The organism is Streptomyces sodiiphilus, assembly GCF_039529215.1.
GTDB classification, from domain to species: Bacteria; Actinomycetota; Actinomycetes; order Streptomycetales; family Streptomycetaceae; genus Streptomyces; species Streptomyces sodiiphilus.
Genome location: NZ_BAAAMJ010000026.1, coordinates 1 through 112,603, shown reverse-complemented (window position 1 = coordinate 112,603; position 112,603 = coordinate 1). Strand labels below are relative to the sequence as shown.

The following is a 112,603-nucleotide window of genomic DNA, read 5'->3' as shown; positions in this document are numbered from 1 at the left end:
AGGACATCATCGGCGCAGGGCACAACCCGGGTGATACCGCCATCGGAGGGACCTCCGGCCGGCCCGGGGCTCGCTCGGACGGTGTACGCGAACGAGTGAACCCATAGGCTGTGCCGGGACAGCGAGTAGGACAGCAGGGGGCGCAACGCCATGACGACAGGTCGGCTCGGGCAGGCCCCGCCACCGAACAAGGCATACGCCGGGCAGGTCGTGCAGTTCCCGGACCCGGTGCGGGCGGCCCGTCATCCACAGGGCGTCCGGGTCGACGAGGGCGGCTATCCCGACTTCACCCCGTACGCGCGTGCGGCGGCGGAGATCGCCGAGCCTCCCGAGGGCTTCGGCGTGGACGAGCTGAGACTGACGGACTACGTCTCGGCGAACGCGGCGCTGCACTCCGCGGGCCACGAGCTGTGGGCGGACCTCCCGCCGGTGGCGACGCCGCACGGCTGGACCTGGCACCACGTGGCCCACAGCCGCCGGCTGCAGCTGATCCCGGTCGAGGTCAAGGCCCTGCTGCGGCATCACGGCGGACTGGCCACCACCGAGGTGGACCAGGACAAACGCGGCACCCGCCCGCTGGCCGAGACCAGGCCGGTGCACTTCGGCCTGCCGTACTCGGTGGCCGTCGACGAGGACCGTGTGGTCGGCGCCGAGGAGAAGCTCGGCTACCGGCTGCCGGAGGCCTACCGGTCGTTCCTGAAGGCGGCCGGCGGGTGCGCGCCGCGCGGGGTGGCGCTCGACCCCGAGCTGGGGCTGCTGATCGACCAGCCGTTCTTCACCCTCCGCGAGGAGGCGGCGGTCAACGATCTCGTGTACATCAACAAGTGCCTGCGCGATCACCTGACCAAGGACTACCTGGGGGTGGCGTTCGTGCACGGCGGCATCATCGCCGTCAAGGTGAAGGGGAACGCCACCGGTTCGGTGTGGCTGTGCGCCTACGACGACGCCCGGGACCGGGACGGCATCGGCGTGCAGCAGCGGGTGGACGAGCTGCTGCTGCCGTGCGGCGAGGACTTCGACGACTTCCTGCTGCGGCTGGCGGGCAGCCCGCCCGAGCTGGAGACCGTGGCCAATCTGATGGTGGACGGCGGATTCGCGCACGCCGTCCCGGTGGAGGGGTGAGCGCGATGGTGACGTTCGCGCAGGTACAGGAGCGGGCCGAGCGCTGGGTCAACGGCTCGGTTCCCGCCGAGCTGCGGCGCGAGGTGCGCATCCAGGAGTTCGACCTGGGCTTCGTGGCCTGGGCCGAGGACCGCGGCGGTGTGCTGACCGGCGGCGGCCGGATGGTCATCGCCCGGGACAGCGGGGACAGTACGCTGTGGCCCGCGCTGCCCGTCGCCGAGATCATCCGGTGCTACGAGGAGGAGTACGGTTCCCTCGCCGCGGCCCCGCAGGCCGCCGAGCCACCGGCCCGGGTGGACCTGGAGGCCACGTCCTTCCTGCTGACGCCGCCGGAATGGCTGCAGGAGGCCGCCGACCGGGCCGGCATCCCCGACCGGCGCACCGACCCCACGCCGGCCCCCGAGAACGCCTCCCCCGGTGGGGAGCCTGGCGGGGAGTCCGGCGGGGAGGACGCTCCGCACGGCGCGGATGCCGCCTCGCCCGAACACCCGTCGCCCGCCGGACCGGCCGAGGACCCGGGGCCGTCCGGGCCGCAGGGCTTCCCCGGCGCGCCCGCTCCGGCCGCCGCCGGCTCGCCGTGGGACGCCAACGACACCTCCGGCAGTGGCTCCGACGCCGTCTCGGTGGAGCCGCCGCAGACCGTCTTCTCGCCACCGGTGGACGAGCCCTCCGCCGGCGCGCGGGCCGGAGCCGACTCCGAGGCCCGCACCGAGCTCATGCCGCAGGGCGCCCCCCCGCTGCCGCGCACCACGGTGCACCCCTCGGTGCCGGAGCCGCCCGCGGCACCGAACGCCCCCACCGGCCAGGACGCCCCCGAGGGGGCGCACCAGGGCACGGTCAAGGCCGCGGCGCCGCTCCGGCCGCCGGCCGCCCCCGGCACTCCCCCGCCGCCGCCCGCCGCGCCGCCTCCCCCGTCTCCGGCACCTGCGGCCCCCGGGAGCACGGGAGGCGGCGACAGCTCCTACATCCCCACCCAGATGGTGTCCGCGCGGGAGCTGAAGACCCAGCTGGACAACGCCGCCCGGAGCGGCACGGCCCCGCCCGAGCCACCGCCGGCCCCGGAACCACCGCCCGCCGGCGGTGTGCACCACGCCGCGACCATGCTGGCGCAGCCGGGCGCGGTGCCCGCCACCCCCTCACCGGCCGTGCCGCACGCCCCGCAGCCACCGCCCGGCGTGGGAGCTCCGCCTCCCGGTGCCGGGGCCCCGCCGCCCCCCGGGCCGGCCGTGCCCCCGCCGGCTCCGCCGGGCGGAGCCGGATACGGCTACCCGCAGCAGCCCGGGCTTCCCACCGTGGGCTCGGGCTACATGGCGGTGCTGCGCTACCGCGCGCAGGACGGCTCCGAGCAGCAGCTCATCCGCCGCTCGGCGCCGGGCTGCCCGCACCCGGAGTGGCAGATCTACCACGAGCTGCAGGCGATGAACGTGGCTCCGCAGCAGGTACTGGAGCTGCACACCGAGCTCCAGTCGTGCGAGCTTCCCGGCGGGTACTGCGCCCGGATGATCCGGGAGACCTGGCCACAGGCCCGCGTCTCGCACACCGCCGCCTACGGCCTCGACCACGCCTCCCGGCAGGCGGGGGTACGCCACCTGGTGGAGCATCAGGGCGAACTGCAGCAGTACGCCGACGGGCCGCCGCGTGCGGCCCCGGTGCGCGCCCCGCTGCCGCAGCAGCCGCCGGCTCCCGCGGTGGGTCTGGACGTGATCGGCCAGGAGCTTGCGCAGGCGTTCGGGCCGCAGGGTGTGTTCCGCCACGACCAGCAGGCGGTGTCCCGGCAGGGTGTGCCGGAGATCGTCGCGCAGACCCTGGTGTGGTCCGGGCTGCCGGTGGACGTGGGGCCGTTCTTCTGGGCGAACGTCCAGCCGGGCCGCCCGGTGCCGACGCTGGCCGAGCTGGCCGCCGAGCGCGGGGTGCAGCCCGCCCCGGACGCGGGTTCCTACCTGGTGATGGGCAGCGACTTCGGGCGGCAGCTGTGCGTGCAGTACGGCACGGCGTACATCGTGGCGGTGCCGCTGGAGGCCGGTCCCGGCGGGCAGCCGGTGCCGCCGCAGTTCGTCAACGCCTCGCTTCCGCAGTTCGCCCGGTGCACGGCCCTGCTGGGGCGGATGTGGCGGCTGCGGTACGGGCTGAACCCGGAGCAGGCCGGACGCTGGACCACCGACTTCCAGGCGCAGCTGGCGTCGCTGGATCCGCAGGCACTGGCCGACCCGGAGAGCTGGTGGTCGGTACTTCTCGAACAGATGTGGGACGGACTGCTCTGACGTTCGCACGCCCCAGGGCGTGAGCGGCCCTCAACCCGCCCTCACCACCCCGAAGAGCCTCACAAGCCGCCCGGTTTGCACGAACCGGGCGGCTTTGTGCTGCATGCTGGTGGGCGAAGTGTCGCACTCGGGCGATTCGCCCGCATCCAGCCATGTGTCACCGACCTGCCGCCTCGGGCGCAGCGCCCGGAAAGGTCGGAGCAAAGGAGCTCACCTCATGACTGCGTCCAGCTCGCCGCACGGTTTCGAGAAGGTCCGGGGCCGCGGGTACCGGCCCGCGCAGGTGGATCACCGGGTCTCCGTCCTGAGCGAGGAGCGCGACCGCACCTGGGAGCGGCTGGCCCGGCTGACCGTACTGGCCAAGGAGATGAGCAAGGAAGCCGAGCGGCTCGGCGACACCATCGCGGCGCTGCCGCCACAGACCTTCGAGTCCCTGGGCAGGCGGGCGCAGCTGCTGCTCGCCGAGGCCGAGGCGGAGGCCTCCGACCTGCGCCGGGCGGCCGAGCAGCAGGCGATGGAACTGCAGGAGACCGCCGAGGCTGCGGCCCGTGACCTGCGGCAGTCGGCGTGGAACGCCGCCCAGGAGCGGCGGGCGGAGGCGGACGCGGCGGCCGAGAGCGCCCTGGACGCGGCCCGGGCCCGGGCGGAGGAGACGCTGGGCCGGGCCCGGGAGGAGGCCCGCGCGCTGCGGGAGGAGGCGCAGGCCGCGCTGGTGGAGGTGGCCAGGCGCTGCGAGTCGCTGCTGACCGGCCGGCAGGACGAGCAGACGGCGGCGGCCAAGGCTCTGGAGGAGGAACTGACGGAGCGCCACGCGGAGGCCGAGGCCCGGATCGCGGAGCTGACCGAGCGGGGCGAGAAGCTGATGGCCGAGGCGGACCGGCAGCTGGCCGACGCCGAGGCCGCGGCGCGTGACCTCATCGAGAACGCCAGGGCGCGGCAGGACGAGCTTCTCGTCCAGGCGCGGGTGCATCAGCAGCGGGTGGAGCGCGACACCGAGCGGGCGGTGCGCGATCACACCGAGCGCGCCGAGGAGCTGCGGGCCCACATGACGCACGTGCGCAGCAGCCTGGCGACCCTCACCGGGCGCGCCGCGGCGGCGGGAACCGTGCCGGGGCAGGGCGCGGGGCCGGAGGCCGAGGAGGAGTGAGTGCCGCGCCGGCCGGGGCGCCGGCGTGTCCCCTGACGGCTCGGCGGCCTGACGGGTTCGGGGCCTGACGGCTACGGGGTCCGCTGGGGCTATGGTGCGAGTATCCGATCGTTCCGATCCCTGTTCGGGGTCGTCCCTCAGGACCGAAGGGCACATCACGTGAGTTCCCATCGCCCGGCAGCCGTCGTCGTCCTCGCAGCGGGTGAGGGGACCCGCATGAAGTCCGCGACGCCGAAGGTGCTGCACGACATCTGCGGCCGCTCGCTGGTCGGCCACGTGGTGACCGCCGCCCGCGAACTGGACCCCGGTCACCTGGTGGTGGTGGTCGGTCACGGCCGCGAGCAGGTCACCGGGCATCTGGCGGCTCTCGACGCGGGGGTACGCACCGCGGTGCAGCACGAGCGGCGGGGCACCGGGGACGCGGTGCGCACCGGGCTCGCGGAGCTGACCGCCGACGGCACGGAGCTGTCCGGCACGGTCCTGGTGACCTGCGGCGACACCCCCCTGCTGACGGCGGCGACGCTGCGGACGCTGGCGGACGCGCACGCCGCCGACGGCAACGCCGTGACGGTGCTGACCGCGGAGGTCCCGGACGCCACGGGCTACGGCCGCATCGTGCGGGCGGAGGACGGCTCGGTCTCGCGGATCGTCGAGCACAAGGACGCCACCGCCGCGCAGCGGGCCGTCCGGGAGATCAACTCCGGGGTCTTCGCCTTCGACGCCCGGCTGCTGGCGGACGCGCTGGGCCGGCTGCGCACCGACAACAGCCAGGGCGAGGAGTACCTGACGGACGTGCTGGGCATTCTGCGCGCCGACGGGCACCGGGTGGGGGCCGCGCGGGCCGCGGACCACCGGGAGATCGCCGGTATCAACAACCGCGTGCAGCTGGCCGAGGCCCGCCGGATGCTCAACGACCGGCTGCTGGAGGAGGCCATGCTGGGCGGGGCCACGGTGATCGACCCGGCCTCGACCTGGGTGGACGCCACGGTCACCTTCGAACCGGACGCCGTGGTGCACCCCGGCACGCAGCTGCTGGGCCGCACGCACATCGCCGCGCACGCCGAGGTGGGTCCGAGCTGCCGGCTGCGGGACACCACGGTGGCCGAGGGCGCGGTGGTGGTCAGCTCGGTCGCCGACGGCGCCAGGATCGGGCCGCGGGCGAGCGTGGGCCCGTTCGCCTATCTGCGCCCGGGGACAGTACTGGGCGCCGCGTCGAAGGCCGGCACCTTCGTGGAGATGAAGCAGGCCGAGATCGGCGAGGGAACCAAGGTGCCGCACCTGTCGTACGTGGGCGACGCCACCATCGGCGAGTACACGAACATCGGCGCCGCCAGCGTCTTCGTGAACTACGACGGCGAGACCAAGCACCACACGACCATCGGTTCGTACTGCAAGACGGGCTCCGACAATATGTTTGTGGCGCCTGTCACGGTCGGGGACGGCTCCTACACCGCGGCCGGCTCGGTGATCACCAAGGACGTGCCGCCCGGTTCGCTGGCCGTCGCCCGTGGCCAGCAAAGGAATATCGAGGGCTGGGTGGCCCGCAAGCGGCCCGGGAGTGCCGCCGCGCGGGCGGCGGAGTCGGCCCGGCCGCGGGGCGCCGGGGAGGACCGCGACGGCTGAGGCGGTGCACGGGCCGGATGGGCGGGGCGTACCGTAGAGGTGCCCTAGCGGGTCCCGATGACTCCCGCGCGGAATCCAAGGAGACATGCTGTGACCGGGATCAAGACGACCGGTGAGAAGAAGATGATGCTCTTCTCCGGCCGCGCACACCCCGAGCTGGCGAAGGAGGTCGCGCACGAGCTGGGTGTGGGCCTGGTCCCGACCAAGGCGCACGACTTCGCCAACGGCGAGATCTACGTCCGCTATCAGGAGTCGGTGCGCGGCGCGGACTGCTTCCTGATCCAGAGCCACACGGCCCCGATCAACAAGTGGATCATGGAACAGCTGATCATGATCGATGCGCTCAAGCGCGCTTCCGCGCGCAGCATCTCCGTGATCATCCCGTTCTACGGCTACGCCCGCCAGGACAAGAAGCACCGCGGGCGGGAGCCGATCTCGGCCCGCCTGATGGCGGACCTGCTGAAGACCGCGGGCGCCGACCGCATCCTCAGCGTGGACCTGCACGCCGACCAGGTGCAGGGCTACTTCGACGGCCCGGTCGACCACCTGTTCGCGCTGCCGGTGCTCACCGACTACATCGCGGGCCGGGTGGACCGGGACAGGCTGACCGTCGTCTCGCCCGACGCCGGCCGGGTGCGGGTCGCCGACCGCTGGGCGGACCGGCTGGGTGCCCCGCTGGCAATCGTGCACAAGCGGCGCGACCCGGACGTGGCGAACCAGGTCACGGTCCACGAGGTCGTCGGTGACGTGAGCGGCCGGGTCTGCGTCCTGGTGGACGACATGATCGACACCGGCGGCACCATCTGCGCCGCGGCGGACGCCCTGTTCTCCAACGGCGCCGCCGATGTCATCGTGGCCTCCACGCACGGCGTGCTGTCCGGCCCGGCCGCCGACCGGCTGAAGAACTCCAAGGTCAGCGAGTTCATCTTCACCGACTCGCTGCCCACCCCGGGCGAGCTGGAGCTGGACAAGATCACCGTTCTGTCGCTGGCCCCGACGATCGCCCGGGCGGTCCGGGAGGTCTTCGAGGACGGCTCGGTGACCAGCCTCTTCGAGGGCAACGCGTAACGTCGTCGCCCTGTCCGCGCTGATCGATTTCGGTCATGGCCTCCCCGCCGAGTAGACTGCTGAAGTTGCTCGGCGAGGGAGGCCGTCCGCATGTGGCGGCTGTCCGTAATCGACGCGCTCTTCGCAGCAGGTCTGATGGGGGCCGAGTAGCCCGTCATGTCCCTACCACGAGGAGCGCAGCATGGCTGACGTGAAGATCAAGGCCGAGGTCCGTACCGAGTTCGGCAAGGGCCCCTCCCGCCGTCTCCGCCAGGAGGACAAGGTCCCCGGCGTCATCTACGGCCACGGCGCCGACCCGGTGCACGTCGCCCTTCCGGGCTACGACCTGATGATGGCCCTGAAGACCTCCAACGTCCTGATCACCCTGGACGTCGACGGCCGCCAGGAGCTGGTCATCCCCAAGGCGGTCCAGCGCGAGGCCATCCGCGGCTTCCTGGTCCACATCGACCTCCTCACCGTGAAGAAGGGCGAGAAGGTCAACGTCGAGATCCCGATCCACACCGAGGGCGAGCTGGGCGCCGGCCAGAACCTGCTGGAGTTCGTGATGAACTCGCTGCCGGTCGAGGCCGAGGCCACCCACATCCCGGAATCGGTCACCGTCTCCGTGGCCGGCCTGACCTCCGGCGACCAGATCCTGGCCAAGGACATCCCGCTGCCGAAGGGCACCACCCTGGCCATCGACGGCGACGACACCGTCATCCAGGTCCTGGCCGCTCAGGCCGAGGAGTCGTCGGCCTCCGCGGGAGAGGGCGAGGAGACCGCCTGACGTTGTGCGTGCCGGTGGCGGGTGCGGCCTCCCGCACCCGCCACCGGCACGCCGGGGCGCACCCGCGCCGCGCACGCCCGCCCCGCCGCATCCGGCGGAGAGCCGGGCGGCTCCAGCCGGGCCCGTCCGGGCGCCCGGACAGCACACCGCCCCCCGGAGGAAAAGCCCGCATGAGCACCGTCCCGAACAGCGCGAGCGGGACCACGGACACCGGCCCCTGGCTGGTCGCCGGACTCGGCAACCCCGGGCCGCAGTACGCCGGCAACCGCCACAACGTGGGTTTCATGGTGGCCGACCTGCTCGCCGGCCGGATGGGCGGGACCTTCAAGGCCCACAAGTCACGTGCCCAGGTCCTCGAGGGCCGAGTCGGCGCGCCGGGGCCCGGGAGCCACCGGGTGGTCCTCGCCAAGCCGATGACCTTCATGAACCTGTCCGGCGGACCGGTCACCGCGCTGAGCACGTTCTACAAGGTGCCGGCGGACCGCATCGTCGTCGTCCACGACGAACTCGACATCGGCTTCGGCGCTCTGCGCCTGAAGAAGGGCGGCGGCGACAACGGCCACAACGGCCTGAAGTCCCTCACCTCCTCGCTCGGCAAGGACTACTGCCGCGTCCGGTTCGGCGTGGGCCGCCCGCCCGGCCGAATGGACGTCGCCGCCTACGTCCTGCGGGACTTCTCCGCCGCCGAACGCAAGGAACTCGACTACCTGGTGGACCGCGCCGCCGACGCCGTCGAGGCTCTCATCACCTCCGGCCTGGAACGCGCGCAGAGCACCTACAACAGCTGACCGGACGCGTCCGGGGTTGACCCCGCGCGCGGACGTGGCCAAGGATCGGGCCCATGTCCCCCCGCACCACGGCCAAGCGCGGCCGCTTCCGCCGGGCCGGGGAGAGCGCTGTCGGAATGCTGCTGCTCGCCCGGCTGGCCGCCATGGCACTGCTGGCCCTGCTCCTGGTGGCCGCCGGTGCCTGGGCCTCCTGGGACACCGCGCGGCACGCCCTGCGCGGCGACGGACTGGAACAGGGCACGCTGACCCTGCGCAGTTGCGACGCGGACGCGTGCACCGGCACGTTCCGGCCATCCGAGGACGCCGGCCGCGGCGACGCCCCGGTACGGCAGAACGTCACCCTGGAGCAGAGCATCGGCCGCGGCGAGGGCGACACCCTGCATGTGGCCCTGCGGCCGGGCACGGACGAGGCGGTGCGCACCGGCGTGGCGGGCGCGCTTCAGGCCTCACTCCCCCTGGCCGGCGCGCTGCTGCTCGCGGCCGTCGTCGTCGCCGGTGGCCTGCGGATGTTCCGCACCGCCTGGTCCCTCGCCGGGCTCGGCCTGGCCATGATCGGTACGACTTTTTTGCTCTGGTGAGTACAACCAAACCCGTTGTCGCCATTCTGTGACAGAGGACTTTCTCCCCACAGGGACCACACGCCCCCCAACCGGGGCATCACGGACTTGCCCAACCTGGCCGAAACATAAAGGCTGTGGCAGCCAACCCTGGCCCTTGAAGTCCCCCCGGATTTGGACGGCAATATGCGCAATCTGAAACTGTCGGGTGTGCTCGCGGCTTCCGCGGCGGCCCTGCTGGTGGGCGCCACCGCGGCTCCGGCCTTCGCGACCCCCGGTGAGGGCTGGTACTACGCGGGCTTCCACCACGAGGGCGACCTGCCACTGCTCGCCTCCGACTTCGAGAACCAGGAGGAGGTCTGCGCCGACATTCCCTCCGACATGGACGGGTGGCACTTCGTCACCCGCGGTGACGCCGGGTTCGTGAAGCTCACCGTGACCTTCGCCTCGGGTGACACGCAGACCCTCACCGAGTTCGGCCCGCCGAAGGACAAGCACGCCTATGTGGCCTCCGAGGCCGGCGACGAGCTGGTCGAGGTCAAGGGCAAGCTGAAGGGCGGCAAGAAGGAGCAGCCCTTCAACCTGTCCCACACCTGCCCGGCCGACGTGCCCGGCGAGGAGGAGCCCGGGGAGCCCAGTGAGGAGCCGGAGGAGCCGGGCGAGGAGCCCGAGGTTCCCGGTGAGGAGCCGGAGACCCCCGGCGAGGAGCCCACGGACGTGCCGACCGAGGAGGCCACCCCCGACGGTGACACCGACGAGGAGGTCGCCGGTGACGGCACCGAGCTGGCCGAGACCGGCTCCAGCGCACCGGTGATCGCCCTGTCGGCCGGCGCCGCCGCGCTGCTCGGCGCCGGTGGCTACCTGGTTCTGCGCCGCCGGAACGCCGCCCAGCACTGACGGCAGGCACCGCACAGCGCCACCGCCGGCCCCGCCCCCGGAATCCACCCGGGTGCGGGGCCGCCGCACGTCCGGCGCTACAGCTCGCCCACCCCGGTCAGGTCGATGTCGAGGTCGAACGGCACCCGCAGCTTCAGCCGCTCCCGGTGGATGCCGGTGGGCGTGTACCGGCGGGTGACCGGGTCCAGCTCGTGGACGTGCACCACGGGATGCCCCTCCCGCCCTCCCATCTCCACCAGCCAGAAGTGCGGGATGCCCGCCACCGCGTACTTCAGCGGCTTGGTGTCGCGGTCACGCGCCTCGGAGTCCGGCGAGACCACCTCCACCGCCAGGACCACGTCCCGCGCCTGGAACCGGGTCTGCCGGCGGTCGACGACCGCCGTCCTCCGCACGACCGAGACGTCCGGTTCGGGAGCGTTCCGCCGGTCGAGCTCGACGGTCATCTCCCGGCGCACCCGCAGATCGGCGGGGACGGCGCCGCGAAGCTCCGCGGTCAGCAGATCGATCACCACACTGTGGAAATCGCGCTGTGGCGCTCGGACAACCAGACTCCCGTCGATCAGCTCGGTGTGCGGCGGGAGGCCGGGCAGAGTCAGCAGACCGTCCACGGTACAGCCGTCAGTCGGCGGCACCGGCCGGCGGTGCTGCGGCTCGGCGGTCATGATGCCTCCCATGGCGCGATCATGCCTTCTGCCGTCACCGTAACCGTCCGACTGATGCGAGAACCCCCAAACGCGCGAAGCCCGGACACCTCGTTGACCGTGCGATGCGGCCCGGCGCCCGTGTACCCCGGCCGGCCTGCCGCGGCAACGGGCAGCAGAAGAGGCAACCCGCGCGTGTCCGGTGGTATTCCTCTGTGCGGGCTCCCTCCCCGCCCGGCTTCCGGGCTCCGGGCACAGGCGTGTGCCCTCTTGCTCCGGCAGTCGCCGGAGCAAGAGGGCACACGGGCTGCCGGGCCGCGAACCGGCAGGGGCCGCCCCGGGTGGTCAGGCCGGGACGGACGCGGTGGGGGCCTGCCTGCGGCGGGCCACCAGGTAGCCGGTCAGAAGCAGAGCCAGGGCGTAGGCGAGGTGGAGTGGATCGAAGGTCAGGGCCAGCAGGCCGAGCACCACGGCGGTCCCGGCCCCGAAGGCCCGGCGGGCACCGGTCCTGAGCCTGCCGTAGGCGGCGGCGGAGAAGAGGTACAGCAGGAAGAAGTTCTGCCCCGCCACCGTCAGCAGAACGGACAGGGACAGCGTGTCCGAGAGGGTGGCGAGCACCATGGCGCCGAACACCACCACGCAGGCGGCGACCGCGTGCCGCGGCGGGGTGCCCTGGGCCGTGCTCAGCCTGGCCAGGGGCCGCGGCAGCAGTCCCTCCCGGGCGCTGGACATCACCAGGCGGGAGGCCGCCCAGACCGCCCCGACAAGATTGGCCGCGATGATCAGCACCCCCAGCACGGACACGACCCAGGCCAGCCCGGGTGCGACGGCGGAGACCACCGCGTGGATGGGCGCGGAGGCCGCCTTCGGGTCGTCCTCGGACAGCTGGGTCTGGACGGCCCAGGCCAGCAGGACGTACAGGGTGGTGACGGTCAGGAAGCTGATGACCACGACCCGCGGGAAGTCCCGGCGCGGATTGGCGTACTCCTCGGTGGTGAAGGACAGCATCTCCCAGCCGGTGAACGCGAAGAACACCGCGCCGAGCGCCATGACACCGACCGTCAGCTCGCTCAGCTCGGCCGGCGGCAGGTGGCCGGCGGGGTCACCGCCGGAGAGTCCGAGCACCGCCGCGGCGGTCAGCCCGGCCGTCATGACCAGCGCCAGGGCGATCTGGATGCGCGAGGAGACCGATCCGCCGATGGCCACGGAGGTGCCGGCCAGCGCCAGCAGCGCCAGGGCCGCCGCCCAGGCCGGCACGGCGTGCAGGCCTGGGATCTGCTGGACGTAGAAGCCGCCAGTCAGAGCGATGGCGGGAATGCCGAGACCGAAGGTACCCAGCAGCAGCACCTCGACGCCGGCCGCCCAGGTGCGGCCGAAGCCGGCCTGGACGAAGCCGGCGACGCCCCCGGCACCGGGGAGGTCCGCGCCCAGCCGGGCGAACACGATGAGCAGCGGGACGGTGACGGCCGCCGCGACGAGCCAGGCGTAGAGTGCGGACGGACCCGCCTGGTGGTAGGCGATGCCGGGTGAGACCAGGGCGCCGCTGCCCACCACGATGGTGATGGCCAGCGCGAGGGCCCCGGGGAGGCGGAGGTGGCCCGCCATCCGGGCGGGCGGCCGGCCGGTGTCACCCGGCCGGCTCGCCGCGGGCCCCGGGGCCGGTGCGTCGTGCGAACTGGTCACGCTGCGGATTCCTGGGGGGTCGGGGTCGGGTGGGGGTGGTCCTGCTCGGCCAGGAAGGTGGTCTCCGCGGTGCGCCCGTCGCGGGGGCGGATCATGTAGACCGTGCCCTCCGGTCCGGCCAGTGAGCCGTGCACGGTGCCGGCCGGAAGAGTGATCCAGGTACCGGCCGCGCAGTCGCGCTCCTGGTAGGTGCCGTCGGCATCCCAGAACAGCCGGGCGCTGCCGCGCAGGACGAACAGTTCCTCGTCGAGGCTGTGGTGGTGCCAGTTGTGGATCTTGCCCGGCTGGTCGTTCTGCAGCTCGAAGCTGCCCTGGTGAGGCAGCAGTGCGGTGAGATCCGCGGGCAGCTCGGGTGTGCTCCGGTCGTCGAACCGAGGGCTCATCTGATGTTCTCCTGGCTGTTCGTGGCGTGGGACTCGTCGTGACGGACACGCAGGGGGCAGTGGGCGTCCCGGCCGAGGGGGGCGTTGTCGTCGTCCAGGAAGTACTGGGCCCACTCGCGGTTGCCGGGCTTGCCGAAGCTGCCGAGGAGCGGGCTGGCGGGGACGTCGTCGTACTCCGCGAGCCGGCCGCGGATGATGGTGCGGGCGTTGCGGCCCTGCTTGCTGTCCTCGGAGATGTCGTCGAAGACGAAGCGCGGCTGGAAGGTGATCGCGAGGCTGTCGAACCAGCGGCTGGCCCGCCGGCGGTGGGCGGGGGTGTTGGCCACGACGAACATCGGCATGCCGGCGAAGCTGAATTCCCACTCGGGGTGTTCGGTGTCCAGCGGGATGTCCGCGGGCCAGGGCTTCTTGTCGAGATCGTGCACGCCCTGCAGGAGGTCCCAGACCTGGGTGTGGAAGCTCTCCACGTCGCGGGTGGCGTCGTCCTCGGCCGGGGCGAAGAAGACCACCAGCGAGGTTCTTCGCCCGAGAGCCGGGGCGAGGGCGACGAAGTCACTGAGGGCCGCCGCCAGTTGCACGGAGACGTCGGGCTGCTGCTCCAGGAAGGCGAACCGGAGCGTCGCCTTGCGCAGGGCGTCCACCCCGAAGACGCAGGGGAAAGGGGTGTTCTCGTCGAACATGCGCTGCCGGAAGCGTTCAGCGGCCTCGGTCTGCCAGGCGACTGTTCCGGGTCGGCGCGGGTCGCGCACCAGCGGTGTGGTCAGTGGGTCAGGAGTGGTGCGGTCGGCAGAGCTCAACTGGTTCTCAGTCATGACTACCCCCGTCAGGTCGGCACCGTCGCAGCGTTCTGCTGCCGTTGGTCGCGGCGCCTACGGCTCGGAGATCTTGTCAGTGACACAGCGGTGACGAGGACCCACAGTCCGGCCAACTACCGTGCGGTTCCAGTCATTTGACAGCGGGTACAGCGGCCTGGAAGCCCGGACGCCGGAGTGCCGGGTCCGGTTTCCGGACGCGCCTCCCGCCGTGTTCGGGGGCGGGAGGCGCGTCCGGCCGGGGGTCAGCCGGTGTTGCGCAGACCGGCGGCGACGCCGTTGACGGTCAGCAGCAGGGCCCGGGACAGCAGCTGGTCGGGCTCCTCACCGCGTTCACGGGCCTTGCGCTGGCGGTCGAGCAGCGCGACCTGGAGGTAGGAGATCGGGTCCAGGTAGGCGTCCCTGATCCGCAGGGTCTGCCGCAGCGCGGGGCTGGCGTCCAGCAGCTTCTCCTCACCGGTGATCCGCAGCACTTCGGAGACCGTCAGCTCATGCTCGGCGCGGATGGTGTCGAAGATGTGGCGCAGGTCGGCCGGGACGAGGGTGTCCACGTAGTGCCGGGCGATCCGCAGGTCGGTCTTGGCCAGCGTCATCTCGACGTTGGACAGGAAGTTGCGGAAGAAGTGCCACTGCTCGAAGGCCTCGGCCAGCACGGTGTCCAGGCCGGACTCCCGGGCGGCCTTCAGCCCGGTGCCGACGCCGAACCAGCCCGGAACGATCTGCCGGGACTGGGTCCAGCCGAAGACCCAGGGGATCGCCCGCAGGCCGTCGAGACCCGCACCGCTGTCCGGACGGCGGGACGGGCGGGACCCCAGGTGCAGTTCGGCGAGCTGGTCCACCGGTGTGGAGGCGAAGAAGTACGCCGGCAGGTCGGGGTCGTCCACCAGCCTGCGGTAGGCGCCGTGCGCGGCCTCGGAGACGACGTCCATCGCGGCGTCCCAACGGGCCAGCGCGTCACCCGACTGGCGGGGCGCGGTGTGCAGGGCGGACGCCTGGAGGGTCGCGGCGACCGTCAGCTCCAGGTTCTCCCGGGCGAGTGAGGGCACGAGGTACTTGTCGGAGATGACCTCTCCCTGCTCGGTCACCTTGATCTCGCCGTCCAGGGTTCCCCAGGGCTGGGCGAGGATGGCGTCGTGGGTGGGACCGCCGCCCCGGCCGATGGTGCCGCCGCGGCCGTGGAAGAGCCGCAGCCGCACGCCGTGCCGGTGGGCGACGTCGCGCAGCCGGCGCTGGGCGCGGTGGATCTCCCACTGCGACGTGGTGATGCCGCCGAACTTGGAGGAGTCGCTGTAGCCGAGCATGACCTCCTGGAGGTCTCCGCGCAGCGACACCAGCCGCCGGTAGGAGGGGTCGGAGAGCATCTCGTCCAGCAGCTTGTCCGCGATCCGCAGCTCGTCGGTGGTCTCCAGCAGCGGGACGATGCCGATGCGGGCCCAGCCGGCGTGCAGGTCGATCAGCCCGGCCTCACGGGCGAGCACGGCCGCGGCGAACACGTCGTCGGCGCCCTGGCACATGGAGATGATGTAGGACTCGATCACCTCGGGGCCGAAGTTGTCCAGTGCCCGGCGGACAGTCTCGAACACTCCCAGGGTGCGGGCCCCGGCGTCGTCCAGCGGAGCGGGGGCGGGGGCCAGCGGGCGGCGCGAGCGCAGTTCCTTGGCCAGCAGCCGGCCGCGGTACTCGCGCGGCATATCGGCGTACCGCCAGGACTCCTCGCCGAGCCGGTCGAAGAGCTGGCCGAGCGCGTGGTGGTGGGCGTCGGCGTGTTCGCGCACGTCCATGGTGGCCAGCTGGAGGCCGAAGGCGGCGACGGTGCGCAGCAGCCGCTCGACGTGTCCGTCGGCGACCAGGCCGCCGCGGTGTTCGCGCAGCGAGTCCTGGATCAGCGTGAGGTCGGCCAGCAGCCCGGCGGTGCCGAGGTAGTCGCGACCGGGGACGTGCGGGGTGTCGGCGGCGAGGCGGGCGCGGGTGTTGAGCAGCTTCTGCCGGATGCAGGTGACCTTGAGCCGGTAGGGCTCCTCGGCGTTCAGGCGCTTGTAGCGCGGGGTGATCTCCGGCAGCGTGTCCAGGTCCGTCCGCAGGGACTCCAGCAGCTCCTCGGTGGCGCCGCAGTTGCGGATGGAGTTGGACAGCGCGTTGCGCAGCTCGTCGATGTGCTCCAGTGCGCGCTCGATGCCGTGCTCGTGCTGGAGCAGCAGCACCTCCCAGGTCACCTGGGGGGTGACGTTGGGGTTGCCGTCCCGGTCGCCACCGATCCAGGTGCCGAAGGTCAGCGGGCGGGTGCCGGGGGGCAGGGGAGCGCCGGCCCGCTGCAGCTCGGCGGCCAGGTCCTCCAGGACGTCCCCGACGGCGCCGCGGTGCAGCTCGTCGAGGTAGTAGACGGCGTTGCGGGCCTCGTCGGCGGGCTCGGGCCGCACCACGCGCAGTTCGTCGGTCTGCCAGATCAGGTCGATGTTCTCGGCGAGCCGCAGGTCGGTGCGGCGGCGCTCACCGCCGGGCTCGCTCTCGGGGCGGTCCAGCAGCTCGGCGATCTTGCGGAGCTTGGTGAGGACGGAGCGGCGGGCGGCCTCGGTGGGGTGGGCGGTGAAGACGGGCCTCACCCCCAGGTGGGCGACGGTCTGCCGCAGGTGGGCCGGGTCGGCGTCCTTGAGCATGTCGGCGGTGCGGGAGAGCCGGCTGCCCTCCTCGCCCCGCGTCGCGCGCATCTCCCGGCCGCGGTGCACCTGCTCGGTGACGTTCGCCAGGTGGAAGTAGGTGGAGAAGGCGCGCACCAGCTTGGCGGCCGTCTGCAGGTCGGTGCCGCCCAGCAGTTCGGCGGCGGCCTCGCCGTCGGTGCGGGTGAGCAGCCGGACCCGTTCGACGAGGTCCAGCAGCTCGGGGCCGTCCTGGCGGACGAGTGTCTCCCCGAGGAGGTCTCCCAGCCGGCGGATGTCGGCGCGCAGGGCGCTGCCGGCCTCGGGGTCGGCGGCGGCGCCGGGAAGGTCGCCCGCGCTTCTGTCCGGCTTGGTGTCGGCACTGCTCACAGTTGCGGCTCCTCGCAGCTGAATCGTCTGGCAGATCACGGACCGCGCTGTCCGACCGGGCCCATGGTAGACAGCCCGGGTCCCGGGCGGGGGTACCGTCCGGCGAGGACGGGTCTTCTTGCCCTATGTGCGCGCGCCTCCGCCTGCCATACTTACGATGCCGTAGGTTACGGTCCCGTAGGTGGCTGTGACCGCATTTCGTTCCCCGAGGAACCACGTTTATGACAACAAGCCTGCCCGCTCCGCGGGCCGAAGCCACCCCGACCACCGGCTCCCCGGCCGGTGCTCCGGAGCCCTCCGGGCCCGCCCGGGACCTGCCGTCCGCCACGCTGGGCGGCGACCGGCAGCGGTCCGTGGAGCAGATCGCCCTCCTGCTGTTCATCATCGTTCCCTTCGTCGCCCTGCTGGCCGCGGTGCCGCTGGCCTGGGGCTGGGGGGTGAGCTGGCTGGACCTCGGTCTGCTGGTGGTCTTCTACTTCCTTGGCTGCCACGGCATCACCGTCGGCTTCCACCGCTACTTCACGCACGGTTCCTTCAAGGCGAAGCGTCCCCTGCGGATCGCCCTGGCGATCGCCGGCTCGATGGCGGTCGAGGGGCCGGTGGTCCGCTGGGTCGCCGACCACCGCAAGCACCACAAGTTCTCCGACGCCGAGGGTGATCCGCACTCCCCGTGGCGCTACGGCGAGACCCTGCCCGCGCTGATGAAGGGGCTGTGGTGGGCGCACATGGGGTGGATGTTCGACAAGGAGCAGACCCCTCAGCACGTCTACGCCCCGGACCTGATCAAGGACCCGGCCATCCGGCGCATCTCCCGGCAGTTCATCCTGTGGACCGCCGTGTCGCTGCTGCTGCCGCCGCTGATCGGCGGCCTGGTGACCTGGTCGTGGCAAGGCGCGCTGACGGCACTGTTCTGGGGTTCGCTGGTGCGGGTGGGCCTGCTGCACCATGTGACCTGGTCGATCAACTCCATCTGCCACGCGGTGGGCAAGCGTCCCTTCAAGTCGAGGGACCGGTCCGGGAACGTGTGGTGGCTGGCCGTGCTGTCCTGCGGGGAGTCCTGGCACAACCTGCACCACGCCGACCCGACTTCCGCCCGGCACGGGGTGGACCGCGGGCAGGTGGACTCCAGCGCGCGGCTGATCCGCTGGTTCGAGCTGGCCGGCTGGGCCTCGGATGTGCGCTGGCCCAAGCGGTCGCGGCTGGACGCCAGGCGCCGGGTGGAGAACCCGGAGGAAAGTGCACCCGCACAGACGGCATGATGGGGCTTGTGGCCACCGAGGAGAGCAGCAAGGACAAGCCCGCCCGCTCCGGCCGGCGTGCCCGCCGGCGCATGACCGGGACGGAGCGTCGCGAGCAGTTGCTCGACATCGGTCGCACGCTTTTCGCCGAGCGCGGCTTCGAGGGCACGTCGGTCGAGGAGATCGCGGCGAAGGCCGGGGTCTCCAAACCGGTGGTCTACGAGCACTTCGGCGGCAAGGAGGGGCTCTACGCCGTCGTGGTGGACCGGGAGATGAGCCGGCTGCTGCAGATGGTGACGCAGTCCCTGACGGCCGGTCATCCCCGGGAGCTGCTGGAGCAGGCGGCGTTCGCACTGCTGGATTACATCGAGCAGCACACCGACGGTTTCCACATCCTGGTCCGGGACTCCCCGGTGACCCAGTCCACCGGCACCTTCGCCTCGCTCATCGGCGACATCGCCACCCGGGTGGAGGACATCCTGGGCCGGGAGTTCAAGAGCCGCGGCTACGACCCGAAGCTGGCCCCGATCTACGCCCAGGCGCTGGTCGGCATGGTCGCGCTGACCGGGCAGTGGTGGCTGAACGTGCGCAAGCCGAAGAAGCCCGAGGTGGCCGCGCACCTCGTCAACCTGGCCTGGCACGGTCTCCAGGGCCTGGAGCACCACCCCCGGCTGATCGGCCACCGCCGGGCGTAGGGCGCCGCTGCGCCGCCTCCCCGCCGTCCCTCAGCCGGCGGGGAGGCGTTCCAGGAACTCCGGGGAGGGGTCGGTCATCGAGCGGCTCCCTGATCTGCGAGGGATGAGGCGTGCGGTGGGACGGACGGCTTCCGGGCCACGGCGAAGACGCGGCGGAAGGGGAGGACCGTGCCGTGCGGGCCGGGCGGATAGGCGGTGCGCAGGGCGTCACGGTACTCGGCCAGGAAGGCGTCGCGAGCCCGCGGGTCGTCCGCGAGGGCGGTGAGGACCGGCCGCAGCGCGGTGCCCTTCGTCCAGTCCAGGACGGGGTCGGGCCCGGTGAGGACGTGCAGGTAGGTGGTCTCCCAGATGTCGGTGGCGCAGCCGAGGCCGGCCAGCACTGCCAGGTAGCCGGCCGGTGACAGGACCGGGTCGCCCCGCCGCAGCGTGCCGGAGAGCCGGGCGCGCCAGCGCGGGCTGTCGCACAGTTCCCGCAGCAGGAGGTGGCTGGGTGCGCCGAAGTTGCCGGGGACCTGGAAGGCGAGGACGCCGCCGGGTGCCAGCGCGGCCACCCAGTCGGGGAACCGCCCGGCGTGGCCGGGGACCCACTGCAGGGCGGCGTTGGAGATGATCAGGTCGTGCGGGGCACCGGGCCGCCAGGTGGCAAGGTCGGCGAAGGCGAAGTCCAGGGTGCCGCCGCCCGGCGTGGGCCCGGCGTGGGAGCGAGCCTCCGCCAGCATCTCGGGAGAGTTGTCGTAGCCGGTGATGCGGGCCCGCGGCCGGCGCTCGGCCAGCAGGGCGCTGGGGGTGCCGGGGCCGCAGCCCAGGTCGGCGACCCGGGCCCGGGCGGGCAGCGGGGGCACCCTGCTCAGCAGGTCGTGGAGCGGGCGGCTGCGGTGATCGCGGTGGCGCTGGTACTGGTGGGGGTCCCAGTTGGGCGCTTCACTCATGGTCACGATCGTGACACCGGCTTCATCTTGACGTCAAGAGACTTCACATCGACAGAACTACTACACTGGTCCGCATGGAGGACGAGGTCGACCGACTGGTCGCGGCGTGGCGGCGCGAGCGCCCCGATCTCGACGTGGAGCCCCTGGAGGTGCTCAGCCGGGTCAGCAGGCTGGCCCGGCATCTGGACCGGGCACGGCGCATGGCCTTCGCCGAGCTCGGGCTGGAGCCGTGGGAGTTCGACGTGCTCACCGCGCTGCGCCGGGCGGGCAGCCCCTACCAGCTGTCCCCCGGCCAGCTTCTGACCCAGACCCTGGTCACCTCCGGCACCATGACCAACCGGGTGGACAGGCTGGCCAAGAAAGAGCTGGTCGAGAGGCTGCCGGACCCCGGAGACCGGCGCGGCGTGCTGGTCCGGCTCACCGAGGCCGGCAAGGACCACGCCGACCGGGCGCTGGCCAACCTGCTGGCGCAGGAGCGGGCGATCCTGTCCGGGCTGTCCCCCGCTCAGCGCCACCGGCTGGCCGGCCTGCTGCGCGAGCTCACGGCCCCCTTCGACAACCTTCCGTCCTGAGCCCCCGGACGCGCTCGCGCGCCGGGCGGACGCGCCCCTCTCACTCCATCGGCGGTACACCGGCCCGGCGGGCCATGGCCACCGCGGCCAGCGTCGAGTGCACTCCCAGCTTGCTCAGCACGTTCTGCATGTGGGTGCGGACCGTGTGCGGGGACAGGTAGAGCCGCTCGGCCACCGCCTTGCGGCCCAGTCCGGCCAGCATGCAGCGCAGCACCTCCAGCTCGCGCGGCGTCAGTGACTCCATCAGCCGCTGGTGCTCGGTGCGGTGCCTCCTGGCCCGGCTCAGCTCCCGGAGCACCCCCGTCAGCAGCAGGGGCGGCACATGCGTCTCGCCCCGCAGTACTCCTCGCACCACCTGGAGCAGCCGCGACAGCGAACTGTCCTTGGCCACCCAGCCGTGGGCCCCGGCATCGAACGCCCGGGCGGCCAGGCGCGGGTCGTCCCGGGTGGCCAGCATCACCGCCCGCACCTCGGGGAAGCGGTCGTTCACCGCTGCCAGCAGCGGCTGCCGGCGGTCCGGCGGTCCGGCGCTCTCCGCGCCGTCACCGCCCCCCTCGTCCAGGCCGGGGTCCATGAGCAGGACGTCGAAGAGCACGCCGCCGGTGCCGCCGCGCTCCAGTTCGCGGACGGCGGCGGCCGCACTGACCACCGCCACCGCCTCCACGCCCTGCTCGGCGGTCAGCGCGGTGGCCAGCGACTCCGCGAAGACGCGGTGGCCGTCGGCCACCAGTACCCGGATGCGGTCCACAGCAAGACCCCCTGACCGGCGCCGGCCCCCACCGGCGCCCCCCTCAGCGTAGAGCGGGGGCGGTGTTGAGGGGGCCGTTTCCCTCAATACGCCCGGCATCGGCGAGGGCCGGGACGATCCGCCGCCCCACGGCGGGGCGGATGGTCAGTGCGGCAGGCGGCGGGCGCCGGACGAGGGGACCGCCTCGAAGACGCGCGGCGGGCGGTACCCGGCCGCCGCGAACGCGCCGGCCACGGCGGCGACGGCGGCCGGCGCGCCCTCTGCCTCCGCCAGCACGATCGCCGAACCGCCGAACCCGCCGCCCGTCATCCGGGCTCCCAGCGCCCCGGCCGCCAGCGACGCCTCCACCACCAGGTCGAGTTCGGGGCAGGACACCTCGAAGTCGTCACGCAGCGAGTGGTGTCCGGCGGTCAGCAGCGGGCCGGTCTCCCGCGCGCGACGGGCTCGCAGCAGCGCCGCCACCCGGGACACCCGCTCGTTCTCGGTGACGACGTGCCGCACGCGGCGGCGTGCCGTCTCCTTCCCCAGCCGGGCCAGCGCCGGCTCCAGGCCCTCGGCCGGGATGTCGCGCAGGGCCGCCACCCCCAGCCGGGCGGCGGCCGCCTCGCAGACCGCGCGCCGCCGGGCGTAGGCGCCGTCGCCCAGGCGGTGGCTCACCCGGGTGTCGACGACCAGCAGCCGCAGCCCCTCGGCCGCCATGTCGAAGGGGATCTGCTCAATGGCCAGGTCGCGGGTGTCCAGATGGAGCACATGCCCGCCGGCGCAGCGGGCGGAGGCCATCTGGTCCATGATCCCGCAGGGCACGCCGACGAAGCCGTTCTCCGCCCGCCGGCACAGCAGGGCGATCTCCTGGGCGCCCAGGCCCAGGCCGAAGGTGTCGTTCAGTGCCAGTGCGCAGGCCACCTCCAGGGCGGCGGAGGACGACAGGCCGGCGCCGGTGGGCACGTCGGAGGTGACGTACAGATCGGCGCCGCCCAGGTCGTGGCCCGCGGTCAGCAGCGCCCAGGCCACCCCGGCGGGGTAGGCTGCCCAGCCCGGTACGCGGCCCGGGGCCAGCTCGTCGAGCGCGAGCTCGGCGGTGCCGGTGGGCAGCGCCTCCGAGTGCAGCCGCAGGAGGCGGCCCGGGCGCCGGGAGAGGCTCACCACGGTGGTGTGCGGCAGCGCCAGCGGCATGACGAAGCCGTCGTTGTAGTCGGTGTGCTCCCCGATCAGGTTGACGCGGCCGGGCGCGGCCCAGCGGCCTTCCGGCTCCGCGCCGAACACCGTCGCGTGGGCGGTTCGCGCGGTCACGCCCCGGCCTCCGCCCCGCGGGCACCGGCGGTGTCCGCTTCCGGTCCGTCCCGGTCCGCTCCGGCGCGCAGGGCGAACTCCCAGGCGTCCGCGATGATGTCCGCCAGCCCGGGCCGCTGCGGCGTCCAGCCCAGGCGCTGCCGGGCCCGCTCCGCGGAGGCGACGAGGACCNCCGGCCGCCCGGCCGCCGCCTGGGGTACGGGGCGGCCGGTCACCTCGCGGGCGGTCTCGATCACCTCACGGACCGAGAAGCCGTTGCCGTTGCCCAGGTTGCACACCAGGTGCTCCCCCGGCGCGGCCGCCTCCAGCGCCAGCAGATGGGCGCGGGCCAGGTCCTGGACATGGATGTAGTCCCGCACGCAGGTGCCGTCCGGCGTCGGATAGTCGCTGCCGAAGACCGCTACCGGCTCCGGGCGGCCCAGCGCCGCCCGGAGCACCAGCGGGATGAGATGGCTCTCCGGGTCGTGCCGCTCCCCGTAGTCCCCGCAGGCACCGGCCACATTGAAGTACCGCAGGGACACGGCGGCCAGCCCGTGAGCCGCGCACTCACCGGCGATCATGTGGTCGACGGCGAGCTTGCCGGCACCGTACGGGTTGGTGGGCGCCGTGGGCGCGTCCTCGGTGACGGGTGTGGAGGCGGGCTCACCGTAGACGGCCGCGGTCGAGGAGAAGACCAGCCGCCGCACCCCGGCGTCGCGCATCGCGCGCAGCAGCTCGATGCTGCCGCCGACGTTGTTGCGCCAGTACTTCTCCGGGTCGGCCACCGACTCTCCGACCTGCGAGCAGGCGGCGAAGTGCAGCACCGCGTCGTAGGAGCCGTCCAGCCACCGCGCCGCGTCCTGCACTCTGCCGAGGACGAACTCGGCCTTCGGGGGAACGCTCCGCCGGAAGCCGGTGGACAGGTCGTCGAGCACCGTCACCCGGTGGCCGGCGGCCAGCAGCCGGTGCGCCACCACGCTGCCGATGTAGCCCGCTCCGCCGGTCACCAGATATCTGCGCACGCTCACGCGCTCGCCACCTCCCGCAGTCGCCGCGCCGCCGCCTCCGGCAGCACGTCATTGACGAACACGTTCGCACCGGACTCGGAGCCGGCCAGGTACTTCAGCTTGCCGGGCCCGCGGCGGATGGTGAACAGCTCCAGGTGCAGCGCCCAGTCCGCGCGCTCCTCGATGCCGAAGGGCGCCTGGTGCCAGCCGGATATGTACGGCGTGGGCCCCGCGTCCGGGCCGAAGAGCCGGTCGAATCGGCGCAGCAGCTCCAGGTAGACGCCGGGGAACTCCGCGCGGGCCGGGTCGTCCAGTTCCGTCAGGTCCGCCACGCGGCGGGCGGGGTACAGGTGCACCTCGTAGGGCCAGCGGGCGGCGAAGGGGACGAACGCGATCCAGTGCGCGGTCTCCAGCACGACCCGGCTGCCGTTCTCGCGCTCCTGGGCCACCAGCTCGTCGAAGAGGCTGGTTCCGGTGTGCTCCCGGTGTGCGGCGGCCGACCGCAGAGCCCGTCCGGTGCGCGGGGTCACGAAGGGGTAGCCGTAGATCTGGCCGTGCGGGTGGGCCAGCGTGACGCCGATCTCCCGGCCCCGGTTCTCGAAGCAGTACACCTCCCGGACCGCCGGGTGCCGCGCCAGCCCGGCGGTGCGGTCCGTCCAGGCGTGCAGGACGAGGGCGGCCTGCTCCTCGGTGAGGTCGGCGAAGGACGCCTCGTGCCGCTCGGTGAAGCAGACCACCTCGCACCGGCCGGTGTCGTGGCTGAAGGACGGGAAGCGGTTCTCGAAGACGGCGACCTGGTAGGACTGCGCGGGGATCTCGCTGAGCCGCTCCCCGCGGGAGGGGCACAGCGGGCACTGGTCCGCCGGAGGCAGGTGGGTGCGCTGCTGGCGGTGCGCCGCGTAGCCGACGCGCTCCCCCTGGAGCCGGTCCAGCCGCACCTCGGAGGAGGACACGGCCCGCGGCAGCCGCCGCCGGTCGGGCGCGTCGCGCGAGCCGCCGGGACGGGAGTCGAAATAGATGAGCTCCCGGCCGTCGGCCAGCTCGGTCACGGTCTTCTTCATCCGGCCCTCGTCCATTCAGCCCAGCGCCTGGCCGCGGCACATCCCGACAGCACGGCAAACTTTCCCACAGAATCGAACACAAGGAAGCATACCGAAACAGCGCGCGTCAACGGGAGAAGTGTGCGGAAGCAGAGAACGGCACGCCGCAAGCGGGCGGAGAGGGACCGGGGAAGACTCAGCGAGGGCCAGGCGGGAAGCCGGGAGCGGGGCGCCCCTGCCGGGCCGGCCGGCCGGAGAGGTGATCGAGGAGCCCGGTGCGGACGGCGAGCGCCGCCGCCTCCAGCCGGGAGCCGGCGCCCAGCTTGCTGAGCAGCCGCTGGACGTGGGTCCGCGCGGTGCTGGGGGCCACCCCGAGACCCGCGGCGATCAGCCGGGTGTTCTCCCCCTCCACGATCCGCAGCAGCACATCGGCCTCGCGCTCGGTGAGCAGCGTGGCCAGCCGTGCGCCCTCCGCGTCCGGGAGCCCGCGCGGGCTGAGCAGCTCCGTGAACGCCTCGGTCAGAAGCTGCGGGGCCACCGCCGGTTCCCCCGCCCTGGCCCTGACCATGGCCCGCTCGACGCCCTCGATGCGCTCGCTGTCGCGCACATAGCCGCGGGCGCCGGCGGCGAACGCGGCGGCCACCCCCTGCGGGCGGGGAACCGGCCCCAGGACCACCACCGCCACTTCGGGGCTGCCGCGGCGGATCTGCAGCACCGGATCCATCGCGCCGCAGGACTCCGGTTCAGGAGTCCCGTACAGGCACACCTCGGGCTGCTTGCCGTTGACCAGGTCGGCGGCCCGGCGGGCGGGCGCGCCGGCGCCCAGCACCCGGTGCCCGCGCACCCGCAGTGCCGAGGCCAGCGCCTCCGCCACCAGCCGCCGGTCGTCCACGACCACGACACGTACCGTCATCACGTCTCCCCCGTCGCGGACGCCGTCGGATCACCGGGTCACCGGGTCACCGGTAGACCAGCAGTGCCGGATCGTCCTCCCCGTCATGCGGATAGAACGCCTCGTCGATCATGAAGAACGTGTTGTTGTGCCACAGCAGCCGCGCGTCGAACGTATAGGTGTTGTTCAGGATCGTGCGTTCGGTCTCCCGGGCGGTGTGCTCCAGTGCCATCACCGGCTCGGCCTGCTCCGTCTCCGGGTCGATGGCGACAACCATGCCCGCGACCTCGTAACCGGCGAGCTGGTAGGCGAGAACCTTGCCGTCCAGCGTGCCGAACGGCACGATCTGCCCGCCGTTGATCGGGTCGGCCTCCCAGACCGCCTGACCGGTCGTCAGGTCGAAGGCGACGACGGCGTTGTCACCGGACATCCGGCTGGCCAGGTAGAGCATGTCGTCCAGCACGACCGCGCCCGGGCAGTCCGACATGGACACCGCCTCGCACGGCAGCACGTGCCGGTCGTCGTCGAACGGCAGCTGGTGGACGATCCGGTTCTGCTCCGCGTCGGCGACGAACAGGTGCTCCTCGGACTCGCCGTAGCCCTCACCGAGCCGCAGCTGAACCACGAACGGGTCGAGGGAGAGCACCGAGCGGAACTCCACCACCTCGCCGTCCCACTCCTGGGGGACCTCCCACTCCCACAGCTCGGTGCCGTCCTCCTCGGTGGCCCGGATGCTGACGCCCTTCTCGCCGGCGTACCCGCAGAACAGCTCGGACAGCAGCACCTCGTCGAAGACGGCGAAGCCGACCTCCTTGCAGGTCTCCCCCTGCTGCGGTGCCCATATCTGCTTCTCCTCACTGATGGAGAAGCCGTGGATGCCCGCCGCCCAGCCGATCACCACGGTGTCGCCGAGGATGACGGGGTCGTCGTAGCGGCCCGGCGTGGTGGTGCCGGAGGACACCGGCAGGGTCCACACCTCCTCACCGGTGGTGATGTCCAGGACGGTCAGGTGCTCGCAGTCCCGGCCCTGGAGGAGTGCTATGCGCCCCTCCGACGCCGTGCGGGTGGCATTGCATCTGCCCTCCTGCGTCTCCACCGGCGTCGACCACAGCTCCTCGCCGTCCGCCAGGCCGTAGGCGACGACCTCGTCCTTCATCATCCTGACCATGGCGTCGTCGGTCAGCCAGAAGCCCTTGGCGTACACGAGGATGTCCTCCTCGGTGGCCTCCGGCGAGGCGACCTGCCAGGCCACCTCCGCCTCGATCGCCTGGTCGGGCAGACCGGCGACGTCCTCGCCGCCCTCGCCTCCCTCGTCCGTGTCGTCCCCGCCGCCCCCGTCGTCGGTGGGGCTGCCGGCCGTGGGGCCGGAGTCCTTGCCGGTGAGGAACCAGACCGCGCCCCCGCCGGCCAGCAGCAGGGCGAGCACGGCCGCGATGACGAGCACGATGACCGGGCCGCGCGAACCGGCGGACGGTTTGCCGGCGGCGTCCGCTCCCGGGGGCGGGGTCCATCCGTACTGCGGATGGGGAGCCGTGGGCGCGCCGTAGGGGCCCGGCGCTCCGAAGCCCTGGCCGGGCGGCTGCTGCGGATAGCCGTAACCGGGCTGAGCCGGCGGCTGCTGCGGGAAGCCGTACCCGGGCTGCGGCGGCTGTCCCGGCTGAGGCGGACCGTACGCCGGCTGGGCCGGCGGCGCCTGCGGCAGGGGCGGCGGCGTGACCGGGGGACCGAAACCGCCTCCGCCCCCTGGCGCGGGCGGCTGCGGCGGCGCGCCATCGTCCGCGCCGGACGGCTGCTGTCCCGGCTCACCCTTGGTGAGCCGGGGCCCCTCCTGCGGCGGCGCGACGTCGTCCGGTGCCCCGGCCCGCTGCTCGTCCGGCTGCGGCGCGGCGGGCTCCTCGGGCTTCCCCGGCTCCTGCGGCTCCGGGCTGGACGGTGGCGGTGGCTGAGACATCGGATCCCCCTGGGCCGGGCACATCGGGCGGGACGGCCCGGTGGTCAGTGACGTGAAGCAGAGCCTTTGTACCACCGCGGCCGGACACCACAAGGGCCCGGTTCCGCCCTCGTACGCAGCCGTGACCGCCCTGCAACGATCGGCATCGCGGGACGACCGGACGGCAACGGTCCCACTTCGTGCGGAAACGGACGGACCGGGGGGAAAGAGCCAGGGGCTGCCCCGGAGCGGTGCGCGCCGGTTCAGGCGCCGTCGGCCAGTTCCAGCCAGCGGTTCTCCAGTTCGTCCCGCTGCCCGGCCAGTTCCCGCAGCTGCGCGTCCAGCGTGGCGATCCGCTCGAAGTCGGTGGCGTGCTCTGCCATCTCGGAGTGCAGCGCGGACTCCTTCTCCCCGATCCGGTCCAGCTGCCGTTCGATCTTCGCGATCTCCTTCTGCGCGGCCCGGGAGATCTGGGAGGGCTTGGCGCTCCGCTCCGCCGGGGCCGGCACCGCGGCGGCGGCGGACGCCGCCTGCCGCTCACGCTGGGCGGCCCGGCGCTCCAGGTACTCGTCGATGCCGCGCGGCAGCATCCGCAGCCGCGCGTCGCCCAGCAGGGCGAACACCCGGTCGGTGGTGCGCTCCACGAAGTACCGGTCGTGGCTGATGACGACCAGCGAGCCCGGCCAGCCGTCCAGCAGGTCCTCGAGCTGGGTGAGGGTCTCGATGTCGAGGTCGTTGGTCGGCTCGTCCAGGAACAGCACGTTGGGCTCGTCCATCAGCAGGCGCAGGATCTGCAGCCGGCGCCGCTCACCGCCGGAGAGGTCGCCCACCGGCGTCCACTGCTTGTCCTTGCCGAAGCCGAAGGTCTCGCACAGCTGGGACGCCGTCAGCTCGCGCCCCTTGCCGAGATCGACCCGGGAGCGGACCTGTTCCACCGCCTGGAGGACCCGCCAGGCCGGGTCGAGTTCGGCGACCTCCTGGGAGAGGTAGGCCAGCCGGACGGTCCGGCCCACCCTGATCCGGCCGCCGGCCACCAGCGGTGAGGGCGTTTCACCGCCGGAGCGGGCGGTCTGGGCCAGGGCGCGCAGCAGCGTGGTCTTGCCCGCTCCGTTGACGCCGACCAGGCCGACCCGGTCCCCGGGGCCCAGCTGCCAGGTCAGGCGCTCGATCAGGTCCCGGCCGGCGTCACCGTCGCCGCCGACCCGCAGCGTGACGTCCTCCAGGTCGAAGACCGTCTTGCCCAGGCGGGCGTTGGCGAACCGCATCAGCTCGGCGCTGTCCCGCGGCGGCGGCACGTCGGAGATCAGCTCGTTGGCCGCCTCCACCCGGAACCTGGGCTTGCTGGTGCGCGCCGGGGCGCCGCGGCGCAGCCAGGCCAGCTCCTTGCGCACCAGGTTCTGCCGCTTGCTCTCCTCCGCCGCCGCGATCCGCTCCCGCTCGGCGCGGGCGAAGACGTAGTCGCTGTAGCCGCCCTCGTAGGAGTGCACCGCGCCGCCCTGCACGTCCCACATCCGGGTGCACACCTGGTCCAGGAACCACCGGTCGTGGGTGACGACCACCAGCGCGGAGCGGCGGGCCCGCAGGTGACCGGCCAGCCAGGCGATTCCCTCGACGTCGAGGTGGTTGGTCGGCTCGTCCAGGACGATCAGGTCCTGCTCGGCGATGAGCAGTTTCGCCAGCGCGATGCGCCGCCGCTCGCCGCCGGAGAGCGGGCCGATGACCGTGTCCAGGCCGGCCGGGAAACCGGGCAGGTCCAGGCCTCCGAAGAGCCCGGTGAGCACGTCGCGGACGGCGGCGTTGCCCGCCCACTCGTGGTCGGCGAGGTCTCCGATGACCTCGTGCCGCACGGTGGCGGCCGGGTCGAGCGAGTCGTGCTGGGTCAGCACGCCGAGCCGCAGCCCGCCCGAGTGCGTGACGCGGCCGTCGTCCGCGGGCTCCAGCTGGGCCAGGACGCGGATCAGGGTGGTCTTGCCGTCGCCGTTGCGCCCGACGACCCCGATCCGGTCCCCCTCGGAGACTCCGAGCGAGATGCCGTCGAGCAGGGTACGGGTGCCGTACACCTTGCGGACGGACTCCAGATTGGCGAGGTTCTTCGCGGGCGCAGCCATGTGTCTCCTGTAGCGGGGGCTCCTGATGCCGGGAGCGGGCAGCCTCCCAGGGTAGTGGGCTCAGCCGACGGTGCCGTCCACCGCTGCCGCGCCCGGGACGGGGCCCGTCGCCGTGCGGGCGGCGCGGCAGGTGCCGGACTTCTCCAGCGCCTCGGCCACGGCCAGGGCCGAGGCGGCGTCGGCGGTCAGGAAGGCGCAGCTGGGACCGGAGCCGGAGACCAGTCCGGCAAGGGCACCGGCCGCGCGCCCGGCGTCCAGGGTGGCGGCCAGTGCCGGGCGCAGCGACAGCGCGGCGGGCTGGAGGTCGTTGGCCAGCGCGCCGGCCAGCGCGCCGGCGTCGCCCTCGCGCAGCGCGGCGAGCAGTTCGGGGTCGGGTTCGGGGGCGGGCACCTCGTCGGCGGTGAAGCCGGTGCCGGCGGCCTCCCGGAGCCGGTCGCACTCGCGGTAGACGGCGGGGGTGGACAGGCCGCCGTCGGCGAGGGCGAAGACCCAGTGGAAGGTGCCGGTGACCTCCAGGGCGGTCAGCAGCTCGCCCCGGCCGCGGCCCAGTGCGACGCCGCCGGCCAGGGCGAAGGGCACATCGGAGCCGAGCTCTGCGCACAGCTTCAGGAGTTCGGCACGGGGCGTCGCGGTTCCCCACAGGGTGTCGCAGGCCAGCAGGGCCGCGGCGGCGTCCGCGCTGCCGCCGGCCATGCCGCCGGCGACCGGAATGTCCTTGTCGATGTGCAGCCGGACGCCGGGGGCGCGGCCGTGCCGGGCGGCCAGCAGGCGGGCGGCGCGGACGGCGAGGTTGGTGTCGTCCAGCGGCACCTGCGCGGCGCCGGGGCCGGTGCAGGTGATCTCCAGGGTGTCGCAGGGGGAGGCGGTGACGGTGTCGTGCAGGGAGACGGCCAGGAAGACGTTGGCCAGGTCGTGGAAGCCGTCCGGGCGCAGGCCGCCGACGGCCAGCTGCACATTGACCTTGGCGGGGGCGCGGACGGTGACCGGGATGCCGGCGGGGCGAGGGGCGGTCATGGCGTCGGTGCTCCGGGGGGCGGGCGTCGCGTGGCGGTCGCCTTCGGTCATCGTCTGGCCGTTCCTGATCGTTCTCGGCTGTCTCGGTTGTTCTGTGTCTGTTCCGATGGCTGTTCCCTGACGGGTCAACCAGGTCTGTGCTCGGCGACGGCGGCGAACTCCTCGACGGTGAGGGCCTCGCCGCGGGCCCGGGGGTCCACCCCGGCGGCCGTGCAGGCCGCCTCGGCCGCGGCCGGAGAACCCGCCCAGCCGGCCAGCGCCGAGCGCAGCGTCTTGCGGCGCTGCGCGAAGGCCGCGTCCACCACGGCGAACACCTCCCGGCGGGACGCCGTGGTGCCCGGTGGGTCCCGGCGGACCAGCGACACCAGCCCGGAGTCGACGTTGGGTGCGGGCCAGAAGACGGTGCGGCCGATCGCCCCGGCCCGCTTGGCCTCGGCGTACCAGGCCGCCTTGACCGACGGCACCCCGTACACCCTGGAGCCGGGCGGCGCGGCCAGCCGGTCGGCGACCTCGGACTGCACCATCACCAGCGTGCGCCGGATCGTCGGGAAGTTCTCGAGCATGTGCAGCAGCACCGGCACCGCGACGTTGTACGGCAGGTTCGCCACCAGCGCGGTGGGCGCCGGGCCGGGCAGCTCGGTGACCCGCAGCGCGTCCCGGTGGACCAGCGAGAAGCGCCCGGCCCGGTCCGGGAGCCGGGCGGCCACCGTGGCGGGCAGCGCGGCGGCCAGCACCTCGTCGATCTCGACGGCCGTGACGTGCCCCGCGGTCTGCAGCAGGGCCAGGGTCAGCGAGCCGAGCCCGGGGCCGATCTCGACGACCGTGTCCTGATCGGTCACCGCGGCCACCCGGACGATCCGGCGCACCGTGTTCGGGTCGATGACGAAGTTCTGCCCGCGCTGCTTGGTGGGGCGCACCCCGAGCGCGGCGGCCAGTTCACGGACGTCGGCCGGGCCCAGCAGGGCCGCCGGGGCGGGCTCGTCGGTGGTGTCCTGGCTGCTCACCCGTGCAGTTTACGGGCGCCCGCCGGACGGGCCCGCCGCCGCCCGGCCACCGCCGCCCGGCCGGTGGTCCCGGTCAGTCGCCGAAGGCCCGGTGGGTGTTGCGCCGCAGGTGCCCGGCCAGCTCGTCCTCCCCCATCCCCTTGACCGCGGCCATCGCGCGCACGGTCACCGGGACGAGGTAGGGGGCGTTGGGCCGCCCCCGGTGGGGGACCGGGGTGAGGAACGGCGCGTCGGTCTCCACCAGCAGCAGCTCCGGCGGCGCCACCGCGACGGCGTCCCGCAGCGGCTGGGCGCTCTTGAAGGTGACGTTGCCCGCGAAGGACATGTAGTAGCCGGCCTCGGCGCACTCCTTCGCCATCGCGGCGTCGCCGGAGAAGCAGTGGAACACGGTGCGCCGGGGGGCGCCGTCCTCCCGCAGGATGCGCAGCACGTCCCGGTGCGCCTCGCGGTCGTGGATGACCAGGGTGCGGTCGAGTTCCTTGGCGAGGGAGATGTGCTCGCGGAAGGAACGCTGCTGGGCCGCGATGCCCTCCTCGCCGGTGCGGTAGTAGTCCAGGCCGGTCTCGCCGACCGCCCGGACCTCGGAGCGGGCCGCCAGCCCGGCGATCTCGGCCAGCGCGTCGTCCAGCGCCCGCGGGCCCCGCTCCAGGGCGAGCCGGGGGGCCTCGTTGGGGTGCAGGGCGACGGCCGCCCACACCTGCTCGTGCGCGGCGGCGGTCTCCACCGCCCACCGGGCCCGCTCCACGTCGCAGCCGATCTGCACCACCCCGCTCACGCCCACGGCGGCCGCCTTCTCCAGCGCCTCGCGGACGGTTCCCTCCTGCATGTCCAGGTGGGTGTGCGAGTCGATGACGGGCACCGCCAGCGGGGCGGGCAGCGGGGGCAGCTCGGTCGACGTGGCCATGGGCCGATCCTACGGTTCCCGCCCCGGCCCTCCGGCCGGGCCCGGCCCGGCGCCGGGGCCCTTGTCCGCCTTGGCCGCCACCACCGCGTCGAACACCTCCCGCTTGGGCACCCCGGCCTCCCGGGCCACCTCGGCGATCGCCTCCTTGCGGCGCTGCCCGGCCTCCTCGCGGGCGGCCACCCGGCGCGCCAGCTCCGCCGCGTCCGCCTCCCCGGGGGCGGGCGGGGCCGCGCCTTCCACGACAACCGTGATCTCGCCGCGCACCCCCGGCGCCGCCCACCGCACCAGCTCCCCCAGGGAGCCGCGCCGCACCTCCTCGTAGGTCTTGGTCAGCTCCCGGCAGACCGCGGCACGCCGGGACGGCCCGAACGCCTCCGCCATGGCCTCCAGGGCCGCCGCCAGCCGATGCGGGGCCTCGAAGCAGACGAGGGTGCGCCGTTCCCCGGCCAGCTCCCGCAGCCGCGCGGCCCGCTCGCCGGGCTTGCGCGGCAGGAATCCCTCGAAGCAGAACCGGTCCACCGGCAGGCCGGACAGCGCCAGCGCGGTCAGCACCGCCGAGGGGCCGGGCACCGCCGTCACCCGCACGCCCCGCTCGACGGCGGCGGCCACCAGTCGGTAGCCGGGGTCGGACACCGAGGGCATTCCGGCGTCGGTCACCAGCAGCACCCGGGCGCCGCCGGCCAGCTCCTCGACGAGCTCGGGGGTCCGGGCCGCCTCGTTGCCCTCGAAGTACGACACGACGCGCCCGGCCGGCCGCACGTCCAGTGCCTGGGCCAGCCGGCGCAGCCGCCGGGTGTCCTCGGCGGCCACCACGTCTGCGGAGGCCAGCTCGGCGGCCAGCCGCGGCGGCGCGTCGGCGACATCCCCGATGGGTGTTCCCGCCAGTACCAGCGTCCCTGTCACAATGCCTTCCCGTCCGGCCCGCACCGCCGGCCTTCCTCGCTGCGCGGCGGGCGTGGTTCCGCCCGCGACGGTCATCCTCGCAGGACCTCCGGGGCAGGATGCCAAGATGGCCCGCGTGAGGAGCAGCCAGACCGCCACCGACACCCTGCCGGAACAGTCCCCCGGGGCTGCCGAGGGCTGGGCGGACCGGCTGCGCCGGTTCGGCTACGTGCCCCGGCCGCGCACCGGGCTGCGGGACCGGCTGGTGCCGCCGTACCCGGAGCCGGGGACCGGCCTGTGGCGGTACCTGGGCTTCGACGCCCGGACCGCGGCCCGGCTGGGCAGGATCACCGGCTGGGCGGGGCCGCTGCTGGTGGCGGCGTTCGCCGGGCTGCTGCGGTTCTGGAACCTCGGCTCCCCGCACGCGGTGATATTCGACGAGACGTACTACGCCAAGGACGCCTGGTCGCTGCTGCACCGCGGCTACGAGACGAGCTGGCCCGACGGCGCCAACGAGCAGATCCTGTCCGGCAGCATCCCGCTCTCGGACACCGCCTCTTACGTGGTGCACCCCCCGGTCGGCAAGTGGACGATCGCACTGGGCGAATGGGCCTTCGGGCTCAACCCGTTCGGCTGGCGGTTCGCGGTGGCGCTGCTCGGCACCCTCTCGGTGTTCCTGCTGTGCCGCATCGGCCGCCGGCTGTTCCGCTCCACCGCCCTGGGCTGCCTGGCCGGGGCGCTGCTGGCGGTGGACGGGCTGCACTTCGTGATGAGCCGCACCGCGCTGCTCGACCTGGTGCTGATGTTCTGGATCCTGGCCGCGTTCGGCTGCCTGCTGGTGGACCGGGACCGCGCCCGGGCGAGGCTGGCGGGAGCCCTGCGCCTCTCCCCGGACGGGGTGCTGCGGCCGGACGCGGAGACCGGGCGGCGGCTGGGGCTGGGCCCGCGGCCCTGGCGGCTGGCCGCGGGGATCTGCCTGGGCCTGGCGTGCGCCACCAAGTGGAACGGCCTGTACGTGCTGGCGGCGTTCGGCATCCTGACCGTCCTGTGGGACGCCGCCGCGCGCCGCACCGCGGGGGCCCGGCAGCCGCACCGGGCGATGCTGCGCCGGGACGCGCTGCCCGCGTTCGTCTCGCTGGTGCCGGTCTCCCTGGCCGTCTACCTCGTCTCGTGGACCGGCTGGTTCGCCACCTCCGGCGGGTACTACCGGGACTGGGCGGACACCGCCGGCGCGGACAGCTCCTTCTCCTGGATCCCCGGCCCGCTGCGCAGCCTGTGGCACTACAGCACCGAGGTGTACTCCTTCCACGTCGGACTGACGGAGCAGCACAGCTACCAGTCCAACCCGTGGAGCTGGCTGGTCGCGGCCCGGCCCGTGTCGTTCTACTACCGGTCCTCCGACAGCGGGGAGGACGGCTGCGCGCACGCGAGCGGCTGCGCCCGCGAGGTGCTGGCCCTGGGCACCCCGGCGCTGTGGTGGACGGCCTGCTTCGCGCTGGCCTACGTCGTCTACCGCTGGCTGCTGCGCCGCGACTGGCGGGCCGGTGCGGTGCTGTGCGCGGTGGCCGCCGGCTACCTGCCGTGGTTCCTGTACCAGGAACGCACCATCTTCTACTTCTACGCGGTCGTGCTGGTGCCGTTCCTGTGTCTGGCGGTGGCCATGCTGATCGGCGCACTGGCGGGACCGCCGGGCTGCTCCGAACGGCGACGCGCCCGAGGCCTGGCGGCGGGCGGGGTGCTCCTGCTGCTGGTGGCCTGGAACTTCGTCTACTTCCATCCCCTCTACACCGGCGCCGAGATCCCGATGGACGCCTGGCGCGCCCGGATGTGGTTCCACACCTGGATCTGACCGCCGGTAGGCTGCGGGCGAACGGACGAAGGGGCAGGGTTCGGATGCGGGACGGGCAGAAAATCGCCATCATCGGCGCGGCGTTCGCGGTCGTGGTGTCGGCCATCGGCGTCGGGGCGTACACGGTGCTGGGCGGTGACCGGGACCCGGACCGCAGCGCGCTGACGGCGAGCGGCTCCGAGGCCGAACCGGCGCCGGAGCCGCCCACCGCGGCGGAAGTGCTGGCCGCCACCGAGGAGTTCCTCACGGCCTGGTCCGCCGGTGACATCGAGCTGGCGGCCGGCCTCACCGACGCCCCGGAGGAGGCGGAGGAGGCTCTCGCCGGGTTCGCCGAGGACGCGGCCGTCACGGAGCTGGAGCTGGAGCCCGCCCTGGCCGGGGAGGAGCCGGAGGGCGCCTCGGTGCCGTTCTCGGTCAGCGCCCGCGTCTCCTTCGAGGGCCTGGAGGGCGAGCTCGGCTACGAGTCCGAGCTCACCGTGGTGCGCGACGAGGACAACGGCGACCCGCTCGTCGCCTGGGAACCGGCCGTGCTGCACCCGCAGCTCGACGAGGGCCACCGCGTCGAGACCGGCCCGTCCGGTTCCGCTCCGCCGGTGACCGCGCTGGACCGCACCGGGCAGCCGCTGGACACCGAGGCGTTCCCGTCCCTGGCCGGAATCGTCGCCGTGCTCGGCGAGCGCTACGGCGAGCGGGCCGGCTCCACGCCCGAGATCGAGACCCGGATCGTCGACGAGGAGGGCGAGCGCACCGAACAGCTGCTGCTGCTCGCCGAGGCCACCGCGGGCCAGGTGCCCACCACCATCGACCCGGTGATCCAGCGGGCCGCCGAGGACGCGGTGGCGGGCAAGAAGAAGGCCTCACTGGTCGCGGTGCAGCCCAGCACCGGTGCCGTCCAGGCGGTCGCCAACTCCCCGGCGGACGGCACGGACATCGCCCTCCAGGGCAGCTACGCCCCAGGCTCCACCTGGAAGATCGTCACCGCCGGGATGCTGATCGAGAACGGTCTGGCCGCCAGCGGGCAGCCTCATCCGTGCCCGAAGTTCTTCGACCACGGCGGCTGGGAGTTCCAGAACCTCAACGAGTTCGAGATCGAGAACGGCACCTTCGCGCAGAGCTTCGCGGCCTCCTGCAACACGGCCTTCATCAGCCAGGCCCCCGAGCTGGCCGACGACCAGCTCGGGAAGTACGCGGCGAACGCCTTCGGCGTCGGCCTGGACTGGTCGGCGGGGGTGCCGACGATGGACGGCACGGTGCCCACGCAGGAGAACGCGCAGATGGCGGCGGCCCTCATCGGCCAGGGCGCGGTGCGCGCCAACCCGCTGGTGATGGCCTCGGTCTCGGCCACCGTGAAGGCCGGAGTGTTCCGTCAGCCGTACCTGGTGCCGCTGTCGTTCGACGGCCGCGCCCCGGCGCAGGCGGCCGGGCCCTCCCCCGAGGCCGCCCAGCAGCTGCGGCAGATGATGAACATCACCGCGACCGGCGGCACCGCCGCGGAGGCGATGGCGGGTCTCGGCGGCGACATCGGCGCCAAGACCGGCTCGGCCGAGGTGATGGACCAGGACAAGCCGAACGCCTGGTTCACGGCCTACCGCAACGACCTTGCCGTGGCCGCTCTCGTCCCGGCCTCCGGCCACGGCGGCAAGATCGCCGGCCCGCTGGTCGCCGGCGTCCTGCGCGTCGCCCCCTGACCGCCGCGTTCCCGGCCGGAGCACGTGGCCCGGCCGGGAACGGGTTTCGCCGACCCGGCTGCGGCCGGGTCCCGGCGCCCCTAGGATGCGCGGCGTGAGCGTTGTCGTGATCCAGTCGGCGGGCCGGTGGACGGCATGGCAGGACGGCCGCGCGGTCGGCTCCATGGACCGGCTGGTCCGCCCCGACGGCCGCTGTTTCCTGCTTCCCGGCACCTGCCCTCCGCGGGTCCTGGGCCGGCTGCTGGACGCCGCTACCGCCGCGACCGGCACCGACCTGTACATCGAGGCGGACGGGCCGGAAGACCTCGGGCCGCTGGAGGCCCGGGGGTTCGTCGTGCACCGCCGCGAGCACCACTACGCACTGCCGGTCCGGGCAGATGGTCCGTCCCTGCCGCCCGGCTACGACGTGATCGGCGCGGACGCGGCGGACCCGGAGCCGCTGCGGCTACTGGACGACAGGCTGCGCCAGGACGTTCCCGGCACCGCGGGGTGGCGCAACGACCCCGCCTCGTTCGCCCGGGATCTGAAGGCCGACCCCGGGTTCGACCCCGCCCTCTACCTGGTCGCCCTGGAGGCGCGCACCGGCGAGTACGCCGGTCTCGTCCGGGTGTGGATCCGGGAGGGCCGGCCGCCCCGGCTCGGTCTGATCGGCGTCCTGCCCGACCGTCGTGGCCGGGGCCTGGCCGGGGCGCTGCTGGGCCGGGTGTCCGGCGTTCTCCACGCGCGCGGGGTGCCGGAGATGGTCTGCGAGGTGGACGAGACCAACAGCGCCTCCAACCGGTTGATGGCCGCCGTCGGCGCCCGCCGTACCGGGGGAAGCGTCGAACTGATCCGGCGCCGCCCGCAGCGTCCCGGCGTCGCCGCCTGATGGGCCGTCAGCCGCCGGACAGGGCGCGGCGCAGGCCGAGGTTGGAGGCGAGCAGGCCACCGTCGACGGGCAGGGTGACGCCGGTGATCCAGGCGGCGTCGGCGGAGGCGAGAAAGGCCACGGCGGCCGCGATGTCCTCCGGGCGGCCCACCCGGCCCAGCGGGTAGTGCTCGGCGGCCCGCTCCAGCCGGTCCTCCCGCCCGGCCCAGGCGGGTGTGTGCACGGTGCCCGGTTCCACCATGTTCACCCGCACCCCGCGCGCGGCGTTCTGCCCGGCGAGCGTGCGGGTCAGCGAGGCGAGCCCGGCCTTGGCGGCGCTGTAGGCGTGGTTGCCGAAGTCGGCCTCGGCGTTGACGGAGCCGATGTTGACGACCGCTCCCCGGCCTCCGGCCTCCACCAGGTGCGGCAGTGCGGAGCGGACGCAGCGGAAGGCCCCGCTGAGCGTGATGTCCAGATCGCGGTCCCAGGCGTGGTCGGGCTGTTGCTCGAAGGCCGGCGTGTCCGCGGTGCAGGAGAAGGCGTTGTTGACCAGCACGTCGAGTCCGCCGAAGCGCTCGACCGCCGTGCCCACCGCCGCTTCCACCGCCACCCGGTCGGCGACATCGCAGACCGCGGAGTCGGCGACGCCGCCCTTCTCCCGGATGTCCGCGGCGACGGCCTGGGCCCGGCCCCGCTCGATGTCGGTGACCATCACCCGTGCGCCCTCGGCCGCGAGCCGCCCGGCGACGGCCGCCCCGATGCCCCGCCCGGCGCCCGTCACCAGCGCGCTGTATCCGTCGAACCGCCGCATGCCGCCTCCCGCACGTTGATCGCCCGCCGGGAGCCTAACCGGCCGCGGGCTGATCGACACCGGCAGCGGCGTCCGTGGTCAGTCGCTTCCCGGGGACCGGAGCGCGGCGGCCGCCGGGTCGAAGCCGAAGGGCAGCTCCAGACGGTGGCGGCGCAGCAGGTCCTCGTCGCTCAGCAGCTCGCGGGTGGGGGCGTCGGCGGTGATGGTGCCGTCGCCGAGGATCACCGAGCGCGGGCACAGCTCCAGGGCGTAGGGGAGATCGTGGGTGACCATGAGCAGGGTCAGGTCCAGGGAGCGCAGGATGTCGGCCAGTTCGCGGCGGGCGGCCGGGTCGAGGTTGGCGGAGGGCTCGTCCAGCACCAGGATCTCCGGGTCCATCGCCAGCACGGTGGCGACCGCGACGCGGCGCCGCTGGCCGAAGGACAGGTGGTGCGGGGGGCGGTCGGCGTACCCGGCCATGCCGACGCGCTCCAGCGCGGCGTTGACCCGGGCCTCCAGCTCGGCGCCGCGCAGACCGGCGTTGGCCGGGCCGAAGGCGACGTCCTCCCGGACGGTGGGCATGAACAGCTGGTCGTCCGGGTCCTGGAAGACGATGCCGACCCGGCGGCGGATCTCGGCGAGGTGCTCGCGGTCCACGGGCAGCCCGGCGACGCGGACGCTGCCGGCACCGGCGGTGAGGATGCCGTTGAGGTGCAGCACCAGGGTGGTCTTGCCCGCGCCGTTGGGGCCGAGCAGCGCGACCCGCTCTCCGGGCCGCAGGGTCAGGTCCACGCCGAACAGCGCCTGGTGGCCGTCGGGGTAGGCGTAGGCGAGGCCGCTGACCTCCAGTGAGGGCGGCGGTGATCCGGGCGGGCCGGCCGGGCCGGGGCCGGTCACAGGGCCCATCCCAGCAGGCAGAAGGGCAGGGCGGCGGCGGGCAGCGCGACGGCGCGGGCCCACTGGGTCCGGTTCGCGGTGACACGGTCGAGGACGGGCATGGTTCCCGAGTATCCCCGGCTCAGCATCGCCAGGTGCACGCGCTCCCCCCGCTCGTAGCTGCGGATGAACAGTGCGCCGGCGGTGTGGGCGAGCGCCTTCCAGGCCCGGGGCCCGCGGGCCTGGAAGCCCCGGGACTCGCGAGCGATCCGCATCCGGTGCAGTTCGCCGGCGACCACGTCGACGTAGCGGATCATGAAGGAGGCGATCTGCACCAGCAGCGGGGGGAGCCGCAGCCGCTGCAGGCCGAGCAGGAGGTCGCGGATCTCGGTGGTGGCGGCGAGCAGGACGGAGGCGGCCACGCCGAGGGTGGCCTTGGCGAGGATGTTCCACGCGCCCCACAGGCCGGGCTCGCTCAGCGACATGCCCAGGATCTCGACGCGTTCCCCGGTGGCGAGGAACGGCAGCAGCAGGGCGAAGGTGACGAAGGGGATCTCGATGGCCATGCGGCGCAGCAGGAACCCGGCCGGGACCCGGGCGAGCGCGGCGACGCCGGCCAGCAGCAGGGCGTAGAGACCGAATGCCCAGACCGCCTCGCGCGGGGTGGAGACCACCACGACGACGAAGCCGAACACCGCGACCAGCTTGGTGTGCGCGGGCAGTGCGTGCACCGGGGTGCTGCCGGGGCGGTGCAGGCGGTGGAGGCGGCCGGGGGTCATGGCCTGGCGGCTTCCTGGCGGGCGCGGTCCCCGGTGGAGCCGCCGGCCGTGTCCGTGCCGTTCCGGCGGCGCAGCGCGAGGAAGGCCCCGGTGCCGGCGGCGAGGGTGACCCCGGCCCCGATGAGCCCTGCCAGCCCCACGGACAGGCTCTCGTTGTCGATGTCGCGCACGCCGTAGTCGCCCAGCGGGGAGTCGGCGAACCGGTGCTTCTCCTCGGCCTCGGCGATGCCGTGCTCCTCGGCCACGCTCTCCAGTCCGTCCGGCTTCTCGGAGGCGTACGCGCTGATCAGGCCGGCCGCCAGCACGGTGGCCGCCAGACCGGCCAGCCACAGCGGACGGGTCGGACGCGCCACGGCGGGCTCCGGCCCGGCGGCCGGTTCGGCCGGCACCAGGCTGCCGTCGGCGGTGCGCAGCCGCAGCGGGCGGACCAGCCCGCGGGCGCCGTGCACCAGGTCGGGCCGGACGGCGAGGACCGCGCCGACGGTCAGAGCGGTGATGACGCCCTCGCCGATGCCGATGGCGGTGTGCACGCCGACCATGGCGGCCAGGACGGTGCCGATCGGCACCTCGGTGGTGCCCCCCAGGGCGTAGAGGCCGGTGAAGACGGCCGCGGCGACGGGCACCGAGACGAACGCCGCGGCGAAGGAGGCGGTGGTGACGCTGCGGCGGTTGTCGGGGAGCGTCCACAGCAGGCCGCGGAAGACGGCCCAGGCGACGAGCACCGCGACGACACCCAGCAGGGTGATGTTGATGCCCAGCGCGCTCAGGCCGCCGTCGGCGAACAGCAGGGCCTGTATGCCCAGGACGACGGTCAGCACGAGGACCGCCGTGTACGGGCCGACCAGGATCGCGGCCAGGGCTCCGCCCATCAGATGCCCGCTGGTGCCCGCACCCACCGGGAAGGTGAGCATCTGCACGGCGAAGACGAAGGCGGCGACCAGGCCGGCCAGCGGGGCGGTGCGCTCGTCCAGCTCGCGGCGCGCGCCGCGCAGCGAGACGGCGATGGCACCGGCCGCGACCGCCCCGGCCGCCACGGACACGGGGGCGTTGAAGAACCCGTCGGGGACGTGCATGCCGCACTCGCTCTCTGCGAAGACTCACCCGGATCTCATCACTCACCACTCTAACGCGCAGTTGCAAGCAATTCGCAAGAGCGCCCCTGCGGCGAAACGACCGGAGGGTGAACGAACCGGCTCCGGGCGCCCAGGGGGCGCCACCGGTCCTCCGCACCGCCGGGCACCCACGCTCGACGAGCGTGCTCACGCAGCGCGATCCAACTCCCGGCCGTACCGGGGTTGCCGCCGGCCCCGCCCGGAGGGACACACCTGATCAACTGTCCCGCCCGGCAAGGAGACGTCCGGCGGCAGCCCCGGCGGGTTCGCTTCCACGGGGCCGGGGCCGCGCCGGTTGACGGTGTTCCGGCGCCTACGTGCGCTTGATCAGCTCGACCAGGCTGGAGAAACTGTCGGCCGCGTGGCCCTGTTCCACGCCACGTCGGAAGAGGCCGACAACGGCGGACTGCAGTGCGGCCGGCCCACCGTGATGACCGAGGACCTGATCCGCGCCGCGCGGGACATGCTGCCCAATCCCGAGCACTCCGTGACCGCCATCGCCCGGCTGCTGGGGGTCTCCGTCGGCACCCTCTACAACCACACATCCCGGACCTGAAGGAGCTGCGGGCCAGCCGCCTGCCGCGCCAGCTCGAAGGCAGCGGCCGGTGATCCCCGCCTGGCACCGGATGAAGGGCGGCGCCGCGCTGCTCGGCGCCCGCAGACCCGGAGAGAGCGGACCGTTCGGCCCCTACGGTGCACCGGACGAGGAGTGGGAGCCGGAGGCCGGTCAGGCGGAGGCGAGGAAGCCAGCGGCGCGTTCATCAAGTTCGGCCGCGCAGCGCAGGCCGCGGGTGCGGTAGGGGGCGAGGTCGCGGCGCATGTGCCGGACGGCTTTGCGGGTGCGGGCGGTCATCCTCACCGCCGGCCAGGGAAGGAAGTCCCAGATCCTGGAGGGTGATGCGGCGCCCGAGGCGGCGGCAGAGCGCTTCGGCGAGGCAGCGGGCCGCGGGTTCCTCGGGAACTGCGCCGTGGCTCACCCAGTGGTGCACGCCGGACTTGTTGGTCTGGAGGCCCTCGCCCATCTCAGCGGCGACCGCGCGGACGGTCCGGGCGGTGGACTCGTACGTCAGCCGGGCCTCGTTCAGAAGGCTCTTGAGCTGGTAGTTCGGTGTGCGCTTCGGCATCGGTGCCCGCCTCGTCTACCGGAGATACCGCTCCGCGGGTCTCTCACGGTACCGGCGAACACCCCGGCGCGGTTCACTCGGGTGACTGGTGCGAACTCGAACCGGGGCGCTGCGGCCTCATCTTCAGTGTTCTACACGACAAGATCATCGGCAGGAGTCTCATCGACGCCACCGAGCAGATCATCAACTGCCACCCCGGCCGCCTTCCCGAGTACCGAGGAGCCCGGCCGGTGAACTGGGCACTGCGCAACGGCGAGAGCCTGCACGGCATCACCATCCACACCATCGACGCCGGCATCGACTCGGGCCCCTTGCTCACCGAAGCCGTCTTCTCCATCTGGCCCGAGAGCGACGAAGTGCGGGACGTCTGGCAGCGGTCGATCCGCTACGGAAAGCTCCTCATCTCCGACACCCTGCCCCGACTCGACCGGATCACAGCCCGGACGCAGGACGAATCCCGGGCAGTGACGCACTACCGCCGCGACAACCACGCGCTCGGGCGAGCGCAGCGACTGGACCAGAAGCCTGTCCACCGGCAGCACCCGAAACGGGCGGCGGCCCGCTGCTATCGTCCGCGACATCCGCACACCGCCAGCGCCGGCGTGGGGCCGGCGCTTCGACGAATGGAACGCTCCTCCGCCGTGACCAGCGACTCCCTCGCCACCCGCATCCGCGGCCTTGAGCGGCCCTTCCGCCTCCTCGTCACAGGAGGCGGCACCGGCGGCCACACCTACCCCGCGCTCACCGCCGTCCGCGCTACCCAGGCCCGCCTCGCCCAGCACGGCAAGGCCCTCGATGTGCTGTGGGTCGGCACCGCGAACGGCTTGGAAGCCCGGGTGGCCCCCGCCGAAGGCATCTCTTTCGAGACCGTCGCGACCGGCAAGATCCGCCGCTCCAGCAACCCGCTCAAGCTGGCCTCACCGGCCAATATCAAGGACATGGGACGCGTCCCCCTCGGCGTCGCCCAGGCCCGCTCCATCGTCTCCGACTTCAAACCCGACGTGGTTCTGTCCACCGGCGGCTATGTCGCCGTCCCCGTCGGCCTGGCCGCCAAGTTCTGCCGCCGTCCCCTGGTCCTCCACGAGCAGACCGTCCGCCTCGGACTGGCCAACCGCGCCCTCGCCCGCGCTGCCACCCAGGTCGCCGTCTCCTCCGAATCCACCCTGCCCCTCCTTCCCGAGGCCGCCCGCGCCACCGCGATCGTCACCGGAAACCCCGTCCGCCCCGAGATCCTGACCGGCCACCCCGACAAAGCCATCAGCGCCCTCGGGCTCACCGGCTTCGACCGGACCCTGCCCACCGTGTACGTCACCGGCGGCGCCCGGGGCTCCGCCCAGATCAACACCCTGCTCCAAGGCGTCCTGCCCTGGCTCCTCCAGTCGGCCAACGTCCTCCACCAGTGCGGCTCGGCCTCCCTCGACCAGTGCCGCCAGCACGCAGACACCCTGCCGCCGCAACTGCGCGCCCGGTACTGGGTCAGCGACTTCATCGGTCCCGAACTCCCCGACGTCCTCACCCTCGCCGATATCGTCATCTCCCGCAGCGGCGCCGGCACCATCGCCGAGCTCACCGCCCTCGGCAAGCCCGCCATCCTCATCCCCCTCGCCTCCTCCGCCGGACACGAACAGGCCCATAACGCCCAACACCTGGAACGCTCCGGCGCCGCCATCGCCCTCACCAAAGAGAACGCCACCACCGAACAGCTCCAGCATGCCCTGGAACCCGTCATCACCTCCCCGGAGCGGCGTACCCACATGGCCCACCAGGCCCGCCACCTCGGCCGCCCGGACGCCGCCGCACAGCTGACGACCGCCCTGCTGCAAGCCGGACTCAATGAGTAGGCGGTCTTTCCTCAGCGGGTAGACCGACACTGTCTCGGGCGCTGACCTGCTGCTTTGACCTCTGGGCAGTCGGTAATCAGCGGGGGCTGCCGGGGGAAGGCCCGGACGTTGGACAGCTGGGCGGCGAGCTGCTGGCGGAGCCGGCGGTTCTGCATCTGGGTGTGGTCGAGGGCGTCGGCGAGGAGGTTGCGGGCCTGTGGGGTCATCCAGGCGGCGGTGGCCAGCAGCGGGGTGAAGGTGTGTGACGGTCAGCACCCGGCCGGACGGACCCGGACCCGCGGAAGACGCCCGGCGTGTCCCTCTGCCGGACTCGGGCTCCGGCTACTCCCCGTGAGCGGACTCACGTAGCCGCGCCCGGGTGCCCCCGTACCGGAGCCCGGCACCGGGGGAAGGTGCCGGGCTCCGGCGTCGGTGGGGACCCGCGCTCGCGCGCGGGTCCCGGGCGTGGTCAGCTTCCGACGGTGGCGGGCTCGCGTTCGGCGCGGACGGTCTCCCGGCCGCGGCCCTCGGCCTCCAGGTACCGCTCCAGCTTGGCGCCCTCCACGTCGACGTCCGGCAGGATCCGGTCCAGCCAGCGCGGCAGCCACCAGGCCTTCTCGCCCAGCAGGCCCAGCACGGCCGGAACCAGGGTCATCCGGACGACGAAGGCGTCGATGAGGATGGCCATGGCCAGCCCGAAGCCCATCATCTTGACCATCGCCTCGTGGGCGGTGATGAACCCGGCGAAGACGCTGATCATGATGATCGCGGCGGCGGTGACGACCCGGGCGTTGAGGTTGAAGCCGGAGATCACCGACTGGTGGGAGTCCTCGCCGTGGACGTGGGCCTCCCGCATCCGGGTGACGAGGAAGACCTCGTAGTCCATGGCGAGCCCGAAGATCACTCCGATCATGAAGATCGGCATCATGCTCATGATCGGGCCGGTCTCCGAGACGCCGATGAGGCCGGCCAGCCAGCCCCACTGGAAGACCGCCACCACGGCCCCCAGCGCGGCGAGCACCGAGAACAGGAAGCCGAGCGCGGCCTTCAGCGGCACCAGGACGGACCGGAAGACGAGCATGAGCAGGATGAACGCCAGGCCGACGACGAGCGTCAGGTAGGGCACCAGGGCGTCGGTCATCACGGTGGAGAAGTCCCCCTCGACCGCCGTCTGGCCGGAGACGAACACCTCGGCGCCGGTCTCCTCCTCCAGCGGCGGGATGACACTGCCGCGGAGGTCGGCGACCAGGTCCGCGGTGGCCGGGTCGGCCGGGCCGCTCGCCGGAAAGGCGATGACGGTGGCGACCGTGCCGGCCTCGTTGAACCGGGGCGGTGCCATCGCGAGCACACCGTCGAGCTGTTCGACACCGGCGCTGACGGTCTCCGCCGCGCCCTGCGGGTCCGCCGCCTCCCGGGCGTCCAGGACGAGCATCAGCGGACCGTTGAATCCGGCGCCGAAGCCGTCGGAGAGCATGTCGTAGGCCTTGCGCTGGGTGGTGTCGACCGGCTGCGTGCCGTCGTCGGGCAGGCCCAGTTCCAGGTCGGCTACCGGCAGCGCCAGGGCGCCGAGACCGACCACGCAGGCGGCCAGCACCAGCACCGGCCGGCGCAGCACCATCCTGGCCCAGCGGCTGCCGTGGTTCTCCTTGCCGTTCTTGTTCAGGGTCAGCGGAACACCGGTGGCGGGGTTGGACTGCCGGGCCCGCTTGCCGAAGATCCGCTTGCCGGCGAAGCCCAGGGCGGCCGGGACCAGGGTCAGGGCGATCAGCACCGCGATGGCCACGGTGGCGGCGGCTGCCAGACCCATCTTGGTCAGCAGCGGAACGTTGACGATCGCCAGACCTGCCAGTGCGATGATCACCGTCGCGCCGGCGAAGACCACGGCGGATCCCGCCGTGCCGGCGGCCCGCCCGACGGCCTCCTCGCGGCTGTGCCCCTCGATCAGTTCGGACCGGTAGCGGGAGGCGATGAACAGCGCGTAGTCGATGCCGACCGCCAGGCCGATCATCATCGCCAGCACACCGGTCATCTCCGACAGGCCCGCCACGGCGGCCAGCGCGGTGATACCGGCCATGCCGGTGCCGACCCCGACGAGCGCGGTGACCAGCGGCAGTCCCGCGGCCACCAGCGAACCGAAGGTGATCAGCAGGACCAGGGCCGCGACGCCGATGCCGATGATCTCGCCCTCGCCGAAGTCCGGCTCGCCCATGGCGATCTCGCCGCCGGCCTCGACCTCCAGACCGGCGTCCCGGCCGGCGTCCATCGTGTCGAAGAGATGCTCGCGCATGTCCTCGGTGATGTCGGTCCAGGTGGCCCGGTAGTCCACGGTGGCGTAGGCGATGGTGCCGTCCGCGCTGAGCCCGCCGTGCTCGAAGGGGTCGCTGACCGCGAGGACGCGGTCGCCCTCGGCCATCCGCCCCAGGACGTCCTCGACCACCGCCTGGTGGTCAGGGGCGATGATCTCCTCGCCGTCCGGGGCCCGGAAGACGAGGCGGGCGCTGATCGACTCGGCGTTGGCCTCCGGGAACGCCTCCTCCATCAGGTCGAACGCCTGCTGGGCCTCGGTCCCGGGGAGCGCGAAGTCGTCCTCGGCGTTCCCCTCCGCGGTGGCCGCGGCGAAGGACACCGCGAACAGCAGAGCCACCCATATCAGGGCGACCCAGCGGCGACGCCGGAAACTCAGGCGGCCGAGTCTGTACAGAAACGTAGCCACGGGTCGGTTCTCCTCCGGGTAATACGTCGTCGGATCGGGTAGGTGTGGTGGTTTCACTCATCCGGACGCGCGGCGCGGCCGGGTGGGTGAGCGCAAGCGGCCGGCGTGACGCACGTCACGGTCCGGAGCGGATTGAGCACGAGTTGCCGGGACCCGGGGGCAGTCGAAGCATGGAAGACGTGACCGACGTGACGGACATGGCAGGACCGGACGACGGCGGTACGGGCGACGTACCCGGCCCGGCGGAGGTGCCGGAGTCGCCGGACGAGGAGGCGGCCGGATATCTGAGGTTCCCGGATCTGCACGGGGACCGGCTCTGCTTCGTCACCGAGGACGACCTGTGGCTGGCGCCGCTGCCCGCCCCCGGCGCGCGGCCGGAACCCGCGCGCCGGCTCACCGTGGACCGCACCCGCGTGGGCCCGCCCCGCTTCTCCCCCGACGGCCGGCACATCGCCTGGACCGGGTGGCGCACCCTGGACCCCGAGGTCCACCTGATGTCCGCGGACGGCGGGCCCGCCCGGCAGCTCACCCACTGGGGCGCCCCGGACACCCGGGTGTGCGGCTGGACTCCGGCGGAGCGTACGACCGGCAGCCGGGTGCTGGCCGTCAGCTCGCACGACCAGCCGTTCTCCCACTTCTCCTGGGCCTACGGGCTGCCGCCGGACGGCAGCCCGGGCGAGCGCATGCCGTGGGGCCCGTGCGCCGACATCCAGCTCAGCGGCACCGGCCGGACCCGCCGCACCCTGCTGCTGACCGGCAAGCCGCCGCACGAGCCGGCGTCCTGGAAGCGCTACCGGGGCGGCGCGACGGGCCGGCTGTGGCTGGACGGGCGGCGGCTGCTGGGGGACCTGGACGGGCACCTGGACCGCCCGATGTTCGTCGGCGACCGCATCGCCTTCCTCTCCGACCACGAGGGGGTCGCCAACCTGTACTCCTGCCGCCCGGACGGCACCCGGCTGTGGCGGCACACCGACCACGACACGTTCTACGCCCGCCACGCCGCCACCGACGGCAGCCGCGTGGTCTACCAGTGCGCGGGCGAGCTGTGGCTGCTGGAGGAGCTGACCCCGGACAGCCGCCCGCGGCGCCTGGCGGTGCGCACCGCGGGCCCGCGGGCCGGGCGGCGCGCCTATCAGGTGCCCACCGCCCGGCACGTGGACTCCCTCGCCGTGGACACCACGGGACGGGCCAGCGCGGTCTGTGTGCGCGGCAGCCTGTACTGGCTCACCCACCGCGACGGCCCCTCCCGGGCGATCTGCGACGTCCCCGGGGTGCGGGTGCGGCTTCCGCGGATGCTCGGGGACACCGGCCGCGTCGCGTACGTCACGGACGCCGAGGGCGAGGACGCCGTCGAGATCGCGCATCTGCCCCGGGCGTCCGGCGGCCGTCCCCCGCGCCGGGTGGCCGCCGGGCAGCTGGGCCGGGTGCGGGAGATGACCGCGGCACCGGACGGGCGGACGCTGGCGGTCGCCTCCCACGACGGGCGCCTGCTGCTGGTCCCGGTGGGGCCCGAGCCGGAGACCGACGCCGCGGAACCCGAGGTGACCGAGCTGGTCCGCTCGGACAACGGCCCCGTCCGCGACCTGTCGTTCTCCCCCGACTCCGGCTGGCTGGCCTGGGCCCACCCGAGTGTGGGCCGGTCGCTCAGCCGGATCCGCATCGCCCGGCCGGGCGACCCGGACCAGCCGGTCGTGGACGTCACCGACGGACGCTTCGAGGACGAGGAGCCGGTGTTCACCCGGGACGGCCGCTACCTGGCGTTCCTGTCCTGGCGCGGCTTCGACCCGGTCTACGACGTCCACACCGGCGACCTGTCCTTCCCGCTGGGCTGCCGCCCCTACCTGGTGCCGCTCTCCTCGGCCACGCCGTCCCCGTTCGCGCTGACCCCCGAGGGCCGCCCGGCGGCGGGCGGCCTCGACCCGGACGACACCGACGGCGCGGACGGCTCGGTGACCGTGGAGGCCGAAGGGCTGGCCAGCCGGGTGACGCCGTTCCCGGTGGCCGCATCGAAGTACTCCTCGCTGCACGCGGTCAGCGGCGGCGGGCTGGTGTGGCTGCGCTGGCCGATCTCCGGGGCCCTCGGCGAGACGTTCGTGAATCCCTCGGACACCTCCGGCAAGCCGACCCTGGAGCACTACGACCCGGCCAGGGCCAAGCGGACGGAACTGACCGGTCTGGTCGAGTGGTTCGCGCCCAGTGGGGACGGCACCCGGCTGCTGGTCCACGAGGACGAGGAGCTGCGCGCGGTCCCGGCGACCGACCTGGCGGACAGCGACTCGATGGTCGTCGTGGACATGCGGCGGATCGTGCACCGGGTCGATCCCGGTGCCGAGTGGCGGCAGGCGTTCGAGGAGGCGGGCCGGATCGTGCGCGCCTACTTCTGGGAGCCGTCGATGTGCGGCATCGACTGGGCGGCGGTCCTCGACCAGTACCGGCCGCTGGTGGAACGGGTCGCGACGCCCGACGAGTTCGCCGATCTGCTGCGCGAGACGATGGGCGAGCTGGGCACCTCGCACGCCTACGTCACGCCCGCCCGCCGGAACGAGGGCCCTCCCCACTACCAGCGCCCGCTGGGCCTGCTGGGGGCGGACTTCCGGCGCGACCGGCACGGCGGCTGGCAGATCGCCCGCATCCTGCCGGGCAACTCCTCGGACTCCAAGGCGCGCTCGCCGCTGGCCGGCACCGGTATCCGGGAGGGCGCGGTGCTCACCCACATCGACGGCCGGCCGGTCGACCCGGTCGCCGGGCCGTGGCCACTGCTGGCCGCGACCGGCGGGACCGGTGTCGAGCTGACCGTCACCGAGCCGCCCGCCGCGGGCCGGACGGGACCGGGCGGAGAAGTGGGGGACGGCACCGACGCGGCGGACGCGTCTGCCGCCCGGGCGCCCCGGCTGCGCCGGGTGGCGGTGGTGCCGCTGACCGACGACCGGCCCCTGCGTTACCAGGACTGGGTGACCCGCCGCCGCGAGGTGGTGCGGCAGCTCAGCGACGGCCGCTGCGGCTACCTGCACATCCCGGACATGGGCGGCTCGGGCTGGGCGCAGTTCAACCGGGACCTGCGGATGGAGGTCACCCGGCCCGCGCTGCTGGTGGACGTCCGGGGCAACGCGGGCGGCCACATCAGCGAGCTGGTGGTGGAGAAGCTGACCCGGCGGATCCTGGGCTGGGACCTGACCCGCGACGCGCAGCCGGTGTCGTACTCCTCCGACGCGCCGCGCGGGCCGGTCGTCGCGCTGGCCGACGAGGCGACCTCCTCCGACGGGGACATGATCACCGCGGTGTTCCGGCTGCTCGGCCTCGGCCCCGTGGTGGGCGCCCGGACCTGGGGCGGCGTGGTGGGGATGACCGGCCGGCACCGGCTGGGCGACGGGACGGTGATCACCGTCCCGATGAACGCGGCCTGGTTCGAGGGCTACGGCTGGGGCGTGGAGAACCACGGGGTGGAGCCCGACATCGAGGCGCTGCGGACCCCGGTGGACTGGGCCGAGGGCCGCTACGTGGCGCTGGAGACGGCGGTGCGCACCGCGCTGGAGCTGCTGGAGCGGCACGGCACCCGTACTCCGCCCGGCTACGACCACGCCCCGGACCGCCGTCGTCCGCCGCTCCCTCCACGCGGTCCCGGCGACAGCGGTCCCGGCGGCAAGGGCGGCGGCGCGGGGTCGTGAGGGCCGCCGTCGCGCGGGTACCCGGGCGGGACACGGCGGACCGGCGCACGGATTACGGGGACATGCGGCGTATGTCCACCCGTGCCACGCTGGAATAGGCCGTTCGAGTGCCCCAGCGACAGTGAAGGAGCGAGCCATGGGTGCCGGAGACAAGTTCAGGGACAAGGCCCGGGAGATGCGCGAACGCGCCGAGCAGGCCATCGGCGACCGGAAGAAGGGCGAGCGGGAGAGCCGCGAGTCCGGCGACACCGGACGGGAGCGGTTCGAGCGCACCGGCGAGGAGTACACGCATCGCACGGGCCGGGAGGACATCCACCGCACCGGCCGGGAGGACACCGGAGGGCCCGGCCCCGAGCAGGGGCTGCGCAAGCCCAGGCGCCAGGTGCGGCACACCGACGACTGGGACGAGGACTTCGGCTGAGGATCCCCGCCCCCGGTACGGCGGCGGCGCCCCGCGTCCTCCCCGGCTGTCCGGGAAGGCGCGGGGCGCCGGACGCGGAGCCGCCGGACTCCGTTCCTGCCGCCCCCGCCCGCCGTCCCCGGCCGTCCCCGGGTGGCGGAGGCGGCGGGCTCAGCGGGCGGAGCGCTGCTTCTCGTCCGCCGCGCCGCCGGCCCCCACCAGACCGGTGCGGGCGGCGGCACTCTCCTGCAGGCGCGGGCCCAGGCGCCGCATCTCGCGCTGCCCGACCCGGCCGATGACCGCGGGCAGCAGGCCGCGCACCGGCTGCATGCCGCGCAGCCACCACTGGCCGTAGACGTGCGCCGAGCGCCGCACGATGCCGGCGACCAGGCGGTCCACGGCCGGCTGGGCCGGGTAGGTGCGGTTGGCCGGCCACGGCAGCCGGGACCGCAGGTCGCGCAGCAGGTCGTCCTCGTCGGCGCCGCGCACCATGTCGGTGTCGGTCCAGCTCAGGTAGCCCACGCCGACCTTGACGCCGCGCCAGCCGACCTCGGCGCGCAGGCTGTGCGCGAAGGCCTCCACGCCGGACTTCGAGGCGCAGTAGGCCGTCATCAGGGGCGCGGGGGTGATGGCGGCCAGCGAGGCGACCTGCAGGAAGTAGCCCTTGGCGGCCAGCAGCGCGGGCAGGAAGGCCCGGCAGGTCACCGCGGAGCCGATGAGGTTGACCTCGATGACCCGCCGCCACGCCTCGTCGGCGGACTCGCTGAACGGCCCGCCGAGCGCCACCCCGGCGTTGGCGACCACGATGTCGACCGCGCCGAACCGTTCGACGACCTGCCCGGCGACGGTGCTCATGGCCTCGGCGTCGGTGACGTCGGCGTGCCAGTGGGCCGATTCGCCGGGCAGCGAGGCGCTGACGCGCTCCAGTTCCGCCGGTTCCAGGCCCACCAGGGCCACCCGTGCGCCGCGCTCGGACAGCCCGCGGGCCAGCAGCTCGCCGATGCCGCGGGCTCCGCCCGTGACGACGGCGACCTGTCCGGCCAGGCTCCGGCGGGTACCTGTCTTGTTGCTCATGCTGATGTCCTCATGCCGTCGTGGAGCCCTCGCGGGGCCCGGCCGGTGTGACCTTGCTGTCGCTCTCGCCGCCGTTGATCCCGGCGGCACCGGGCGCGCCTTCCTTCAGGTGAACACGTACCAGCCCGCGCAGGGCGTCGGCGACCGTGCCGGTGTCCTCGATCGGCGTCATGTGGCCCATCCGGGGCAGCTCGACCAGCGTCGTGTCGGGCAGCGCGCCGGCCAGCCGGTGGGCGTGCACGGGCGGGGTGAGCCGGTCCGCGGTGCCGTACAGCACCACGGAGGGCACCGTCAGGTCCGCGGCGCGGTCCAGCAGGTCCAGCCTGCCGAGTACCTTGCCCCACTCGGCGCGCGGGCGGCGGGCGCAGGCGTGCACGATGCGGGCCACCTCGGTGCGCTGCTCGGCGGTGGCCTCCGGGCCCATCGTCACGTACCGCAGCAGCCGCTTGGACAGCGGCGTGACCGGTCCGAAGGGCAGGGCGGAGCCCAGCAGCAGCCGGTGCGCGTGGTGCCGCTTCTTCCCGCCGCGCAGCGCGATCACCCGGGACTCGACGGACAGGCGGCTGACGCCGGTGCTGCACAGCATCGCGGCGACGGCCCGCTCCCGCAGGCAGTCACGGGGAGCGGCGGCGACGATCGTCATGGCGCCCATCGAGTGGCCGCCGACGACGGCCTTCTGCCCGGGCTCCAGCACGGCGTCCAGCACCGCGCACAGGTCGTCTGCGAGCGCCTCGGTGCCACAGCTGCCGGGGGTGGCGGGGGTGCGGCCGTGGCCACGCTGGTCGTAGAGGACGACGCGGTGGTCCTCGGCCAGCAGCCGCGTCACCGGGTACCAGAAGGTGGTGTTGCAGGTCCAGCCGTGGGCCAGCACCACGGTGGGGGCGTCGTCCGGTCCGTGGATCTCCACGTGCAGCCGGGCACCGCCGGTGGAGGTGACGGTCGTCTCGCGGCAGGGGATGCCGGGGCCTGCGGGGTTCTGCGGCCGGGGGCCGGAACGCCTGGTTCGTGCGGTCATGCGGGGGCTCCTTCGCGGGCGCGGACCACGTCGTACTCGCCCAGGTCGAGGGTCCTGGTCTCCTTGCGGAACGCGGCGGTGGTGCCGGGCCACACCGTGGTGTTGCGGCCGCTCGCGTCCAGGTACCAGCTGGTGCAGCCGCCGGTGTTCCACACCGTGCGGCGCATCCGTTCCTGGATGTCCCGGTTCCAGTTCTCGACGGCCTCCGGGCGCGGGGTGAGCGCGGCCCGGCCGCCGAGGGCGTCCAGCTTGGCCAGGTAGTCGGCCAGGTAGTTCAGCTGGGATTCGATCATGAGGATCATCGAGCTGTTGCCCAGACCGGTGTTGGGCCCGATGATCATCATGAAGTTGGGGAAGGCCGCCGCGGTGGATCCGCGCAGCGCCGCCATGCCGTGCTGCCACTCCTCGGCGAGCGTGGTGCCGTTGGCGCCCTTGACGCGGTCGGCGATCGGCATGTCGGTGACGTGGAAGCCGGTGCCGAAGATGACGGCGTCCGCCTCCGCCGTGGTCCCGTCGGAGGCGACCAGGGTGCTGCCCCGGATCTCCCGCAGCCCGCCGGTCACCACGTCCACGTGCGGCTTGGCGAGCGCCGGGTACCAGTCGTTGGACAGCAGGATGCGCTTGCAGCCGATCCGGTAGTCCGGGGTGAGCGCCGCCCGCAGCTGCGGGTCCTTGACCGCCCGCTTCATGTGGCGCTCCGCGATCTTCTCGACCACGCGCAGCTGGCCGGGGTGCCGGACGAAGGCACCGACCTGGAGCTCGCGGATGGTCCACAGCAGCCGGCGCCGCGCCGCGCGGGTGAACGGCAGGGCGCTGTGCAGCCACTGCTCGAACCCGCTGATCCTCCGGTCCGCCCGGGGCAGCACCCACGGGGGCGTGCGCTGGAAGACGGTCAGCCTGTCGACCTCGCGCTCGATCGAGGGGACGATCTGGATCGCGGAGGCCCCGGTGCCGACCATGGCGACCCGCTTGCCGCGCAGGTCGTAGTCGTGGTCCCAGCGGGCGGTGTGGAAGACCTTGCCTGGGAAGCCGGACAGGCCGGGGATGTCCGGCAGCTTGGGGTCGGACAGCGCGCCGGTGGCCGAGACCACCATGTCGGCGGTGAGGGGGCCGCGGGGGGTGTCGATGACCCAGTGCAGCTCCTCGTTGTCCCAGCGGGCGGACTCCACCTCGCTGTTCAGCCGGATGTGCGGGCGCAGCCCGAAGGTGTCGGTGACCCACTCCAGGTAGGCGCGGATGTGCTCCTGGCCGGAGAAGCTGCGCGGCCAGCGCGGGTTGGGGGCGAAGGAGAACGAGTACAGGTGGGAGGGCACGTCGCAGGCGCAGCCCGGGTAGGTGTTGTCGCGCCAGGTGCCGCCGACGGCGTCGGCTCTCTCCAGCACCACGAAGTCCGTGATACCCATGCGGCGCAGCCGCACGGCGGCCCCCAGACCGCCGAACCCGGATCCGATCACCGCCACCCGCACGTGGTCGTCAGCGCGCATACCGCCTCCCGAGGCAGAACATTGCCAGCGATTACTGGCATGGTCGGACTGTAGAGCAGGAACGTACTGATCGGTAGGGGGTGCGCCGAACATAGACTCGACGCGTGGAAACCCAGGACGAGCAGCCGGATGCCGCGCCCCGCCAGTACCGCACGGCGGAACTCGCCGAGGCCGCCGGGATCAGCGTGCGCACGCTGCGCTTCTACCGGGAGCGCCGGCTGCTGCCGCCGCCCCGGCGGGAAGGCCGCGTCGCCTGGTACGACGACCACCACCTGGCCCGGCTGCGCACCATCACCGCCCTGCTGGAGCGCGGCCACACCCTGGGCGGCATCGCCGAGATCATCGCCGCGTTCACCAGCGGACGGGACGCCGGCAGCACGGCGGAACTGCTCGGTCTGGGCGAGAGCCACCTGTGGGCCGAGGAGGAGCGCGTCCGGCTGACTCCCGAGGCGCTGGCCGAGCACTACGACGGCGAGGTGAGCGGCGAGGACCTGGCCACCGCGCTGGACATCGGCTATCTGGCGGTGGACGGCGACGAGCTGGTGCATGTGAGCCGTGCCCTGCTGGACGCCTCCTCCGCGCTGGTCCGGGAGGGCATCCCACTGGGCGCCGTACTGGCCGCCGGGCGGCGCGTGCGGGAGCACGCCGACGCGCTGGCCGCCCTGTTCACCGAGCTGGCCCGGGTGCACGTCCTGCCGGAGGTGCTCGGCCGCACCACCCCCGGGCCACTGTCGGACGACGAGATCAAGCGCCTGGGCGATGTCCTGGACCGCCTCAGGCCGCTGGCCAAGCAGGTCGTCCACACCGAGATCTCGCTGGCCGTGGACCGCCGGCTGCGCACCGAACTGGACGAGAGCGCGGCCGGCGGGCCACCCGCGCCGTAGCCCCGGATCCCTTCACCCCTCCGGGCCTTCTTCCCGCACCGGCTCGTCCGGGCGGGTCATCGACGTGAGCCCGCGCAGGCCGTCCGCCAGCACGGCCGGGTCCGCCCCCGGGAACAGCGCGCGCTGGATCACGAAGCCCTGCATGGTGCCGAGAACCGTACGGGCGACGTGCCCGGCCGGAACATCGCCGGGCATCAGCCCGCGCCGCTGGTAGTCCTCGACGACCTCGGTCCACAGCCCCAGCAGCCGCTCGAAGCCGCCCCGCAGCACCTGGGCGAGACGTTCGTCGCGCAGCGTCTCGGCCCATGCCTGCACGGCCAGTTCGGGCGGCAGCGCGGGGTCCCCACCGGCGAAGACACTGCCGGCCAGATACCCGGCCATCTCGTCCGGCAGCGGGGACGGGCGGAGCCGGGCAGCCTCCGTGAACGCCTCCTCCAGCCGGTCGAAGACGTGCAGCGCGATGGCCGTGATCAGCTCGTCCTTCCCGGTGAAGTACCGGTAGACGGCGCCGGCCGACAGGCCGCTCTCGCGCAGGACGTCCTGCATCGACGTAGCGTGGAAACCGTTGCGCGCGAAGCAGCGGATGGCGCCTTCCAGGATCTGCCGGCGCCGGGCATCGAGGTGTTCCTGCGAGACGCGGGCCATGCCGCGAATGTAAAACGAATGTTCCTTCTTGACAACCCCTCGGCGGAGGCGCACCGTGAGGACCGCAAAACGAACGATCCTTCTCTTTGCCTGGGAGGGCACGCATGCGCAGCAGCGCTCCCCCGGCCGCACGCCGGCCCCAGCCGCGTCCGCCCGCACGCTCGGTGGCCGCCGTCCTGATCCTCGTCCCGGTGTTCGTCGCCCTGGCCCTGTGGGCCTTCGCCTGGCCGAACGCCAACCCCCGCCCGCACGACCTGCCGCTGGGCGTCACCGGGCCGCCCCAGGCCACCGCCCCGCTGACGGAACGCCTCCAGGCGGCGGACGGCGCCTTCGACGTCCGCACCTATCCGGACGAGGCCGCGGCCCGCGACGCCATCAAGAACCGCGAGGTCTACGGGGCGCTCGTGCCCGGCCCGGACCGGGAGACCGTCGGGCTGCTGACCGCGAGCGCCGCCGGGCCGAGCGTGGCACTGCTGCTGGAGCAGGGGGTCTCCGGCCAACTGCCCCAGGACGTCCGGCTGGAGGTCACCGATGTAGTGCCCTCCCCTTCGAGTGATCCGCGCGGAGGCGCGCTCGCCGCGAGCGTTCTGCCGCTGACCCTGGCCGGCGTCCTCACCGGAGCCCTGCTCACCCTGCTCGGACTGCGCGGCCGGCCGGCCGTCGCCGCGCTGGCGGGGGCCTGCGCCCTCGTCGGGCTGGTGGGCGCCGCGATCGGCCACACCTGGCTTGGCATCCACGCGGGCCATTGGTGGGCGGCAGCCGGTTCCCTGGCTCTGGTGTCACTCGCGGTGGCGGCCACCGTCGCCGGGCTCGGCGCCCTGATCGGGCCGCCCGGCATCGGGGTCGGCGCCGTGCTGATGGTGCTGTTCGGCAACTCCTTCTCGGCCGCCGCCTCCGCGCCGCAGCTGCTGCCGGAACCGGTCGGCACCCTGGGCCAGTGGCTGCCGCCCGGAGCCGGCGCCTCGCTCATCCGCTCCGTGTCGTTCTTCGACGGCGCGGGCGCCGGACAGCCGCTGCCGGCCCTGGCACTGTGGACCGCCGCCGGATTCTCCGTGATGCTGCTGCGCGACCTCACGCCGCGCGGGGCCGGACGCGGCCGGGCCGCATGAAGTGCGGCGGGCTCACCTGTTGGCTCCCCCTGAGGCCAAACGGCCTTCGGGCCGAGGACCGTGCCAGTCCAGGCACATGACGGTGGCGTCGTCGGCCAGGCGTCCGGCACAGGCATCGACGACCGCGGCGGCAAGAGCCCGCACAACCTCCCGGGGGTGTTCGCCGCGGGTGTCCCCGATCAGGCCGGGCAGGTCCACGGACTCGGCCTGGCGTTCCTGCATGCCGTCGGTGTACAGCACGAGGCGGTCGCCGGGACGCAGGTCGAGGTCCTGCACCTGGTAGGCGGTGGACGAGAGGACGCCGAAGGGCAGGTTGACCGCCAGGGGCACCTCATCCACCGTGCCGCCGCGCAGACGCAGGGGCCAGGGATGTCCGGCGTTGACGAGCTGCGCGCCGGTCCCGTCCAGGGCGATACGCAGAAGCTGGCCGGTGGCGAGCGTGCGGTGGCCGTGGTCGAGGAGGGCCTGGTGGGTCCGGCGGGCCTGTGCGGCCAGGCCGGCCCCGGCACGGCGGGCGCTGCGGGAGGCACTGACCAGGAGAGTGGCCATGAGGGAGGCTTCGACGTCGTGGCCCATGGCGTCGGTGAGGGACAGGTGCAGGGTGTCGCGGTCGAGGGCGTAGTCGTAGGTGTCCCCGGCGATGGAGTCGGCGGGGACCAGAGCCGCGGCAAGGGTGAACTCGGCGGCTTCGCAGGAAGGGGCGGCGGGCAGGAGCTGGCGCTGGATCTCGGCGGCCAGACTGATCGGGGTGGTGCGCCGGCCCCAGTGGTAGAGGTCGGTGAAGCGCCGGTCGGTGACGACGATGTACGCGAGAGCGTGCGCGGCCTCCTCGACCCTCGGCAGCACATCGCGCGTGGCCTCCGAAAGGTGCAGCTCCAGTACGCCGATGGTGTCACCCCGGTTGGTGACCGGGGCGAGGACCCATTGCCCGTGTCCGCGGTCCGGCGACCGCACCAGTTGCTGGGAGCGCAGTACCTCTTCGTAGACGCTGCCGGCAAGCCAGATCTGCTCAGCGCCCCGGCTCCGCCGCGAGGCTCCTTGCTCACTGACCCGCACCATCTGCCGGCCGATGAGGTCGACAATCAGGAACGACACGTACCGCGCGCCGAACCGGTCGCGCAGATTGCGCGCGACCACATCAAGAGACGCCTCCGGCGCGGCGCTCTCCGCGGCGGCGAGCAACCCGGCCAGCCCGCTCCGCTCGCCTCCCACCGCCGCCTCCCGGTGTGTCCCCTTCCGGGCCCGATCAACCATAAGTACCACTCCTGCCCGACCCACGCCCGGTTCAACCTTTTCGGGCAGGCGGGCATCCGCGCCCGCGCGCTGCCGCTCAGAGCGGCTTGACGAAGCAGCGGCTCCCCGGCTCGCAGCGGTAGACACCGAACTTGCGCTCCTCGGGAAGCAGCACATAGCCGCTGGAGCGGTACAACTGCATGGCCTCGGGCTGCTTGGTGCCCGTCTCCAGCACCATCCGGACCCTCCCGGCCTCCCGGGCGGTGTCCTCCAGCCGGGCCAGGATCCGGCGGGCCAGCCCGAGCCCTCGGGCCTCCTCCACCACGAACATCCGCTTGATCTCGGCGTCCCCCGGGGAGTAGCCCTCCTCGGCGTCCTCCTGGGACCGCCACCCGCCGGTGGCCACCGGGCGGCCCTGCGGGTCGTAGACCATCAGGAACAGGCCGCGCGGGGGGTCGAACATCTCCGGGGCGAGCGGCGTCACATCGCCCTCGCTGCCGTAGCGCACCGCGTACTCGGCCTGCACCATGTCGTTGAGCTTCCGGGCATCGGGGTGGTCGAAGCGCGCGGTCACCATCTGCATGCCGCCATCGTACGGAAGCCCCCGGCCCTGCCGGCGCCCCTTCGCACGCCGCCGGATGCCCGTCACCGGTCGGGCCGGCCACTGCCCGGACACTCGTCCAGGGTGCCGGTCTCCTGATGCATGGGGGTCGGATCACCGGATTCTCCCGAGACACCGGCGCCGCACACCGGGCAGACCGCGGGCGTCGCCGCCGGATCGGCCCGCATCAGACCGCGTCCGGGAGGTCGTACTCCCGCCCCGGTGCCCGCTCACCGGGACGCAGGGCGTGCACGAACGGCGCGAAAACCCTGGCTCCGCTGTGGAAGTGGACTCCCACGCCGGGGTTCGCGGCCCCCTGCCGTTCCGCCGAGTAGGTATAGGCACGGGCGATCTCCCGGCTGCCCGCGGACACCAGGGCACCGGCCAGCATCTGCTCCACCAGGGCCAGCGCCACAGGCCCGGGTCCGGCCGGGGTCGGCACCGCGGGCATGTCAGGCACCTCTCCCTCCTCCGGCCGCTCCGGCTCCGCCGGGTTGGCCCCGGGCCGGGCCTGCGCGGTGATCGCCTGCCAGATCTGCGCACCGCCCGCCAGGCTCACCTTGATGCCGAACGGCCGCCGGGTGCCGTCGGCCCACAGCTCGGCCGCCGCGATGCCCGGGGCGGCCCGGTAGGCGTCCAGCGCATAGTCACGGAATCGATCCGGTCGCATTGCGTCACACCACCCCTACTGCACGTGAATGTCAGTCTAAGAAGGCGGACTCACCCCGGCGGGCGGCCGGACCCGGACAGGGCCCGGCGGTCGAAGCCCGCTCGGAGCGCGCGCGGCCCGACCTCACGCCCCGGCCGCCCCTGCGGGCCGGACGCGGCGGCAGCGGCCGGTCACCGCAGGTGACGCCGCCCCCGGGGATCAGATCTCGCAGTGGCAGGGCCCGTAGGATGCACCGGTCGATGACCACCCAACGGCAGACAGGGGCCTTGCGTTGCTCACCGTGACCACCGTGAACGTGAACGGCCTGCGGGCCGCGGCGAAGAAGGGCTTCGTGCCGTGGCTCGCCGCGACCGACGCCGACGTGGTGTGCCTCCAGGAGGTCCGCGCCGAGCAGAGCCAGCTGCCCGACGAGGTGCGCGAGCCGGCCGGCTGGCACGCCCTGTGGGCGCCCGCCGCGGCCAAGGGCCGGGCAGGTGTGGCGCTGCTCACCCGCAAGGCCCCTGAACGGGTGCGGACCGGCTTCGGAGCGGCGGAGTTCGAGGACTCCGGCCGCTACCTGGAGGCCGACCTGCCGGGCGTGACCGTGGCGAGCCTCTACCTGCCCTCCGGCGAGGTCGGCACCGAGCGGCAGGAGGAGAAGGAGCGTTTCATGGCCGCTTTCCTGCCCTACCTGTGCGAGCTGCGCGAGCGGGCCGCCGCGAGCGGGCGCGAGGTGCTGGTGTGCGGCGACTGGAACATCGCCCACCACGAGGCCGACCTGAAGAACTGGAAGGCGAACCGGAAGAACGCCGGCTTCCTGCCGGAGGAACGCGCCTGGCTGTCACGGGTCTTCGGCGAGGAGGGCGGCTACACCGATGTGGTCCGCGCCCAGCACCCCGGGCAGGACGGCCCGTACTCCTGGTGGTCCTACCGCGGCCGGGCCTTCGACAACGACGCCGGATGGCGCATCGACTATCTCGCCGCCACTCCGGGCCTCGCCGCCCGGACCGTGAAGGCCCTGGTGGAACGCGCCCCCACGCACGCCGACCGCTGGAGCGACCACGCCCCCGTCACCGCCGTCTTCGACCTGTAGGCCGCCCTCGACACTCCCCGGCCACCCTCAACCCTTGGAGGTAAATCCTCTCCGTATTCTTGCCCTCGACGTGGACAAGAAAGCGCTCATTCTGATCTCTCGTGTTCTTCCGGCCACGCCGAAGCGATTGCCGAGAACGGGACGACGTCACCGAACGCGCTCCTCGCCGGACGTGAAGCTTTCGATGAGCTCTTCATCAAAATAGGGCAGCGCTCCGTACCGGCCGGCCAAGTATCGCTTCTCAAGATTTTCCACCCGGTCCCGCGGCCGGTACTCGAGCAGGGCGATCAGCTCCGATGCGCCCGCCGCTCTCTTGGGGCCGTCCGCGTGCCCCTTCTCCACCAGCCACACCTGATCCCGCCTCAACCGGGCGTCCGAGCCGGGTGACAGCAGAGAAGTATCGTGGGTGTTGAAGATCAGTTGGGCGCCCAGCGGATTCGTCTTCTCTTCCTGGAAGAGAGCAACGAGTCTCGCGGCCAGCAACGGGTGCAGCCTGGCGTCGAGTTCATCAATGACCAGCACGGAACCGGTGTTCAATGCGCTCACGACGGGACCGAGCAGCCCTGTCCATGTCCGGGTTCCGCTCGACTCCAGACCGGGATCGATGGCGACCGTTCCCTCGCTCCCCCGGTGCGCGAGCCGCACGGTTCGGCGGGACTTCATCCACGCCGAGAGGTCTTCTTCGTCCACGGAGTCGGGATGCAGAATCCTCAGAGCCTGGACAAGCCTGGCCACCTCTTCGTCACTGGACGCGTCCTCCGAGACATCGAAGGATTCCACTCCGAAATCCGCGTAGCGCAGGAGGTCCTCGACCTGTTCGCGACCGCGCGTTTCCCACAGCTGTACGGTCTCCGCGAAGCGCTCGGCATAGTTCGCCTCTGTCGCGATTCTCAGTTCCTTGCGGAACCAACTGTGGAGACGCAGCAGCAGGGGATGATTGTTGCTCGCTCCGGCCGAGAGGTAGAGGCTGTTCGACCGGACGATGTCCTCTATGACCTTTCGCCGGCCCGAGAAGGCGTCACCGTAACCGAAAACACCGCCCCGATCCCGCACGAACAGCTTTCGCCGCTTCCTGTGCGGATAGCTGAACAGCCACTCCTCGAGCACCTGACTGTCGTCCACTGTGAAGCCGTACTCGTACCGGACCTCATCGAGGACGAGGTCCACCGCGAACGTCGACGGCCTTTCCGCTCCTGCCCCGCTGAGCATGAAGGGAAGACGCTCGACACCACCGTCCGGCTGCCAGCGCCGGTGCGAGTCCAGCACTACCCGTCGCATGTACCCCAGAGCCCGGACCACGTTGGACTTCCCGGAGGCGTTGGCACCGAAGATCGCGGCGACGGGCAGCGCGCTGAGGCTGCTGCCGGGCACCCGCATCGTCCGGCGCCCCTCGTGCGCCTCCTCGGCGATGAGGCTGAGTTCCTGTTCCTCCAGTAGCGACGCGTAGTTCTCCACCCGGAAGCGCAGAAGCACACTGATCTCCCTCATCGGCCGCTCGTGTGTCGCATCCCACTCTGTCCCTGTTTTGACGGCCAGGATCTGCAAAAACTGCCGAGATGCCCCGCCAAACCCGATGGGAACTGGGTTCCTGCCCGGCTCACGGCCTGATGTTGTGGTTGAGGCGGAAGAGGTTGGCCGGGTCGTAGCGGCGCTTGAGCTCCGTCAGGCGGCCGAGGTTGCCGCCGAAGTTGTCGCGCAGCACGGTCTCGCGGTTCTCGTAGAAGCCGGGGAAGTTGGCGTACTCGCCGCCCGCGGCGTAGGGCTCCAGCTCGCGGTAGGTGTCACGCGCCCAGGCCAGGCACGCGTCGTCGTCCCCGGGCCGTTCCCAGTTGGCCTCGATGCCCGCCAGGTAGGGCGCGGACCGGTCGCCGAAGGCCGACTCGGCCGCCGGGACGCGAGCGGCGGCGCCGCCCAGCTGCCAGACGTCGATGTTGCTGTGCGGGGAAGGGCTGGACTCGTTGAGCTTGACCAGGGTCTCGACGGCCTCGTCCGGGAGGTCCCTCAGGAAGCGGGACTTCCAGTAGTACCGCATCTCACGGGCCGGGTAGTCGGCGTCGAAGTAGCGCTGGATGTCCAGGTAGGGCCGCGGGCCGCTGTCGTCGACGATCGGGCTCCCGAACGCCCGCAGCGGGGCGAGGGCGCGCTCGCCCTCCTCCGGGTCCCCCGAGTGCACCGCGACGAGGCCCAGGACGGGCCTGCCCCGGTGCTCGGCGGGTATCGGATCGGCGTCGGGGCCGTGCCACAGAACGGCGAAGGCACTCACCTCCTCCGGCGCGGCGGCGGCCCATTCGCGGAAGTGGCGCAGCCCGTCGGCGGCCCGCGAGCCGGGGTGCAGCGTGAAGAGCAGGTAGGTCTCCGGGCCGACCGGGTGGGCACGGAACTCGAAGCCGGTCACCACGCCGAAGTTCCCGCCGCCGCCGCGCAGCGCCCACAGCAGGTCCGGTTCGTCGTCCGGACCGGCCCGCAGCACCCCGCCGTCGGCCGTGACGACCTCGGCGCCCAGCAGGTTGTCGCAGCTCATGCCGTATCTGCGGCGCAGCCAGCCGAGGCCGCCGCCGAGCGTGAGCCCGGCGATGCCGGTCTCGGAGACCACACCCATGGGCACCGCGAGCCCGTGCCGCTGGGTCTCCCGGTCCAGATCCCCGATGGTGGCGCCGCCGCCGGCGTGGACGGTGAGGCGGGCCGGGTCGGCGCGCACTTCGTTCATGGGCGACAGATCGACGACCACGCCCCCGTCGCAGACGGCGCTGCCGGCCACGTTGTGGCCTCCGCCGCGCACCGCGAGCAGCGCCTCGTGCTCCCGGGCGAAGCCGACCGCGGCGTGCACGTCGGCCGTCGCGGCGCACCGGACGATGAGCGCGGGCCGTCTGTCGATCAGGCCGTTCCAGACCGCCCGCGCGTCGTCGTAGTCCGGGTGGTCCTCGGTGAGGGTGGTACCGCCCTCCAGCCGGGCGGCGAGCGCCTCGACCTCGGCTGACGGAACGGTGGCGGTCCCGCCGGACAGCGTGCGCAGCTCAAGCATGGTCTGGCCTCCTCAGCCTCGCCGGATGCTGTTGCCCCTCCTTCACCGTACTGCGGCATCACGGACAAATCAGACCCGCGCCCGGTCGGGCGCCGGCTCCGGTCAGGCCCGCGCCGGCAGGCCGAAGGTGTCCGCGATCAGCTCGTAGCTGCGCAGCCGCGCCTCGGGGCCGTGCACATTGGTGGTGATCATGAGCTCGTCGGTGCCGGTACGCCGCACCAGCTCCTCCAGCCCTTCCCCCACCGTCGCGGCGGTCCCGTGCACCACGTTGGACAGCCAGGCGTCGGCCATCTCGCGCTCCCCCCGGCCGAAGCGGTACGCCGCCGCCTCCTCAGGCGAGGGCATCAGGCCGGGCCGTCCGGCGCGCAGGTGCACCATGGCCAGCGCCCCGGTGAGCACCTGCCGCTGCGCCTCGCGCTCGTCGTCGGCCGCGAGAACCGAGACACCGATCATGGCGTAGGGCTCCCGCAGGACCGCGGAGGGCCGGAACGAGTCCCGGTAGAGCCGCAGCGCGGGCACGGTGTTGCGGGCGGAGAAGTGGTGGGCGAAGGCGAACGGGAGCCCCAGCCGCCCGGCGAGTTCGGCGCTGAACCCGGAGGAGCCCAGCAGCCACACCGGCGGCCGGCCCGGCGCGCCGTTCACCGGCCCGGGCACGGCATGGATGCGCCGGTAGGGGTGGCCGTCCGGGAAGCCGTCGTCGAGGAACCGGACCAGCTCCGTCAGCTGCTCGGGGAAGTCGTCGGCTCCGGGCGCCGCCCGGTCGGTGCGGCGCAGCGCCGCGGCGGTGGCCCCGTCGGTTCCGGGGGCCCGCCCCAGCCCCAGATCGATGCGCCCGGGCGCCATCGCCTCCAGCGTGCCGAACTGTTCGGCGATGACGAGGGGGGCGTGGTTGGGCAGCATGACGCCGCCGGAGCCGAGACGGATCCGCTCGGTCCGGGCGGCGAGGTGGGCTATCAGCACCGCGGGCGAGGAACTGGCGACGCCGGGCAGCCCGTGGTGCTCGGCGACCCAGAAACGGTGGTAGCCGCGCCGCTCGGCGAGCCGGGCGACGGCGGTGGTCGTGCGCAGCGCCTCGGCGGGTGTCTGGCCGCTGCCGACCGTCGCCAGGTCCAGGACGGACAGCGGCGCGGGGGCCGTTCCCCCGCGCCGCGCTCCGATGGCGTCCACTTCTTCCCCGGCCACGGCCGCACCTCCTGGTCACTCGGGCTGGTCCCGTGCGAGGTCCGGACGGCCCGGCACCCCGCACCGGGGGTCAACCCCGGTGAGCCGTTGATCATTCCTTCGCCGGTCGTTCTCTTCCGGCGAGAGAGGCACGTGCGAGCGGCCGGCCGGTGAGCCCGGCCGCCCGCTGGGGGTGCCGGAGCGGCGGGCCGTCCCCCGGCTGCCGCTCCAGGCCCCTCGCCTCACATCTCGAAGACGATGCGGGCGCTGACCTCTCCGCGCATGACCTCCTCGATGGACTCGTTCACCTCGTCCAGCCGCCGCGTGCGGTAGATCACCCGGGTCCGGCCGGCCGCGTGCAGCCGGTACACCTCGTCGAGGTCCTGCCGGGTGCCGACGATGGAACCGATGACGGACACGCCCTTCAGCACGGTCTCGAAGATCGGGACCTTGATGCTGCCGTCGGCGGGCAGGCCGACCATGACGAGCTTCCCGCCGCGCCGCAGCCCGCCGTAGACGGCGGCGAAGGCCCGGTCGTCGGCGGCCGTGGCAAGGGCGACATGTGCCCCGCCGTGCCGCTGCAGCACCTCGGCGGGGTCCTCCTTGCGGGCATCGATGAGGATGTCGGCGCCGAGCTCGGCGGCCATCTCCAGCTTCGCGTCGGTGACGTCGACGGCCGCCACGGTGGCGCCGGCGATCTTGGCGTACTGCACGGCCAGGTGACCCAGGCCGCCCACCCCCGAGACCACCACGAGCTGGGCCGGGCGCACCCCGGCGACCTTGAGCGCCTTGAAGGTGGTGACACCGGCGCAGGTCAGCGGGGCGGCGTCGCGCGGGTCGATGCCGTCGGGCACCGGCTGGGCGAAGTCGGCCCAGACCAGCATCTGCTCGGCGTACCCGCCGTCGCGTCCGTAGCCGGTGTTCTCCTGGCTCTCGCACAGGGTCTCCCAGCCGGACAGGCAGTGTTCGCAGCGGCCGCAGGCCCGTCCCAGCCAGGGTGCGGCGACCCGCTGTCCAATCTTCAGGTGGGTGACGCCCTCGCCGAGCTCCTCGACGATGCCGACACCCTCGTGCCCGGGCACGAACGGCGGGGAGGGCTTGACGGGCCAGTCGCCGTGCGCGGCGTGGATGTCGGTGTGGCACAGCCCGGAGGCCTCCAGCCGGATCCGGACCTGGCCGGGGCCGGGTTCGGGGGCGGGCCGCTCCTCGATCACCAGGGGCTTGCCGAACTCGTGGACGACCGCTGCTCGCATGACAGCTTCTCCTTCAGGTTTTCCGGGTGCGGATCGGTACGGGCCGGGGTGCCGGCCCCCGGAGGGGCCGGCGGTTCTCACTGGTGCGGGACGACGGCCACCGGTGCGGCCGAGTGGTGCAGCACCGCGTGGGTCACCGAGCCGATGTGGCGGCCCAGCGGCGAGCGCCGCAGGCGGCGGCCGACGACCATCAGGCCGGCCCGTGCGGACTCGTCCACCAGGTGCCGCGCGGGGCGCCCGACGACGGCCTGCTCGACGACGTCCACCTCCGGAAACTTGGCGCGCCACGGGCTGAGCACGTCCTTCAGCGCGCCGGCGATCTGGGCTGCCAGCTCGCCGTTGACCGGGGGGATCGCCGAGGCCGACTCGTATCCGACGAGCGGCACGCTCCAGCCGTGGATGACGCGCAGCGTCGCGTTCCGCCGGTCGGCGGCCTCGAAGGCGAACTGCAGCAGTTCGTCGCAGGGGCGGCTGATGTCCACGCCGAGCACGACGTCGCGGTAGGGGGCGGTCTCCGACTCCGGGTCGGCCTCTTCGGGCCGGTGTTCGTCGGCGGCCTGCTCCCCGGCGCGCACCAGGACGACGGGAATCCCGGAGCGGGCGACGATGGGCAGGGCGACCGAGCCGATGAGGAAGCCCGCCAGGTTGCCCAGGCCCCGGGTGCCCAGGACCAGCAGCTCGTCCTCGGCGGTGGCCTCGGGCACGGCGGTCGAGGCACGTCCGGTGACCCGCTCGGTGGTGATCTCCAGTTCCGGGTGCCGCTCGCGGAGTTCGGCGGCGGCGGTCTCCAGGATGTCCTCGGCCTTGCGGAGCAGGTTCTCCGGGACCAGCAGCGGTGCGCGGTTCGGCGGCGGCTCCTCCTGGGCGTGCAGCAGGCGGAGCGCGATGCCCCTGCGCTGCGCTTCGCGGGCGGCCCATTCGGCGGCGGCGAGGCTTTCGAGCGAACCGTCAAGGCCGGCGGTGATGATGCGCGACATGGTGTGACCTCCTGGTCGGACAGCGGTGCGGGGAAGGGGGCGGACGTGCGGGTGGTGCGGTGAGTCGGGTGGTGCGCGACGGTGGGGCGGCCTGCCCCGGCGTCCGGCGCCGGGCTCAGGTGCCCGGCGCCGGCCCTTCGGGGCTCAGAGGAGCCACCGGTTGCGGCGGACGAAGGGGATCTCGGCCCACCTGCGGCCCAGGCCCCAGGTGTTGCCGGCGTAGGAGACGGCCAGGGCGATCAGCACCAGGGCGTAGATGACGTGGTACTCCATCACCGGGTTGGTGGACATGCTCGGCGAGCCGTCCGACAGGTAGCGGGCCAGCGGCCACTCCGCGGCCCACATCATCGCCATCATCAGACCTCCGGCCGCCGCTGTGATCCTGAGCGCCACGCCGGCGAGGAGGGCCACTCCTATGCCGAGCAGACCGAGCATGAACAGCCAGTCCGCCCAGACCGCTCCGGCCATGGACTGGAAGGTGGACTCCAGTGGGCCGACCGAGACGCGGCTGAGGAAGCCGTTGGTGGGAGAGCCGCCGTTGACCCAGGCGTTGGCCGACTGGGTGGCGTAGCCGAGGCCGAACATCTTGTCCAGGAAGGCCCAGAGAAAGACGACGCCGGTCGAGATGCGCAGGACGGCGAAGAACTTGGCCGCCAGGGTGGTCATGACCGCACCGTGCTCCGGAGCGGTGTCCGCGGCGCGCTGCGTCGGGACCTGCATCTCGGTGACGGGGATGACGTGGCGGGTGCGGGGGGTCTCCTGAACGGCCATGACGGCCTCCTGATCGCTTCGTGTGCCGGTCGGTTGCTGACGTGTTCCACTCTGGCCGCAGCCCCGGGGCCGCCGCGTGGGGCGGATGGGCCGCACCGGAGGGCCGAACGGCACTGCTGCGGCGGGACCCTCGGAACCGGCGGTGTCCAGGTCGCCTGCCAGGGGGCCGGGAGGGTCCCCCGGCAGCAGCGAACAGGGGCCGAACGGCCCTGTCCCGGACCCCTGCCAGCCCCTGCTTTCCGGCCCCGCACAGCCGACGCTGGTAGCGGAGCCACTGACCGGCGGTCCGCCGGGCAACGGCCCGGGCACCACAGCGGCCCCGCGGCAGGCGGGGACCCGCACCACCCGCACCGCGCATCCGCGGCCATGCCCGCCGCACACACGAGGAGGAGACGTCATGAAGCACCGCAAGATCGGCCACGTGATGACCGGCGATGTCGTCGCGGCCACCCCCGACATGCCCTACAAGGACATCGTCACGCTGCTGACCGGGCACCGGATCAGCGGCCTGCCGGTGGTGGACGGCGACGAGAAGGTGCTGGGTGTCATCTCCGAGACCGACGTGGTGATGCGGCAGGCCGAGCCGACGGCTCCCGGGCTGCTGGAAAGGCTGCGCCTGACCCCCTCCGCCCGCCGGGCAGCGGCCAAGGCGCGGGCCAGGACCGCCGGCGAGCTGATGACCTCGCCGGCGATCACGATCCGCGCCTACGACTCGGTGACCCACGGCGCCCGCGTCCTCGCCGAGCACCGCATCGGCCGGCTGCCGGTGGTGGACGAGGAGGACCGCCTGGTCGGCATCGTGACCCGCCGGGATCTGCTGGGTGTCTTCCTGCGCCCGGACTCCGACATCCGAGCCGAGGTCATCGACGAGGTGCTGCTGCGCACCCTGTGGGTGACCCCGAACACCATCGGGGTGACCGTCACCGACGGCGTGGTGACGCTGGCCGGCCGGCTGGAGCGCAGCAGCGAGGTGCCCATAGCGGTGCGGATGACCCGACAGGTCGACGGCGTGGTCGCGGTGGTCGACCACCTCACCTACCGCTACGACGACGCGCACGCCAAGCCCGCCGTCACCGCTCCCGCGGTGCCCGGCGCGGCCGACGACTGGAGGGGCGGCCACTGACACGCTGCCGGGAACGCGACCACGGCCCCGCGCCCCGGCCCACCGGACAGCCCTTGTCCCCCCCTCGGACACCCGGCGCGCCCACGGACCCCGCCCACGGCCCGGCGCCGGGCGCTTCCGGGTGCCCGGTAAACCGGGACCATTGGGCCCTGGCGTCGCTCACCCCGTACCGTCAGTATCGAAAGGCAGGGACAGGACTGTTCGAAGGACCGATATGACCGAAGCACGCACATTCTCACCGCAGAAGCCCATCCGGGTTTTTCTGCTGGACGACCACGAGGTGGTCCGGCGAGGGGTGCACGACCTCCTCGACGCCGAACTGGACATCGACGTCGTCGGTGAGGCCTCGACGGTCGAGCAGGCCCTGGCCCGCGGCCCGGCGCTCCGGCCGGACGTGGCCGTCCTCGACGTCCGGCTTCCGGACGGCGACGGCATCACGGTCTGCCGGGAGCTGCGTTCCCGGATGCCGGAGCTCGCCTGCCTGATGCTCACCTCCTTCGACGACGACGACGCCCTGCTGGACGCGATCATGGCGGGCGCCGCCGGCTACGTGCTGAAGCAGATCAAGGGCTCCGACCTGGTGGCCGCCGTCCGCACCGTGGCCACCGGCCAGTCGATGCTGGACCCCTCCACCACCGCCCGGCTGATGAACAGCCTGCGCGGCGAGGAGGCACCGCCCGAGCCGCAGGACGAGGCACTGGCCGGACTGACCCCGCGCGAGCACGAGATCCTGGCGCTCATCGGCGAGGGCATGACCAACCGGCAGATCGGCAAGCAGCTGTTCCTGTCGGAGAAGACCGTCAAGAACAACATCTCCCGCCTGCTGGCGAAGCTCGGCGTGGAGCGGCGTATCCAGGCGGCAGTGCTGGCCTCCCAGGCGACCCCGCCGTCCGCGTCGGAGACCCGCACCCGCTGAGACAAGGGGGCCGGTTGGTCCCTCCCCCCGGGACCATCGGCCCCTCCTCTCCTCCCCGTCCGGACGCCAGCCTGGTACGAGGCACCGGTCCGGGAGGAGACGACATGCGACTCACCACCATCGACGCGGTGACCGTGGAACGGCTCATCTCCGCGGCCGTGGCGGCACCCTCCATCCACAACACCCAGCCGTGGCGCTACCGGCTCGACCCGGACACCGCCACCCTCGAGGTGCGCGCCGCGCCCGAGCGCGGCCTGCGGCACACCGACCCGTGCGGCCGGGCGCTGCTCGTGTCGGTGGGAGCCGCCGTGTTCAACCTGCGGGTGGCGGTGACCCACCTCGGCTGGGAGCCGGTGGTGCGCCTGCTGCCCGTCCCTTCCGAGCCGACCCTGCTGGCCTCCGTCGCCCTGCGCGGGTCATCGGCGAGCCACGGGGCCCGGCACAGCGCCGACCTCTACGACGTGCTGTGGCGGCGGCGTTCGAGCCGTTTCCCGTTCTCCGACCGCCACCGCCCCTCCCCCGAGCTGCTGGCCGAGCTGTCGCAGGCCGCCCAGACGGAGGGCGCCACGCTGTCCTTCCCGCCCCCGGCGCAGACCGAACGCCTGCTGCGGCTCACCGCGGAGGCCGAGCGGCGCAACGCGCAGGACCCCGACCGGCGGGCGGAGAACCGCGCCTGGGTCAGGGACGGGGCCACCGACGGCATGCCCGGCGCCTCGCTGGGCCAGCAGGACCCCACGGGCCGGATGCCGCTGCGGAACTTCACCGGCCTGCGCCCGATGCACAACGGGCTGCCGGGTGCCGCCTTCGAGAGCCGGCCGGTCATCGGGGTGCTGTCCACCGCTCACGACCGGCGCGCGGACTGGCTGCGGGCCGGGCAGTCGTTGCAGCACGTGCTGCTGACCGCGACGGCGCGCGGCGTGCAGTCCTCCCTGCTGCACCAGGCCATCGAGTGGCCCGACCTGCGGTGGGCGCTGGCCGCCGCACCGGAGGCCCCGGGCCATGTACAGATGCTGGTACGGCTGGGCTACGGCCCCCACGGACCGGCCACCCCGCGCCGCCCGGCCCGGGACGTCCTCGACGGGGACGGGGAGTGAAGGGCGCCGGTGCGTCCGTTCCCGGACGGAGGCCGGCCACCGGCTCAGCTGTGGTTCAGCGGGACCTTCCACTCCAGACGGGTGCCGCCCGGCTCGGGAGCCTCGATGGCCAGCGCACCGCCGAGCTTCTCGGCGCGCTCCTGCAGATTGCGCAACCCGCTGCGGCGCCCTCCCTCGGGCACGCCCACGCCGTCGTCCGTGACCCGCAGCGTCAGGGTGCCCGAGGCGACGATCAGCGCCACCTCGGCCGCACCGGCGCGGGCGTGCCGGGAGACGTTGGACAGCGCCTCGGCGAGCACCGCGACGGCGTGGTCGGCCACGGCCGCAGGCACATCGGTGTCGAGCAGGCCCTCCATCCGCAGCGCCGGGGTGAAGCCCAGGGCCCGCACCGCCTGCTCCACGGTCCGCGCCGCCCGCACCCGCAGGCCCTGCGCGGCGGGCCCGGTCTCCAGGTTCCGCAGCCCGAAGATCGTCGAACGGATGATCTTGATGGTCTCGTCGAGGTCGTCCACGGCCCGCATCAGCCGCTCGCTGGCATCGGGGTGCTGGACGAACCGCACCGCGCTCTGCAGCGTCATGCCGGTGGCGAACAGCCGCTGGATGGCCAGGTCGTGCAGGTCCCGGGCGATCCGGTCCCGGTCCTCCAGCAGGGCCATCGCCTCGACGGCACGCCGCTGCTCGGCGAGCTCCATGGCGAGGGCCGCCTGCCCGGCGAACGCGAGCAGCGCCGTGGTCTCGCTCTCGGTGAAGGCGGGCGCCTTGTCCTTCTCGGCCCGGGCGAGCATGAGCACGCCGCGCAGCCCCTCGTTGGTCCCCACCGGTACGGCAACCGCCGGACCGAGGCCCTCCCAGCGGGGCGGACCGACGGTGACCCGCGGGTCCTTGCCTATCTCCATGGTGGTGACCGGCTCCCCCGCCAGGGCGGCCGCACCGGTGAAGGAACCCTCGCGCGGCAGCACCAGCCCCCGGTGCAGCTCCGCACCCGCCCCGAAGGCCAGCTCCACCCGCAGGTCGTCGGTGCCCTCCACCGGCAGTGCCAGGACCCCCAGGTCCGCGCCGAGAATGCTCCGCGGGCGCTCCACGATGAGCTCCAGCACCTGCGACTGGTCGCCACCGGACAGCAGGTGGGAGACGATCTCCGAGTTGGCCTCCAGCCACCGCTCGCGGTAGCGGGCCTCCTCGTAGAGGCGGGCGTTCTCGATCGCGACACCGGCCGCGACGGCGAGGGTCGACAGGACGCTCTCGTCCTCGCCGTCGAACGTCCGGCCGCCGTGCTTCTCGGTGAGGTAGATGTTCCCGAAGACCTCCTCGCGCACCCGGATGGGAACGCCGAGGAAGGAGTGCATCGGGGGATGGTTGGGCGGGAACCCGTGAGATGCCGGGTGCTCGCTCAGCTCGGCCAGGCGCAGCGGCTCGGGGTGGCGTATCAGTTCGCCCAGGATGCCGTGACCGGCGGGCAGCTCACCGATGGTCGCGCTCTCCTCCTCGGAGATGCCGACGGTCAGGAACTGGGAGAGCTTGCCGTCCTCCCCGATGACCCCGAGCGCGCCGTACTCGGCGTCGACCAGGGCCACGGCCGCTTCGACGATGCGCCGCAGCACGTGCGGCAGGTCGAGCTCCCGCCCCACCGACAGGACGGCTTCCAGAAGGTTGTGCACCCGGTTCTGGGTGCCGCGCGCCGCGTCGATGCGGACCTGGAGCTCCTCCAGCAGATCGTCCAGTTGGAGCCGCGGGAGGTGATCTCCGCCGTTGCCACCCGCCATGTAATCCGCTCCCTGTAATACTGCTCTGTTCACCCGCTGCCGCACCCGCGCGAGCAGCGCGTGTACCGGTCGGTACACTCCGTGCTGCCTGTGTACCGCTCAGCCTTCCGCTGCCGTCCCGATGGTAGCCGTGCACGCCCGCGTACGGCAGGCCCCCTGGGCATCCGTCCTGCACGCCGGAGCAGGCGCGACGGCCCGTGGCTGAGGAATCCCGACGGAACACGGCCCGGCACGAAGCGCCCGCACGCACCGGGCGCCCTGCCCGGCCCCCGGCCGTACCCGAGCACGAACCCCCGTCCGGCCGGTCCCCCGGCCGGACGCCGCGCCACGCGGCCCGCGGCAGCCCTCTCCGCCCGTTCCACCCGCGCCACGCTCCCGGCAGCGACCTGTCAGAATCGCCCATGGGCCACATCCCTCCCCGCGCCGGCACACCCCCGCCCCCGCGCGGGCCGTACCCACCCATGCCCCCACCCACCCGTGGCGGCGCCGGCCCTCAGCGAAGGACACCAGGACATGCGCACCTACCGGGACCTGCTCGCCGTTCCCGGAGCCCCCGCCTTCGTGACAGCCGGCTTCGTGGCCCGGCTCCCCGTCGCCATGCGCGGCCTCGGCTGCCTGCTCCTGGTCTCCGCCACCACCGGTTCCTACGCGCTGGCCGGGGCCGTGGCCGCCGCCCTCATGCTCTCCCAGGCGGCAGCCGCCCCCTTCCTCGGCCGGGCCGCCGACCGGCACGGCCAGCGCAGGATGCTGCTCGCCACTCTGCTCGTGCACCAGGCCGGCATGGTCACCCTCCTGGTCGCCTCACGCCTGGGCCTGCCGGCCTGGACCCTGATCGCGGCAGCCGTACTGGCCGGCTGCGCCACCATCCCCATCGGTCCCCTCGTCCGGTCCCGGTGGGCGGCTCTGGTCGGCGACAGCGGACGGCTGCCGGGCGCGTACGCCCTGGAATCCGTCATCGACGAGATCATCTACGTCCTCGGGCCGATCCTGGTCACCGTGCTCGCCGTCCACCTCTTCCCCGAGGCCGGACTGCTGGGCGCCCTCGTCCTGGTCACCACCGGAACCGTGGCCCTGGCCGCGGCCCGCGGCACCGAGCCGCCGCGCATCCCCCGCACCGACCGCCCGGGACGCGGGCCTCTGCGGACCCGCGGCATGCTGCTGCTGTCCCTCGTCTTCCTGCTCTTCGGCACCTTCCTCGGCGCCATCGACGTCGGCGTCATCGCCTTCGCCGAGGAGCAGGGCGCCCCCGGGTGGGCCGGGGTCCTGCTGGCCCTGCTCGCCCTCGGCAGCATGGTCGCCGGCCTGGCCTGGGGCGGCGTGGGCGTCTGGCGGCTGAGCGAGCCCGCCCGCTTCGTCCTGTGCGGCGCGGCCGTCGGCGCGACCTCGCTGCCTCTCCTCTTCATCGACTCCCTCACCGCGCTGGCGCTGTGCATGGTGCTCGCCGGAAGCGCGGTGGCGCCGCTCCTCATCACCGGCAGCACGCTGGTCCAGACACTGCTCCCCCGCCAGGTGCTCACCGAGGGCTTCGCGTGGATGTACAGCGCCGTCACCGTCGGCATGGCCTCCGGCTCGGCGCTGGGCGGCGCCCTGACCGACTCCCGCGGCAGCGAAGGTGCCCTGCTTCTCGCCGTGACCACCGGCCTGGCCACCGCCCTCGCCACCGCCGCCGGCCGCCCCCGCCTCACACCCCCGGCCCGGCCGTCCGCCCCCGTCCACCCCGCCCCGGCCCGGCGTGCCACCCCCGCACCCGACACACCCCACTGAGCCCCGCCGGACCGCGCCCTACCCGCCCGGCGGCCCACCCAGGCGCCCCTCAGCTCATCCCGTCTCCTCAGGCACTCCCGCCGCCCTGCCTTCGCCGCATCCACCAGGCAGCCAGCCCGCCGGCGACGATCACCCCACCCGCCAGCCCGAACAGCACCGCCGGCCCTCCGACGCCGCCACCGCTCCCCGCAGCCTGCTCCCCCGCACCGGACGTGTCGGCCTCGGACTCGTCGGCCGACCCGCTGCCCTCTTCCTGCTCCCCTTCCCTCTCCCCCACGGAAGGCTCCGGCGTCGCCGGCGGATCCAGCTCCGCCTCGTACCGCTCGAACAGCGGATTCACATCCGGATCCCCGGGGTCCCCCTCACCATCGAGAATCACCCGGTCCGGACGCACCACCCCGTACCCCACATAATGATTGCGCGGCGTCTTCGACGGACCGTCAGCGGTCTCCATCATCACCCGCAGCACCTGATTCTTCGTCCACTCAGGATTCGCCGACCAGATCAACGCAGCAGAAGCCGAAGCCAACGCCGACGCACTACTCGTACCACCGTCCCGCACGCACAGATCAGCCGACGGTGAGTCGCACCGCAGAAGAACATCCTTGCCCGGAGCAGCAAGGCCCACGAATTCACCGTGGACAGAATACGATGTCCGCTCTCCGCTCCGATCCACTGCTGCGACTGCTACCGTCCCGTCCTGGACTGCAGCCAGGTCCCCCCTGTTTCCCTCATCCCCACCGTTGCCAACTGCAACAAATATCAACTTATCCTTGCGCAGCGCTTCTTCGATCGCCGCATCCAGCTCGTCCTGATAGGAAGTGAACTCCGCGGCGTCGCCTACCGCAATACTGAGGATCTGAGCGTCACTGTTCGCCGCGAAATCAATAGCCTGCGCCAACCTCTTGTGAAACCCGAAGTCAATTTCGCCGAAGCGAGAGTACACACGGACAGGAAGAATTTTCGCCCCCGGCGCCACCCCTTGAACACCACCGCCAACGCCCGTCCCAGCGATGAGAGACGCCATGCCGGTACCGTGACCATGAGCGTCCAGGTGGCCGTTTCCTGACTCTGTGACGAAGTCCTTGCCTTCGAGGACCTGACCCTGAAGTTCAGGAACAGAAGCATCGACACCCGTATCGATAACCGCCACAGTAACCCCCTCCCCGTCGGAATGCTCCCACACTTCATCGATACGATATCGATCGAAATACCAGCCCCGTGAGGCGCCCTCAGCAGAGGCTGGGCTGACCCCGGAAGCTACACAGAGCAATCCCATAGTGAAACACAGCAGAAAACGGAGGCGAGGCCTCACTCTCACGGCCAGCCACTCCCTTGGCCGACTCCACGCAACCGCTCTTGCAGGTCCATCGCCCCGTACTCGCGCCCCACTCACCGCAGCGAAATCGGAGGAATCGGCCATGCACCTTGTCTCACGCCTGGCCATTCTCGCCCAACTCTCGATTCCTGTTCGAACGCGGGTCACGACCCAGCGGCTCAATCACTCCGTCCTGGTTCCGTGGCAACCTTCTGGAGCCTCCCGCATCTTTCAACCCTCGTCGAGCGTCGGGAGATTCATTCCTTCTCGGCGCAGCGCGGTTCCGTGTGCTTTGATTTTCCTTGCGCGGCGCGCCGATCACTGGTCCAAGCGAGTTCTGCAGACGTGCCGGGGCGGCTGACGCAGCTCGCCCAATGTTCGGCTCTCTGGAGCCGACTACTGGCGCCTTGGGGATTTCGCGTCCGCCCGCCTCACCGACCGGCTTTCGGGTTCCCCCAATAATTCGCCTGTCACTGGAGGAAGGTCCTCTCTGTTGTGATGTGCTCCCCGGTACTGCGGTCGTTGCCGGGCGCCCGGTTATCGAGCTCTGAGGGGCTGCAGAGTCACGCGGCGTTGCCCTGCCGCTCGAACCACTGTGCAGAGGACGCCCCAGAGGACTCTTGGCTTCTGCACCGGTGCCACCCCCGGGACTGCCATTGTGCGGGCGGTTCCTGGAAGGCTCACCCGGACTGGCCGTTCGCTGAGATCCTGGCACGGATACTTGAGACGATCTCCCTGGCCCGGGCCCAGGGCCAGGATGAGGACGAGCCGGCGCCGGACCCACATAACCAGGGCTTGTCGTGGGGCCAGCATTGCCACTGCTTGAAATTCCCCCAGGGGTAGTGGTGGAAGGAGCATGGCTCACACTCGCAGAAGGTGCCCCCGCATCTACCGAGTCGAGCGAAGTCCTGACTTGCCGGTCGACTGCCTGTTGGCTGGGAGGCCCCGAGTCACCATGAATACCTTCCTGAGTTCCTCTCGGTACCATCGACGTGGCAGCACCTGCTCCAGCCGTCGGTGGGGAATCAGCAGGTCCCCGGCCGGGCGCACCAATGCTGCCCGGCCCGCCATCCCCAGGGCCGTTTCCTTCCTCGTTCCATCCGGGAGTGACCTGCAGGCCTCGGTACTCGAATTCCGGCTCCTCCGCTCTCTCCATGCGCTGGGCGGCCACCCGGTAGTTCGAGGAGAGCCGTTCCATGACACGGATCGCCTCCTGGCGATCCTCTTCCGCACGCGCAGCAGCCACCTCGTCAAGGAAGTCCGCCCCCACGAAGCCCGACCCCGCCGCCGAACCCCGGGAGGAGTCGACCACCGGACCGGTCGCTGCGGCAGGCATCGAGGACTGTGCCTCCGACAGCGCCTGCCCCGCCTGCAGAATCGCCTCACCCACATGATGGACGAACTCATCCAGAACCTGGGACTCCCTGCGGAACATCCGCCCCCACTCACGGAACGCGTCAGCGGCCTGCCCCTCCCACGCCACCCGGTCGATCCGGCCCGCAATCACCGAACCCGTCTCGTTCAACGCCTCCGCAAGCCCCAGCAACGCCTCACCACGAGCCATCAACGCCCGCGGATCCGCCCCCGCCACCAACGCCGCCAACTCCTCAAGCGAACGCCCCTCGAACTCACTCACACGCCCCACCCCTCCTGAAGTCCGGCGAAACGGCCACGGCACTCCCGCCTGTCCCATGGCACGCGCCCCAGCTGGCCCCGGAGCCCGCCGACAGCGCAGAGACACCACTCGCACGACAGATCGTAGCCACGCCATCCACACCGCCCCAGCCCGGCAGACAGGAACCAAGCGCCCGCGTACGCTCCCAATAGCTGTATGTCCGCGTGCGTCTGACGCGCTGTCCGGGAGTCGCCGATGCCCAGCACTGGCCCCTCGCAGGCCGAGAGACTCGCCGCCTACGGGGCCGTGTCCACTCGTCTGGCGCTGATCAGCGACCGGAGGCTCGCCGAGATGACCGCGACCGCCACACCGCTCGGGAGCGGCATCGGCGGCCGGTCAGCCGAACTGCGCCTGGGCGGAACCCCGGTCTTCGTCAAACGGGTTCCGGTGACGGAACTCGAACTGCGGCCGGAGCACGCACGGTCGACGGCGAACCTCTTCGGGCTGCCCACGTACTACCAGTACGGAATGGGCTCGGCCGGGTTCGGGGCGTGGCGCGAACTGGCAGCGCACGTCATGACCACCAACTGGGTGCTCGGCGGCGAGTACGACGGCTTTCCCCTGATGTACCACTGGCGGATCCTGCCCGACCGCCCTCCCGAGGGCTTCGTCGACGAGTTCGGAAGCATCGACGCGGCAGTCGCGCACTGGGAAGGCTCTTCGGCCGTGCGCCGGCGGCTCGAAGCCATCGGCCGGTCCGCCTTCAGCCTGGTGCTCTTCCTGGAGCATGTGCCCACCACGCTCGCCGATTGCCTCGGCGGACGGTCTCAGACCGGCGTGTCCAAGGAAGTCGAAGGGTTCCAGCCGCATGCCTGGGTGGAGGAGGCACTGATCCTCGGAACGGACTTCATGAGCTCGCGCGGCTTCGTCCACTTCGACGCCCACTTCGCCAACATCCTGACGGACGGGCATCGCCTGTACTTCGCCGACCTCGGGCTCGCCCTGAGCTCGGACTTCGCACTCTCACCCGAGGAACAAGCGTTCCTCACTCACCACCGTGCGTACGACCACTGCTCCACGATGGGACACCTGCTCCGCCGGCATCTTCTCGACGGCATCTGCGGAGAGAAGCCGTACCGGGCGGTGCTGCACGACTGGATCGCGGGCCACCGGCCCGGCGGGCTCTCCCCCGCAGCCGCCGCGATCGTCGACCGCCACGCCTCCGCCGCACTGGTCCTGGCCGACTGGCACCACCAACTCCTCACCGAGAGCAAGCAGAGCCCTTTCCCCGCCGCACGGCTTCCCTGAGCCGCCGCCGCAGGGACCGGCATCGCCCTCCGGTGCCCGATCACCGGCTGCCGGTCCGCCGACTGCCGGTGGGACGGGCGACTCCATCAGGACTGCTGGGCACGGACCTTCCCGCCCACCCACCAACCCCTCACCCGGACGAGTGACGTGACTGGGAACGTCCTCTCGGCGGGGTTAGGGTCCGTCAGGACAACCGAAAACGTCGGCCCCCGGCCGGGACTGCCATCCCGATCGAGGGCCTGACCGATCAGGAAGCAGAGACCTTCCCGATGGCTGAACCTCAGGCTACCGCCACGCCCTGCGGCCTGCTCCATGTACGGGCCCGCCACACCAAGAACTTCACTATTCTGCCCAACCAGCTCATCCAGCGGACGGGCAGCGCCGTCACCGCGGGCGTCGCCGCGTTCCTGTTCTCGCTCCGCGACGGAACCCCGGTGAGATCGACCGGCTGTGCGCCCACTTCAAGGAGGGCCGCACCCGCATCAGCCAGGCCCTCACCGAACTGGAGCACGTCGGCTACCTGGAGCGCCGCACGGAGCGGGCACCCGACGGCACGATCCGCACCCGCGCGATCCTCTACGACCAGCCGGGAGCGGGCAGTCCGGCGTCCGCTGGAGTCCCCGGCCAGGCCCGCCGCCCCGCCGCGAGGCCCGGCCCCAAGCCGGCCGGGCGCCCGTCGACGGCTTCCCCCCACCGGCAGACCACCGTGCCTCGCCCCCGCACCGCGCCGCCTGCGACGCCCGTTCCTCGGACTACGGTTGTCCCCGTCGAGGCACCGTCGTTCCGGTCCGTGCCCGCCCCCTGCCCGCCCTCTTCACCGGGCGTGCCCTCGCCCACCGACGTGCCCGACCCCTCCCACCCCGGCGCCCTGAGCCCTTCGGGCACCCCGGCAGCGCCGGCACCCGAACCGTCACCCCACACTCCCCGCGCCCTCGCCGTCCTGGCCGGGCTCCGGTCGACGGACCCCCGTCTGTGCCTTTCGGAAGGCGAACTGCATGCCCTCGCCCCGGACGCGGCACGATGGCTCGACCGGCGGGCATCCTCCGACGAGATCTGCCGCACGCTGACCAGCGGTCTCCCCGCGCACTTCACCGGACGACCGTTCCACCTGCTCCGCTACCGGCTGCGTGCCTACCTGCCGCCCCGGCCGAACGGCAGCCCGCCGTCCGCACGCGGCACCGCATCCGCGGCACCGGCCCCTTTGCGCACATGCGCCGGCTGCGACAAGGTGGCCTTCCGCAGCGCGGAGCACACCCACTGCAGCACCTGCCGGGCGGCGCCACCGCTGACCCCCGTCTCGACATAGGTACGGCAGCCCGCCCATTCGTCAGTGATCTCTCAACAGGACTGTCACAGGCGGTGGATATAGCTGTTTCACACTTCCGTGGGTCCCACAGTGGGCGGACACGACGAACAGAGGGGAGCCGCGTGGAGGAGCAGCGCTGCGTCATCTTCGGCATCGGGGGCGTCCTGGAGATCACCCCGGCCACGGAGTGGCAGAGCACGTGGGAAAAGGACCTGGGCCTGCCTGCCGGGGCGGTTCACCATCGACTGTTCGACGTCTGGCGGGCGGGCAGTGTCGGAACCATCAGCGAGGACGAGGTGGCATCAGGGCATCCTTATGGCGCTTCTTCTGAGGAAGCGGAAGAGGCCCGAACGCGGCAGGATGTATGTGGTGAAGCGTGGAAGTACGACACGCTTGCTTATGCATCGGAGGCGATCATGATTGCCTCGGACCTCGGTCAGCAAGTAGCTGTCATTCTGAATCGGCTGCGCGACGTGGCAGCCTCCTCAGCCAGGTCGCACTAAATGCTCTGGTAGGGGTACGAACAAGGCTCAGGCGCTGTCGTACGTCCAGGCGCGGCCTGTCTGCCGGTACTCCTCGACGGGGATCGGGTCGACGCCGGTGCGCATGCGGGCGGTGTACAGCAAGCCGTCGAGGTGGTCGATCTCGTGGTGGATGAGGCGGGCGAGCCCCCGGTCGTACACCGTGGTCATGGTCTCTCCGGTCAGGTTCGTGGTCTCGACGGTGATCTTCAGGGGGCGGGGGACGAGGCCGCGGACACCGAAGAAGCTCAGGCAGCCCTCGTACTGCTCGTCCACCTCGTCGGAGCGGTCGGTGATCTTCGGGTTGAGCAGGGTGATCGCCGGGGCATCGCCGGGCGGTTGGACGACGGCCGCCGCACGGCCGATGCCGATCTGCGGGGCGGCGATGCCCATGCCCTTGGCGAAGGGGTGGACCTGGCCGATCCGCTCCATCGCGGCGAAGAGCTCGTCGGCGATGCGCTCGGCCTCGTCGCGCTCGGCGGGCAGGGTGAAGACGCGGGCCGGTTCGGAGAGAATGCCGGCGCCGTGCTGGACGACTCCGAGGTCCCGCATCCGCTGGCTGGGCCGCACGTCAATCACCTGAAGTCCTTTTGTCCGCGTTGTGTTCGGGCCGTGCCCGGAACCTCCACTCAAGACGGTACCGAGCGTGGAGGGCGGGTGTGGTCGTGATCCATGTGAATTGCCGTAGTTCACCGTCATCGCTGCTGACGGGAGGGGTTCGCAGCGGGGAGGCTTCGGCGGTCATGGAGGTCTCGGTGCCCCACACGACCGGATCCAGGGCGGCGGGGAAGGCCAGCTGGACTTCCAGTTGTTCGGTGGGCAGGCGTACGGCCCGCTGGAACCAGTTCCCCCACTTCTCGTCCCCGACGGTGTAGGCATACTCGATCCACACCGATTCGCCCGGGTAGAGCGGGAAGCGGCCGTGTTCGTTGTCGAACAGCAGCCAGACCTCCTTGAACGCGTCACGGTCGTGCTTGGCCTGCCACCGCATGGTCTCCCCTCGACAGGTGGCCGTGAGGTCGAGTTCATCCCAGGTCAGCGGGTGGGCCCGGTAGTGCGCGTTCGACTGCTCCGGGTCACCGGGGTAGCGGTCGACGGAGATGCGGATCAGGTAGCTGGTGACGGGCTCCTCGCCGGTGTTCCGCAGTAGCCGCCGCATCGTGAGCCGGTAGGAGCGGCCGTCGTACTGGAGTCGGGCGGCGTCGTGTTCTACGACAAGCGCGGAGCCGGTGGCGTACGGCTGCTCGGGCCTGCGCGGGGTGGGCGGGGTCACGGCCGGGCGCCGGGACCTTGCGCGGGCCTGCTCGTAGTCGCACCAGCGCCGCCAGATCGCCTTCCCGGCGTTCAGGGTCTTCTCGGCGAGCCGGGCGAACTCCTCGCTGGGCTTGTGGCGGCCGGATTCCATGTGGCTGACGTACGAGGGGTCAAAGCCCATGGCCTGCGCTAATGCCCGCTTGGACATGCCGCGTACTTCCCGCCACCGTGCGAGCTCGGCCGCGAAGTCCTCGGCTGCCTGCTCGACGGTGATCTCTTCGCTGTGCGCGGCCATCGAAGCCCCGCGTCATCGTTGGTGAGCATGAATGAACCGTGAGTGATCCAAGTTCATCATCCCGTCACGGCCTGCGTCGCCGTTTTCCTTCCCTCAGCGGCCCGGATCGACCCCCGGGCAGATGAGGGAGGCGACGCATCATGCGCGTGCTGTACCTGCTGAACATCTCCAACCCCGACCGGCTGTCCGCGGATTCGGGTTGGATCTTCGCGGACCTGCTCGCCCCGGCCCTGGCCGACGTTGGGGCCGAGGTGACGGTCGCGGCCCCGGCTGCGGCCGGGGATGCCCGGTGCGGCTTCCACCAGACCAAGGTTCCAGGGACGAAGTACCGGGCTCGGTTCTCGGCGGACATCGACGAGCTGGTGGCGCTGATCCGGGCCGAGAAGCCGGATGTGGTGGTGGCCAACCAGGTCGAGGAGGCCCCGGCGATCCGCACGGCCCTGCTGGAGGCCGGATCGAACGCGCTGCTGGTCGGGTACTGCCACTACCTGCCGTTCTCTTTCACCGGCGGCGGCCGGCTCGTGCTCGACCCCTCCCTGAACGACGCGGGCCTCGGGCGGCCGGTGCTGCTGGCGTTCGCCTCCGGCCTCGCCGCCTGTGACCGCGTGCTGGTCCACTCCGCCACGGCCGCTTCCTGGGTATCGGCCGCCGCCGCCCGGATGACCGTAGACCTCGGCGAGAAGCTGCCGGTGGTGCCAGCCCCGCGCGACGAGCGCCTGGTCCGCGACGCAGCGACCACCCGGCTCGCCTCCGGCACGGCGATCGGCATCTACAACCACCGGCTGTACGCGCACTACGGCACCGGGAAGTTCGTGGACCTCGCCCGCGAACTCAGTGCCTCGGGCACGGTACGGCTGCGGGTCATGGACCTGTTCGGCCAGCGCCGGGCGGAACGCAAGGGCCTGGACGACAGCCCCGAGAAGATGCGGGACCAGCTCGCCGCGCTGCCGCACGTCCAGGTCGTCTCCGACCGCGGTGACCGCGTCCGCTACAAGAACCTGCTGGCCGGCGCCCGCTTCGGCATCGCCCCCTTCCGGCCGGGCTGCCCCTGGTCGATGAGCGTGATCGACTGCCAGGGCATGGGCCTGCCGGTCATCGCCCCACGTCTGGGCTGGCTGGCCGAGCACATCGCCCCCGAGCTGTGCTTCACCACCCCGGCCAAGGCCGTCGTCCTGGCCGAGCGTCTTGCCACCGACGACGAGTTCCACGCGCTGCACGCCAAGCGGGCCCACGCCTCCACCGCCGACTTCGCCCCCGGCCTGGTCGCCGCCCGCTACCTGGAGGCCATCTCGTGACCAGCTTCGACGCCGTCCTCCTGTCGTACGACGAGCCGATGGCCAACTCCCTGCACGCCCGGCTTCAGCGGACGCTGGGCGGCACGGTCAAGCGCCTGCACGGTGTGCACGGGATGCGCCGGGCCTACCGGCAGTGTGCCGAGGTCGTCGACCACGAGCAGTTCTTCCTCGCCGACGGCGACTTCGCCATCGACACCGACTTCGACGTGGCCGCCCTCGAACCGCTGGACGAGGGAGTGTCCATGCGGGTGTGGCGGGCGGACAACCCGGTCAATGGCCTGGCTTACGGCTACGGCGGGCTGAAGTTGATCCGCCGCAGTGCCCTGCGCGAGATGGGCAAGGCCGTGGACGTGCTCGCAGCCCTGCCAGGACGCATCGAGTTCGCCCAGCACACCGCCGGGATCACCAGGTTCAACCAGAGCCCGTTTCACGCCTGGAAGGCCGGTTTCCGCGAGTGCGCGATGCTCGCCCGCGGCAGTGAGTACGGCATGGCCGACGATGACGCGCACAAGCGCGTCGAGGCATGGACGCTCAGCCGCAGCGGCGAGTTCGCCGCCTACGCCGCCGCCGGGGCCCGGGAGGGCGCCGCCTTCGCCCGCCAGACCGCGCGCAACCCGCAGCAGTTCCATCATCTCAACAATCCCACCTGGCTGCGGGAGAGGTTCACCGCCGCCCACGGGGATCAGGTGGTCTCGGGATGACCGGTCCGCTCGTGCTCATCGAGCCGTACGCGAACCGCCTGGGCGGGCACCACCAGCGCACGCTGGTGGCCCTCGCCCGGGCCCGGCCCGGCAGCTTGGTCATCGCCCCGCACGGGATCGCCACCGAGTCGGTCCGCGGCCTGCGCGAGGCGGGTGCCCGGCTGGTCACCGGACCGGCCGGGCGGGCGTCGGGCGTCCTGCTCGTGGCCGCCCGGCTGGCGGCCGGGTTCTCCGCAGCCGGCCAGCGTCTGTTCCGATCGCGCCGCTGGCCCCGCCGCCTGCGGCGGCTGCCGCACCAGGTCACCCTGATCGCCCGCTGCCTGACGGAGGCGTCCGCGCTGCGGTCCGCCCGTCGGTTGGAATCCGGCGCCGACGCGCTGGTGATCCTTACCGCGAGTGAGGCCCTGCATGGGGCCACCGCCCTCCTGGGCGGCCAACCGCACCTTCGGTTCGTCCACGAGGCGGTTACCACCGAGGACGCCATCGTGAGGCTGCTCGGCCGGCTCGCGCGCCCAGGCGAACAACAGGTGATCGCGGTGTACCCGACACAGGCTGTCGGCGATCAGCTCGCCGGGGCCTTCCCCGACCTGTCCTCGGTAGTCGGTGGGTTCGCGGTCGACGACGGGCTACGCCTGACCGCAACTGAACGCGACGGTGGCCGGGCCGCGTTCGACATTCCCGCCGACGAGGCCGCAGTGTGCCTCATCGGCGGCTGGTGGCCCTACAAGGACATCGCCGTCGTCGACGCCGCGCTGGCCCTGCTGAAGGAGCCGTTGCACCTGGTGGTGACCGGCTCCCCGCTCGACGAAGCTGTCCTCCGGCGGTGGCGGGATCTGCCCGGCCTGCGGGTGCACACTGCGCCCGGCCCGGTCAGCGAAGCCGTGCTTCGACTGGTGTACGCCGCCGTCGACGCTGCCCTCGTCACCCGCCACGCCGGAACCGCCAAAGAATCCGGGCTCGTGGCGGACGCTGCCCGCCTCGGCGTCCCCTTGATCGTCTCCGACCACGATCCAGCCCTCACTGCGCTCCTGCACGGCCAGCCCTGGGCTCTGACATTCCCCGCCGGCGACTCGGCCGGCCTCGCCGAAGCCCTGCACACCGTCATCCGCCGGCCGCCCCCGCTGCCCGGCCCTGACGTCCCCGGCCTCCTGGGGATGCGGCCGGCCGCCGAGCAGGCCGACTTCCTCACTCGCACCTTCGCCTCCCTGCGATCGAAGGAATCCTGAATGCTGAGTACGCCTCCCGCGCTGGTCGCCGTCGTAGGTCCCATCGAGCCGCCCCTGCTGGCCGCCTGGGTCCGCCACTACCGCTGGCTGGGCGTCGAGCGGTTCCTGCTTGCCTTCCACTTCCCCGAGCACGTCTCCGACGTGCGCCGGCACGAGCTCCAGGCCGCCGCCCGCGAGCGTGGCGTCATCCCCATCGGCACCAGCACCGGCCCGTGGCACGAGCACACCAACACCCAGCTCCGAGATGCCCTGCGGCACCGGGCCGGGCCCGGCTGGCACCTGCTCGCCGACGCTGATGAGTTCCAGCAGTACCCCGCCCCGCTCGCCGAGGTGATCGCCCAGGCCGACAAGTCTGGACACCGCGTCGTGGGCGGGCTGATGCTCGACCGTGTCGCCGCGAGCGGACGCCTGACCGGCTGGCTACCTGAAGGCGGACTCGACCTCGCCTATCCCCTCGGCGGCCACCTCACCCACCGGCTCCTGCACGGCGACCCCAGAAAGATCGTCCTCGCCCGCCATGACGCAGCTGTGGCCTCCGGCAACCACCGGGCTCCAGGCCACCGCCCGGATGCGGACCGCATCGGCGCGGTCCACCACTTCAAGTGGCGCTCGGGCATCCTGGACGACCTCCGTCGTCGGGTCCAGCACTTCTCTTCCGGTACCTGGGAGGAACACACTCCGGCCGTCCGCGACGAGGCCGGCCGCCTGCTGGCCCACGTCGGCCGGTACGGCAGCGTGATCAACACCAGTGACCCGCGGTTCGCCTTCCGCCGGGTGAGCCTTGACCGGATGCCGTTCAGCTGGCCCGCCGAGGCCCGTGACATCTTCACCACCTGGCGTCCCTACGCGCATACCGGCCAGGACTGAGACAATGCCCGATGCTCGCGCACACTCGTCGCGGAAGGGATGACCACGTGCCCCTCTCCGTTCTCCTGGCCGGCCTGACCGGCTCCGGGAAGACCACCGTCGCCCAGGCCCTGGCCGACCACGGCTTCGTCCGGCTGTCCGTCGACGAGGAAGTCCACCGCCTCCACGGCCGCTACGGCGTGGACTACCCCGAGGACACCTACTTCGAGCGTGAACGGCCCGTTGTCGAGGCGATCCGGCAGCGGTTCATCAAGGAGATCGAGGCTGGGAACGACGTCGTCCTGGACCACGGGCTGTGGCGCCNCAGGCCGCCCGCGAAGCGGGCGGCCGCCCCCTAGTTGTCTACCTCCCCGCCGGCCGAGCCGAACTGCTGCGGCACCTTGCCGAGCGCAACCAGCGCGAGGACGCCAATGCGCTGACCGTCACGCCCGAAGCCCTCGACGACTTTTTCGCCCGTTTCGATGTCCCAGCCGAGGACGAGGAAGTGATCGTCCACAGCGGAGACCTCGACACGCTCGTAGCAGCGCTCCGTGAGATCCCCCGGGCCTGAGGCTCGGTTTCGCGGGCTCGTTGCAGCTCTGGGTATCGGATAGCGAAATCTATCGCACGGCGAGTGTGGCGTATGTCACCGCATGAAAGATTTCCATGCCCAGGTCAGAGCCTCGCGTACTGAAATCGTTGGCGCGGTCCGACATTCGACCTCGTCCGCACCCGCCTCGGGGCCCGGCCGGAGGACTGCCTCTTCATCGACGACGTGCACCACTACACCCTGGCCGCGCGTGAAGCGGGCATGGAGGCCCACCACTTCACGGACAACTCCCCCACCATTGCCCGCATCGAACGCCACCTCGACGGCATCCCCCACTGAGCGGTGAGGCGCCCGGTCCGGCCGGAAGGCGGTGGGCGGGGGCCGGGCGGGGACGGCTACTGCATGTGACCTACCTCATGGTGCTCGTGCCGCATGCTCCTCTCCATCGAGTTGCGGTCCATCTCCAGCGCCATCAGGACCATGACCACCGCGCCCACGAAGCACACTGCCCGCTGATACGCAAAGAAGGCGTCCGAAGGCACGTGCTGCTCGGGGTTGCGGTACTTCCATGCCGAGAACCGCCACCAGAGCTTTCGCGGCCCGATCAATCCGATCAGCACGGGAACTGCGGCCATCAGCAGCACCATCACGGCGTACTCGTTCATCCGTCCCCCTCTTCCTTCACCGCCCGCCCTCTCGGCAGCGGCACCGGTGATCCCGACGCCGTGAGCCGCGTCATGGTTCCCTTACCGGGTGTGACGTGCCCTGCATCCACTGGTTACCGCAAGGAAGCGACGACGGCCTCAGGAGGCCGGGCTGCCCTCATCGCGGCCTGCCGCCGGCTGCTTCATGGCGAAGCCGTGAAGGTACAGATCGCGAAGGACACCGAGTTCGGCACCATGGTGAGCGACTTCGTCCAAGGCGTGCAGGGCGAGCACCAGGTAGCTCTCATGACCGTACGGGCCGGCGTGGGCACCCATGGGCTGGAGAAGGCGGTCGTCGCCGAGGGATTCGATGTGACCGCGGAAACGGGACCAGTCGTCGGCCAGCTCCTGGACTCCCTCGGCCGCCGTGCCCGGCCACAGATGCCGGTCGTCCCCCTGCGGGTCGTCACCGAAGAAGCGGCCGTAGCCGCGCAGACAGTCCGCTCCGATGTGCCACATACGCCATCCGATCGTCGTGAACGGTGCCGGACGGACATCGCCCGCGGGGCGCGGATCGGCACGAAACGTCCCGTCCGCGGCCGGCCTGAGAGTCATGCACGAGGGGACGGGCTCCCACAGGTACTCGTCGTCGCTGAGCCCGTCCAGGCGAGCGAAGGTTCTGGAACGCACGTCCTCGAAGGTGACGAGCAGATCGCGGGTGACAGGGCCGTGCGAGGTCATGGGCTGACTCCAGGTTCGCCGACGGACAAGCCCTCCCCCGGTCATCGGCATGTGGAGGACACAAGATCGCGCGGCGGCTCAGCGTAGTCGTGATCTTCGAGGTGCGGTAGGACACCAAGCGGGGGCAACTCCCGGGAATTCGTTGTACCGGCACACGCCCGGCATGTGAGGGTCGGTGCGTGAATCCGACCCGGTCCGAGCTGCTGCGCTGGCAGTTCGACCTGACATGGTCCCTGTTCGAGTACCACCTGGAGCGGCTGGAGCCCCACGACTTCCTCTGGGAGCCGGTTCCCCACTGCTGGACGGTGCGTCCCGATGCCGAGGGCAGGTGGCTGCCGGACTGGGCAGATACCGAGCCGGAGCCCGTTCCGGTCCCCACCATCGGCTGGATCAGCTGGCACCTCGGGTGGTGGTGGAGCGTGGCCACCGATCACGCGCAGAGACGCACGCCCCGCGAGCGGACCGATGTCGCCTGGCCCGGCGAGGGCGGACCGGCAATCGCGTGGCTGCGTGGGCTGCGCGACGAGTGGCTCACCGTCCTCACCGGACTCACCGACTCGGACCTCGACTTCACCGCCCCCTTCCCCTGGCCCCACGACTCCGCCTACACCGTCGCCCACATGGCCGCCTGGGTGAACTCCGAGCTCATGAAGAACGCCACCGAGATCGGCCAACTGAGGCTGCTGCGTGCGGCCTCCCGCGAAAGCAGGGCTTGATCAAGTTCGCTGAGGGTCGAGGTTGTTGATGATGCCCGCGAGTGGGAGGGCTCGTTCGGGCTGGTCGCGGATGCCCGGGTGGTCTGGGCGATGTTGGCGGCTCCGAGGGTTTTGAGCGGGCCGATCGGCGAGGTTGCGGAAGGTGGCCGTGGCTCGGGGTCCGGTGCCGGTGCCGGTGCCGGTGTGGGGGGTGGAGGCGTCCTCGGCGTGGGTCACGTCTGTGACGTGGTGCAGGGCTTCGATGGTCCAGTGGCCGCGCGCGGCGGCGAGTTGGGGCGGGGTGGCCTGGTGGGCGTCGAGGCTGGTGACGGCGTGGACCGGCTCGTGGGTTTCGCGTCGGCCGGTTGGCCGGCGGTGTCGGTGGATGCGGAGGGCGAGGCGGGCGTGAGGGAAGGCGATTCCGCCGAGTTCGTCGGCGATGCCGCAGGTCTTGATGGAGCGGGATTCGTGGCGGCCGTGTCCGGTGGAGGAGGCGGTGTGCTGGACGGCGATGTCAGGCCAGGGCAGGGCGGGAAGCTGCCGGCAGGCGGTCGGCTGGAGTGGCTTGATCATGGCGGTGCAGTGGGCGTTCTGGTCTCGACCGGCCAGGTGACGTTGGCCTGGACCGAGTGCAGGGCGTCGAAGGTGACGAGAGCTCCATCCAGGTCCAGCGGTTCGAGCAGGGGCCGGAAATGCGCGGTCTCGTTCGTCTTCGTTCCGACCTCCGCCTGGCGAGGGGCAGGGCCCCAGCTTCGACACCCCAATGATCACGAAGCCCGCGCCTGCTCTGCTATGCACCCCAACCGGTCACGCCCCAACCACCCACCCCGGAACCCGCCCAAGCCCTGGGTCACAACACCCTTCGGAATGCCGCAGGAGGCCTTGAACCTTCAACTCTTCCTCAGTCTGACGGTGCCGGGGAAGTGCTTGGCTTAGCTACAGACGGTATGACGCGGTCGTGCCGGTGACCCGAGCCCGGACGAGAACGTCCTGCTCCCGTTGATGTTGGCCTCGTCTCGGAGCACGCCCCACACCCATGGTACCGAGCCCTCGCCGAGCAGCCGCAGTTCGAACTCGAACCGCGTTGCCACACCCTCTCGACTCAAACACCCCACACTCATGCCCACTCCCCAACGAGCCCGCTTTGCACACGACCTATCCACGACTCTTCTCGAACCCCGTACACATGGACGGTTTCGGGGCTACGTTCTGTTTGACAGCAAGCACTACACGTCGCAATCGATACCCAACCCCGGAGGTTCGGCTCACACTATGAGACTCACGGAAGACCTCACCCTGCGGTGCGACGGCGGCCAAGTCGCGAAGTCCGGCGTTACTTGCTCCGGCGTCCAGACGACCGGGGTCGCCACGGCATGGGACTTGGCCCTCCCCGGGAAGCCCTCACTCACGGTCCACGACACTCGCTGGGACAACGGAGAACGAGACGTGGCTCTCCACCAGCCCGACGTGGTACCGAAGATGCCCTCCGCCCTGGCCAATCTGCACAACAGAAGACGCGCCGGCATCCAGCCCGCAGAGGGCAGGGCCGGGCATCTGCGCATCATGGCCTGGCTCGTTCTCCCGGTACCGAACGGCCTTCCCCGGATGAGCAAGTCCGTGACCACTCTGCGGCTGGCTGAGGAGTGCGGTCATCAACAGCTGTGCGACCTGGCTGCTCGTCCCGGCGTGTCTTTAGGGCCTGCCTTCGACAAGCCAGGGCGGCCAGCCGTGGAGCCAGCAACTCCGCAGAGCAAGGAAAAGCTCCAGCACGCCGTGTACTTTCCACACGAGGACATCGAGACGCCCGTCGTAGCCTTCGTTCTCTTTCGCCTCATGCCCACACTGCGTTTCGTGGGCTGGTCCGCTCCTCATACGTGAGTCATCCCGCCCACGATTCCTTGTCGCATCGCTCGGGGCAGGACTCGCAGGAGTCCGGTGACGTCCTGATGCCAGGCACGGACCTCGGCGCAGGTGGGCGGGAGATCGTAGGTGTGGTGGTGGCAGGCGGCGCTCAACCCCGACCGGACCGCGTACCACTGCCGGGCCACGGTGGGAGTGATGTACCACTCCAGACACTGCATCCGAGTGCGGCAGTTGCGGGTCATGCGAGGGCTGACGGCCTGCCAGAAGTCGTTCATGGTCCGCTCCAGGGCGAGCCGCAGCAGGACTGCGGCAGCTCGCGCGCGCAGGCCGGGTGCGATAGCCGAGGGAGCTTCTGGCGGAGGGGTGAGCAGCCGGTCGGAGGCGATGAGCAGGTCGCGGCGGTCGTGGCGGTCGTGGTCATCGGTTCGCCACCGCCTTGGCGAGCCGTTCGGTCCGCCGGACCAGGTCCCGCCGGTCCCCGACCGGCGTATGGATGCGGTGGGTGGCTTCGTTGCACAGCCTGATCAGCTCCCGGGCGTCCTCCCCGTGGTGCCGGACGATGGCGGCCAGCGCGTCGCCGGGACTCATGCGGGCCCCGGCAACGGTGACCTCGCCCGGGTCTGCGAGGGCCATGGGGGCGAGGTCGGTGATCTTGCGGGCCTTGCCGATCTCCCGCTCGACAGCGAGGTGGGGCAGACCTGCCTCACGCAGCCGGTGCCGAGCGGGTGGCAGCCACGCGACTTCCAGGGCGATACGGCACATGCCCGGCAGTACCCGCTCGGCGACCTCCTGCGGCAGCGCGGAGTCCAGGGTGATGGCGCCCGCCTCGTCCAGCGCACGGGTGACTGCGTCCCCGGCCCGGGTGACGCGCACGACGGAGTCGGTCTGCCGGGAGACCTCCAGGACGGTGGCGTCGATGCGCAGGTGGTCGAGTGCCTGGAGGCGGGTGTCGTGGGTGAGTCTGCGTAATCACGCCCCGAGACAGGCCATCCGGGCAGCTTCCTCCCCAGGTTCAGCCGGACCGAAGCCACTTGCGGAAGGCGGACAGGCGATGGCCCCGGACCTCAAGCCAGATGCAGCACGGCGCGGGCTACCGTGCCCTCCTTCGGTCCGGTCGGCCTGTTCCCGGTGCGCGCACGTGGGGATGGCTCCTCGGTGAGGGTGAAGGCAGGCTCGCCCAGGAAGCGCTCGCCGGGCTTTCAGCCTCTCGGCACGGTGGCCGTCACCCGGTCGACGCCTTCACGCCCTGGCCTGCCCGGATCGCATCGTGCTTCGGGCGATACGCCGCCGAGATGGTATCGCGGACCTGCCGGTGCGACCGTGGTCGGACTGCACTCCTCGGAATGCGAGGTCCACGATGTCCGTCGTCCCCTTCTTCGCCCCCGGGTTAGTACTGGTCTCAGTGCTCTGGACGATGCTGCCACTTCTTTACCCCCGACAGCGTCGCAGGGGCGTCTTCATCACCGTCTCGCACCTCATCGGGACGCTGGTGATCACACAGCCCTGGACCGAGAACTGGTACTGGAACTACGGGTGGTGGCTGATCTTCGTCTTCGGGCAGGGCGCCCTCGTCGCGTTGGGGCGTTTGGTCTTCGAACTCAGCCCATTCGGCGCCCGTCACCACCGCGCGGCGCCCCGGCTCTCAAGTAGCAACACGGTGTGGGACCAGCCGGATCCTTGAGCCGGAACAGACACTCCACAGGTCTCAACGTTGCGCTCCGCCAACCGATTACCGCTTCTCCGTGGGCTTGAACCGCCAAGGCCGCCGCCCAGCACAACCGGTTCGGAGAAGCCTACCGGGAAGACCGAGTGAGTGGATGTCCGTCTGCGGCAGCTACCAAGTCGTCCGGGAAGCCGGTCCGGCGCGCCCCGGAGGCGCCCCGTGACGGTCCTTCAGGCGGGTGCGCGGACGTCCGCCGACATACCCGGGCCTTGCAGGGCCCGCCCCTCCTACCGCAGCTTCACAGCGCCGTCAGCGGCTGCCTGGAACAGGGCCTGACCTGGCTGTTTGGCGTGTCCGGGCCTACGATCGCCCGATGGGGAAAGGGGGCCGGATGGACCGGAACATCCGCACGGTGGACGATGTACTCAAGCTGCTGGACGGCCTGTTCGCTCCGGAGGCCGACCGCTGGACGGACGACGCTGCCTCGTGGTGGGACCAGTTCTACGCGGACCGGTCCAAGCCGGTGCCGTTCTTCGTGGCGAAGCCCGACGAGAGTCTGCTCTCCTACCTGGACCGCGGTCTGATCGCCGCGGGCCGTGCGCTCGACCTGGGCTGCGGGCCGGGCCGGAACGCCCTCCACCTCGCCGCGGCGGGTTTCGACGTGGACGCCGTTGACCTGCCTCCGACCGCCATCGCCTGGGCGGAGGAACGCGCGCGGGAGGCCGGAGGCACGGTCCAGTTCCACTGCGGTGACGCCTTCGGCCCTGTCGGTGCCGGTCTGTCCGGCCCTTACGAACTGATCTACGACTCCGGGTGCTTCCACCACCTGCCACCGCACCGCCGCATCAGCTACCTCGCCCTGCTCGATCGGTTACTCGCCCCCGGCGGTCACTTCGCCCTCACCTGCTTCGCCGCCGGTGCCATGGGGTCCGAACTCCCCGACGCCGACTTCTACCGGCAGAACCGCCTCCACGGTGGCCTCGGCTACACCCCCGAGGCCCTGCGCCACATCTTCTCCGACCTGGAGGAGATCGAGCTGCGCCGCATGAACGACGAGCCACCGCAGTCCCCGGGCTTCGGCGAACCCTTCCTGTGGACGGCCCTGTTCCGCCGGGCCGCCCGTCGATCTCCGAGTGCATAGTCCTCGAGCCACGCCGCCAGCGTCTCCGGGTCGGGACGGTGGAGCTTCGTGGCTCCGTCGAGGCGCTCCGCGACGACGAGTTCGTTGAGTTCGAACTCGTCCACAAGGGTCACGGACTGCGTTGCGGCCAGGATCTGGCTTCGGTGCGTGGCTGCTCGAAGCATCTCGGCGAGGATCGTGAGGGCGAACGGGTGCAGACCCAGCTCAGGTTCGTCGAGCACCAGCAGTGCGGGCGGAGCCGGCTGGAGCAGCAGCGTGGCGAGGCAGATGAAACGCAGCGTACCGTCAGAAAGAGCTTCGGCAGGAAACACCGTGTCAGAACCGATCTGCTTCCATCGCAGCCGCACGCGTCCAGAACTGTCCTCGGACAGAATGAAGTCACGGAAGAACGGCGCGACCGACTGAACGGTACTGACAATGCTCCTGTACTCCGTCGTGTGCTCTTCCCGCAGACGCAGCAGGAAGGCGGCGAGGCTACTCGCGTCGGGGTGCAACGCCTCTGCGTCGGTAACGTAGGCGGCCTGCTTCACGGGGGCGTTCCGTGTGGTGTCGTGAAAGTGGTACACCCGGCAACCACGCAGTATCGACAGGGTGTGACATGCGACTCCCCCTTCTCCCGGGGGACCCTGCTCGGCCACTTCTCTGAGATGCGACTCCCTGTGTCCTTGCCCGATAATGCGCTTCCAGGGGTGCCCAGAACGGGACTTGTCATGGAACTCCACGACCTCCCGTTCAAAGATCAGCTCTCCTTGGGCTGCGGGAACCAATACGGCCTCGTAGGAATTCACCAGGCTGTCTTCGACGGCTTCGGCCCGCAGTTCGATCCGAGCGGGCGGTTTCGCCCCTTCGTGCAGCACGGCCTCGGCTCCCCCGCGAAGTCCCACTTCCATGCGGAGGTCTTCGTCGGCGATGCGACCCAGCAGTTCCACCGCCTCAATGAAGTTGCTCTTTCCGGCACCGTTGGGGCCCACAAGCACGGTGAGCGCGCCGAGGTGAAGGTCGACGGCAGCGATCGACTTATACCCCTTGACGGACACACACTGCACGGATCGAGGCATAGCCGCCAATCTACCGACTCTCGGCGGTTCGCGTGCGCCCAGCCACTCGGGCGCCCGGCCGTCTCGCGGTCCGTCCCGCGTGGTGCGCCGCCACTGCTGGATGCCGAAGCGACACGGCCAAATCCGGCCCGGGCCCGGGGCATTACGCATTACCGGAGGGCGCGGCGCGTCACGCGCAGGAGTCCTGCTGTCTCCAGGCGTGCCAAGGGCGGGTAATCGTCTGTGTGTAGGTGTGGTGCTGGGTGTGCTGGGGGGCGTGGTGGCGCTGCCAGTCGTGGACGGTGCCGAACTCGACGCTGGTGTGGGAGGTGGCGCCACAGAGGTCGCAGGTCATGCGGTAGGTGGGAGGTGCCGCGTGAGGCTGGGTGTCGGGCTCGCTGATCCAGTTTGCCGCCCGTCGGATAGTCCGGGCGGCAGGGCGGCGGCGGGAGAACATCGGATGTCTTTCGGGTGATGGGAGCGGAGGAGGTGGGGAGCCCCGGGGAGTCTGCGTGGCGGAACGTGTGCGGTGCCTGGCGCGGTGGTCGGCGTCCGTCCGCCGCCGGACGTGACGGTGTTCAGCGGCGGACGTCCCGGAAGGCTGCTCCTGTTGGTGGCCACTGACGGCTGTCGGTGGCTCACGACGAGGCGCCGTTCCGTAAGGGGGCAAGTGAACGGGGATGGTGTTCGGGGACGGGACGGAGGGCGAGCTGCCAGAGGCAGTCGCTGTCCGTGTGGGTGTAGGTGACGGAGTGGCCGGCCTGCAGAAGTTCTCCCGTGTGGTCGGCTGTGACGTGGCGGGCCCAGGCGAGGAACTGACAGGCGGTACCGGCGTGGTGAGCGCCGAGACTCGCGGCGATGTGTGCCGCCCGGTCCGCCGCCCACTGTTGCACCGCGTCCGGCCGGAGGGCGTAGCTGTCTCCGAGGTGGAACATTCCGGGGTGGGGCTCGACGCAGTAGGCAATGGCTTCGGCGCGATAGGCCATCGGCATCGTTGGATTCGTTCGCATGCCGGTCAGGTGGTGGCGAGAGGGACGGTGAACCAGACGCATTTGCCCTCCGGGGTGCAGTCGTAGCCCAGGGCGTGGGTGATCTCGCGCAGCAGCCACAGGCCTCGCCCGCTTTCCGCGTCTGCGCCTTGGACCAGCACAGCGGGAACCTGCCGGGACCGGTCGGCCACCGACACACGCACCAGCTCCCCCGTCCGCCGCACCTCCAGCCGGCACAACCGGTCCTCCACGTGCCGGCAGACGTTCGCCAGCAGCTCCGTGACCCCCAGCTGTGCCACCTGCACCGCACCACGGTCACCGCCCAGCCCGGCCACCACCGCGCCGACCTCGCGCCGCCAGTGCCTGACCTCCCGCACCTCGGCCGTTATCCCCCACGCGCAGCCGTACCGGTCCTCGACAAGCCGCGCGCTAACAGTCATGGAGAAGCCTCCAGTCACGGAGCAGAGCACACCCCGAACAGGGCACGCCGGAAAGACATGCGATTACACACTGTGTGCGTGCCATCACAACTCAGACTGAACGACGCGATCACCATCGCGCAAGTCGTCGAGTCGCAAGTCTGCGAAACGTCAGCCTGCGAAGCACTGTTCGATTCGGCGCGCTCCCCTGCGGCCGCAACACCTCGGGCAGACTGAGGTGTTGATTTGAAGTGGAGGAAACGTGGGACGACCGGTCACAACCGTGCGCAGGATGCGACTGGGCATGGAACTGCGCCGCCTTCGGGAGCAGGCCCAGATCTCGCAGCTCGACGCCGCTGAGGCCATCGACGCCAGCGACACGAAGATCAGTCGCTTGGAAGCAGGGAAGACTGGGCTCAACCGCCTGGAACTGGTGGCGTTGCTCGATCTCTACGGAGTCACTGAAGACCGCTTCCGCACCGGCCTTCTGGCGCTCAACCGCACCAGCCGCCAGCGAGGATGGTGGCAACGGCGGAGTGACATCTTGGTGCCGAAGCTCCAAGAGCTGATCGAGCTGGAGTCCACCGCCTCTCGGATCTTCGAGTACGAGGCCATCGTCGTTCCCGGCCTGTTCCAGACGGAGGACTATGCCCGTGCCGTCATCTGCGGCTTTCCGCCTCCCCACTCACAGCCCGTCGAGACAGCTGTTGAGATTCGCATGGAACGACAACAGCTCCTCCGCCACGAAGACGCACCCCGCATCATCTGTGTCCTCGACGAAGCCGTACTGCGCCGTCAAGTCGGCGGTCCACAGGTGATGGCAGGGCAGCTGCGTAAGCTCGCCGCGCTCAACGACCCTCCGCGTCTGTCCATCCAGGTCATCCCCAGCACCATGGGAGCTCATGCCGGCACCGACGGCAGCTTCCGACTCTTCACCTACCCGGCTCCGGCGAACATGGACATCGGCTTCCTGGAGCAGAAGGAGAGTAGGATCTTCATCGAGGAAGAGGCTGGCCTGGAGCCCTACCGGATCGCAGCGGAGCACCTCCGAACACAGGCGTTGTCTTCCCCCGATTCGATGAAACTCATCGCTGGTCTCACAGCAGACTACGAACGCAGGAGCTGAAAACATGCGATACGGGTTGCCGAACGAGCGTTGGCGCAAATCCAGCTACTCCAATGGGGGCAGCGGAAACTGCGTGGAGACCCAGTTGACCGAGGACGGGCTGATCGCAATCGGGGACAGCAAGGACCGTTCCCAGGGGGCACTTGTCGTCCCTGCAGGCGGCTGGAAGGTCTTCATAGCCTCCCTCAAGGCAGGTGCCCACACCACTTGGCACGTGGCATAGGCCGACGCACCGGCCACGAGCCCGCAACGTCTGGAGGACCATCCGGCCAACCGCACGGAAAACGACGATGGCGCCACGCATGACATCCCGGCTTCCGCCTCAGCGTGGAGCGTCTGCGGCGCCACCCCTCCTACAGCGGGCAGCAGTACGTCGACCTGGGCACCGAGACCGCCGTTGACGGCAGCCTCGGCCCTCGCGGCATGGGCGAGGCCGCCGCCTCCAGCCGTTACGTCCTCAGGCGCTCAATAATGCCTGGTACTGCCGGGCGCGCTTCGGCTCACCACCCCCTCCCCGCACTGAGGCAGCGGCCCTTCACCCCGGCAGGATCACCGTGCCCGGCGCGGTGCCGGCCGAATGGGGGCCGGTCGGGGCGGGGCGGGCGCGGTACTCGGTGGGGCTCATGCCGCGTATCCGCTTGAACGCGGCGCTGAACGCGAACGCGTTCCCGTAGCCGACGCGTTGGGCGACGGCGGCGACCGTGAGATCCGGGTCGCGCAGGAGGTCGGCGGCGAGGGTGAGGCGCCAGTTCGCCAGGTAGGACATCGGAGGCTCTCCCACCACCTCCGAGAAGTGCCGCGCCAGGCTCGCGCGGGAGACGCCGACCTCGCGGGCCAGCGACTGCACGGACCACGGCCGGGCCGGGTGCTCGTGGAGCAGCCGCAGCGCCGGGCCGACCAGGGGGTCGGACTGCGCCCGGTACCAGGCGGGGACCCCGGTGCCCGGGCCCGCCAGCCAGGCCCGCAGCACGGTGACGAACAGCAGGTCCAACAGGCGGTCGAGGACGAGTTCCTGCCCCGGCTCCTCCCGGTCGATCTCGTCGGCGAGCAGCGAGACGAGGGCGGCGGTGCCCGGCCCGGCCGGGCTGACCAGCAGGGCGGGCAGAGCGTTCAGCAGCCGGCGGCCGACCGCTCCGGGGGCCTGGTAGGTGCCGCTGAGCAGCACGGCGGCGTCCGGCCCTGGAGTCTCGCCCCAGGTGCGCACCCCCAGCACGGTGGACTCGGTGACCTCCGCGCCGTCCACCGTGCTGCACTGCTGGCCGGGACCTACGACGATCCGTGCCGGTGTGTTCTGGGCGTCGGCCAGCGTGTAGGGGTCGGGGCCGCGCAGCACCGCGACGTCCCCGACGCCCAGCGGGGTGGCACCGCCCCGGGCGGGTATCACCCATGCCCGGCCGCGCGTGAGGGTGACGAGGGAGATCGGTGCCCGGTCCTCGACCCGCATCGACCAGGGCGGGTTGAACACCGACTTGAGCAGGAACGCGCCCCGCGCCTTGGGGCCGTCGAGGAGGGCGGTGAGGGCATCCATCGGCCTGCGGGCCTCCTTCGGTGTTCCCCCGCGCCCGCCCGGGCGGTCCGGGAGGGGCGTCGCGGGGCGGGTGAGCGCGGGCGGGCCCGCACTCCCCCATGATGCTCCCCGCCCGGGGCTGACCATGGCCGGTCCGGGGGCCGGCGGTCCGTCAGGGCTTCCACGCCCCGGCGGCGGCCGCGTCGCGGGCGTAGGCGGCGAAGTCCTTCGGCTTGCGGCCGAGGACTTCCTCGACGCCGTTCACCAGGTGGGCGTTGCGGCCGTCCAGGATGGCGGTGAACAGGTCGGCGAAGTCGACGGGGAGGCCGTGTTCCGCCAGGAAGGCGCGGAACTCCTCTGCGGTGACGCGGACGTACCGGATCTCCCGGCCGGTGGCTTCGGACAGCGCGGCGGCGGCCTCCCCGAAGCTCAGCAGCCGCGGTCCGGACAGTTCGTAGGTGCGGCCGGTGTGCCGGTCGTCGGTGAGCGCCGCGACGACGACGTCGGCGATGTCCCCGGCGTCGACGAACGCCTCCACGGCGTCCCCGGTGGGCAGGGAGAGTTCGCCGGCCAGGACGGAGTCCCGGAAGAAGCCCTCGTCGAAGTTCTGGTTGAACCAGCCGCAGCGGACGACGGTCCACTGGGCGCCGGACTCCTTGACCCTGTCCTCGCAGACCCACGCGCCCTCCTCGCCGCGGCCGGACAGCAGCACCAGGCGTCGCGCGCCCCGCGCGACCGCGTGGCGGGAGAAGGCGCCGATGGCGTCGGCCGCCCCGGGGAAGGACAGATCGGGGTAGTAGGTGAGGTAGACGGAGCCGACCCCTTCCAGTGCGGCGTCCCAAGTCGCGGGGTCCTCCCATACGAAGGGCGGCTGCCCGGACCGGGATCCGGACCGCACCGGCAGTCCCCGGGCGGTGAGCCGTTCCACGACGCGGCGGCCGGTCTTGCCGGTCCCGCCGACGACCAGCGTCGTCGCCGGGCCGGTCCTGGACGGGCCGACGGCTTCGTGCGACTGCGGGGAGCGGGAGAGGTTGTTCGTTGTCATGCGGCTCAGTCAACGCCGGGACGGCTGGACGGGCCATGGCCACCGCGCTCAGCTTCATACGCGGGCGTCTCAGGGAGCTCCTGATGAGCGGCGCCCGGGTCCGTCGGCGGAACCGGCCGGACCGGCCTCGGTACGACGAGATCCCGCCCGATCGGGATGATCGGGCGGGATCCGGCCGGCACGTTCCGCCTGGGCGGACACGGCTGCCGATGCCCTCACCGGGCGGCGGCGTCGTGAGCGGAACGGCGGGCTTGGTCACCCCGCCCGCGGCCTGTCGCCGCGGGCGGAGGACGGGACTCAGCGCGTGCGCGCCTCCTTCAGGGTGGACTGCAGGGCGAAGAAGGCAGGCTTGCGGACGAACCTCTCCGTCATGACCGTGGCGCTGCCCTCACCCTCGAAGAAGACCGGCACCCACGAGTACTTGTCGGTGAAGCCCCAGATGGTGAAGGAGTTGCAGTCGTTCACGGCCAGGCAGGCCGACAGCGCCTGCTGGTAGTAGTCGGCCTGCTGCCGCAGCTGCTCCTTGGTGGGCTTGCCGCTCGCCGGGAGGTCCATGCGGACGTCGATCTCGGTGATGGCGGTCTCCAGACCGAGGTCGGCGAACCGCTGCAGGTTCTGCTGCAGGTCGCCCGGGAAACCGTAGCGGGTGCTCAGGTGGCCCTGGGCGCCGAACCCGTGGAGCGGCACGCCCTGCTCCAGCAACTCCTGGGCGAGCTCGTAGTAGGCGTCGCTCTTGGCGTTGATGCCCTCGACGTTGTAGTCGTTGAGGAACAGCTTGGCCTCGGGGTCGGCCTCGTGGGCCCAGCGGAAGGCGTCCGCGACGATCTCCGGGCCGAGCTCACGAATCCAGATGTTCTCCTCGGTGCGCAGCTCGGCCTGGTCGTTGAAGATCTCGTTGGCCACGTCCCACTGCTGGATCTTGCCGGCGTAGCGGCCGACGACCGTGTCGATGTGGTCCTTGAGGATGGCGCGCAGTTCCTCCTTGGTGAAGTCGCCCTCCTCCAGCCAGTCGGGGTTCTGGCTGTGCCACAGGAGGGTGTGCCCGCGCACGGCCTGGCGGTTCCGCTGGGCGAACTCGACGATGGCGTCGGCCTCCTCGAAGCGGTACTGGTCGCGCTCGGGGTGGATGAACTCCCACTTCATCTGGTTCTCGGCGGAGACCGAGTTGAACTGCTGGCCCAGGATCTTCCGGTACTTCTTGTCGAAGGTGAAGGGGTCCGGGTAGTCCTGTTCGAGGTGGTGGCCGCCGCCGGCCGCCGCGGAGCCTATGAAGAACCCCTCGGGGGCGGCCCAGCGCAGGCGGTCGAACTTGGCGTTGGAGTGAGGCGCGGCCTCGTGGTCGGCGGACGGCTTGGCCGTTGCCGTCGACGTCGCCAGCGGAACGGCCAGCGCGGCGGCGAGAGCGAAGGTGACGATGCGGACGGATCTCATCAGAGGTCCCTCATTCGATCGCGGCTCCGAAAGTTTTCGGAGGATTACCGGAATGTTTCAGGGACCTTAAGGTGCCCGGAGCCGGGTCGTCAACGGTTTGGCCCGGCCCGGTCAAAGCTTCTCCCGACCAGGCGTTGAGCAGGAGAAGGCCGGATCGGCCCCGCCCGCGGCGCACCGGAAAACGACCGGAACTTCTTCCGGTATCCGCTCGGTCCGGGGTCAAACCTTGTGCGGCCGGCGGGTTCTCCGGCGGGGCCGTCCCGGCCCGGCCACGAAGTCTCCTCATCGGCCCGGATCCCGGGCGCGGCCGGGTGTCAGCGGAGTATCGACTCCTTCATGGCACGGAGCGTATCGACGACCTCGGCGGGCGCCTTCCGCGGCGAGCCCGCGTCGTACGGCGGCTGGGGATCGTACTCGGTGCCCAACTGGACCATCTGCGCGTACTGGTCGCCGGCGATCTCGCCGACCAGAGTCAGCCCCATGTCGATTCCCGCGGACACCCCCGCGGCCGTGATGATCCTGCCGTCGGTCACCACGCGCTCGCCGGTGGGCTCGGCACCGTAGGCGGCGAGGTCGTCGAGCGCCAGCCAGTGCGACGTGGCACGCCGGCCCTCCAGCAGGCCGGCCGCGGCGAGCAGCAGCGACCCCGTGCACACCGAGGTCGTCCAGGTGCTGGTGACGTGGACGGTGCGCAGCCAGTCGAGCAGTTCCTCGTTGTCCATGAGGGCGACCTGGCCCGGCCCGCCGGGCACCACGACGACATCCGGGGCCGTCACCCCGGCCAGTGGCTTCTCGGCGATCAGCGTGAGGCCGCCCCGGTCGTTGCGTACCGGGCCGGGCCGCTCGGCGACGAAGACCGTCTCGGCGCCGGGGATGTTGCACAGCATCTCGTAGGTGCCGACCGCGTCCAGTGCGGTGAAGCGGTCGAAGAGAACGATGGCGATCTGCATGGGAAACCCTTCCGGGGGCGATGTCAGGGGGTGGTGGCCGGGTGGAAGCGCCGGCGGTACTCGGCCGGGGCGGTGCCCAGCGCTTTGACGAAGGCCCGGCGCATCGCCTCCGGGGTGCCGTATCCGCAGGCGCGGGAGATCTGTTCGACGCCGTCCGTCGTGTCCTCCAGGAGGCGCCGGGCGTGCTCCAGGCGGACGCGCTCGACGTAGCGGCCCGGGCTGGTGCCGGTCTCCGCCTGGAAGGCACGGGCGAAGTGGCGCGGCGACAGGCAGGCGCGTTCGGCCAGGCTCTCGACGGACAGATCACCGTCGGGGTGCTCGGTGATCCACTGCTGGACCTCCCGCAGCGGTTCGCGCCGGGCGGTCTGGGCGGCGAGCTGGGCGCTGAACTGCGCCTGGTTGCCGGGACGCCGGAGGAACACGACGAGATAGCGGGCCACGGCGAGCGCGGTATCCCGGCCGTGGTCCTCCTCGACGAGGGCCAGGGCGAGATCGATGCCGGCGGTGACCCCGGCGGAGGTGGCGACCTTGCCGTCCCGGACGAAGATCGGATCAGGATCGACGTGCACCGCGGGGTACGTCCTGGCCAGGTGGTCGCAGAGCGCCCAGTGTGTCGTCGCCCGGCGGCCGTCGAGCAGTCCGGCGGCGGCCAGCAGCAGCGCGCCGCTGCACACGGAGACGATGCGCTCGGCCCGCCCGGCGTGCTCCCGCAGCCAGTCGACCAGACCGGGCTCGGGCCGTCTGGTCCCCTCGCCGCCCGGCACGAGCAGGGTGTGCGGCGTGTCCACCGCCGCCAGGTCGCAGTCGGGGACGAGGGTCAGCCCGCTGGAGGTGCGGACGGGCCCGCCGCCGAGCGAGGCGGTGCGGATCTCGTAGGGGTCACCGCTGTGGCGTCCCGCCCCCGCGAACACCTCCACGGGGCCGGTCACGTCGAGACTCTGCACGCCGTCGAAGACGGGGAGCAGCAGGGATCGTGGCGTCATGGCCCTCATCCTTCGCGGGTGCCACGATGTCCGCAACGACAAGAAGCCCACCTTTTCTGCCACTCGCGCGGCGAAGCACGCCGCACGCAAGAACGGCCGCGCATCCCTCTCACGGGCGATGGCGCCTGCGCGTCATGACAGCCGATAACGCCGCCGTGGCCTTCTCCGAGCTGGTGAACGGTCCGCGCGTGCGGAGCGGGGGCCGTCGTGTGGACGGCCCCCGCTCCCGGGGCTTGGCGTCAGGCGGTACTCACCGCCCGGCGCGCGTCGCCGCTACGGTGCGTAGGTCTCGTACTCGGCGACCTTGGGTGTCCCGTTGGAGCCGGTGATCTCGAACCTGATCTTCTCCAGGGTGACCGGGGAGAAGGAGATGACGCCCGCTCCGGTGCCGGTGGCCAGGACGGTATTGGCGTGGTGGTCGATGACCCGCCAGGAGCGGATGTTGCCGACGGCGTCCGACGCCTCCCGGATATTGATCGAGGAGACAGTGGTGGGCCTGCTCCACTTGACCGAGATGGAGCCGGTCGACCCGCTCGGTGACCAGTAGCTGCCCATGTCACCGTCGATCACATTGCCGTAGCTGGTGCCACTCGCCTTGCTGGAGCCGTCGGCGCCGGCGCCGATGCTGAGGTTGGGCCCGCTGGGGTCGGTCGGCGGGTCGGTGGGATCCGGGTCGGGACCGGGGTTCTGCGGGGTGCAGCTGCCGTCGGAGACCTTCATCCCGGTGTTCGCACCGGCGGTCGCGGCCACGACGGCGGGCACGCAGCTCGGGTCGTCGAGGCTGTAGGAGTAGGGGATGGAGACGCTGGTGGTGGAGGTGGGATTCGGCCCGGCGGGGTAGTTCTGGTTGCCCCGGGATGACCAGGTCACGTTGTCGAAGATGTTGCGGCTGACCTGCCAGGTGCCCATCTCGTTGGTGTAGAAGGTGCCCAGGACGTCCTTGGAGTCCTTGAAGTAGTTGTTCTCCACCTTGGCGCGCGCGCCGGCACGGGAGTTGATCCCGGAGTTCTCCAGGTTGACGTAGTGGTTGTTGTACATGTGCGCCACGCCGCCGCGCAGCAGGGGCGCCCGGGACCCGATGTTCTCGTACCGGTTGTGGTGGAAGGTGATGAAGCCGTTCGAGCGGTCGCTCTCGCTGGACCCGATGAGGCCGCCACGGCCCGAGTTGCGCAGGATGCTGTAGGACAGGGTGACGTACTGGGTGTTGTCCTTGAGGTCGAAGAGTCCGTCGTAGCCTTCCGATTCCCCGCCCGACGCTTCAAGGGTGGTGTGATCGACCCAGATGTTGCGGACGTCCTTCTCCATTCCGATGGCGTCGCCGCCGTTGGAGGTGGGCGAGCCGGACTTCTTGACGTTCCGGACGGTCACATTCCGGATGATGATGTTGTTGGCCTCACGAATGTGGATGCCGAGCTGGTCGAAGACGGCCCCGCGGCCGACGCCGATGAGCGTGACATTGCTGATCTGCTTGAGCTCGATCTTGTCGTCGGCGGTGTTGCAGCTGGGGCCCGACACCTTGCTGGTGTTGCCGTGGTTGATGGTGCCCTCGACCTCGATGATGATCGGGGTGCTGCTGCTGGCCCGGGTGCACAGTGCCTGGTGGATCGCGGTCCCGGTGGTCGCCCGGACGGTCTGCCCGCCCGCACCCCCGGTCGTCCCTCCGTTCTGGGTCGCGTAGCCCGTGGCGCCGGCGGATACCGCCGACGCCCCGGACATGGACACCACCAGACCGGTGGCGGCCAGGGCCGATGCGGCCGCCGCGGCACAGAGCCGCGCGGCTACTGATTTCCTCATGCGTATTCTTCCCATTCGTCGTCGAATACCGGGTGCTGCCACTGCCTGCCGCACGCGCGGTCGTCGTCCGCCCGGTGCGGCAGCGCGTCGCACCGCCCGCTGCGGGAAGTCGTGCTGCTTGTCACCGACGCGGCTGGATCGCAGCGCGCGCTGTGCGGCGGGGTGTATCCCGGTGTGGGCTGCTCCGGACCGGCGGCGGCTCGTACACGCCCCGCGGCGCGCACCGCGAAGGACGCTCCACCGGCACAAGAACCATGGAAAGCGCTTTCCCCGCAGAGCATAGGGCGGCACCGAGAAGTTTGACAAGGTACATGACACGAGAGGTGCCCGCCCTGACGCCTGCGGCGACACCGGCCGACCGCACGACGTTTGGGCTGCTCAGAGGCACCGCCCAGCTCACCCCGGCCGGCCCTGCCATGGCTCCACCCGGCCGTGACCAGGCCGACCCGGCGTCTCCTATCAGCCGGCCGCTCGATCCGAACGAGGGACCCCGCCGATGTCGAGCAGCAACGTCGTATCGTTGAGCAAACCCGTGGCTCCGGCTCGATCGTTCGCAGAGAACAGAAATGATCACTCAGGACCGCGGGCAGCATGCGTTCAGAGCCGAGCTGTCCAGGGCAAGATCACGAACTGCGACGCCACGTCAACAGACCGGGCCGGTCGTCCACCGCTCATGTTCGGAGACCCGGGAAACCCGTGCAGTACGCCATCGCGACTGCCCTTGTTCCCAAGCTGCGCAGAGCATACGGACATCGGGAACACGATGCCCGGACCCTGTATCGGCAGCGTAGCTTCTCCATATCACCGCAGCACAAACCGGCTCTCCCCGGGAAAGGAGCTGCGAAAACCTGCCCACTCAAGGGTGAGCGCTGGGAACGCGCATTTTCCGCTACGTCGAGAGCCGCTGGAGAAGCTCGCCCGGGGGGCATGGAAGCGGCCAACACCCGCCCACGGGACGGAGGCGCCGGCCCCCGCCTCGCATCCATGCCGCAGTTTCACTCGTCCATGCCCAACTGCCGGAACTTCTTGACTAAAAGGGAAGCTACTGCGAAGCTCTGTGTCGATCACGTGACCGATCAAGGAGAGCGTGGCTGGATGACTCACCCCGGAAGGCCCGGCCGGAGCACTGGGATCCTGGCTGAAAGTATTCCTCGTGGCCTGTTGGGCCCCGCATCCATGCATTCCCACAGGGAATGCCGCAGCTCAGAGTTCACGAACCGCCAGGGAGAGAATCGTGACCGCGTCCTCCCCTTCCCGCGAGACCACCATCTGGTGGCGGTCCACCGGGCACCCCCGCCGGGCCGGTGACAGGAAAGGGGTGATTCACCTGCCCCGTCGGAACACCTCGAACTACCTCATCGGCCTCGCGAAACGGTGCGACAGCAGGCGCCAAGGCCGCACGGCCCCGGAACGGTCCCGCGCGCGTAACCCGCCATACAGCGAAGACCGTTACCGGGTGCCGCTGCTCCCCTTCTCAGTGCCGGGCCCCGCCGACACCCCACGCTTGCTCGCCGTCCATGCGCGCTCACCCCGCCGTGCAGGAGAACACCGAAAGCCCGAACGCCTGGTAACAGCCGACGCCAAGGCTTGCCACGACAGGACACGCGTGTACCCGACGCGTTACGAGCCTCAGTCGAGGAGTACCCGTGAAAATTTATCACCTTCCAGGTACGACGCCGGTTCCCTCGCAGGTGTCTGCCCACCACGCCCGGGCCACCGTCGCCGGTTACGCCGGCCCGGGCCAGTCGCCTCTTCCGTCTCCTCACAGTGCGGACGTCTTCGACCACTTAGTGGACCCCACGAACGGCCAAACGCTCGGCGCCTACCTCGCGACGCGCCGCGAGCTCTTGCGCTGGTCCCAGGAGAAGCTCGCCGAGAGGTCCGGGGTGAGCGTGCGAACGATCCGTAACCTGGAGACGGGGACCATCCGCAACCCCCGGCGCTCCACGACCGACCTGCTGCTTTCCGCGATTGGAACGGCGGAGCAAACGGACAGCGCATCCTCGCACTCGGTTCCTTCCTGGCTGGACAGGGTGTGGGCGGGTGGCCGTGGCACGAAACTGAACCCCGCGGCACGCGGCAGACAGGGACAGTGGATCGGTCCCCCTCCCGACCCGGATCCCCTGCTGGGCCGCGAGGAGGACGAGGAACAAATCTGCGGCGCCCTGCGCGCCCATCGCTGTGTCGCTCTTACAGGGCCGGGCGGGGTGGGGAAGACCCGGCTGGCGCTCGCCGTTGCCCAACGTCTCCGCGGGGACTTCCGTGACGGCGTATTGGTGTTTCCGGCCGGTGAGCTGACCCGGACCGCCCGGGATTCCGAGCGGCGCCTGACCGCGCTCATCCCCGAAGTGATGGAGACCGTGCGCCGGGCGGGCGAGGCCGACCGTGCCGCACCGTGGCCGGAACAAGCGTTCCGCCCGAACATGCTTGTGCTGATCGACAACGCCGAGCACTTGCTTGAACCTCTGACACAGCTGGCCTTGCGGCTGCTGAGCGAGTGCCCGGGGGTCGCGCTCCTGATCACTTCCCGGCGGCCGGTCGGCGCTCCGGCCTGCCGGAACCGGGAGGTCGGCCCGCTGGATGCAGCAACCTCCGCGCGGCACCCGGCTTCGGTTGATCTGTTCCTGCGGCGCGTTCACTCGGATTGCCCCTCGTTCGACCTGACGGACCAGATCCCCGCCGTGACGAAACTGTGCGCCATGCTCGACAACATGCCACTGGCCATCGAGTTCGCGGCCCAGTGGACGCGTTCGGTTCCGCTGGAAACCCTTCTGCGGGGCAATCCCGCCGAGCAGGTCCTGCGACAACGGAGGGAGCTGGGGCTGCCCCATCAGCGAGAGCTGACTCACAGCGTCCGCTGGAGCTACGACATGCTGACGGCCGATCAGCAGGCGATGCTCCGGCACCTGGCCGCTCTGCCCGGAGAGCTCACCTTCGAGCGCATCGAGCTCGCGGCCCAGGAGCGAGGCCTGACCCGGGAGAGCGTCGCTGCCTCGCTCCACGCGCTCACCGACTCCTCGCTCATTCAGGTGCGGCGCAGCATGGACTACACGTACCACATGCTGGGGTATGTCCGTGAACTCGTGCTGCGGTGGGGGGCTCCGGACGCTCCCTCGGTGGGCCTCGGCTCGGAGACCTGAGAGCCCCCGCCCAGGTGATGGCGGCTCCGCCGGGTTCCGGCCGCCACGCCTGGGCACCCCCTCCCGCGAGGCCAGAGAGCTGGGGCACGGACCGCGGAGGGCCGGCCCGCGATGGCCGCTCATGTGGCCAGCTCACGAGGCCACTCGGCCCGCCGGAGGTGGCGCCGGGTGAGAGCCCACACGCCTCCCGCACAGAGCATGCCCGCCAGTATCAGCAGCGCGACCGCCGGGCTCCGGAACTCCATGACGAGGCCGACACAGCCCATTGTCACGGGGACACTCAGCGCGCAGAGCGTGAAGACCGCGGTCAGCGCCCGCCCGCGGTGCTCGTCGGGCACCTGACGGACTATCAATACATCCATGAGAACACGGAGTTGCGGAACCCCGGCACCGAAGCAGAAGCAGGCGAGCCCGACCCCCAGGGGCCCCATCGGCACGGCGAGCACGAGCAGGACGGGCACCTCCGCCAGCATCACCGCCATGAGCAGCACCCCTGGCCGCAGAACCCGGTGCAGGAACTTCACGAACGCGGTGCCGGCCAGCGCGCCGAGGGCCAACCCGGACAGCGCGAGCCCGATCTGCCATGGCGGAGTCTCCCGGCTCTGCAGCAGGACCACAGCGATCAGCTGAACCGGCCAGGCCACGGCGTTGACGAGCATGAGCATCAGGACGACTCCGCGCAGCGTGGGCTCGCGCAGCACCACGGAGAAGCCGGTGAACAGGTTGCGCTGCTCGTCCTCGCACGACCGCTCGGGGGCTGGTACCCGCACGAAGAACGCCATGACGGCCGAGACCATGAACATCACCATGGCGAAGAGGAACGGCAGCACCTGCGCCGTCCCGTACAGAAACCCGCCCAACGGGGGGCCGCCCAGTTCGGCCGCGTTCGTCCGCACCTCCTCGGCCGTCACGGCGGCCGTGAGCTGTTCGGGCGGCACCGCGGCTCTGAGCAGCAGCATCCGGGCCGTGCCGAAGGCCTGGACCGAGCCGAACACCACAGCCGCCAAGAGAAGGTGAGCCAGACTCAGCAGACCCGCCAGCATCGCGGTGACGAGCGTGGCCGCGGTCGCCAGACGGACGCATTCCGTGGCGATGAGGATGCGCCGCCGGTCCCGCCGGTCGAGTATCCGTCCGGCCGGTACGGCCACCAGCACCATCGTGGCCGTCTGCATCACCACGAAGAGGCTGGTCAAGCCCGGGGAGCCGGTGAGCGCCAGGATCAGCAAGGGGAAAGTGATCTCGGCGACGAACAGCCCCAGGAAGGCGGCAGCCGAGCCGACCCACAGAAGCTGGAAGTTGCGATTGCGGCGCAGTGGAACGGCCACCGAGACCACTGGCGGAGCCGCGGACTCCAAGGACATCGGTCCACCTTTCACGGGCCGTAAACCATTCACGTTAGGGTGAATCATTGCTCCGCATGCAGTTCTTGGCAAGATGGCCGGTGTGGCATCGTCAGACCTGATCCCGCTCTCCGACCTCCAGCCGACCCCTTCCGTGCGGGTCCGCTTCGTGGATGACGTGGAGACCCTCCGCGTCCTCTCCGACCCGATCCGCCTGGAGATCCTCAACCTCCTGATGGAAGGCGCCGACCGGCAGCCCCGGACACGTACGGCGAAGGAGCTCGCCCAGGAGCTCCATCAGCCGCAGACCAAGCTGTACCGGCACTTGAAGCAGCTGTTGGCGGTCAGTCTGATCGAGGTGGCGGAAACCCGATTGGTGTCCGGGATCGTGCAACACCGCTACCGGGCGGGGCAGGTCTCCCTCCGCCTCGACGAGGAGTTTCTGGGCGGCTCCGCGCCGATGGACGACAAGCTCCGGACGCTCCGGTCCGTTCTCGACCGTTACCGCCGTGGCCTCTTCCAGGTCCTGCGAGACGGAGCCGAGGATCAGCCCGCAGCGTCCGGCCAGAGGAGCGGCGACACGGGGGCGGCCGACGAGGGAGACATCAGACCCACGCTGGCCGCCCTGTCTGCGACCATCCCTGTCGCACAGGCCAAGGCATTCAGCGAGCGGCTGAACGCACTGGTGGCGGAGTTCAAGCAGATCGACAGTGACCAATCGGGGGTCCCGCTTCACATTCTCATGGCCTACTACGTGGCTCAGGAACCCTGAGAGCCCCGCTGGCTCCGCCCACCGGTTCCGAGAATCGCCGTAGTGGCACCGGCGGTCTCGCCTCCGTCGACCACCAGTTCCTGGCCGGTGAGAAAGGCCGCCCGGTCCGAAGCGAGGAAGAAGAAGGCTTCGGCGATCTCCGTCGGATCAGCGTGCCGACCGGCGGGAATAGCCCGGTTCACCTCCTCCAGCATCTCCTCGGAGTACTCCGCCTGCTGCATCGGGGTGAGCACCGCACCCGGCGACACACAGGCAGCTCGCACCACCGGGCTGAGCTCCAGCGCGAACGTCTGGCACAGAGCGACGATGCCGGCCTTGGTGGCGTTGTAATCGGCGTAGAAGGGATAACCGCGCGCGCCGTTGACCGACGCAGTCGCCAGCAGCACTCCGCCGCCGTTCGCCATCATCCGCTCGGCGGCGTAGCGCCACAGTCCCAGCACGCCGAGAAGATTGACGTCCACCACCCTCCGGGCATCCGCCTCGGTCAGCTCCAGCACTCCGTGCCGCACACTTATGCCAGCATTGGCCACCACGACGTCGGGCCCGCCGTGCTCCGCGGCGGTCTCGGCCACCGCGGAGCGCACCGCGGCCCAGTCGGCCACGTCCACCTTCTTCCACTGGACCGTCCGAGCCGCGGCGGGCGCGGGTGGCACGAGGTCCAGATTGACCACCAGGTCACCCGCCTCCGCGAAACGCTCCGCGGTCGCCAGACCGATGCCGCTGGACGCGCCAGAGACAATCACCGTACGCATGGTCGGTTCTCCTTCCTGGTCGTGCCGGTCAGATCAGCACCCGATTACCGGAGAGCGGCATGGACACGCCCTCCTGCCGCAGGCTGAGCCGTACGGTGATCTTCTTCAGCCAGCGGTCAGTACCGTCGTACCGGCTGGTGAACGACCTTCGGCCGTGCGCCGCGGCGTAGTTGTCCACCACCAGAAGCGAGCCCTGCTCCACCACCACGTCACGCTGGACCCGCAGCAGTTCCTCCATCAACCGGTCCAGGGCCCGCTCGGCGTCACGGTCCGCTCCGACAACAGACATGAACGGCCGGTCCAGACGCATGTACGGGCGAGCCGATGCTCCGAAGAGCACCGCCACCGGCTCCGGATGGTCCCGCATCCGCCGGGCCTCGTGGAGCGCCGGGTGATCCGGGCTGCGGGCTTCGAGCTGCCGGATGTGCTCGTCGTCGGGGAATATGTGGAAGCGCCGCCCGGACAGAATACGCCGCTCTCCAGCTGTCAGTTCGATGTCCCACACCGAGGCCACCGTCGTGGGAACCCGGTCAGGGTTACGGAGCCCCAGGAGCATCAGGTAGTCGCAGCGGCCGGGATGGAATCCGTCCTCGGTGTGAAACTCCAACAGCGCGTCACTACCATAGCCGTTCTGACGGTCCTCGTCACCGGCGATCGGCAGGATGTTCTGAATGATTCGGCCGGACTGGAGAGTCGCCCAGGTGAACGGCTCTCCCATCGCCATGGCACAGACACCGAGATAGATCTCCGCGTCGCGGGCCCGCTCATCGCTCTCCGGCGCGTCCCAGTGCAGAGGGGTGGGACCGATCTCCAGCTCGTTCAGAGGGAATCCATGCACCAGACAGGCATGGTTCCTGCCACTTCTCCGGACGCCTTCGAGCACCCGCCTCAGGCCGGGAGGAAGGCGCTCCAGAGCGGTCCAGTGATTGCCGTAGAACTCCGGCGCACCGGGAGACTCTTCGGCGTCACGGAGCGATTTCGCCAAAGCAAGCAGCTCATCCTTCTCCTGTGGCCGCAGTTCGTATTCAGCCAAAGACATGAGACACTCCCACGATCATCCGAGCCGAACCACAGAGCTCTTCGGGCGAATATCGACCCAATGCGATTCGATGTATTCGATACACGACGGCCGATCCGCTTCACCGTAGACCTTTTCCCAGCCCTTGGGGACAGCAGCAAAGGCCGGCCACAGCGAGTGCTGCCCTTCTTCGTTGACAAGCACCAGAAACTTGCCGTCGGCGTCATCGAACGGATTGGTCATCCCGGTTATCCTCTCCGTGCGGTTATTCGCGGAACTGCACTCCACAGGCTGCCATTACCGCTCCCGTCCCGACAGGAAACTGACCCGGCAACTCCCGGCCGGCCAATTGCCACCGGCCGGAGGATTCTCGATGCGGGCGGCGGACGGCGCTCAGCTCCCAAGGAGACGCGCCAGCAGGGCGGGGGTCCGGGCGGCGAAGAGCGTACGCAACGGCGGTTTCTTGCCGGTCTCCGTCCCGATCCGTCCAGCCAGCCGCAAGGCCAGCAACGAATCACCGCCCAGCTCGAAGAAGTCCTGCTCCGCACCGACCTTGTCGCGTCCCAGCACGTGCGCGAAGTGCGCGCAGAGCGACGACTCCAGTGCACCCGAGGGCTCTCTTGGCGCGGCCGGGGTCCGGAGCGGTGCGCCCCGGCCTTCGATCGGGGCCTTGGGCAGGGCAGGTGCGTCTGGGCCGAGCCCATTCCGGAGAAGGGCCTCGACCGGCAGTTCAGGATCATCCGCGATCCGTCCCAGCGCATGGCGCAGCCACTCCAGACACGCCTCCGCCGTGCCGTGGTCCACCGCGCCCGGAAAGTGTTCGATCCGCAGCAGCAACCCGTCGTCCGCGGCAGCGACGAGGCGAAGCGGATAGTGGTAGGCATCCCGGCCACTGATGCCCTCCAGCCTCGGCTCATCTCCGGCTTCTTCGGTCAGTTCCCGAGGTCCCGCCGGGTCCAGCCCGAAGGCCTTGGTCGGGTAGTTCTCGAAGACGGTGGTGGTGTCGAAAAGCTGAGGGTGT

The 112,603-nt window shown here is 71.7% G+C and carries 102 protein-coding genes and 2 pseudogenes; 43 read left to right on the top strand and 61 right to left on the bottom strand.

Annotated features, from left to right (window positions below; all coding sequences use genetic code 11):
• The first annotated feature begins 150 nt into the window (after positions 1-150).
• From ABD299_RS12595 to ABD299_RS12555, 9 genes are all read left to right on the top strand, one after another.
• Positions 151-1,122 carry an SMI1/KNR4 family protein gene (locus tag ABD299_RS12595; RefSeq protein ID WP_344261589.1) on the top strand — a complete coding sequence of 324 codons (972 nt, stop codon included), beginning with the start codon at positions 151-153 and terminating at the stop codon, positions 1,120-1,122.
• A 5-nt stretch (positions 1,123-1,127) separates the two neighbouring features.
• Complete coding sequence (locus ABD299_RS12590; RefSeq protein ID WP_344261587.1) at positions 1,128-3,383, top strand: SUKH-4 family immunity protein; 2,256 nt, start codon at positions 1,128-1,130, stop codon at positions 3,381-3,383.
• A 217-nt stretch (positions 3,384-3,600) separates the two neighbouring features.
• On the top strand, positions 3,601-4,530 hold the full coding sequence (locus ABD299_RS12585; protein ID WP_344261586.1) for a coiled-coil domain-containing protein: 930 nt from the start codon (positions 3,601-3,603) through the stop codon (positions 4,528-4,530).
• Between the two features lie 159 nt (positions 4,531-4,689).
• Positions 4,690-6,153, top strand: coding sequence for a bifunctional UDP-N-acetylglucosamine diphosphorylase/glucosamine-1-phosphate N-acetyltransferase GlmU (gene glmU, locus ABD299_RS12580; protein WP_344261585.1), 1,464 nt, complete (start codon positions 4,690-4,692; stop codon positions 6,151-6,153).
• Between the two features lie 90 nt (positions 6,154-6,243).
• A complete protein-coding gene (locus ABD299_RS12575; protein ID WP_344261584.1) occupies positions 6,244-7,221 on the top strand; it encodes a ribose-phosphate diphosphokinase in 978 nt (325 codons plus the stop codon).
• A 181-nt stretch (positions 7,222-7,402) separates the two neighbouring features.
• A complete protein-coding gene (locus tag ABD299_RS12570; protein WP_344261582.1) occupies positions 7,403-7,987 on the top strand; it encodes a 50S ribosomal protein L25/general stress protein Ctc in 585 nt (194 codons plus the stop codon).
• Positions 7,988-8,157: 170 nt separating this feature from the next.
• Positions 8,158-8,775 carry an aminoacyl-tRNA hydrolase gene (gene pth, locus ABD299_RS12565; RefSeq protein ID WP_344261580.1) on the top strand — a complete coding sequence of 206 codons (618 nt, stop codon included), beginning with the start codon at positions 8,158-8,160 and terminating at the stop codon, positions 8,773-8,775.
• A 53-nt stretch (positions 8,776-8,828) separates the two neighbouring features.
• Positions 8,829-9,353 (top strand): hypothetical protein, encoded by a 525-nt coding sequence (locus ABD299_RS12560; RefSeq protein ID WP_344261578.1) that lies wholly within the window; start codon positions 8,829-8,831, stop codon positions 9,351-9,353.
• Positions 9,354-9,518: 165 nt separating this feature from the next.
• Positions 9,519-10,229 carry an LPXTG cell wall anchor domain-containing protein gene (locus tag ABD299_RS12555; RefSeq protein ID WP_344261575.1) on the top strand — a complete coding sequence of 237 codons (711 nt, stop codon included), beginning with the start codon at positions 9,519-9,521 and terminating at the stop codon, positions 10,227-10,229.
• Between the two features lie 77 nt (positions 10,230-10,306).
• On the opposite strand, the gene ABD299_RS12550 is transcribed toward ABD299_RS12555, so the two are convergent.
• The 5 genes from ABD299_RS12550 to ppc all read right to left on the bottom strand — a co-directional run bounded on the left by ABD299_RS12550 (position 10,307) and on the right by ppc (position 16,771).
• Positions 10,307-10,903, bottom strand: a complete 597-nt coding sequence (locus tag ABD299_RS12550; protein ID WP_344261573.1) for a Uma2 family endonuclease — start codon at positions 10,901-10,903, stop codon at positions 10,307-10,309.
• A 312-nt stretch (positions 10,904-11,215) separates the two neighbouring features.
• Positions 11,216-12,553, bottom strand: coding sequence for an APC family permease (locus ABD299_RS12545; RefSeq protein ID WP_344261571.1), 1,338 nt, complete (start codon positions 12,551-12,553; stop codon positions 11,216-11,218).
• Positions 12,550-12,936: a cupin domain-containing protein gene (locus tag ABD299_RS12540; protein ID WP_344261569.1), complete on the bottom strand. Its 387-nt coding sequence runs from the start codon at positions 12,934-12,936 to the stop codon at positions 12,550-12,552. The genes ABD299_RS12545 and ABD299_RS12540 overlap by 4 nt, the downstream gene beginning before the upstream one ends.
• Complete coding sequence (locus ABD299_RS12535; RefSeq protein ID WP_344261567.1) at positions 12,933-13,748, bottom strand: YqcI/YcgG family protein; 816 nt, start codon at positions 13,746-13,748, stop codon at positions 12,933-12,935. Before ABD299_RS12535 ends, ABD299_RS12540 begins: the two co-directional genes overlap by 4 nt.
• Positions 13,749-13,993: 245 nt before the next feature.
• Positions 13,994-16,771 carry a phosphoenolpyruvate carboxylase gene (gene ppc, locus ABD299_RS12530; protein ID WP_344261565.1) on the bottom strand — a complete coding sequence of 926 codons (2,778 nt, stop codon included), beginning with the start codon at positions 16,769-16,771 and terminating at the stop codon, positions 13,994-13,996.
• 221 nt (positions 16,772-16,992) lie between these two features.
• Between ppc and ABD299_RS12525 the strand changes: the two genes are divergently transcribed.
• Complete coding sequence (locus ABD299_RS12525) at positions 16,993-18,030, top strand: acyl-CoA desaturase (RefSeq protein ID WP_344261564.1); 1,038 nt, start codon at positions 16,993-16,995, stop codon at positions 18,028-18,030.
• Complete coding sequence (locus ABD299_RS12520; RefSeq protein ID WP_344261563.1) at positions 18,030-18,704, top strand: TetR/AcrR family transcriptional regulator; 675 nt, start codon at positions 18,030-18,032, stop codon at positions 18,702-18,704. Before ABD299_RS12525 ends, ABD299_RS12520 begins: the two co-directional genes overlap by 1 nt.
• 74 nt (positions 18,705-18,778) lie before the next feature.
• On the opposite strand, the gene ABD299_RS12515 is transcribed toward ABD299_RS12520, so the two are convergent.
• Positions 18,779-19,633, bottom strand: coding sequence for a trans-aconitate 2-methyltransferase (locus tag ABD299_RS12515; RefSeq protein WP_344261561.1), 855 nt, complete (start codon positions 19,631-19,633; stop codon positions 18,779-18,781).
• 74 nt (positions 19,634-19,707) lie between these two features.
• Between ABD299_RS12515 and ABD299_RS12510 the strand changes: the two genes are divergently transcribed.
• Positions 19,708-20,205, top strand: coding sequence for a MarR family winged helix-turn-helix transcriptional regulator (locus ABD299_RS12510; protein ID WP_344261559.1), 498 nt, complete (start codon positions 19,708-19,710; stop codon positions 20,203-20,205).
• Between the two features lie 40 nt (positions 20,206-20,245).
• Here the strand turns inward: ABD299_RS12510 and ABD299_RS12505 are convergent, their stop codons facing one another.
• The 11 genes from ABD299_RS12505 to rsmI all read right to left on the bottom strand — a co-directional run bounded on the left by ABD299_RS12505 (position 20,246) and on the right by rsmI (position 33,024).
• Positions 20,246-20,953 (bottom strand): LuxR C-terminal-related transcriptional regulator, encoded by a 708-nt coding sequence (locus ABD299_RS12505; protein WP_344261557.1) that lies wholly within the window; start codon positions 20,951-20,953, stop codon positions 20,246-20,248.
• Positions 20,954-21,097: 144 nt separating this feature from the next.
• Complete coding sequence (galK, locus tag ABD299_RS12500; protein ID WP_344261555.1) at positions 21,098-22,243, bottom strand: galactokinase; 1,146 nt, start codon at positions 22,241-22,243, stop codon at positions 21,098-21,100.
• A complete protein-coding gene (gene galE / locus ABD299_RS12495) occupies positions 22,240-23,250 on the bottom strand; it encodes a UDP-glucose 4-epimerase GalE (RefSeq protein ID WP_344261553.1) in 1,011 nt (336 codons plus the stop codon). Before galE ends, galK begins: the two co-directional genes overlap by 4 nt.
• The gene (galT, locus tag ABD299_RS12490; RefSeq protein ID WP_344261551.1) at positions 23,247-24,290 is read right to left on the bottom strand and encodes a galactose-1-phosphate uridylyltransferase; all 1,044 of its coding nucleotides are present in this window, start codon (positions 24,288-24,290) and stop codon (positions 23,247-23,249) included. The genes galE and galT overlap by 4 nt, the downstream gene beginning before the upstream one ends.
• 175 nt (positions 24,291-24,465) lie before the next feature.
• Positions 24,466-25,182, bottom strand: coding sequence for a response regulator transcription factor (locus tag ABD299_RS12485; RefSeq protein WP_344261549.1), 717 nt, complete (start codon positions 25,180-25,182; stop codon positions 24,466-24,468).
• Between the two features lie 46 nt (positions 25,183-25,228).
• Positions 25,229-27,112 carry an outer membrane protein assembly factor BamB family protein gene (locus ABD299_RS12480; RefSeq protein WP_344261547.1) on the bottom strand — a complete coding sequence of 628 codons (1,884 nt, stop codon included), beginning with the start codon at positions 27,110-27,112 and terminating at the stop codon, positions 25,229-25,231.
• Positions 27,113-27,354: 242 nt separating this feature from the next.
• Positions 27,355-29,199, bottom strand: a complete 1,845-nt coding sequence (locus ABD299_RS12475) for an ABC-F family ATP-binding cassette domain-containing protein (RefSeq protein ID WP_344261545.1) — start codon at positions 29,197-29,199, stop codon at positions 27,355-27,357.
• Positions 29,200-29,259: 60 nt separating this feature from the next.
• Complete coding sequence (locus tag ABD299_RS12470) at positions 29,260-30,213, bottom strand: 4-(cytidine 5'-diphospho)-2-C-methyl-D-erythritol kinase (protein WP_344261678.1); 954 nt, start codon at positions 30,211-30,213, stop codon at positions 29,260-29,262.
• Positions 30,214-30,338: 125 nt separating this feature from the next.
• A complete protein-coding gene (rsmA, locus tag ABD299_RS12465) occupies positions 30,339-31,217 on the bottom strand; it encodes a 16S rRNA (adenine(1518)-N(6)/adenine(1519)-N(6))-dimethyltransferase RsmA (RefSeq protein ID WP_344261543.1) in 879 nt (292 codons plus the stop codon).
• 73 nt (positions 31,218-31,290) lie between these two features.
• Positions 31,291-32,121, bottom strand: coding sequence for a TatD family hydrolase (locus tag ABD299_RS12460; protein ID WP_344261541.1), 831 nt, complete (start codon positions 32,119-32,121; stop codon positions 31,291-31,293).
• 9 nt (positions 32,122-32,130) lie between these two features.
• Positions 32,131-33,024: a 16S rRNA (cytidine(1402)-2'-O)-methyltransferase gene (rsmI, locus tag ABD299_RS12455; protein ID WP_344261539.1), complete on the bottom strand. Its 894-nt coding sequence runs from the start codon at positions 33,022-33,024 to the stop codon at positions 32,131-32,133.
• Between the two features lie 106 nt (positions 33,025-33,130).
• On the opposite strand from rsmI, the gene ABD299_RS12450 reads away from it, so the two are divergent.
• The 3 genes from ABD299_RS12450 to ABD299_RS12440 all read left to right on the top strand — a co-directional run bounded on the left by ABD299_RS12450 (position 33,131) and on the right by ABD299_RS12440 (position 37,408).
• Positions 33,131-34,852 carry a dolichyl-phosphate-mannose--protein mannosyltransferase gene (locus ABD299_RS12450; RefSeq protein WP_344261537.1) on the top strand — a complete coding sequence of 574 codons (1,722 nt, stop codon included), beginning with the start codon at positions 33,131-33,133 and terminating at the stop codon, positions 34,850-34,852.
• 44 nt (positions 34,853-34,896) lie between these two features.
• Positions 34,897-36,540: a penicillin-binding transpeptidase domain-containing protein gene (locus tag ABD299_RS12445; RefSeq protein WP_344261535.1), complete on the top strand. Its 1,644-nt coding sequence runs from the start codon at positions 34,897-34,899 to the stop codon at positions 36,538-36,540.
• A 94-nt stretch (positions 36,541-36,634) separates the two neighbouring features.
• The gene (locus ABD299_RS12440) at positions 36,635-37,408 is read left to right on the top strand and encodes a GNAT family N-acetyltransferase (protein ID WP_344261533.1); all 774 of its coding nucleotides are present in this window, start codon (positions 36,635-36,637) and stop codon (positions 37,406-37,408) included.
• 7 nt (positions 37,409-37,415) lie between these two features.
• Here ABD299_RS12440 and ABD299_RS12435 read toward each other — a convergent pair whose 3' ends face one another.
• The 4 genes from ABD299_RS12435 to ABD299_RS12420 form a co-directional block, all read right to left on the bottom strand.
• Positions 37,416-38,198 carry an SDR family NAD(P)-dependent oxidoreductase gene (locus tag ABD299_RS12435; RefSeq protein WP_344261531.1) on the bottom strand — a complete coding sequence of 261 codons (783 nt, stop codon included), beginning with the start codon at positions 38,196-38,198 and terminating at the stop codon, positions 37,416-37,418.
• A gap of 78 nt (positions 38,199-38,276) precedes the next feature.
• A complete protein-coding gene (locus ABD299_RS12430) occupies positions 38,277-39,083 on the bottom strand; it encodes an energy-coupling factor ABC transporter ATP-binding protein (RefSeq protein WP_344261529.1) in 807 nt (268 codons plus the stop codon).
• On the bottom strand, positions 39,071-39,832 hold the full coding sequence (gene cbiQ / locus ABD299_RS12425) for a cobalt ECF transporter T component CbiQ (protein WP_344261527.1): 762 nt from the start codon (positions 39,830-39,832) through the stop codon (positions 39,071-39,073). Before cbiQ ends, ABD299_RS12430 begins: the two co-directional genes overlap by 13 nt.
• Positions 39,829-40,905, bottom strand: a complete 1,077-nt coding sequence (locus tag ABD299_RS12420) for an energy-coupling factor ABC transporter permease (RefSeq protein WP_344261525.1) — start codon at positions 40,903-40,905, stop codon at positions 39,829-39,831. Before ABD299_RS12420 ends, cbiQ begins: the two co-directional genes overlap by 4 nt.
• A 400-nt stretch (positions 40,906-41,305) precedes the next feature.
• Here ABD299_RS12420 and ABD299_RS12415 point away from each other — a divergent pair, with 400 nt between their 5' ends.
• On the top strand, positions 41,306-41,500 hold the full coding sequence (locus ABD299_RS12415) for a helix-turn-helix domain-containing protein (RefSeq protein WP_344261523.1): 195 nt from the start codon (positions 41,306-41,308) through the stop codon (positions 41,498-41,500).
• A gap of 171 nt (positions 41,501-41,671) precedes the next feature.
• Here ABD299_RS12415 and ABD299_RS12410 read toward each other — a convergent pair whose 3' ends face one another.
• On the bottom strand, positions 41,672-41,797 hold the full coding sequence (locus ABD299_RS12410) for a hypothetical protein (protein WP_344261521.1): 126 nt from the start codon (positions 41,795-41,797) through the stop codon (positions 41,672-41,674).
• 255 nt (positions 41,798-42,052) lie between these two features.
• Between ABD299_RS12410 and ABD299_RS12405 the strand changes: the two are divergent.
• A pseudogene (locus ABD299_RS12405) lies at positions 42,053-42,388 on the top strand (formyltransferase family protein); the annotation flags it as partial.
• Between the two features lie 303 nt (positions 42,389-42,691).
• Positions 42,692-43,909, top strand: a complete 1,218-nt coding sequence (locus ABD299_RS12400) for a UDP-N-acetylglucosamine--N-acetylmuramyl-(pentapeptide) pyrophosphoryl-undecaprenol N-acetylglucosamine transferase (protein ID WP_344261676.1) — start codon at positions 42,692-42,694, stop codon at positions 43,907-43,909.
• Positions 43,910-44,357: 448 nt separating this feature from the next.
• On the opposite strand, the gene ABD299_RS12395 is transcribed toward ABD299_RS12400, so the two are convergent.
• Positions 44,358-46,601 (bottom strand): MMPL family transporter, encoded by a 2,244-nt coding sequence (locus ABD299_RS12395; RefSeq protein WP_344261519.1) that lies wholly within the window; start codon positions 46,599-46,601, stop codon positions 44,358-44,360.
• Between the two features lie 170 nt (positions 46,602-46,771).
• Here ABD299_RS12395 and ABD299_RS12390 point away from each other — a divergent pair, with 170 nt between their 5' ends.
• On the top strand, positions 46,772-50,266 hold the full coding sequence (locus tag ABD299_RS12390) for a S41 family peptidase (RefSeq protein WP_344261517.1): 3,495 nt from the start codon (positions 46,772-46,774) through the stop codon (positions 50,264-50,266).
• 136 nt (positions 50,267-50,402) lie between these two features.
• Positions 50,403-50,687, top strand: coding sequence for a hypothetical protein (locus ABD299_RS12385; RefSeq protein WP_344261515.1), 285 nt, complete (start codon positions 50,403-50,405; stop codon positions 50,685-50,687).
• Between the two features lie 150 nt (positions 50,688-50,837).
• Here ABD299_RS12385 and ABD299_RS12380 read toward each other — a convergent pair whose 3' ends face one another.
• The 3 genes from ABD299_RS12380 to ABD299_RS12370 are packed head-to-tail and all read right to left on the bottom strand — an operon-like array spanning position 50,838 to position 54,239.
• Positions 50,838-51,740 carry an SDR family oxidoreductase gene (locus tag ABD299_RS12380; RefSeq protein WP_344261513.1) on the bottom strand — a complete coding sequence of 301 codons (903 nt, stop codon included), beginning with the start codon at positions 51,738-51,740 and terminating at the stop codon, positions 50,838-50,840.
• A 10-nt stretch (positions 51,741-51,750) separates the two neighbouring features.
• Positions 51,751-52,755 (bottom strand): alpha/beta fold hydrolase, encoded by a 1,005-nt coding sequence (locus ABD299_RS12375; protein WP_344261511.1) that lies wholly within the window; start codon positions 52,753-52,755, stop codon positions 51,751-51,753.
• The gene (locus tag ABD299_RS12370) at positions 52,752-54,239 is read right to left on the bottom strand and encodes a flavin-containing monooxygenase (protein ID WP_344261509.1); all 1,488 of its coding nucleotides are present in this window, start codon (positions 54,237-54,239) and stop codon (positions 52,752-52,754) included. Before ABD299_RS12370 ends, ABD299_RS12375 begins: the two co-directional genes overlap by 4 nt.
• A gap of 104 nt (positions 54,240-54,343) precedes the next feature.
• Here ABD299_RS12370 and ABD299_RS12365 point away from each other — a divergent pair, with 104 nt between their 5' ends.
• Entirely contained in the window at positions 54,344-55,123 is a 780-nt protein-coding gene (locus ABD299_RS12365; protein ID WP_344261507.1) for a MerR family transcriptional regulator, read from the top strand.
• A gap of 12 nt (positions 55,124-55,135) precedes the next feature.
• Here ABD299_RS12365 and ABD299_RS12360 read toward each other — a convergent pair whose 3' ends face one another.
• Entirely contained in the window at positions 55,136-55,768 is a 633-nt protein-coding gene (locus tag ABD299_RS12360; RefSeq protein WP_344261505.1) for a TetR/AcrR family transcriptional regulator, read from the bottom strand.
• 104 nt (positions 55,769-55,872) lie between these two features.
• Here ABD299_RS12360 and ABD299_RS12355 point away from each other — a divergent pair, with 104 nt between their 5' ends.
• Positions 55,873-56,877: an ABC transporter permease gene (locus ABD299_RS12355; RefSeq protein ID WP_344261503.1), complete on the top strand. Its 1,005-nt coding sequence runs from the start codon at positions 55,873-55,875 to the stop codon at positions 56,875-56,877.
• Between the two features lie 12 nt (positions 56,878-56,889).
• On the opposite strand, the gene ABD299_RS12350 is transcribed toward ABD299_RS12355, so the two are convergent.
• The 3 genes from ABD299_RS12350 to ABD299_RS12340 form a co-directional block, all read right to left on the bottom strand.
• A complete protein-coding gene (locus ABD299_RS12350) occupies positions 56,890-58,131 on the bottom strand; it encodes a PP2C family protein-serine/threonine phosphatase (protein ID WP_425581321.1) in 1,242 nt (413 codons plus the stop codon).
• Positions 58,132-58,207: 76 nt separating this feature from the next.
• Positions 58,208-58,693: a GNAT family N-acetyltransferase gene (locus tag ABD299_RS12345; RefSeq protein ID WP_344261501.1), complete on the bottom strand. Its 486-nt coding sequence runs from the start codon at positions 58,691-58,693 to the stop codon at positions 58,208-58,210.
• A gap of 205 nt (positions 58,694-58,898) precedes the next feature.
• Positions 58,899-59,381, bottom strand: a complete 483-nt coding sequence (locus ABD299_RS12340) for a hypothetical protein (protein ID WP_344261499.1) — start codon at positions 59,379-59,381, stop codon at positions 58,899-58,901.
• 271 nt (positions 59,382-59,652) lie between these two features.
• Between ABD299_RS12340 and ABD299_RS12335 the strand changes: the two genes are divergently transcribed.
• On the top strand, positions 59,653-60,453 hold the full coding sequence (locus ABD299_RS12335; protein WP_344261497.1) for an exodeoxyribonuclease III: 801 nt from the start codon (positions 59,653-59,655) through the stop codon (positions 60,451-60,453).
• Positions 60,454-60,600: 147 nt separating this feature from the next.
• On the opposite strand, the gene ABD299_RS12330 is transcribed toward ABD299_RS12335, so the two are convergent.
• The 6 genes from ABD299_RS12330 to ABD299_RS12305 all read right to left on the bottom strand — a co-directional run bounded on the left by ABD299_RS12330 (position 60,601) and on the right by ABD299_RS12305 (position 67,637).
• Positions 60,601-61,926 (bottom strand): AAA family ATPase, encoded by a 1,326-nt coding sequence (locus ABD299_RS12330; protein ID WP_344261495.1) that lies wholly within the window; start codon positions 61,924-61,926, stop codon positions 60,601-60,603.
• Between the two features lie 124 nt (positions 61,927-62,050).
• Positions 62,051-63,475: an FAD-binding oxidoreductase gene (locus tag ABD299_RS12325; RefSeq protein WP_344261493.1), complete on the bottom strand. Its 1,425-nt coding sequence runs from the start codon at positions 63,473-63,475 to the stop codon at positions 62,051-62,053.
• A gap of 102 nt (positions 63,476-63,577) precedes the next feature.
• Positions 63,578-64,657, bottom strand: coding sequence for an LLM class flavin-dependent oxidoreductase (locus tag ABD299_RS12320; protein ID WP_344261491.1), 1,080 nt, complete (start codon positions 64,655-64,657; stop codon positions 63,578-63,580).
• A 221-nt stretch (positions 64,658-64,878) separates the two neighbouring features.
• Positions 64,879-65,889 (bottom strand): zinc-dependent alcohol dehydrogenase, encoded by a 1,011-nt coding sequence (locus ABD299_RS12315; protein ID WP_344261489.1) that lies wholly within the window; start codon positions 65,887-65,889, stop codon positions 64,879-64,881.
• A gap of 77 nt (positions 65,890-65,966) precedes the next feature.
• The gene (locus tag ABD299_RS12310) at positions 65,967-66,866 is read right to left on the bottom strand and encodes a universal stress protein (RefSeq protein WP_344261486.1); all 900 of its coding nucleotides are present in this window, start codon (positions 66,864-66,866) and stop codon (positions 65,967-65,969) included.
• 144 nt (positions 66,867-67,010) lie between these two features.
• Positions 67,011-67,637, bottom strand: coding sequence for a DoxX family protein (locus ABD299_RS12305; protein ID WP_344261484.1), 627 nt, complete (start codon positions 67,635-67,637; stop codon positions 67,011-67,013).
• A gap of 397 nt (positions 67,638-68,034) precedes the next feature.
• Between ABD299_RS12305 and ABD299_RS12300 the strand changes: the two genes are divergently transcribed.
• The 3 genes from ABD299_RS12300 (at position 68,035) to ABD299_RS12290 (ending at position 70,770) form a co-directional block, all read left to right on the top strand.
• Positions 68,035-68,760, top strand: coding sequence for a CBS domain-containing protein (locus tag ABD299_RS12300; protein WP_344261482.1), 726 nt, complete (start codon positions 68,035-68,037; stop codon positions 68,758-68,760).
• Positions 68,761-68,974: 214 nt separating this feature from the next.
• Positions 68,975-69,676, top strand: coding sequence for a response regulator (locus tag ABD299_RS12295; RefSeq protein ID WP_344261480.1), 702 nt, complete (start codon positions 68,975-68,977; stop codon positions 69,674-69,676).
• A 104-nt stretch (positions 69,677-69,780) separates the two neighbouring features.
• Positions 69,781-70,770, top strand: coding sequence for an Acg family FMN-binding oxidoreductase (locus ABD299_RS12290; protein WP_344261478.1), 990 nt, complete (start codon positions 69,781-69,783; stop codon positions 70,768-70,770).
• A 44-nt stretch (positions 70,771-70,814) separates the two neighbouring features.
• On the opposite strand, the gene ABD299_RS12285 is transcribed toward ABD299_RS12290, so the two are convergent.
• The gene (locus ABD299_RS12285) at positions 70,815-72,533 is read right to left on the bottom strand and encodes a GAF domain-containing sensor histidine kinase (protein WP_344261476.1); all 1,719 of its coding nucleotides are present in this window, start codon (positions 72,531-72,533) and stop codon (positions 70,815-70,817) included.
• A gap of 513 nt (positions 72,534-73,046) precedes the next feature.
• Between ABD299_RS12285 and ABD299_RS12280 the strand changes: the two genes are divergently transcribed.
• Complete coding sequence (locus ABD299_RS12280) at positions 73,047-74,297, top strand: MFS transporter (RefSeq protein ID WP_344261474.1); 1,251 nt, start codon at positions 73,047-73,049, stop codon at positions 74,295-74,297.
• 67 nt (positions 74,298-74,364) lie between these two features.
• Here ABD299_RS12280 and ABD299_RS12275 read toward each other — a convergent pair whose 3' ends face one another.
• A complete protein-coding gene (locus ABD299_RS12275) occupies positions 74,365-75,576 on the bottom strand; it encodes a S8 family serine peptidase (RefSeq protein ID WP_344261473.1) in 1,212 nt (403 codons plus the stop codon).
• Between the two features lie 1,909 nt (positions 75,577-77,485).
• Here ABD299_RS12275 and ABD299_RS12270 point away from each other — a divergent pair.
• The 3 genes from ABD299_RS12270 (at position 77,486) to ABD299_RS12260 (ending at position 80,347) form a co-directional block, all read left to right on the top strand.
• The gene (locus tag ABD299_RS12270) at positions 77,486-78,538 is read left to right on the top strand and encodes a protein kinase family protein (protein WP_344261471.1); all 1,053 of its coding nucleotides are present in this window, start codon (positions 77,486-77,488) and stop codon (positions 78,536-78,538) included.
• An 823-nt stretch (positions 78,539-79,361) separates the two neighbouring features.
• Positions 79,362-79,844: a hypothetical protein gene (locus tag ABD299_RS12265; RefSeq protein ID WP_344261470.1), complete on the top strand. Its 483-nt coding sequence runs from the start codon at positions 79,362-79,364 to the stop codon at positions 79,842-79,844.
• A gap of 122 nt (positions 79,845-79,966) precedes the next feature.
• Positions 79,967-80,347 (top strand): HAD family hydrolase, encoded by a 381-nt coding sequence (locus tag ABD299_RS12260; RefSeq protein WP_344261469.1) that lies wholly within the window; start codon positions 79,967-79,969, stop codon positions 80,345-80,347.
• A gap of 27 nt (positions 80,348-80,374) precedes the next feature.
• Here the strand turns inward: ABD299_RS12260 and ABD299_RS12255 are convergent, their stop codons facing one another.
• Positions 80,375-80,944 (bottom strand): peptide deformylase, encoded by a 570-nt coding sequence (locus ABD299_RS12255; RefSeq protein ID WP_344261467.1) that lies wholly within the window; start codon positions 80,942-80,944, stop codon positions 80,375-80,377.
• A complete protein-coding gene (locus tag ABD299_RS12250) occupies positions 80,937-81,914 on the bottom strand; it encodes a helix-turn-helix domain-containing protein (protein ID WP_344261465.1) in 978 nt (325 codons plus the stop codon). The genes ABD299_RS12255 and ABD299_RS12250 overlap by 8 nt, the downstream gene beginning before the upstream one ends.
• 140 nt (positions 81,915-82,054) lie before the next feature.
• Here ABD299_RS12250 and ABD299_RS12245 point away from each other — a divergent pair, with 140 nt between their 5' ends.
• From ABD299_RS12245 to ABD299_RS12225, 5 genes are read left to right on the top strand one after another with little or no spacing between them, the layout of a single operon-like run.
• On the top strand, positions 82,055-83,209 hold the full coding sequence (locus tag ABD299_RS12245; protein WP_344261463.1) for a glycosyltransferase: 1,155 nt from the start codon (positions 82,055-82,057) through the stop codon (positions 83,207-83,209).
• The gene (locus ABD299_RS12240; protein WP_344261461.1) at positions 83,206-83,910 is read left to right on the top strand and encodes a hypothetical protein; all 705 of its coding nucleotides are present in this window, start codon (positions 83,206-83,208) and stop codon (positions 83,908-83,910) included. The genes ABD299_RS12245 and ABD299_RS12240 overlap by 4 nt, the downstream gene beginning before the upstream one ends.
• Positions 83,907-85,136: a glycosyltransferase family protein gene (locus tag ABD299_RS12235; RefSeq protein ID WP_344261459.1), complete on the top strand. Its 1,230-nt coding sequence runs from the start codon at positions 83,907-83,909 to the stop codon at positions 85,134-85,136. Before ABD299_RS12240 ends, ABD299_RS12235 begins: the two co-directional genes overlap by 4 nt.
• On the top strand, positions 85,137-86,003 hold the full coding sequence (locus ABD299_RS12230; protein WP_344261457.1) for a glycosyltransferase family 2 protein: 867 nt from the start codon (positions 85,137-85,139) through the stop codon (positions 86,001-86,003).
• Positions 86,004-86,014: 11 nt separating this feature from the next.
• Positions 86,015-86,341, top strand: coding sequence for a P-loop nucleotide/nucleoside kinase family protein (locus tag ABD299_RS12225; protein WP_425581320.1), 327 nt, complete (start codon positions 86,015-86,017; stop codon positions 86,339-86,341).
• Here ABD299_RS12225 and ABD299_RS12220 read toward each other — a convergent pair.
• The 3 genes from ABD299_RS12220 to ABD299_RS12210 all read right to left on the bottom strand — a co-directional run bounded on the left by ABD299_RS12220 (position 86,338) and on the right by ABD299_RS12210 (position 87,917).
• The gene (locus ABD299_RS12220; RefSeq protein WP_344261455.1) at positions 86,338-86,499 is read right to left on the bottom strand and encodes a hypothetical protein; all 162 of its coding nucleotides are present in this window, start codon (positions 86,497-86,499) and stop codon (positions 86,338-86,340) included. The genes ABD299_RS12225 and ABD299_RS12220 overlap by 4 nt on opposite strands.
• 428 nt (positions 86,500-86,927) lie before the next feature.
• Positions 86,928-87,197, bottom strand: coding sequence for a DUF6199 family natural product biosynthesis protein (locus ABD299_RS12215; RefSeq protein ID WP_344261453.1), 270 nt, complete (start codon positions 87,195-87,197; stop codon positions 86,928-86,930).
• Between the two features lie 138 nt (positions 87,198-87,335).
• Entirely contained in the window at positions 87,336-87,917 is a 582-nt protein-coding gene (locus tag ABD299_RS12210) for a DinB family protein (protein WP_344261451.1), read from the bottom strand.
• A gap of 179 nt (positions 87,918-88,096) precedes the next feature.
• Here ABD299_RS12210 and ABD299_RS12205 point away from each other — a divergent pair, with 179 nt between their 5' ends.
• Positions 88,097-88,633, top strand: coding sequence for a DinB family protein (locus ABD299_RS12205; RefSeq protein ID WP_344261449.1), 537 nt, complete (start codon positions 88,097-88,099; stop codon positions 88,631-88,633).
• Here ABD299_RS12205 and ABD299_RS12200 read toward each other — a convergent pair whose 3' ends face one another.
• Positions 88,634-89,185, bottom strand: a complete 552-nt coding sequence (locus ABD299_RS12200) for a hypothetical protein (protein ID WP_344261447.1) — start codon at positions 89,183-89,185, stop codon at positions 88,634-88,636. It abuts the gene before it with no gap.
• Positions 89,186-90,058: 873 nt separating this feature from the next.
• Here ABD299_RS12200 and ABD299_RS12195 point away from each other — a divergent pair.
• On the top strand, positions 90,059-90,490 hold the full coding sequence (locus ABD299_RS12195) for a hypothetical protein (RefSeq protein WP_344261445.1): 432 nt from the start codon (positions 90,059-90,061) through the stop codon (positions 90,488-90,490).
• Here the strand turns inward: ABD299_RS12195 and ABD299_RS12190 are convergent.
• Together ABD299_RS12190 and ABD299_RS12185 are read right to left on the bottom strand one after the other, a co-directional pair.
• Positions 90,481-90,750: a hypothetical protein gene (locus ABD299_RS12190; RefSeq protein ID WP_344261443.1), complete on the bottom strand. Its 270-nt coding sequence runs from the start codon at positions 90,748-90,750 to the stop codon at positions 90,481-90,483. The genes ABD299_RS12195 and ABD299_RS12190 overlap by 10 nt on opposite strands.
• Before the next feature lie 142 nt (positions 90,751-90,892).
• Positions 90,893-91,348, bottom strand: coding sequence for a hypothetical protein (locus tag ABD299_RS12185; protein ID WP_344261441.1), 456 nt, complete (start codon positions 91,346-91,348; stop codon positions 90,893-90,895).
• Between the two features lie 541 nt (positions 91,349-91,889).
• Between ABD299_RS12185 and ABD299_RS12180 the strand changes: the two genes are divergently transcribed.
• Positions 91,890-92,156 carry a hypothetical protein gene (locus ABD299_RS12180; protein ID WP_344261439.1) on the top strand — a complete coding sequence of 89 codons (267 nt, stop codon included), beginning with the start codon at positions 91,890-91,892 and terminating at the stop codon, positions 92,154-92,156.
• 373 nt (positions 92,157-92,529) lie between these two features.
• Complete coding sequence (locus tag ABD299_RS12175; RefSeq protein ID WP_344261672.1) at positions 92,530-93,279, top strand: class I SAM-dependent methyltransferase; 750 nt, start codon at positions 92,530-92,532, stop codon at positions 93,277-93,279.
• 110 nt (positions 93,280-93,389) lie between these two features.
• Here ABD299_RS12175 and ABD299_RS12170 read toward each other — a convergent pair.
• The 4 genes and pseudogenes from ABD299_RS12170 to ABD299_RS12155 all read right to left on the bottom strand — a co-directional run.
• Positions 93,390-94,337 (bottom strand): annotated as a pseudogene (locus ABD299_RS12170) (AAA family ATPase); the annotation flags it as partial.
• Between the two features lie 169 nt (positions 94,338-94,506).
• Positions 94,507-94,773, bottom strand: coding sequence for a DUF7848 domain-containing protein (locus ABD299_RS25225; protein WP_486388912.1), 267 nt, complete (start codon positions 94,771-94,773; stop codon positions 94,507-94,509).
• Positions 94,774-94,954: 181 nt separating this feature from the next.
• A complete protein-coding gene (locus ABD299_RS12160) occupies positions 94,955-95,326 on the bottom strand; it encodes a hypothetical protein (protein WP_344261435.1) in 372 nt (123 codons plus the stop codon).
• Positions 95,327-95,331: 5 nt separating this feature from the next.
• Entirely contained in the window at positions 95,332-95,745 is a 414-nt protein-coding gene (locus ABD299_RS12155; protein WP_344261433.1) for an ATP-binding protein, read from the bottom strand.
• Between the two features lie 283 nt (positions 95,746-96,028).
• On the opposite strand from ABD299_RS12155, the gene ABD299_RS12150 reads away from it, so the two are divergent.
• Both ABD299_RS12150 and ABD299_RS12145 read left to right on the top strand, forming a co-directional pair.
• Positions 96,029-96,850 carry a helix-turn-helix domain-containing protein gene (locus ABD299_RS12150; RefSeq protein ID WP_344261431.1) on the top strand — a complete coding sequence of 274 codons (822 nt, stop codon included), beginning with the start codon at positions 96,029-96,031 and terminating at the stop codon, positions 96,848-96,850.
• Between the two features lie 4 nt (positions 96,851-96,854).
• Positions 96,855-97,073 (top strand): DUF397 domain-containing protein, encoded by a 219-nt coding sequence (locus tag ABD299_RS12145; protein WP_344261429.1) that lies wholly within the window; start codon positions 96,855-96,857, stop codon positions 97,071-97,073.
• 312 nt (positions 97,074-97,385) lie between these two features.
• On the opposite strand, the gene ABD299_RS12140 is transcribed toward ABD299_RS12145, so the two are convergent.
• From ABD299_RS12140 to ABD299_RS12115, 6 genes are all read right to left on the bottom strand, one after another.
• On the bottom strand, positions 97,386-98,378 hold the full coding sequence (locus ABD299_RS12140) for an AraC family transcriptional regulator (protein ID WP_344261427.1): 993 nt from the start codon (positions 98,376-98,378) through the stop codon (positions 97,386-97,388).
• Between the two features lie 151 nt (positions 98,379-98,529).
• Positions 98,530-99,402 (bottom strand): NmrA family NAD(P)-binding protein, encoded by an 873-nt coding sequence (locus ABD299_RS12135; RefSeq protein ID WP_344261425.1) that lies wholly within the window; start codon positions 99,400-99,402, stop codon positions 98,530-98,532.
• Between the two features lie 297 nt (positions 99,403-99,699).
• Entirely contained in the window at positions 99,700-100,833 is a 1,134-nt protein-coding gene (locus tag ABD299_RS12130) for an endo-1,4-beta-xylanase (RefSeq protein WP_344261423.1), read from the bottom strand.
• A 314-nt stretch (positions 100,834-101,147) separates the two neighbouring features.
• The gene (locus tag ABD299_RS12125) at positions 101,148-101,783 is read right to left on the bottom strand and encodes a DJ-1/PfpI family protein (protein ID WP_344261421.1); all 636 of its coding nucleotides are present in this window, start codon (positions 101,781-101,783) and stop codon (positions 101,148-101,150) included.
• Positions 101,784-101,806: 23 nt separating this feature from the next.
• On the bottom strand, positions 101,807-102,766 hold the full coding sequence (locus ABD299_RS12120; protein WP_344261419.1) for a GlxA family transcriptional regulator: 960 nt from the start codon (positions 102,764-102,766) through the stop codon (positions 101,807-101,809).
• 273 nt (positions 102,767-103,039) lie between these two features.
• Positions 103,040-104,560: a pectate lyase family protein gene (locus ABD299_RS12115; protein WP_344261417.1), complete on the bottom strand. Its 1,521-nt coding sequence runs from the start codon at positions 104,558-104,560 to the stop codon at positions 103,040-103,042.
• A 1,646-nt stretch (positions 104,561-106,206) separates the two neighbouring features.
• Here ABD299_RS12115 and ABD299_RS12110 point away from each other — a divergent pair.
• A complete protein-coding gene (locus ABD299_RS12110) occupies positions 106,207-107,700 on the top strand; it encodes a helix-turn-helix domain-containing protein (RefSeq protein ID WP_344261415.1) in 1,494 nt (497 codons plus the stop codon).
• A gap of 119 nt (positions 107,701-107,819) precedes the next feature.
• Here ABD299_RS12110 and ABD299_RS12105 read toward each other — a convergent pair whose 3' ends face one another.
• Complete coding sequence (locus ABD299_RS12105) at positions 107,820-109,061, bottom strand: MFS transporter (RefSeq protein WP_344261413.1); 1,242 nt, start codon at positions 109,059-109,061, stop codon at positions 107,820-107,822.
• 82 nt (positions 109,062-109,143) lie between these two features.
• Here ABD299_RS12105 and ABD299_RS12100 point away from each other — a divergent pair, with 82 nt between their 5' ends.
• Positions 109,144-109,812, top strand: a complete 669-nt coding sequence (locus tag ABD299_RS12100; protein ID WP_344261412.1) for a helix-turn-helix domain-containing protein — start codon at positions 109,144-109,146, stop codon at positions 109,810-109,812.
• Here the strand turns inward: ABD299_RS12100 and ABD299_RS12095 are convergent.
• From ABD299_RS12095 to ABD299_RS12080, 4 genes are all read right to left on the bottom strand, one after another.
• Positions 109,800-110,564, bottom strand: a complete 765-nt coding sequence (locus ABD299_RS12095) for an SDR family NAD(P)-dependent oxidoreductase (protein ID WP_344261411.1) — start codon at positions 110,562-110,564, stop codon at positions 109,800-109,802. The two genes, ABD299_RS12100 and ABD299_RS12095, sit on opposite strands and share 13 nt — an antisense overlap.
• A 28-nt stretch (positions 110,565-110,592) precedes the next feature.
• A complete protein-coding gene (locus ABD299_RS12090) occupies positions 110,593-111,402 on the bottom strand; it encodes a TauD/TfdA family dioxygenase (RefSeq protein ID WP_344261410.1) in 810 nt (269 codons plus the stop codon).
• A 216-nt stretch (positions 111,403-111,618) separates the two neighbouring features.
• Positions 111,619-111,825: an MbtH family protein gene (locus ABD299_RS12085; RefSeq protein ID WP_344261408.1), complete on the bottom strand. Its 207-nt coding sequence runs from the start codon at positions 111,823-111,825 to the stop codon at positions 111,619-111,621.
• Between the two features lie 150 nt (positions 111,826-111,975).
• Positions 111,976-112,603, bottom strand: a 628-nt coding sequence (locus ABD299_RS12080) for a phosphopantetheine-binding protein (protein WP_344261406.1), incomplete at its 5' end; no start/stop codon positions are given.

Bases quoted from the DNA above. Each gene is read 5' to 3' on its own strand.
- ABD299_RS12485 (WP_344261549.1), bottom strand. From the start codon at position 25,182: ATGACGGTACGTGTCGTGGTCGTGGACGACCGGCGGCTGGTGGCGGAG.
- ABD299_RS12400 (WP_344261676.1), top strand. From the start codon at position 42,692: ATGGAACGCTCCTCCGCCGTGACCAGCGACTCCCTCGCCACCCGCATC.
- ABD299_RS12135 (WP_344261425.1), bottom strand. From the start codon at position 99,402: ATGACAACGAACAACCTCTCCCGCTCCCCGCAGTCGCACGAAGCCGTC.
- ABD299_RS12305 (WP_344261484.1), bottom strand. From the start codon at position 67,637: ATGGCCGTTCAGGAGACCCCCCGCACCCGCCACGTCATCCCCGTCACC.
- ABD299_RS12130 (WP_344261423.1), bottom strand. From the start codon at position 100,833: ATGAGATCCGTCCGCATCGTCACCTTCGCTCTCGCCGCCGCGCTGGCC.
- ABD299_RS12235 (WP_344261459.1), top strand. From the start codon at position 83,907: ATGACCGGTCCGCTCGTGCTCATCGAGCCGTACGCGAACCGCCTGGGC.
- ABD299_RS12520 (WP_344261563.1), top strand. From the start codon at position 18,030: ATGGGGCTTGTGGCCACCGAGGAGAGCAGCAAGGACAAGCCCGCCCGC.
- ABD299_RS12420 (WP_344261525.1), bottom strand. From the start codon at position 40,905: ATGCACGTCCCCGACGGGTTCTTCAACGCCCCCGTGTCCGTGGCGGCC.
- ABD299_RS12315 (WP_344261489.1), bottom strand. From the start codon at position 65,889: ATGCGAGCAGCGGTCGTCCACGAGTTCGGCAAGCCCCTGGTGATCGAG.
- ABD299_RS12470 (WP_344261678.1), bottom strand. From the start codon at position 30,213: ATGACCGCCCCTCGCCCCGCCGGCATCCCGGTCACCGTCCGCGCCCCC.
- ABD299_RS12125 (WP_344261421.1), bottom strand. From the start codon at position 101,783: ATGCAGATCGCCATCGTTCTCTTCGACCGCTTCACCGCACTGGACGCG.
- ABD299_RS12590 (WP_344261587.1), top strand. From the start codon at position 1,128: ATGGTGACGTTCGCGCAGGTACAGGAGCGGGCCGAGCGCTGGGTCAAC.
- ABD299_RS12270 (WP_344261471.1), top strand. From the start codon at position 77,486: ATGCCCAGCACTGGCCCCTCGCAGGCCGAGAGACTCGCCGCCTACGGG.
- ABD299_RS12210 (WP_344261451.1), bottom strand. From the start codon at position 87,917: ATGACCTCGCACGGCCCTGTCACCCGCGATCTGCTCGTCACCTTCGAG.
- ABD299_RS12325 (WP_344261493.1), bottom strand. From the start codon at position 63,475: ATGCTTGAGCTGCGCACGCTGTCCGGCGGGACCGCCACCGTTCCGTCA.
- ABD299_RS12435 (WP_344261531.1), bottom strand. From the start codon at position 38,198: ATGCGGCGGTTCGACGGATACAGCGCGCTGGTGACGGGCGCCGGGCGG.
- ABD299_RS12155 (WP_344261433.1), bottom strand. From the start codon at position 95,745: ATGACTGTTAGCGCGCGGCTTGTCGAGGACCGGTACGGCTGCGCGTGG.
- ABD299_RS12345 (WP_344261501.1), bottom strand. From the start codon at position 58,693: ATGCAGATGGTGACCGCGCGCTTCGACCACCCCGATGCCCGGAAGCTC.
- ABD299_RS12290 (WP_344261478.1), top strand. From the start codon at position 69,781: ATGCGACTCACCACCATCGACGCGGTGACCGTGGAACGGCTCATCTCC.
- ABD299_RS12460 (WP_344261541.1), bottom strand. From the start codon at position 32,121: ATGGCCACGTCGACCGAGCTGCCCCCGCTGCCCGCCCCGCTGGCGGTG.
- ABD299_RS12550 (WP_344261573.1), bottom strand. From the start codon at position 10,903: ATGGGAGGCATCATGACCGCCGAGCCGCAGCACCGCCGGCCGGTGCCG.
- ABD299_RS12385 (WP_344261515.1), top strand. From the start codon at position 50,403: ATGGGTGCCGGAGACAAGTTCAGGGACAAGGCCCGGGAGATGCGCGAA.
- ABD299_RS12475 (WP_344261545.1), bottom strand. From the start codon at position 29,199: ATGGCTGCGCCCGCGAAGAACCTCGCCAATCTGGAGTCCGTCCGCAAG.
- ABD299_RS12300 (WP_344261482.1), top strand. From the start codon at position 68,035: ATGAAGCACCGCAAGATCGGCCACGTGATGACCGGCGATGTCGTCGCG.
- ABD299_RS12085 (WP_344261408.1), bottom strand. From the start codon at position 111,825: ATGACCAATCCGTTCGATGACGCCGACGGCAAGTTTCTGGTGCTTGTC.
- ABD299_RS12525 (WP_344261564.1), top strand. From the start codon at position 16,993: ATGACAACAAGCCTGCCCGCTCCGCGGGCCGAAGCCACCCCGACCACC.
- ABD299_RS12250 (WP_344261465.1), bottom strand. From the start codon at position 81,914: ATGGCCGCGCACAGCGAAGAGATCACCGTCGAGCAGGCAGCCGAGGAC.
- ABD299_RS12380 (WP_344261513.1), bottom strand. From the start codon at position 51,740: ATGAGCAACAAGACAGGTACCCGCCGGAGCCTGGCCGGACAGGTCGCC.
- ABD299_RS12175 (WP_344261672.1), top strand. From the start codon at position 92,530: ATGGACCGGAACATCCGCACGGTGGACGATGTACTCAAGCTGCTGGAC.
- ABD299_RS12295 (WP_344261480.1), top strand. From the start codon at position 68,975: ATGACCGAAGCACGCACATTCTCACCGCAGAAGCCCATCCGGGTTTTT.
- ABD299_RS12515 (WP_344261561.1), bottom strand. From the start codon at position 19,633: ATGAGTGAAGCGCCCAACTGGGACCCCCACCAGTACCAGCGCCACCGC.
- ABD299_RS12245 (WP_344261463.1), top strand. From the start codon at position 82,055: ATGCGCGTGCTGTACCTGCTGAACATCTCCAACCCCGACCGGCTGTCC.
- ABD299_RS12145 (WP_344261429.1), top strand. From the start codon at position 96,855: ATGCGATACGGGTTGCCGAACGAGCGTTGGCGCAAATCCAGCTACTCC.
- ABD299_RS12595 (WP_344261589.1), top strand. From the start codon at position 151: ATGACGACAGGTCGGCTCGGGCAGGCCCCGCCACCGAACAAGGCATAC.
- ABD299_RS12370 (WP_344261509.1), bottom strand. From the start codon at position 54,239: ATGCGCGCTGACGACCACGTGCGGGTGGCGGTGATCGGATCCGGGTTC.
- ABD299_RS12310 (WP_344261486.1), bottom strand. From the start codon at position 66,866: ATGTCGCGCATCATCACCGCCGGCCTTGACGGTTCGCTCGAAAGCCTC.
- ABD299_RS12410 (WP_344261521.1), bottom strand. From the start codon at position 41,797: ATGACCGCCCGCACCCGCAAAGCCGTCCGGCACATGCGCCGCGACCTC.
- ABD299_RS12375 (WP_344261511.1), bottom strand. From the start codon at position 52,755: ATGACCGCACGAACCAGGCGTTCCGGCCCCCGGCCGCAGAACCCCGCA.
- ABD299_RS12285 (WP_344261476.1), bottom strand. From the start codon at position 72,533: ATGGCGGGTGGCAACGGCGGAGATCACCTCCCGCGGCTCCAACTGGAC.
- ABD299_RS12095 (WP_344261411.1), bottom strand. From the start codon at position 110,564: ATGCGTACGGTGATTGTCTCTGGCGCGTCCAGCGGCATCGGTCTGGCG.
- galT (WP_344261551.1), bottom strand. From the start codon at position 24,290: ATGAAGAAGACCGTGACCGAGCTGGCCGACGGCCGGGAGCTCATCTAT.
- ABD299_RS12340 (WP_344261499.1), bottom strand. From the start codon at position 59,381: ATGCGACCGGATCGATTCCGTGACTATGCGCTGGACGCCTACCGGGCC.
- ABD299_RS12390 (WP_344261517.1), top strand. From the start codon at position 46,772: ATGGAAGACGTGACCGACGTGACGGACATGGCAGGACCGGACGACGGC.
- ABD299_RS25225 (WP_486388912.1), bottom strand. From the start codon at position 94,773: ATGTTCTCCCGCCGCCGCCCTGCCGCCCGGACTATCCGACGGGCGGCA.
- ABD299_RS12450 (WP_344261537.1), top strand. From the start codon at position 33,131: ATGGCCCGCGTGAGGAGCAGCCAGACCGCCACCGACACCCTGCCGGAA.
- ABD299_RS12115 (WP_344261417.1), bottom strand. From the start codon at position 104,560: ATGAGGAAATCAGTAGCCGCGCGGCTCTGTGCCGCGGCGGCCGCATCG.
- ABD299_RS12280 (WP_344261474.1), top strand. From the start codon at position 73,047: ATGCGCACCTACCGGGACCTGCTCGCCGTTCCCGGAGCCCCCGCCTTC.
- ABD299_RS12120 (WP_344261419.1), bottom strand. From the start codon at position 102,766: ATGACGCCACGATCCCTGCTGCTCCCCGTCTTCGACGGCGTGCAGAGT.
- ABD299_RS12360 (WP_344261505.1), bottom strand. From the start codon at position 55,768: ATGGCCCGCGTCTCGCAGGAACACCTCGATGCCCGGCGCCGGCAGATC.
- ABD299_RS12180 (WP_344261439.1), top strand. From the start codon at position 91,890: ATGCTGCCACTTCTTTACCCCCGACAGCGTCGCAGGGGCGTCTTCATC.
- ABD299_RS12215 (WP_344261453.1), bottom strand. From the start codon at position 87,197: ATGAACGAGTACGCCGTGATGGTGCTGCTGATGGCCGCAGTTCCCGTG.
- ABD299_RS12430 (WP_344261529.1), bottom strand. From the start codon at position 39,083: ATGGGCCCTGTGACCGGCCCCGGCCCGGCCGGCCCGCCCGGATCACCG.
- ABD299_RS12510 (WP_344261559.1), top strand. From the start codon at position 19,708: ATGGAGGACGAGGTCGACCGACTGGTCGCGGCGTGGCGGCGCGAGCGC.
- ABD299_RS12275 (WP_344261473.1), bottom strand. From the start codon at position 75,576: ATGGGATTGCTCTGTGTAGCTTCCGGGGTCAGCCCAGCCTCTGCTGAG.
- ABD299_RS12355 (WP_344261503.1), top strand. From the start codon at position 55,873: ATGCGCAGCAGCGCTCCCCCGGCCGCACGCCGGCCCCAGCCGCGTCCG.
- ABD299_RS12585 (WP_344261586.1), top strand. From the start codon at position 3,601: ATGACTGCGTCCAGCTCGCCGCACGGTTTCGAGAAGGTCCGGGGCCGC.
- ABD299_RS12445 (WP_344261535.1), top strand. From the start codon at position 34,897: ATGCGGGACGGGCAGAAAATCGCCATCATCGGCGCGGCGTTCGCGGTC.
- ABD299_RS12150 (WP_344261431.1), top strand. From the start codon at position 96,029: ATGGAACTGCGCCGCCTTCGGGAGCAGGCCCAGATCTCGCAGCTCGAC.
- ABD299_RS12230 (WP_344261457.1), top strand. From the start codon at position 85,137: ATGCTGAGTACGCCTCCCGCGCTGGTCGCCGTCGTAGGTCCCATCGAG.
- ABD299_RS12200 (WP_344261447.1), bottom strand. From the start codon at position 89,185: ATGATCAAGCCACTCCAGCCGACCGCCTGCCGGCAGCTTCCCGCCCTG.
- ABD299_RS12160 (WP_344261435.1), bottom strand. From the start codon at position 95,326: ATGCGAACGAATCCAACGATGCCGATGGCCTATCGCGCCGAAGCCATT.
- ABD299_RS12140 (WP_344261427.1), bottom strand. From the start codon at position 98,378: ATGGATGCCCTCACCGCCCTCCTCGACGGCCCCAAGGCGCGGGGCGCG.
- ABD299_RS12350 (WP_425581321.1), bottom strand. From the start codon at position 58,131: ATGGTTGATCGGGCCCGGAAGGGGACACACCGGGAGGCGGCGGTGGGA.
- ABD299_RS12540 (WP_344261569.1), bottom strand. From the start codon at position 12,936: ATGAGCCCTCGGTTCGACGACCGGAGCACACCCGAGCTGCCCGCGGAT.
- ABD299_RS12535 (WP_344261567.1), bottom strand. From the start codon at position 13,748: ATGACTGAGAACCAGTTGAGCTCTGCCGACCGCACCACTCCTGACCCA.
- ABD299_RS12555 (WP_344261575.1), top strand. From the start codon at position 9,519: ATGCGCAATCTGAAACTGTCGGGTGTGCTCGCGGCTTCCGCGGCGGCC.
- ABD299_RS12105 (WP_344261413.1), bottom strand. From the start codon at position 109,061: ATGTCCTTGGAGTCCGCGGCTCCGCCAGTGGTCTCGGTGGCCGTTCCA.
- ABD299_RS12560 (WP_344261578.1), top strand. From the start codon at position 8,829: ATGTCCCCCCGCACCACGGCCAAGCGCGGCCGCTTCCGCCGGGCCGGG.
- ABD299_RS12480 (WP_344261547.1), bottom strand. From the start codon at position 27,112: ATGTCTCAGCCACCGCCACCGTCCAGCCCGGAGCCGCAGGAGCCGGGG.
- ABD299_RS12570 (WP_344261582.1), top strand. From the start codon at position 7,403: ATGGCTGACGTGAAGATCAAGGCCGAGGTCCGTACCGAGTTCGGCAAG.
- cbiQ (WP_344261527.1), bottom strand. From the start codon at position 39,832: ATGACCCCCGGCCGCCTCCACCGCCTGCACCGCCCCGGCAGCACCCCG.
- pth (WP_344261580.1), top strand. From the start codon at position 8,158: ATGAGCACCGTCCCGAACAGCGCGAGCGGGACCACGGACACCGGCCCC.
- ABD299_RS12190 (WP_344261443.1), bottom strand. From the start codon at position 90,750: ATGAACGACTTCTGGCAGGCCGTCAGCCCTCGCATGACCCGCAACTGC.